This window comes from Nocardia sp. NPDC056000 (assembly GCF_042269265.1).
Taxonomy (GTDB): Bacteria; Actinomycetota; Actinomycetes; order Mycobacteriales; family Mycobacteriaceae; genus Nocardia.
Genome location: NZ_JBHJXS010000001.1, coordinates 515,936 through 630,700, shown reverse-complemented (window position 1 = coordinate 630,700; position 114,765 = coordinate 515,936). Strand labels below are relative to the sequence as shown.

Sequence of the window (114,765 nt, the reverse complement as noted above, 5' to 3'; positions counted from 1 at the left end):
GGGCGTGCTGGCCGCGGTCTTCGGCCCGATCGTGCTCCCGTTCCTGGTCCTGCAGGCCGTCTACGGTTTCGCGCTGCTGGAGACGGTGAACTACCTCGAGCATTACGGTCTGCTGCGCCAGCGCACCGCGAGCGGCCGCTATGAGCGCTGCACCCCCGAGCACAGCTGGAATTCGGACCATATCGTCACCAATATCTTCCTGTACCACCTGCAGCGGCACAGCGATCATCACGCGAACCCGACCCGTCGGTATCAGACGCTGCGCAGTATGGACGGTGCGCCGAATCTGCCCAGCGGTTACGCGAGCATGATCACCCTGGCTTACTTCCCGCCACTGTGGCGGCGGGTGATGGATCGCCGGGTGCTGAACCACTACGACGGCGATATCACCCTGGTGAACATCCAGCCCGGCAAGCGTGATCGCGTGCTCGCCCGCTACGGGACCCGGTGATGGCCGCCTACCGTTGCCCCGTCTGCGATTACGTGTACGACGAGGCCAAAGGCGCACCCCGCGAGGGTTTTCCGGCGGGCACACCCTGGTCGTCGGTGCCCGATGACTGGTGCTGTCCGGACTGCGGCGTGCGGGAAAAGCTCGACTTCGAATCCGTCACCGCGACAACAGGAGCTGATCATGAGCACTGATTACAAACTCTTCCGCTGCCTGGTCTGCGGTTTCGAATACGACGAAGCCCTGGGCTGGCCCGAGGACGGCATCGGTCCCGGCACCCGCTGGGCCGATATCCCCGAGGACTGGTCCTGCCCCGATTGCGGTGCGGCCAAGGCGGATTTCGAGATGGTCGAGGTCAGCCGGTCGTGACCGAGCGCATGGTGATCATCGGCGGCGGCGTCGCGGGCGCCACCGCCGCCAAGACCCTGCGGAGCTCGGGCTTCGACGGTGAGATCGTGCTGCTCGGCACCGAACGCGGGCTGCCGTACCGGCGGCCCATGGTGTCCAAGGAACTGCTGGCCGGGACGGCGCTGGAACGGCGCACCCTGCTGGAGACCGCCGAGTTCTGGCCGGAACAGCGGATCGAGGTGCGCCTCGGCGTCACCGCCGCGAGCATCGACGCCGAGCACAGGCTGGTGCGCCTGACCGATGGCGGCGAAATCGGTTACGACGCACTGCTGCTCGCCACCGGCGCGCGGGCCCGGCGCTTACCGGGAGCCGAGACCGGTGTGCACACCCTGCGCGGGCACGCCGATATCGCGGCCCTGCGCCGCGCCATCGACAGCGGATCGCTGCTGATCATCGGGGCCGGGCTGATCGGTTGCGAGGTCGCCGCGACCGCAGCGAAACTCGGTGCGCGCGTAACGATCCTGGATGCCGGTGCGGCTCCGCTGGATCGCATCGCACCGCCGATCATCGGCGACTACGTCCGGAAGCTGCACGCGGACAACGGCGTCGAGATCCACTCCGATGTCGTGCTGACCGGTGTGGAGCGCACGACCGCCGGGGTGCTGGCCACCTCGGCCGAGGGTCGCCACTGGAGTGCGGGGGCGGCGCTGGTCGCCATCGGCTCGCTGCCCGATACCGCACTGGCCGAATCCGCCGGGGTGAAGATCGACGACGGCATCCTGGTCGACGAGGCGTATCGCACCTCGATTCCGGGCGTCTTCGCCGCCGGTGATGTCGCCGCGCGTTTCGCACCGAAGCTCAACGCGTATGTGCGCGAAGAACATTGGAACAGCGCCCTGGAGCAGGGCGCGGCCGCGGCGAAGTCCATGCTCGGCCTGCCGGTCGGCCCGGCGGGGGTGTCCTGGGGCTGGTCCTCGCAATACGGGGTGAACATCCAGTTCGCGGGACGGATCGCGCCGGAGGACGAGCTGGAGATCCAGGGCACGCCGGGTACGCCGGATATCACCGTGCTCGCCTCCCGCGACGGCTGTCTCAGAGGCGCTGTCTCCATTGGTCGTCCGGCCGATATTCGCGCTGCCCGAGCGCGGATCGCGGCTGAGAGCTAACCGCGCGCAAAGAGTGAAATGCCCCTGATCAACCGTGTTGATCAGGGGCATTTCGCATTTGCCGATACCTTGCTGAAATCTCCCTGACCAGGCGGCATCCGCTCGCGCGCGGGTATTTTTCACCCGAACCGCGCGGTTGGTCAAGCCCTCGGACGAAACCAGTGAAGACTGACACGTCAGTCCGAAATCTGTATTACTGTCCGTCTGGGTCGGTACGGACCCATTGGGGCAACGGGGTGGTAAGCATTGGTCGACAAGGTCATTCGGGGGCCTGAGCCGTTGATTCGGCAGGCGGTCGAGTTCGTTCTCTCGGGGTTGCGCACATTCGGGCGCACCATTCAACTCGCGGTGGCGGCCTTCCGCTACCTGGTCACCGATATCGTGGCCCTCAAACATCCGTGGCGCGACACCCTGCAGCAGGGCTGGTTCATCGTCAGCGTCACCGCCATTCCCGCTGTGCTGGTGGCGATTCCATTCGGCGTCATCGTCGCGGTGCAGGTCGGCAGCCTGACCCAGCAGGTCGGCGCGAGTTCGGTCTCCGGTGCGGCGGGCGGCCTCGGCGTCATTCGGCAGGGCGCGCCCATGGTGACCGCGCTGCTGCTGGGCGGTGCGGCGGGTTCGGCCATTGCCGCCGATCTCGGCGCGCGCACCATCCGCGATGAGGTGGATGCGTTGCGCACCATGGGAATCGATCCGATCCGCCGGCTGGTCGCCCCGCGATTGGCGGCGATGATCGCGCTCACGCCGCTGCTGTGCATGCTGATTATCTTCATGGGCGTGTTCACCGGCTATGTGATCGCGGTGGGCTTCCAGGGTGTGACGCCCGGCAGCTATCTGTCCGCCTTCGCGGCCTTCGCCAAGATGAGCGATCTGGTGGTGGCCATCGTGAAATCGGTGCTCTTCGGCATCATCGTGCTGGTGGTGTCCTGTCAGCGCGGGCTGGAGGCCATGCACGGTCCCAAGGGCGTGGCCAATGCGGTGAACGCGGCCGTGGTGATCGGCGTCATCGCCGCCTTCGGCGTGAATCTCGTTATCACCCAGCTGGTTTCGATGTTCATTCCGACGCAGGTGGGCTGATGACCCAGGTTCCCGCCAACTATCACGCCTTCGGCGCGGTCGGCCGGGCCGCCGAACGCGGCGCGCAGGCCCCGCTGGGGATCTTCGAATCCCTCGGGCACCAAGCGACTTTCGTCTACGAGGTACTCGCCGCCATCCCGCATACGCTGCGGGTGTACCGGCGGCAGACCATGCTCATCCTGTCCGATATCACCTGGGGCTCCGGGGCGATCATCGTCGGCGGCGGCACCGTGGCGGTGCTGGCCTTCCTCGGTATCGCGGTCGGCGGTTCCATCGGCGTGGAGGGTTTCACCGCGCTGAACATGGTCGGTATGGGCCCGCTCACCGGGTTCGTCTCGGCCTACGCCAATACCCGGGAGATGGCTCCCATGGTGGCCGCCATCGGTTTCGCCGCCCAGGCGGGCTGCCGCATGACCGCCGAGATCGGGGCCATGCGCATCTCCGAGGAGATCGACGCGCTGGAGGCCATCGGGATCCGGCCGATGCCGTTCGTGGTGACCACCCGCGTCATCGCGGGCGTGATCACCATCGTGCCGCTGCATCTGCTCACGCTGATCCTGTCGTACCTGTCCTGCGCGACGGTGGTGAATGTGCTGCACGGGCAGTCCTCGGGCACCTACTACCACTATTTCGACGCGTTCCTGCAACCCGCCGATGTGGTCGCATCCCTGATCAAGGCAACGATTTTCGTCATCGCCATCATTCTCATCCACGGCTACCAGGGCTTCTACGCCTCGGGTGGACCGGAGGGCGTGGGCCGGGCCTCGGGCCGCGCGATTCGCGCCAGCCTGGTGCTGGTGGTCATCCTGGACATGATCCTCACCATCGTGATCTGGGGCCTGGACGTCGGCATCAGGATTTCGGGGTGATGTGATGAGCGTATTCAAGGATCACTCCGGACGGAGTGCCGGACCGTGGATGCTGCGCCTGCGCGGGGTACTGCTGGCGATCGTGCTGGTCGTGGTGACGGTGCTCGTAACCTCCTATGCCCGTGGCTCTTTCGCGGATCGCTTCCAGATCACCATCGATGCGGCCACCCTCGGCGAGGGTCTCGCGCCGGGCGCGGAGGTGAAGTTCCGCGGCTATGCCATCGGGACCGTGCGCGAGGTCGAGACGGTGGGTTACGGCCATCAGCGCATTCAGGTGCAGATCGACCGTTCCCAGGCCGCCGCCCTCACCGATGATGTGACCGCGCGCTTCACCTCGTCGAACGTCTTCGGTTCCAGCGCAATCGAATTGGTCGCCGGTAAGAACGGCGCGCCCCTGCGCGAGAACGCCGTGCTGCAGATCGGCGAGAACGCAACCAATGCCACCGTCGCGGGCGTATTCCGGCGTGCGGCCCGGCTTACCCAGGTGCTCGACTCCGATACCGTGCGCAGGCTTTTCGATCTGCTGCTGGACAATGCCGACAGTCTGGGGCCGGTGCTGCAATCGTTCTTCGAGACCGCGCGCATGCTGGCCGACGGTCAGAAGGCCCCGATCGGGCACTACATCGATATCGGCGCGGATATGACCGGTGCGTTCGCCGCGCTGACGCCCTCGGCCGGGCACGCCATCCTGGCGGTGTTGGAGCAGTCCGCGTACTTCGGTGACCCGGACAATCGCGCGCGCACCGATAAGGCCACCGACGGGGTGGATCAGGCTGTGCTGATCGGTATTTCGAATCTGTTGCAGCGCAATAATCCCGAGCTGGAGAAGGTGCTCAGCGGGGTGCTGGATGTGGCGGTGCCGGTGAGCGTTTCGCTCGGCACGGTGGCCCCGGCCTACAACCGGATTCCGAATCTGCTGCGCGCCATGAACGAAGCCTTCCCGGAGGTGGACGGTCACGTGCAGCTGCAACTCGAGCTGATCGTGAAAACCATGCCCTACCTGGCTGATTCGCTGGGAGCTCCGGCGCTGGGGGCTCCGGCGCAGGGAGGTCCGCAGAAATGAACGATATCGCCAAATCCTCCGTCAAACTGGTGATCTTCCTGCTCATCGTCTCGGCCTGTTCGGTCTTCATCGTGACCGCGCTGCGCACCCCGATCCCGGGGGACAAGGTCGGCTACGACGCCGTATTCACCGATGTGTCGGGGCTTTTCGCCGGTGACTCGGTGCGCATGTCCGGTGTCGCGGTCGGCAAGGTGGAGACGGTGGAACTGGACGGCGCACAGGCGCGGGTGCATTTCACCGTCGACACCAACCGGCCCATCTTCGACAACACCAAGGCGGCGGTGCGCTATCAGAATCTGATCGGCCAGCGCTATGTGGAACTGCTGACCGAGGGCACTGGCGGCGCGAAACTGAAAGCGGGCGCGACCATCCCGGTACAGCGCACCATCGCCAGCTTCGACGTCTCCAAACTGTTCAACGGGTTCAAACCGATGTTCGACACCTTGGATCCGGCGCAGCTCAATCAGTTCGGTGACAATCTGCTGCGGGTGATCCAGGGCGACGGTTCGGGTATCGGCCCGGTGCTCTCGGATCTGGATACGCTCACCAAACACGCCCGCAACAGCGAGGCGGTGATCGTGCTGCTCATCCGCAATCTGGGTCTGGTCTCCGATGAGATCGGCGGCAAATCCCAGGCGGTCGGCGATCTGGTGGCGCAGCTGGCCGGGATTCTGCGCCAGTTCACCAGTAAGACCCAGACCATCCTGTCCGCGATCGATTCGGCGAAAGGCGCGCTCGCCCCGCTGATTCCGCTGCTGGAGCAGACCCGGGACGCCTATGACATCGGTTACGGCCCGATCGACGGTCTGCTGCGGCGCTTGGTTCCGCAGACCGACCAGCTCACCCAGATCCTGGCGCTCACACCGCAATTGGTGACCGGTCTGAACGAGAACGTGCCCGGTAACGGGGTGAAACCGCGGATCACCTGTTCCAACGGTGAGGCGGCGCTGCCCGCCCTCGCGGGCGTCATCCTGTCCAATCAGAACCTGGTGGTGTGCAATTGAAGGCGCTGATCCAATACTTCGGGGCGCTGATCCGCGACACCCTGACCGGGCGCGGTGATCAGCAGAAGCAATTGCGCTGGGGCATAGCCGGTGTCGCGGTCTGCGCGGTGGCGCTGTTGATCGCGGGCACCCTGTACGTGGTGCCGTTCGGGCAGCACACCTATATCGCGGACTTCAAGATCTCCGGCGGTGCCCGGGCGGGCGATGAGGTCCGGGTGGCGGGCATCAATGTGGGCAAGATCCGTTCGGTGGACCTGGTCGGCGATCATGTCGAGGTCAGCTTCACCGTGAAATCCGATGTGCGGGTGGGGGATCGGGCCTCGGTCGAGGTCAAGATGCTCACCCCGATCGGCGGGCACTATCTGGCGCTGGTCCCGACCGGGGACAAGACGCTGGGAGCCAAGCACATTCCGCCCGAGCGCACCGGAACCCCGTTCGAGCTCAGCGATATCCTGGACAAGGGCACGCCGATCTTCGGCAAGGTCGACGCGGGCACGATGCGCGATACCGTCGGTGAGCTGAACAAGGCGCTGGCCGGGCAGCCGGACGCACTGCGCGGAATCATCAACAACGCCAATGAATTGACCGGCATCCTGGCCGATCGCACCCGGCAGCTCAACACCACCCTGCAGATCTCGGACGAATACATCGCCGCCATCGCCGATGACAAAGCGCTCGTGGCCGATTTCGTGCGCCAGCTCGGCGAGGTCGCCGATCAACTCGGAAATCGCAAGGACGATATCGTCACCGTCTTCAACCTGGTGAAGCGGCTGCTGGTGGTACTGGACCGGCCGATCATGGCGTACGGCGATTCCATCGAACCGTCGGTGACGCAGCTGGAGCAGCTGTTCTCGAAGGTATTCGCCGATCCGAATCGGCTGGACACCGTGGTGAACGGTTTGCGCGATGTGATCGCCAAACTCAATGGCCTGCTCGGGGTTCAGGTCAAGGCGAACACACCGGCCGATGGAATTCAGGTGTGCATTCCCTACGAAGGCAAGGCGTGCTGATGCAGTGGACGCGAGGAAGAACAGCGCTCGCCACCGGTGCGGCGGTCGTGGTCGCCGTGGTGGTGGCCGCGGGCGTGACCTGGGCGGGGACGGTACGCGAAACCAAACAGAGCGTATGCGCCGAATTCACCGATACCGTCGGGCTCTATCAGGGCAATAGCGTGACCATGCTCGGGGTCGAGATCGGCACCGTATCGAAGATCGAATCGCTCGGTGACCGTATGCGGGTCACCATGAGCATCGGCGACAAGGTGAAACTGCCCGCCGATATCGAGGCGGTCACCATGTCGAGTTCCATTGTGACCGACCGGCATGTGGAGCTGACCAAGCCGTATACCGCCGGACCGAGGTTCGACACCTCGAAATGCATTGCGCTGGACCACACCAAGACCCCCATCGGCATCAGCGAAGCGCTCGATGCCATGGGCAAATTGGCCGGGGATCTGACCGGCGGCGGGAAGGCCGATGACACCCTGCTCAATGACACGCTGACCGCCGCCGACGCGGCGATCAGCGGTACCGGGCCGCAGTGGAATCAACTGCTGCAACGGCTTTCGGCCGTGGTCGGCGATCCATCGCAGCGCGATGTGGTGTTCCGGCGACTGGTCGACAACCTGGACACCCTCACCACCATGTTCGTCAGCAATTGGCCGGATATGGCGCTGGTACTGGACAATCTGCGCGCCGGACTACAATTGATCGGCGACTTCTCCACCGAATTCGCCGGTGCGGTGGATATCGCGGTGGAATTCCTGCCGGTGCTGGCGCGCAATGTCGGCAAATACGATCAGCAGGTCTACGGCTTCCTGGATCTGTATCTGCCGCAGGCGCACGACTTCCTGCAGCAGCATCAGGGCGATATCGCCGCCCTGCTCGCCCAGCTGCCGCCGCTGGCGGCGCAACTACCGGGGGCGGGTGCGAAATGAGGCGTATCGCATCGCGGGTCGTTCCGGCCCTGACCGCGGTCACCCTGCTGCTCAGCGGCTGCGGGGTGCGGGCCACCGATATCCCCATTCCGGGGACCTATCCCAGCGGTGACACCTACACCGTGCGAATCGAATTCGGCTCGGTATTGAATCTGCCCGATCGCGCCAAGGTGATCGCCGACGGCGTCGAGATCGGCATGCTCGATCACATCGATCTGATCGGCAATACCGCGGTCGCCACGGTCAAGGTGCACGCGGACGCCAAACTGCCCAAGACCACCACGGCGGAATTGCGGCAGAGCACCATCCTCGGCGATATCCATATCGCGCTGGAAGCGCCGAAGAACGCACCGGCCGTATTCCTGCGCGACGGTGATGTCATCCCGGTCTCGCAGACCGTGCCCGCCACCAATGTGGAGGACATTCTGCGGGCGCTGTCCAATATCATCACCGGTGGACGCTGGGCGGATATCGAACAGCTGGTCACCGATGTGAACGCGGCCTTCCCGAGCGATCCGGCCGAATTGGATCGCATCAACCGGGCCGGGCGCGCGGCGCTGAGCGATATGGCTTCGCACAGCGCCGATCTGGATCGCATCCTGATCTCGGCGCAGCAGATCACCGGCAAGCTGGAGTCCGGGCGCGATGCGGTGGACCGCATTCTCACCTACGGTCCGGAGCGGGCGGCGGGCCTGTCGGCCGTGCTGTTCAACGTGGTGAAGCTGATCATCAGCGGTGGCCAGCTGGCGGGCAATGTCAGCACGCTGGTGCTGCCGCACGTCGGCGATATCCGCTCCATCGTGCAGATTCTGGCACCGGCGGCGGTGACCATCGGATACTCCGACATCACCCTGTCCCAGAACCTGGACGCCTTCCATAATCTATTGCGGGACAAGCTGATTCCCTTCCTGGAGTCCCCGGATGTGCGGGTGGACCGGGTGTCGGCGGATGTGCAGGCCGATCAGCTGATCACGACCATGCGAGCGCTGGGGATGGTGCCGTGAAACTCTCACTCTCCGGGCCGGTGTCACTGGTCCTGCTCATGGTGCTGACGCTGATCTGCGGCAGCTATATGGCGGTCGGCGTGCTGAAACTGGATCCGCGCCGCGATAACAACAGCGTCACCGTCCTGCTGGACTCCTCCGGCGGGTTGATGAAGACCTCCGAGGTGACCCTGCGCGGTATGCCGATCGGCCGGGTGCACAGTATCGGCGCGACGACCCGCGGACTGGCCGTCACGCTGGAATACGATGCCAAATACCGGATTCCGGTGGACAGCGTGGTGCAGATCGCCAACCTGTCGGCGGCGGGGGAGCAGTTCATCGACTTCCGGCCCACCGGCACCGCCGGACCGTATCTGCACGACGGCAGCGTCGTACCGCAGCGGCAGGTGAAGGTCGCCAGCACCGTCGGTGACGCGCTCGCCAAGCTGGACGCGCTCACCGCGCAATTGGATCCGGTCAAACTCCAACATCTGGCCACCACGGTCGCGGCCGGTTTCGAGGGCCGCGACGCCGATATCGCGAACCTCACCAAGGCCCTGACCGGGACCGCGAATCTGCTGCGGGACAAGCGCGATGCCATCGCGCGGCTGTACTCGAACGTGCAGACCCTCGGCGATCGATTCGACGGCCGCGCGCCCTCGCTCACCGCCGCCGCCGGTGATATCGATTCGGCGCTGCCCGAACTGCTGCACATCATCGCCGCGTTCCAGAACTACTCCTATGTCGGCGAGCATATTTTCGACGATCCGCTGGGGCCGCTGGTCACCCGGATCGATCAGTACCTGTCCATGATCGGCCCGGATCTGGGGTTCATCGCCACCGCGCTGGAACCCTCGACCCGCGCGACCAAACCGTTGCGAGTGGACGCCGGATCGATTGTGGATCTGCTGGCCACGGTATTCCCCGGCGATGGCAAAGCCCATGTCGGCGTTGATTTTCCTCGATAGAGAGAGCAGGCGATCATGAGTGTGAACGAGAACAGCGAAGCCCCCGTGGTGCTGGAGAAGACGACCGTGGTGGATGCGCCGGTGACCGCGGCCGAACCTGACCGGCCGGTGCGGTTGGCCGCGATCGGCCGTCGCAAGGACACGATCGTGCTGTCCGCCGCCGCGCTGCTCGCCGTGCTGGCGCTGGCGCTCGGGGTGCTCTGGTACGGCGCCACCGGCGATCTGAATGCCTTGCGCGCCAACAACTCCGATCGGGATCGGGCCGCCGAGATCGCGACCGACTACGCGACCCGCTCGCTGACCTACGATTACAAGAATCTGCCCGCCTTCTTCGACGGCGTGCAGCGCGATACCTCACAGCCGTTGCGCGATAAGTTCACCCAGACGCACGACGCCCTCACCAAGATCATGACCGGGGCCCAGGTGACCGCCACCGGCAAGGTGATGGGCACCTCGGTGGAGGCCAAGGGCAACGATCAGTACGCGGTCACCGTCTACGCCCTGCAGCGCACCCAGAGCATCCAGCAGACCGATCCGGCCACCAAGCCGAATCTGCTGCTGGTCACGGTCGCCAAGAGCGGCGGCGACTGGCTGGTCGTGGACTTCGGTCCCAAGGACGGGCTCAGCACGGACGGCGTCGCCAAGGACGCGGCCAAGGACGGGGCCGCGAAATAGCCCCGCGCACAGGGCGGCCGCCGCAGCCCGGGCTTCCACTGCGGCGGCGCCGGCAGATCATCGAAGCCGCGTTCGAGGTGTTCACCGCTCAGGGGTACGAGGCCACCGCCATATCGGCGGTGGCCGCGCGCGCCGGAATCGGCCAGGGCACGGTCTACCGGTATTTCGGCAGTAAGCGCGAAATCCTGGACCATGTCATCGATTTCGGGGTCGAGAAGGTGATCGACTCGGTGCGGATCCCGGATCTGGTCGGCACCGCCAAGAGCCTGGACGACCTCATGGAAGCGTTGCGCATGGCCATACACGGCATGTACGACCTGCTCGAGCGGGAACCGCGGGTGCTGCGACTGCTGCTGGTCGAGGCCGGGGCCATCGATCCCGAACTGGCGCAACGGTTGTTCGGCCTGGAGGCGGTCACCGCATCGCTGGTCGCCGGTGAGCTGGCGCGCGGGGTGCGCGAGGGCTGGATTCGCGCCGATATCGATCCGCCGGTGATCGCGCACGCCATCCTGACGCTGGTGGTGCCGGTGCTGCTGCGCGAACTGCACGGCATTTCCGATCCGCGGGCCCGGGAGCGCACCGCCACCATGATGCTGCAATTGCTGGAGAAGACGCTGCGCGCGCGGCGGGCGGCTTCGTGAGCGATCCGGTCCGGACCGCTCGCCATGCCGTGCGCGCGGAGCAGCGGCGCACCGAATTGGTGAGCGCCGCATACGAATTGGTGATGACGCGGGGTTTCCGCGGTATCGGCGTCGACGATATCGCCACCGCCGCGGGCGTCAGCCACGGCACCTTCTACAACTACTTCGAGAACAAGCGGGACATCCTCGACGCGGTCATCGACCACTGCTTCGACCATATCCGTGAGCGTCTGCTCGGACCCGAGGCCGATACGCCGCCCACCTCGATGGCGGACTTCCGGGCCCGCTACGAACGCGTCATCGACCGCTGTTACGACCTGGTCGAGACCGAACCCGGACTGGTGAATTTCCTACTGCTGGAAGCGTCGTCGATCGATGATCGGGTGATCGAGCGCTGTATGCACAATGCCCGGCTCTACGGCGTGCAGGCGGTCGAGCAGGTGAGCCGCGGGATGGAACGCGGCTTCCTGGACTCCCGGCTGGACGCCGATATCGCGGGCGAGGTGCTGCTCTCGGTGCTGGTCTCCGCGCTCTTCTCGGCCCTGCGCGGCGGTGCGGACGGACTCACCCGCGAGCGCGTGCGCGGTCAGCTCACCACCTTCCTGATCACCGCGATCGGCGCGGCGGATCAGTGCACGGAGAATCCGCCGTCCACGTGAATGGCCTGCCCGGTGACATACGCCGACGCCGCACTCGCGAGAAATACCGCCGCACCCGCGAAATCGTCCGGAATCCCATTGCGGCCGACCATGGTTCGCGCGGCCAGCGCCCGCACCCGCTCCGGATCGTCCTGCAACCGCCGATTCAACGGCGTCAGCACGAAACCCGGCACCAGCGTATTGCAGGTCACCCCGTGCGGTGACCAGGTCTCGGCCTGCGATCGGGCCAGTGATTCCAGCGCCCCCTTGGATACCCCGTACGCGCCGCTGTTCACGAACGCCCGATGCGCCTGCTGCGAGGTGATGTGAATGATGCGCCCGAAACCGCGCGCCGCCATACCCGGTCCGAAGCGCTGCCCGAGCAGAAACGGCGCGTCCAGATTCACCGCCATGGTCTGATCCCACACGTCCTCACCGAGTTCGGCGAATGGCGGCCGCAGATTGATCCCCGCGCAATTGACCAGGATATCGGGCTCACCGTAGACCCCCACCGCCTCCTCGGCGGCCGCTCGCACCCCGGCCCGCGTCCCGAGATCCGCACTCACCCAGCTCATTTCACATCCGTCCACCGCGAACTCGGCGACGGTCTCGGCCAGTTCCGCTTTCCGGCGCGCCACGATGACGACCTTCGCCCCGGCCTGCGCGAGCGCCCCGGCGATACCGCGCCCGATGCCCGAACTGCCCCCGGTGACGAGCGCGACCCGCCCTTCCAGCGAAAACAGCCCTGCGAGGAAATTTTCCGTAGTCACCGCTTGAGTCTCCATCAGGGGGAGACAGCAAGCTATATCACATGGACGACGAAGCGCTCTTCACCATCGGGGCCCTGGCCGAACGGACCGGGCTCACGGTCAAGACCATCCGGTTCTACGCGGATCGCGGAATCGTGCCGCCCACCGAATTCACCCCCGCCGGCTACCGGCTCTACGACGCCGCGGCGGTGGCCAAGCTCGAACTGGTCCGGACGCTGCGCGATCTGGGGGTTGATCTGGCCACCGTTCGCCGGGTGCTGGCCGATGAGATCACCGTGGCGCAGGTGGCGGCCGTCCATGCGCAGGCCCTGGATTTGCAGATCCGGGTGCTGCGACTGCGGCGCGCGGTGCTGCGCGCCGTTGCCAAACGAGAATCCGACCCACGGGAGATGACCCTCATGCACAAGCTCGTTCAGCTCTCCGATGCCGAACGCCAACGCCTCATCCACGATTTCATCGATGACACCTTCGGCTCGGCCGACGGCAATCCCGAGATGGCGGAACTGGTGCGCACCGCCATGCCGGAGTTGCCCGAGGATCCCGAGCCGCATCAGGTCGAGGCGTGGATCGAGCTGGCCGATCTGGTGCAGGACCCCGATTTCCGTGCGGCCGTGCGACATATGGTCGAGTACCAGGCCAGGGAGCGCGCCGGCGGTGAGACCACCGGACTGCATCACGATCTCACCGAGGCGGTGCGCACCGAGGTCGGCGCGGCGCTCGCGGCGGGCCTCGACCCCGAATCCGGCGCGGCGGCAACGGTTCTCGACGATCTCACCGCCCGCTACGCCGAGACTTTCGGCAAGCCGGACGACACCGAGCTGCGCCGCTGGATGCTGGAGCGGCTCGGTATCGCCAATGACCCGCGCGTGGAACGCTATTGGCGACTGCTCGGCGCCATCAACGGCTGGCCGCCGCTGCCGGATATGTCGCCGATCTTCACCTGGTTCGCCGCCGTGCTGCGGGCGCACCCGGCCGGATCAGGAGAACCAGTGCAGCGGTGAGACTTCGCGAACGTGGATCAGCACGTCGAAGGCGGCGGACAGCGATGCCACCGCGATGAACGCCGCGGTGTCCTGGGCCGGGTTGTAGACGCCGCTGATGACCCGCAGCTTGGCCGGGCCGATGGGATCGGCGGCGCGCAGATCGGACCAGTGCACCGGCAGTTCGGACGATCCGAGCACGGAATCCGCGAAATCCGGTGCGGGGGAGGGGATATCGACTATGCCCACATCGCCGTGGTGGAAGCCGATGGCGATGGAGACGTAGTCGTCGCCGTAATGCCCGCGCAGCACGCTGCCGACGGTCGGCGGGGTGTCCGCGGTGGGTTGCTCACCCAGCGTGGTGGCGGCGCTGTGCGCGATGCCATCCCAGTACACGATGCGCTGTCCGGTGGCGATCCGGTGGTCGATGATCGTGGTCGCCCAGATCGCGTCATCGCCGACGAAGCTGCCGCGCCCGGCCACACTATTGCGGTGGAAATCCACGATCGCCCGCATCGCGGCCCGCGCCTCATCGGAGATCTTCAGTGAATTGACCAGGGTGGCAGCGTCTTCGGCGCGTTCCCGGAAGGCGCGGCCGGGATGGATGCCCTGGGCGCGCTGCACATGCTCATCGGTATCGTGCGCGGTGCGGATCGGGTCCAGATGTGCGGCGAGTTCGGCGAGCAGTTCCGGTGCGGCCTGCCGGACGGCTGCCAGCACCAGGTCGTAATCCGCCGGTTTCGCCTGTGCCGGTTTGACGGCGATGATCCGCACCGGATCGGCGGGATGCTCGCGATTGAAATCCCGAATCCAGTCCAGCGCGGTCGCCATCTCCGCGTGCCGCCAAGGCCCCCAGGCATTTTCGAGCGCCGTGGTGGCCGACCCCGCACCGGTCACCACGTAGTCGTCGAGCACGGCGGCCACATCCGCGCTGTCCTGGAGCGCCACCGTGCGAAACCCGTACTGCTGCACCAGCAGATGGAACAGCGCATCGCGAATGGCGAAGGTCTCGGGTGCGAACCGGGTCGATTCGCCGATGCCGACCACCTGGGCGGTGGCCACCGAGCGCGCGATTTCCGCCAGCCCGGCCGCATCCAGCGGCCGGATCGGCAGATCGGACAGGGTGAAACCGGCCGAAGGCAGTGCCGGAGTGGAGGTCGCGTTCATACCGCCACTCTCGTACCTGAACAAAGGTTCAGGTCAAGGGGCTTGTGACCGGCGCTACTTCAGCTCCGAACCCTTGGCCACGACCACCGCGTACACGTCGCCGATGGTGGCGAGCGCGGCATTGTGCAACTGCTCGGCCGAGACCTCGGCCACGGCGGTGGACAGCGGGCGGGTGGCGCAGGCATCGGCGACCACGGTCGGCGCATTACCGCGCAGGAACGCGCCCTCGGCGGTGAACTGCACGCACATGTGGGTCATGAAGCCGATGAGGATGACGTTCTTATTGCCCGCCGCGTCGATTCGCTCGCCGAGATCGGTGTCGATGAAACTGTTCGGCGCGGTCTTCACCACCACCGCCTCGCCCTCGAGGGCCGCGACGCGGGGGTGGATCTGCCCGATCTCGGCGGTGATGTCGTAGGGCGTGCCCTCGCCGCCGTCATTGATGACGTGGATGATCGTCGATCCGGCCGCGCGGGCCCGGGCCAGCAGATCGGCCGCGGCGTCGAGCGCGGCTTCCCAGCCGGTGAGTTCCATGACACCGCGCGTGTAGGTGTTCTGGTAGTCGATCAGGACGAGGGTCGAATCGGCGAGCGAAGCCGGAGTCTGATCGAGACCGTCGAGCTCACGCAGCGTGGTGGAAGCCATGGAACATCCTTTCGGGAAGTGAATGTCTATCACGCTAGGCCCGAATCGGCGTGTCGGAAATGTCATGTAACCTGCAAATCCGGACATCACCCGAATCGCAGCGGAGCGGCCATGCGCACCAAGGAACGCCTGATCGTCGTCGTCCTGTTCGAGGGCGTGGACCTACTCGATGTCACCGGTCCGCCGGAGGTGTTCGCGCTGCTGGAGCGCGAGGTGGATGCGCCGACCGGATATCGGGTGCTGCTCGCGGCCGAGACGATGGACCCGATCACCACCTCGGCGGGGGTGCGGGTATTGCCGGACAGCACTTTCGAGGACATCGCGGCGCGTGCCATCGATACGCTCATCGTGCCGGGCGCGGTCGAGGTCGACGCCGACCGCCGGGTGCGCGCGGTCTGCGATCCGATGGTGGTGGGCTGGGTGAAAGCCCTGTCCGCCCATGCCCGTCGGATCGCTTCGGTCTGCGTCGGCGCGCATATCCTCGCCGATGCCGGACTGCTGGACGGTAAGCGCGCCACCACGCACTGGTCCACCGCACAGCAGTTGGCCGCCGACCATCCGGCCGTGGAGGTCGACGCCGATCCGATCTACATTCGCTCCGGCGATGTCTGGACCGGTGCGGGTTTGACGGCCTGCCTGGACCTTTCGCTGGCGCTGGTCGCCGATGACTTCGGCGACGCGGCCGCGCTGCGGGTGGCGCGTCAGCTCGTCATGTATCTCAAAAGGCCAAGCGGCCAAAGCCAATTCAGCGTTTCGCTGGAGCCGCTGTCCACGACGCGGCGGATAGAGGAGTTGCGGCTCTACATTTCCCGGCATATCAGCGAACCGCTGACCGTCACCGATCTGGCCGCGCAGGCGCATGTGAGCGAACGGCAGTTGAGCCGGGTCTTCAAAACCGATCTCGGTATGACCCCGGCCGCGTACATCGAATCCGCACGCGTGGAGGCGGCCCGGAATCATTTGGAAACCAGTGATCACACCCTGGCGCGCATTGCCACGCTGAGCGGCTTCAACACCACCGATACGCTCACCCGCGCCTTTCGCCGCATCCTCGATACGACGCCCACCGAATATCGAAACCGCTTCCGGATCAACTGAGTCCGGTAACCGAGTAGCTATTTGACCAATGTGAATTGCATGACGTCCAGGTGCCCGGCGTGGAAGTAGTGCGCGCAGCCGGTCAGATATTTCATGTAGCGCTCGTACACCTCTTCGGAGGTGAGACGGATCGCCTGCTCACGATGGGTTTCCAGGGCCTGCGCCCACAGTTCGAGGGTGCGCGCGTAATGCGGTTGCAGCGAATGAATGCGCTGGGTGTGGAATCCGGCCGCCCCGGCGAGTCCGGTCACCACCGGTGGCTGCGGTAACTGCCCGCCGGGGAAGATCTCCCGCTTCATGAAGATGTGGAACAGCGCGTCCTCCCGGGTGACCGGAATCTGCCGCTCCCGCAATTCGGCCAGCGTGCGCCCGATAATGCTGTGCAGCAGCATGCGCCCGTCGGTCGGCAGCATGGCGTGGCAGCGCGCGAAGAACTCCGGATAGCGTTCCTTGCGGAAATGCTCGAACGCGCCGATGCTGACAATGCGATCGGCGCCGCCGGTGTATTCCTCCCAACCCTGCAGCAGCACTTGCGCATCGGTGAGTCCGAGCCGGTCGATACGGGCGCGCGCGTACTCGAATTGATTGCGGCTCAAGGTGAGTCCGATGACCCGCACGCCGTACTCCTGGGCGGCGCGGATCATGGTCGCGCCCCAGCCGCAGCCGATATCGAGCAGGGTCATCCCGGGTTGCAGCTTCAGCTTGCCGAGCGCGAGATCGATCTTGGCGAGTTGGGCCCGCTCCAAAGTCATTGCGGGATCGGCGAAGTAGGCGCAGCTGTAGGTCATGGAGGGGTCGAGGAAGAGTTCGTAGAACTCGTCGGACAGGTCGTAGTGCGACTGCACCTGCTGATAGAACGGCGCGAGATCGGCGGCCATGAGGCGCTCCTGTGGTCGATGGACACCAGGACATACGGGGGCGATGCGCGATGCGTTCTAGATCCATGACACACCGGCGACACTCCGTGCTTTTCACTCCGAGTTTCCGATTCGAGCCCTGTACGACCGGCCAGGCTGCTTTCCTGAAGAGGGTTCAGCATCGCTACAGCAAACACAATTCGGAGGTTGGGGAACAGCCATGCACCGCACAGGACACGAAGAGGTCCGGTCCGGCAGACCGTGGCTGTGGACGGCGCTCGCCGCGCTGGTCGTGGTCGGCACCGCCACCTGGGTGATGCGCCCCGAACCGGTGGCCTGCCGCAGCGCCGCGCCCATCACCACCGTCATTACGCTGCCCCCCGCCGCCACCGCGAATTCGGTTACCACGCAGCAGCTTCCGCCGCCGCAGCCCGCGCCCGCCCCAGAGGCGGCCGAGGCGCGCTATTACGCGTTCGGCCCCGGCGTCGCCTGTTCACTGCCGGACCTGCCCCTGGACGGCTATTACGTCGGCGTCTCGACCAGCGAATACGACGGTTCCACCCCGTGCGGCTCCTATATCGATATCGACGGCCCGCTCGGCAGCGTCCGCGCCCAGATCGTGGATCGCTGTCCGGGCTGCGCCCCGCACCAATACGATCTCAGCAGAGCGGCTTTCGAAGCCATCGCGCACACCATCGACGGCGTCGCCCAGATTCGGATCAATCGCGTGCGCGATCCAAATCCGGCCCCCGAACTCTTCTACCGCGTGCAGCAGAGCTCCTCGGTCAGCTGGATCGGCCTGCTCTTCTCCGGCGGCGGAAATCCATTGCGCGAGGTGGCATTACGGCCGGAATCCGGCGGTGACTTCCGTCCGCTGCGGCGCGGCTACGACAACTACTGGTCCATTTCCGGCCTGGGTGCGGGCCCGTTCACCGCCCGCGTCACCGATATCTACGATCACGTCGTCGAGGTGCCGGGCGTGGTCATCGCCCCGGGTCAGTTGCGCTACACCGGAATTCGGCTCTACGACCTCCCCGATCCGGCGGCCGCCGTCACCACGACGCCCGCACCCGCGCCACCGCCGGTGGTGGTCACGACCGTCGTCGCCGCGCCGCAGCACTGCGCGAAGTAGCGCGGCGCTCGAATCCCGGGCCTATGACGCCGCGGGACGTGGCTTACGAGTGCGCGCCGCCTCGATGCGCGCCGCCAATTCCACCAAATCCGCGGCGGGGCCGTTCGGCGGCGTGCGCCGGTGCCAGATGGCACGAAACTTTCTGGTCAGCACCGTCGAATCGGCGAGGCGCACCTCGCACAGGGTTCCGGCGCGCAGTTCGTGCGCCACGATCAGGCGGCTGACCACCGCGGGTGCGTCACCGTTCCGCGCGGTGGTGAGAATCGCTGCGGCGGAACCGAGTTCGGCCGCGGGCGGGGCCGGTGTGCCATGCATCTCCAGTGTCTCCCACACCGTATCGCGGGTGCCGGAGCCCCGTTCCCGCCACAGCAGCGGGGTCTCGGCGAGCTCGCGCGAGGTCAGCGCTCGCCGCCGGGACGCCCAGGGATGCGTCGGCGCGACGATGACGACCAGCTCATCGGCGGCGAGCACCCGACTGCCCAATCCCGGTGGCGCGTGCGGTCCTTCGACGAATCCGAGATCGGCCTCGCGCGCGCCGACGGCCGCCGCCACCTGCCGGGAATTGGCCACATCCAGCACCACCGCCAGCTCCGGGCGGATCTTGCGCAGCGCGGTCAGCCAGTGCGGAATGCGGTGGTCGGCAATGGTTGTGGAGGCGACCACGCGCAGTCCGGGTCGACCGGCGCTGTGCAATGCCGCGATCCCGTCATTGAGGGACAGCGCCGCCACCAGCACCGGCCGGGCGAGTTCGACCACGGCGTGCCCGGCATCGGTGAGCATCGATCCGGTTCGCCCGCGATCCAGCAGCCGCAGATTCAACCGCCGCTCCAGCGCGGTGATCCGCATGCTCGCGGCGGGCTGACTGATGCCGTGCCGCCGCGCGGCGGCACCGAGACTCCCCAGTTCGGCCACCGAGACGAGCAGGTCCAGGACCTCCAGATCGGGTGTCCCCGGCGGCAATGACATAAGCACAGCTTATGACGTGGGCGACTGCTGCCCGCTACCCGCGAGCGCGGATGCGCAGCACGATCATGCATATCCGCAGTACGCGGCCCCGAAGTTCGACCGAGGAGCACACCATGACCTTCGTGATAGGCGCCGCCTGCGTAGACGTCCTGGACAAAGCCTGCATCGAGGAATGCCCCGTCGACTGCATCGCCATCGGTGATCGCATGGCCTACATCGATCCGGATCAGTGCATCGACTGCAGCGGTTGCGAACCGGTCTGCCCGGTCGAGGCCATCTACCACGAGGACGATTTGCCTTCCGGCCAAGAGCATTTCATCGCCGAGAACGCCCGCTACTTCGCCGAACGGCGGTAACTCACGGCCGGTACAGCGTGATGGTGTGCTCGATGCAGCGGTCGATCAGATCGTCGTCGATCGCCTCCCCGGTCACCAGCAGCCGGAAATACAGTGGTGCGGTGAGGGTTTCCAGGACCGCTCGCGGTTCGGCGTCGGTGCGCAGGGTTCCGGCGGCCCGGGCGCGGTCGATGACCGGAGCGATCTGTGCGAATCGATTGTCCCAGAACGCCGTTCGAGCGGCAGTGAGCTCCGGATCGCCGTCCAGCGCGGCCGCGGTGCCCAGTAGCCGGGCCACTCCGGGGCGGGTGATTAGATCACCGATCTGTTCGAGCACCTGACGCAGATCACCCCGCAGTGCGCCGGTGTGCGGCGGTGGATTGCCGATCTCGGCGAGCTGGGTCACCGCATCGGCGATCAGGGCGGTGCGCGAACCCCAGCGGCGATAGAGCGTGGTCTCGGCGACTCCGGCGCGCACCGCCACACTGCCCAGGCTGAGTCCCTCGATGCCGTGGTCGAGGACCTGCTGCAAAGTCGCGGCGAGCACCGCGTCCCGCACTCGGGCGCTGCGGCCACCGGTGCGTTTGCGCGGCGGTGTCACGGGCTCCGGACTCATTGCGCCGCACCGGTGGTCGTGGCCTCGGTCCAATTGGAGAATTCGCAGGCCAGATGCCATCGATGCGCGGCGACCATGGTGGGCAGGGTCGGCAGTGGGAATTCGACCGTCAACCGAGCGTGGAAACCGTTCGAGGTATCGCGGAACTGGTGCCGCACACCGCCGATCGGACTGCCGTTGCGCGACCGCGCCACCCCCGCGACCTGATGGGGAAATGCGGTGTCCGCGACGGTGACCAGGCTGGATACATCGTCGTAGTCGACGAGGAAGCTCGATGCGAGCGGACTGCCGCCGGTGGTCTCGAGCACCTCCTGACCGCGTTCGCCCACACCGAAATCGAAATGATCCGGACAGGCGCGCAGCATCGCGACGGGATCGCCGGAGCCCGCGGCCGCCTCGAACCAGGCGGCGAATTGCGCGGCGGTTCCGGCGGATACCCGGAGGTCGACCACGCTCGTGCGCCGCCGCGGACTCATCCGCGCCTGCGTCCGCGCGATGCGATCGGCCCACCGCACGTTCCGTGCCAGGCGCGCCCGCACCTCGGCCGCACCCAGGTCGAGCTTGGTTCGCAACAGTTCTTCCCGGCGCTCATCGACGCTCCCGCTTCCCGGCGCGGGTACCCCCAATTTCTTCGCCGCCGCATCGATGCGGCGGTCCTCCCATGCGAGCACCTCGTCCCGTTCGACGCGCCGCCCGCCGATATCGGCCACGATCCCGACCGCACGCGATTCGCTCACGCCGACTCCTTAAAGCTAGGAAAACCACTCTTAAGGGAGGTTAGCACTCCGGCCGCCCGTTAGAATTGCCGAATGCCGACGCTGCTCTCCCGTATCAGCACTCAGCCCGAGATAGCTGAATTCCTTCGCTGGCCCGGCGATTTCGAGCTCGATCGGGCGGACCACGTCGAACCGGTGCACCTCGCTTCGGGCGCTCGGCTGGAGGGATTCGCCGGGGACGGGAGCGGCGGCACCTTCTTCTTCTGCGGGGAGGGCGGCGACGAACGGGCGGTGCTGTACGCCGATTCGGAGGGGAGTGCGGGGCTCATCGCGGTCGGTCTGCGGGAGCTGTTGCAGCTGCTGTTCGTCGTGCCCTGGTGGCGGGACTGTCCATCGTTCACCGAGGCGGAGAGTCGCGCGGCCGCGTCGGAATTTCTGGAGGATATGCCCGATTTGGCGGATCTCCGAGATCGAGCGGCTGCCGCGCTGGGGCTCGATCTGCCGACCGAATCCGAAGCGCTGCAACGACTTCGGCAGCGTTCGTCGCAGGCGTCGCAGGACTACATCCTCATCCTGACCTCGGAAGGTACGCCCTACGAGCCGCTGTTCGGCGAGTAGCCATTCGCGCCACGGGGCCGGTTACCGGCTCTACCATCGACAGCTGTGACGTCCCCAGTGAATCAACCGAATTCCGTGGTCATCATTGTCGACGCGCAGAATGGCGTCGTCGCCGACGCCTATCGGCGTGACGAGGTCGTCGGCGCGATCGGCCGCCTCGTCGACAAGGCGCGTGCCGCCAAGGTGCCCGTGCTCTGGATTCAGGACGTGGGGGAGAACCGCGCGCACGGGACCGAACCGTGGCAGGTTGTCCCGGAACTGGTTCCGGCCGACGATGAACTCCGCGTAGACAAGAGCTACGGCGACTCCTTCGAGGACACCGAACTCGAGATGCTCCTCACCCAACTCGAGGCCAGTCGCCTGTACATCGCCGGTGCGCAGACCGACGCCTGCATCCGCTCGACATTGCACGGCTCGTTCGTCCGCGGCTACGACACCGTCCTGGTGGCGGATGCCCACACCACCGAGGACCTGTCCGAATGGGGCGCGCCTTCCCCGGAGGCCGTGATTCGCCACACCAACCTCTACTGGCAGCACACCTCCGCCCCCGGTCGCATCGCGGCGGTAATCCCCACGGACGACATCGAATTCGCCGAATAGCCCGTCCGCTGGGCGGCCGCCGATCCGCCGGTGGGGCGGGATTATGGCATCATCGAGTGAAACGTGTTCTATTTTCGGTAGTTGACGCGGCTCGCAGGGAGGCCCTCGATGACGAACTCCGGTGTGGATTACCAGGCGCAGGACGTGGCGGGTGACAAGCGTGGGCGGCGGCGGTTGTCACCGCGGATCGCCAGGTTGACCGAGGTGCCGCAGGGCTCGATGGTGGAACTGCCGGGGCGCGGGAGCACCTACGTGGTGGATCTGCCGGGGCCGTCCGCGGATTCGCCGACCGTGGTGCTGCTGCACGGGATGGCCACCACCGCCATGCTGAACTGGTTCCCGTCGCTGCGCGAGCTCAATGAGCGGTATCGCGTGGTGCTGTTCGATCAGCGCTGGCACGGGCACGGAATCCGTTCGGAGCGTTTCATTCTCGATGATCTGGCCGATGACGCCATTGCCGTGTGCGAGGTGCTCGGGGTGGAGCGCCCGATTCTGGCCGGGTATTCCATGGGCGGCGTGGTGGCGCAGCTGGCCGCGCATCGACAGCCGGACAAGGTGGGCGGAGTAGTGCTGGCCGCCACCACCTATCGGTTCCAGGAGACCCGCCGGGAGCGGGCGTTTCACAAGAGCTGGGGCGTGCTGGCCGCGTCCTTCGCCGAATTGTCCCTGCGGCGTGCGGAATTGCATAAGCAGAAGCTGCCGTTGCTGCCTGAGTCGTCCTGGCCGGTGGGCCGGATGGATCGCTGGGCCATGTCGGAGATGCGCAGCACGAGTGGCTGGGCGCTGGCGCAGGCGCTGGCGGTGCTGGGGCAGTTCGATTCGAGCGAATGGCTGCCGACCTTGAAAGTGCCGACGGCGGTGGTCATTACGACCAGGGATCGGGCGCTGCCGGTATTCCGGCAGTTGGAGATGGCGAAAGCCATTCCGGGAGCGGAGATCTTCCTCGCCAAGGCCGGTCATGCGGCCTGTGCACTCGAGGCGGACGTCTTTGTCCCGGTATTCCTCGAGGCCGTGCAATCGGTGGCCGGTCGGTTGTAGGCCGAAGCGGGCCGGGCTGTAAGCCGTTACGGCTCAGCTGTTTTCGCGGGCCGCCTTGAGCAGCTCGGTGATCACCTCGGGGACGGCGTCGGCGATCTTCTCGATATCGGGTACCAGCTCCTTGGCGGCGATGAAGCCGAAGTCCAGGTTGCCGTTATTGGAGATGACGGTGGCGGTCAATCCCGCACCGTGGAAGACCGGCCCGAACGGATACATCGAGGCCACTCGCACGCCCAGGAAGTACATGGGGAAGTTGGGTCCGGGCACATTCGAGACCACCAGATTGTGCACCACCGGATGATGCTCGGCCAGCTTCAGTGACGAATAGGCGCGCGCGGCGAGCTGAAAGGTGTTGGGCGGGGCGTACTTCGCCCAATCCTGGAGGAAGTCGGCGCCGATGAGATTGTGCTCCTCCTTGGCCCCCTGGTTGTCCGCGGCGATGGCCCGCACCCGCTCCACCGGATCGGCGATATCGGTGTAGAGCCGGGAGAAGATGGTCGACACCTTATTGGTGCCCTCGTCATGCCGCGAGGACTCGTGCGTGGACACCGGAACCGATGCGATCAACGAGGTTTCGGGCAGTTCCTCGTGCAGTTCCAGATAACTGCGCAGCGCGCCGCCGACCACGGCCAGCACCACATCGTTGACCTTGACCCCGAACGCGGTCTTTATCTCCTTGATATCGCTCAGTTCCGAGGCCACGAAGGCGGTGGAGCGATGCGGGGTGATTGCGCGATTGAACGGGGTGCGCGGTGCGGTGAACGGCAGTGGCATACCCCGGGTTCCGTCACCATTGCGCCGCCGCTGCACCAGCCCGCTCAGGATTCCGACGGTCTGCGGCACCATACCGAATATGCCGAGCTTGCTCGGGAATTTGGCCAGCGCTTCGATCCCGAGCGCGAGATCATTGGGTTCGCTTTCGGCGGCGGGTGTTTCGGCGGGTGGGTTGTAGGTGACCCCCGGCTGCACATCGCACAGGTGCATCATCATATTGGTGCCGGTGATGCCGTCCACGATGGCGTGGTGGTACTTGGAGATGATCGCCACCTTGCCCTCGGGCAGGCCCTCCACCACCCACATCTCCCACAGCGGCCGGGACCGGTCCAGCGGCCGACCTGCGATATCGCCGGTGACTTCGGCCAATTCGCGTTTCCCGCCCGGTGCGGGCAGCCCCATGCGCCGCACGTGATAGTCGAGATCGAAGCGGGTGTCGCGCACCCACACCGGATGATCGAGGTTGAACGGCACCGCGTGCAGCCGCCGCGTCATGGCGGGGATGAGGTGCAGCCGCCTGCCGAGTTCGGCTTTGAAGTCGTCATAGCTGAATTCGACGCCGTCGGCGCCGGGATCAACTATCAGCAGTGCGCAGACGTGCAGGAGTTGGGTGTCGGTTTCGAGATAGAGGAAGCTCGCATCGAGCCCGGTAAGTCGTTCCATACCAACACCCTATGAGAACTGGTTCTATTTTGCGCACCGATTGCGGTAGCCTCCCGTACCCGTTCGAGGCCGGTTCGTTGCCTCAAAGTAGCTTGTAGATAACAAGTTTCGCAGTGATACGGTTGCGCACCGATTGGGTATCTCTCCAGTGGAATGCGTTGCCGCTGTTAACGCCCCTCCCTACCTTGGGTCACATAGCCCGGTGAATTGTCACTTGTCACTGACAAGAGTCACCGGGCTGCTCACAATGGCGTGAGAGGGTGAGAGCAATGGCCGACCGGAAGGTTCTGCTATCTGAGAAATGGCGTATCGCTTGGGTTTTCGCCGCCGCGCTGGTGGTGGCGAGCGTGTTCTTCCCACTACCGCGAGCCCATGCCGACGGATGTTCGGATGTGGACGTGGTAGTGGCGCGGGGCACGGGTGAACCCGGTTGGCTCGGCGATGTGGTGGGCAATCAGCTGTACGGTCTGCTACAGGATCGATTGCCGGCGTCGACCACGGCATACCCGGTCGCCTATCCGGCGGACTACAGCTTCAATGTCGGCGCGGGTACCGCGGATCTGGTGGGGCATATGGCATCTCAGGCCGCGTCCTGCCCCGGCCAGCGCTTCGTCCTGGTCGGCTACTCACAGGGCGCGGCGGTCGTGCACGCGGCGCTCGGCACCGGAGCGATGGCCGGGTATCCGGGCCGGGTGCAGCTGCCCGCCTATCTCGGCGACCGGATCGCGGCGGTACTGCTGTTCGGCGATCCCATGCGCGCCATCGGCTGGACCGTACCCGGTGAGTACGCCGGACGGACCGGAGACTGGTGCACCGGAGGCGATCCCGTCTGCGGCGCCGGATGGAACGCCCCCGCCCATGTGTCCTACAGCAATAGCTTCGTAGCCGCGGCGAACTTTGCCGCAGTGCGCATCTGAGGCCCGGGGGATAAAAGGTCCGGCCCGGTGGGATGATCCCACCGGGCCGGACCGCTGTGTGCGGGCAGCGATTACCAGTGCAGTCCCGGAATCTTGTTGGTGAAGCGCGCGGCCGGACCGGGCAGGCCCATGAGCGGCTGCACGATCGGCGCGAGCAGCAGCAGCGGGCTGCGCGATTCCGGCTTGTCCGAAGCGTTTTCGGCCACCGCGGCGGGATCGGGCTTGGCCGCCTTGGACTCCCCGAACATCTTGAAGCCCTGCGACAGGATGGCCTTCTTCACCGACGGCATCACGGTGTCCACCAGCTGCGCGAAAGTGCCGATGGGCGTATCGATCCGGCTGGGCCGGTGTTCGAGGGCCCGCACCACCAGATCGGCCGCCTGCTCCGGCGAGTGCACCGGAATGGACTTGTACAGATCGGTCGGCGCGATCATCGGCGTGCGCACCAGCGGCATCCGCACCGAGGTGAAAGTGATTCCGGCATCGGCGTTCTCGACCGCCGCGATCTCGCTGAAATTATCCAGCGCCGACTTGCTCGCCACGTACGCGGCGAACCGCGGCACCTTGGTCTGCACCGCGATGGAGGAGATATTGACGAAGTGCCCGAACCGGCGCTCGCGCATGGACGGCAGCAGCGCGAGGATCAGCCGCACCGCGCCGAAGTAGTTGACCGCCATGGTGCGCTCGAAATCGTGCATGCGGTCGGTGGAATTGGCCACCGCGCGGCGAATGGAGCGCCCCGCGTTGTTCACCACGAAATCGACATGTCCGTGATCGGCGAGCACCTGCTTGACCAGCAGCTCCACCGACTTCTCATCGGTGATATCGCAGGTGTACGCCTGTGCCGCACCGCTTTCCGCGCGCACCGCGACGGCCGCGGCCTCCAAATCCTCCGGCGTGCGCGCCACCATCAGCACGGTGGCCCCGCGCTTGGCGACCGCGTGCGCGGTGGCCAGGCCGATACCGGAGGACGCGCCGGTGACCAGCACGATGCGCCCGGACAGCTTCTCCCGGCCGCGGCGGGCGCGATCGGGATCCAGATTGTGCTCCCAGTAGCTCCACAGCTTGGCCGCGTAGCTGTCGAAGGCGGGCACCGCGATGCCGCTGCCGCGCAACTGCGCCCGGGTGAAGTCGGAGGAGAAGTTCGATTCGAACGCGGTATGCGGTGCGACCTCGGCGGGAATACCCAGCCGCTCCAGTACGAAATCGCGCACCGCGGGCACGCCCGGCAGTTCGCCGAGCGCGTGCAGGGCGGCATGGCTGCCGGGCACCGGCCCGATCCCGGCGGGTGCTCCGGCCGCGCGGGCCAGCGCCGCGTAGATCTTGCCGAACGGCTGCGGTTCGGGATTGGTGAGGTGGAAAGTGCGCCCGATCAGGCCGGGCTTGTTGATCAACTCGACCATCGCCGCGGCGACATAATCCACCGGCACGATATTGGTCGCGCCCAGATCCGGCAGCGGCACCGGCAGTTCCGAGGGCAGTGCGGCGAGTCCGGCAATGGCGGGGAAGAAGTAGTACGGACCGTCGATCTTATCCATTTCGCCGGTGCGGGAATCGCCGACCACAATTGCGGGTCGATAAACGCGCCAGCGCAGGTCGCGGGACTCCCGGACCAGTTTCTCGGCTTCGAATTTGGTGCGGTGATAAGGCGACTCGAGGCGCTGCCCGAGATCGAAATCGTCTTCGAAGAATTTGCCCTGATGATCACCGGCGACCGCGACCGAGGAAACGTGATGCATTACCGCACCGATGGCGGTGGCGAGTGCGACGACCGAACGCGTACCGCTCACATTGGCGGCGTAGGTGCTGTCCTCGTCGGCGGTCATGTCGTAGACCGCGCCGAGGTGGATGACGTGATCGGCCTGCGGCGCCTCGAACGCGCCGTCGATGTCCAGCAGCCCGAGGCCGGGTGCGGTGAGGTCACCGACCAGCGGGAACACTCGATCTTCGGCATCCCAGCCCTGAGCCATCTCGCGCAGCTTGGCGACCGACGCCTCGCGAACCAGTGCGTGGATGACAGCCTGGGGGTCGCGCTCCAGCAGTCCGGCGATCACTCGCCGGCCGAGGAATCCGGTGCCGCCCGTCACGATGTAGGAAACCATCGCCCCTCCTAAATACGAACTTGTTGGTGCTCAACGTTGTTCGTCCGACATGCGTCGGTGGATGTGGACGAGAGAATGCGGCCCCGTAGCAGAATGTCGGGCCGAGGTAGGAACACCATCGTGCCTAACTGATGGGTAACTTTACGGCCCGCACATAGACGCTTCAACCAAAACGGGGTTTTCCGGCGTGTGGGACTGGTCACCCGGTGGCAATTCGAGTTTTTGTGTGTGACAACGGGTTTGGTGTAACTCTCGGATGCACTTGGCAATTCGACCGCAACTGGTCGAGTGTCCTGTGTGGCTGGTCACTCGAATCCGATCGGTGCAGAATACGAGTCAGCCGATCGATGGGGGCGGATATGCGATCAATGCGGGCGGTATGGGGGAGTCTGCTCTTCACCGTGCTGGTGCCGGGCACGGTGGCGGGTTTCCTGCCGCTGTGGATCAGCGGCAGGCAGTTCGAGAACGCGCTACCGCCGACCGCGCTGTGGCGGGTGCTCGGCGTACTGCTGATCGCGGCCGGACTACCCGTCCTGCTGGGCGCGATCTACCGTTTCGCGGTCGAGGGCCTCGGCACGCCCGCGCCGGTGGCCCCGACCGCGCACCTGGTGGTCGGCGGCCCGAATCGCTTCGTGCGCAATCCGATGTACCTGGCCGTGGTGTCGATGGTGCTGGGCCAGGCGCTGCTGTTCGGCCGCGTCGATCTGCTCTGGTACGCGGTGATCATCGCCGTCGGGCAGGCGCTGTTCGTGCGCTTCTACGAGGAGCCGACGCTGCTGCGCCAGTTCGGCGCGGAGTACGAGCGGTATCGCGCCGCGGTGCCCGCCTGGCTTCCCCGGCGCACACCGTGGACGCCGCAGTCGCTCGCCTAGCCCAGCCGATAGGTGTCGAAGGCGTTGGCGCGGTAGAAGAATTCGGCTTCCTGTTCGGTGGCGTCGGTGCCGACCAGATGGTCGACGGTGGCCAGCAGATTGTCGAAGCTCCCGGCCATGGTGTCGATCGGCATATTCGAGCCGAACATGAGCCGTCGCCAGCCCCACAGCTGCACGCTCGATTCGAGCCAGTACTCCAGGGTCTCCCAGGACAGGTCCGGGCAGATCATGCCGAGTCCGGAGAGTTTGCACAGCCACTGGGTTTCCTTGGCGGCCAGCGAGAGCGCGTTATGCCAGGCGGCGCGGTCGTCCTCGGTGGTGCCCTGGGGCAGGCCGAGATGTTCCAGCACGACGCGCAGCTGCGGATAGCCCGCGAGGAAATCGATCCAGTCGAGCATATCGTGCGGATGCGCGACCAGATCGAAGACGCCGTCGCGATCCTGGAGCCAGGCGGCGATGGTCTCGGCGGCCGGGGTATTGGGGTGCAGGCCGCCGAATACCCGCAGCCCGCGAAAGTTCGGGCTCTGCGCCTGCCGGTCCAGATGTGCCAGCAACTCCGTCTCGGGCAGGGCCGGATCCGCCGATCCGATGATCGCCACGGGCTGCCCGGCGGTGGCGGCGATTGCGTCGATCCAGCGGCCCTCGTCGAGGTAGGCGTGCGGTGCGGTGGTCGCCGAGATGTGCACCAGCCCCGCGATCTCGACCCCGGCCGCGCGTTCGTAGTCGGCGAGTAGGAAATCGTTCGCCAGCTCGGGTGCGCCTGCGGCCGTGCCGAATTCACGCAACTGCGGATACCAGTCGTTGGCCGTGGGGTGCCACAGGTGCAGGTGCGCGTCGACTATCGGGATGGTGGGCATGGTGGCGTCTCCTTCACTGCATGGTGATGCCGCCGCTGACGCTGATCAGCTGGCCGGTGAGATAACTGGCTTCCGGGCTCGCCAGCCAGGCGATGAGGGCGGCGACCTCATCCGGGCGGCCCAGACGTTTGAGGGGGATGGCCTTGCGCAGGGCTTCGAGGTGGCCGGGGTGATCGGCCATGGCGCGGTCGACCATATGGCCCTCGATGGGGCCGGGACAGACCACGTTCACGGTGACCTGGTGCCGTGCCACTTCGCGGGCGAGCGATTTGGCGAAGCCGAAGAGTCCGGACTTGGATGCGGCGTAGGCGGATTCACCCGCAGCGCCCGCCCGCGCGCCATCGGAGGAGACGAAGACTATGCGCGCCCCGTCCGCGTCCTGGAGCGCCGGGAGCAGGTGCTGGGTGAGCTGCATGGGACCGCGCAGGTTGACCTGGTGCATGAGATCCCAGTGCGCGACGGCGCTGTCCAGAAAGCGCTCCACAATGGCCGCGCCCGCACACTGCACCAGCGCCGAGACGCTGCCGCGCACCGCCCGCGCCGCCGCCTCGATACTGTCCGGATCGGTCAGATCGAGGTGCAGCGCAACGGCTTTCGGGCCGAGTTCGGCGGCGAGCGCGGTGGCGGCGTCCAGATCGATATCGGCGATGACCACCTCGCGCCCGGACGCGGCGAGCCGGCGCGCGACCGCGCCGCCGATATCGCCCGCACCGCCCGTCACGAGCGCGCCGGTAGCGCTGTCGCCGTCACCCACTGCCTCACCCGTCCGTCCATGAATGCTTCGCAATCCATGAATAGTCGTTCAGCGACTGATTTGCGACACAACTCCGGCAATCGGCTGTGGAATTCCTGTGCGCGAGGGCCTACCGACGCGTCGGTATGTCCGGCAGTCGGCGGGGCGCGGCCTGCCTGCGCAGGGCCGGGGCGACCGGGCGGCCGGTGAGGAATCCGTCGACGCTGCCGTGTTCCAACGCTTTTCGGTAGACGATGGCGGCTTCGCGGCAGGCGTCGACGGTGTGATCGATATCGGCGTCGGTATGCGCGGCGGAGGTGACGAAGGACTGGCCGAGCACACCGCGTTCCAGGAGTTCCTGGAGGAAGAGTGTGCGATAGGGCTGGGAGGGATTGCCCTCGGGATCCTTGGTGAGGAAGACCAGGCAGGAGGCCCGGCCGCGCACCTGAAGGTGGTCGGCGATACCGATTTCGGAGGCGACCGCGTTCACGCCCTCGGCGAGGCGGCGGCCCGCGTGCTCCATGCGGCCGATGGGATCGGTGCTGCGGTACGCCTCGACCACGGCGCGAAAAGCCGCCAGGGAGGCCGTTTCCGGGCCGTGCGTGGTGGAGAGCAGGAAGACGCGATCGGCGTCGGTGCGCAGCCCGCCCAGTTCCATATATTCGCGTTTGCCCGCGAGCGCGGACAGCGGGAAGCCGTTGGCCATGGCCTTACCCCAGCAGGACAGATCCGGCCGGACGCCGTAGAGCTGTTGTCCGCCACCGGGAGACCAGCGGAAGCCGGTGATCATCTCATCGAAGATGAGCAGCGCGCCGTGCCGATCGCACAGTGCCCGAACGCCTTCCAGGAAGCCCAGCGCGGGTTCGGCCAGGGCCGTGGCCTGTTCGAGGATGACGCAGGCGATATCCTCGGATTCGAGCACCTCGGCGAGTGATCCGAGGTCGTTGTAGCGGAACTTCACCGTCGGGGAAGCCGGTATGCCCGCGGACATTTCGGTGATGCCGATGAACCAGTCGTCCACCGAGAAGAACGGCTGATCGCAGACCGCCACGGTCTCGCGGCCGGTGACCGCGCGCGCCAATCGCACCGCCGCGGTGGTGGTGTCGGAGCCGTTCTTGGCGAACTTCACCATGTCGGCGTGCGGTACCAGACTCAGGAAGTCCTGTGCCGCAAGCAATTCCAGCTCGGTGGGGCGGGAGAAGTTGACACCGTGCGCGATGGTGCGGGTCACCGCCTCCACCACCGGCGGATAGCCGTGCCCGAGGGTGACCGACCGCAATCCCATGCCGTACTCGACGTATTCGTTCCCGTCGCAGTCCCAGACCCGAGCCCCGTACCCGCGCACCAGAATCGGGGCTTTGCCCTCCGGATACTGATCGGCCCCGCGCGCGTAGGTATGCGCCCCGCCCGGCACCAGCCGATGTAGCCGCTCCTGGATGTCGTTGCTGCGAGTGAATTCAGGCATACGTTCCTCCTGCGGCGCGCCAACGGGTTTCGCTCAGTGTGGCCGCGAACGTGGGGGTCGCGCGGGCGGATGCGGTGATCTCGAACTCGGCCGCGCGCACCCGGGCGGCATCGGCGTACTTACCGCGCAGCTCCTGATCGGTGATGAGAGTGTCCAGGGCGCGGGTCAATTGGGCACGACTACCCGGATCCACCAGCAGCCCGTTCCGGCCGGGCTCGATGAGCTGTTCGGTTCCGGCCGGGCGGGTGGCGATCACCGCGCATCCCGCCCGCATCGCCTCCCACACCACGCGGCGGAACGGTTCCGGGCGCAATGAGCACTGCACGAGGATATCGGCATGGCGCAGATAGGGTTCCAGATCCTCGACCCGTTCGGTGAAGGTCACCGGTAGATCCAGCGCCGTGGCGTGCACCTCGAGTTCGGCGAGATAGGTCTCGTCCCCGGGATACATACCGCCGATCAAAAAGACCTCGCGCGGTAGTACCCGGGTTCCGGCGAGCGCGCGCAGGAACAGATCCTGCCCCTTCTCCGGTGCGAGCCGCCCGACCACGGCGATGACGGTCTGCGCGGCAGGCCGCTGTTCACTGCTGAAGGATTCATCCATGGTCGCCTCACCCCCGGGCTTGTCCCTGAATTGCGCGGTACAGGCCCCGACGCCCGTGCAGCGCAAGTCTAAATGCTGTCGGCCGGGAGCGCGCCGCACGCGTGGGTTACGGTGAGCGGCAGAAGGTAGCCGGTCGGAGGTAGTGGGTCGTGGCGAGGACACTCGCGCAGGGGCAGACATTCGCGGGCTATGTGATCGAGCGGCAGCTCGGCGCCGGCGGAATGGGCGAGGTGTATCTGGCCCGGGATCGGGACCTGCCGCGCCTGGTCGCCTTGAAACTACTCAGCCCGCATGTGGCGGACGATCCCGAGGTGCGGGCGAGATTCCTGCGCGAGGCCGATACCGCTGCGCGCCTGGCACATCCGAATATCGTCGCGGTGTACGCGCGCGGGCGCACCGAGGACCGGCTCTGGATGGCCATGCAGTACGTCGATGGCACCGATGTGGCGGCGGTACTGCGGGACGGGCCGCTGCGGCCGGATCACGCGGTGCGGATTCTGGGGGAGACGGCACGGGCGCTGGATCACGCGCACCGGGCCGGAGTGCTGCATCGCGATGTCAAACCCGCCAATATCCTGCTCGCCTGGGGACCGGATCAGCGAGTGTTCCTGGCGGACTTCGGAATCGCGAAGGCCCTGGATCAGACCAGTGCGCTGACGCGGACGGGGGAGATGTACGCGAGTTTCCAGTACGCGTCGCCGGAACAGTTCGAACTGCGCACGGATATGGATCAGCGTTCGGATGTGTACGCGCTCGGGTGCACGCTCTATCACATGCTCACGGGGGAGCTGCCGTATCCGGGCGGCAGCACCGCGCAGTTGGTGAACGGTCACCTGAACGGGCGAATTCCGCGGCCGAGTGAGCGAAATCCCGGTGTGCCAATGGCTTTCGATCAGGTGATCGCGCGGGCGCTGGCCAAGAATCGGGACGATCGATACGCGAGCTGCGGTGAATTCGCGGCGGCGGCCGCCCAGGCATCGACCGCCACGAACCAGGGCGGCGCGCCTTGGACTCCGCCGGTCATGGCGACTCCGCCCTCGGCATATCCGGCCGTGAGTTTCGGAACCACCCGGACGGGAGTGGAAGTGACGCAATTGCGGGACGCCTCGTCGTTCCCGATTCCGGTACCTCCGATGAGTCCGGCACCTGCTCCGCGGCGGCGGATTCGGAAGCGCCTGATCCTCGCGGGTGTCGCCGGATTGATCGTCGCGGCGGGACTGGGGCTCGGATTGGGCAGTGGCGCATTGCATTTCACCATCGGCGCGGGATCGACACCCGGTGCCTCGGATCCGGGCGGCGTGCCCACCGACGCCACCCGTGAAGGTGCGATCAAGGCGGCATGCGACTACGGAATTCTCATGTCGACCTACGACTACAGCGACGGTGAAGGCTGGCAGACGAAGGTCGTGAACGGCGCTACGGGGGCATGGAAGTCCCAGGCGCAGTCATTGCTCCCGACCGTTCGGCTGCTGTTGGAAGCGGATTCCGAGCACACTCGTGGCACGGACGCCAAGTGCACGGTTACGTCGGGGGGTGCCACGCACTATGAGTTGGCGGCGGATATCACGCAGATCAACTCGACCAAAGGCAAAGCCGATACCACCAATCATCAGAACATCACGCTGTCTATGGATTACGTGGATGGGAAATGGTTGTGTGGCAGGTTGGTTAGCCCGCTGTTCCCCTCGTGAGGGAAATGGTGGCAATTCTGAATAACCTTATATCACAACGGAATTAGGCTCTCTGGGTCTGTTTTTCGGGAGTAGAATAGGGGTATGAATTCAAGGGAGAACATCGCAATCACGGAGAGTGCAAGCGCACTCTCCGCTGCGATCGATTCCCTTGTTTCTCAGCCGCTCATTCCGGTGTCGGACAACGACATTGTCGAATTGATGCAGCAGGTCGAAACCGCTACCCGCAAACTCGACGCGCTCAAGCTCGACCTTGTTGTGCAGACCTGTTCACGGTCACTGCCCAAGCGCGCAGGCGCGGGCTCGGTGGCGCTGTTTCTGCAAGACACCCTGCGGATCTCACACGGGGACGCGATGAACCGCTGGCACTGCGCCGAGCAGGCCGCGATCTGGCCGCGCGTAGGAGACAACGCCGAAGTATCGACGCCTGCCCCGGTGCTGCCGAACACCGCGCTCGCACAGGAAGAAGGCGCGATCGGACTCGACCATGTGCGGGTTATCCGGCAGGTCATGGACCGGCTCCCCAACAAGGTCACCGCGGAAGACCGGGCGCTGGCCGAAGAGCACCTCGCGCGGCACGCTCGCGCATTGAACCCGAACCAGCTCCCCAAGATCGGTGACCGCATCCTGGGACACCTGGATCCCGATGGCACCCTCACCGACGACACCGACCGCGCTCGTATGCGCAGTATGCGGTTGAGCCCACAGGGCTTCGATCTGATGTCCACCATGACCGTGGTGTTGACCCCCGAAGCACGCGCCGCCATGGACGCGGTGCTGGCCAAGCTCGCGCGGCCCGGCCTGTGCAACCCCGCTGATCCTGAAAGCCCGTTCGTGGTCGATGAGAATCTCGACCCCGAGGTGGTGAAGGCTGCGGCCGCACGGGATACGCGCACCACGGTGCAGCGTCAGCACGATGCGTTGTTCGCGCTCCTGCACCCCGACTTCAACCCCGCCCACCTCGGCTCACACCGGGGCCTGCCCGTCACCACCATCCTGACCATGAGCATCACCGATGTGGAACGCGCTGCCGGAGTGGCCACCACGGCTACCGGCGGGACCGTGCCGGTCGCGGTCGCGTTGGAAATGGCTGCGCGCAAGAGCAAGACGTTCTCCGTCGTCACCGACGCCAACGCGATGCCCCTGCACATCGGTGAGGCCCGTTTGGCGAACCCGGCCCAGCGCATGGCGTTGATCGCCACCGAACGGGGGTGCACCCGCCCGGGCTGCACCGCACCCGCGAGCATGGCCGCCGTGCACCACGTGACCGAGTACGTCAAAGGCGGCCCGACCGACATCGAGAACCTCACGCTGGCTTGCGATCACTGCCACGCTCTGGTGAACGACACCCCGACCGGGTGGACCACAATCAAGCTCGGTAAGGATTCGGCCTTCGCGGGCCGCACCGCGTGGATTGCGCCCGCGCACATCGACCCGACACGGACACCGAAGGTGAATCATCTTCATCACCCGGACGAGTTGATGGCCACCGCCCCGGCGGCACAACCGTTGCCTGCTCGCCCCTCTCGGGCATGTGTGCCGAATCGGATGCGTCAGCGACCGTGGGTTTTGCCTCGCCCGGCTTGCCCAGCGCGGCAATAGGTTCCACCACCACCTGTATCCACCGTCAGGAACCCTCCTGCCGGTGCTACAGGCATGTCCGCATCCAAATAGGGTGCCCGCGCCTACCCTGACACGTCTGCGGTTCCAGCCCTGCCGCAGTCCAGACAAAGACGCAGTGCTGGGCACGTCGCCTGCCGTACCCGACTTGCTCTCCCGCAACCCAGGCCCGCACCTCACGCACCCGACGGGGTGACTGACTGTGGTCACCTTCCAAGACCAAAGAACCAAGCCGCCCAAGTGTTTTGGTTCTTGTTGTTGGTCTTTATCTTTGTTCTTGTTCTTTCTTGTCCGGGCGTCTTTTTCTTTTGTTCTTTTAGTCTTTGTCTTTAACCGTGTTGTCCTCGAACCAACTTGGGCTCGGAGGTGTATGGCTCTCCCGGGGGACAGACTGGAGGCCCAATGCCCGCCGTACCGAGAGCGCTAGCGCTCCTGGCCGTATCCGCCACAGCGGTCGCCTTGGCGGCCGGTATTACCGCCGCTGATCCGACCTCGCTGCAGGAGCGTTTGCAGATCGGTCTCAACGAGACCGTGGCGGGCGGAAGCGTCCCGGGCGCTCAGCTGGTGCTGACCGACGGCGACCGGGTGCTCCAGATCAACAGCGGCGTAGGCGATCTCGGCGCCAACGCACCATTTCCGGACAACGCGCAGGTGCGGATCGCCAGTAACACAAAAGTTTTCGTATCGTCGGTGCTGCTGCAACTCGTCGGCGAGGGAAAGGTCGATCTGGATGCCCCGGTGGAGCGCTACCTACCCGGTGTGGTGCACGCCCCCGGTGGTGACGGAAATGTCATTACCATTCGAAACCTGTTGCAGCACACCAGTGGTATTCCGGACTACCTGACCGATCTGGATCTGTCGTCGGTGGCGGCGCTGCAACAGCCCAAACCGATCGGCGATCTGATCGCCATGGGCATGGCGAAGGAGAAGGATTTCGAGCCGGGAGCCCGCTCCGAGTACTCGAATACGAATTATCTGATCGCGGGACAGGTGGTGGAGCGCGTCACCGGACTGCCGGTAGGAGTGGAGGTGACGCGGCGGATTCTGATTCCCCTCGGGCTGACCAGTACCTACTGGCCGCTGTATCCGGCGGAACAGGTGATTCGCGGCCCGCACGCGCGCGCCTATGACGACTTCGGCGGCGGCCTCGTCGATATCACCGACATCGACCCGGGCTGGGGCCTGCCCGACGGCGCGATGGTCTCCAGCGGCGCGGATTTGAATCGTTTCTTCATGGCCTTGCTCCAGGCGCGAGTGGTCGGCGCGAACGAACTGGCGCAGATGCAACGCACTGTCCCGAGCGGGGATTGGCGCAGGTCCGAGGATTTCGGCCTGGGACTTTTCCATTGGACCACCTCGTGCGGGATCCAAGCCTGGGGCCACGGCGGCACCATCAACGGCACCTTCGTGTACGGCGGTGCGACCGCGGACCGTTCGGTCACCGTGAGCATGAATCAGATTCCCGATATTCTCGGCGCGCGGGAGCGGAATATCGATCTCGACGAGGTCGTCGACGCCGGACTGTGTGCTCCGATGTGATCTCTGTGTGCCCTCCGAGGTGAAATCGAGCGGATGACAGGTACATACGATAGATTCGCTCCGTTCATGTGCTTGGCAGGGCGAGCAGAGCGAGTGCGGGGAATTGAAGATACTGGTCGAGAACGGCGAGTATGGGTTACACAATCGCGGTGACATAGCCACGATGGTCATGACGGTGCATCGGTTGCGGGAGCTCTGGCCGCACGCCCGAATCGGCATGCTCACCGAGCAACCGCGAGTGCTGCGAACGGTGCTTCCGGAGGCCGAACCCGTACACGCCGGTGGCGGATGGCAGTGGGGCAGAAGCGGTTTCGCCGGACAGCTGGAGCAGCTGGCCGGTGCGAAGCTGACCGGGCCCGCGACCTTGAAATGGCGGGACGCCACCGAAGCCCCGATGCGGCAGCTTCGCGGTGTGGGCAGCCGATTGCGCGCCGAGACGCAGGCGTTCATCGGCAGGGATCGCACCGCCTCGGCCGGAATGCCGCCGTTGCCACCGGTTCCGGCCGCGGTCGGCGAGGCGGATCTGGTGATCGCGCAGGGTGGCGGGTATATCGCCGACGCCGATCCCTATCAGGCGCATCGCACCCTCAATCTGCTGGAATACGCGCAGGCCCTGGGCATTCCGAATGTGCTGCTCGGTCAGGGACTCGGGCCGATCCGCGATCCCGAACTGCTGCGCCGGGCGGCCGCGGTACTGCCGGGCGCGGATTTCATCGGCCTGCGCGAAGGCGTGCGCGGCCCGAAGCTGCTGGCCGAGCTCGGTGTCTCCGCCGATCGTTTCGAGGTCACCGGCGACGACGCCATCGAATTCTCCTATCGCATGCGGCGCGCGGAGATCGGCGCGGATCTGGGCCTGTGCCTGCGCAATTCCGAGCACGACCGGATCGGGTACGCGGTGCGTAGCGCGGTGGAGCGGGCAAGAGTTGTCCGGTTCGGTGCTACGGTCGCCCGCCCCGGCGCGGCGGAGGAGGCGGCGCGCCAGGTTTCGCGCTGTCGCGTGCTGGTCACCAGCGCGTATCACCTGGCGGTCTTCGCGCTGTCCCAGGGTATTCCGGCGGTTGCTGTAACGGCTTCGGACCATTACGACGACAAGTTCATCGGATTGGCTGATATGTTCGGCTCCGGCCTGCGGGTCGTGCGGCTGGGCGTGGACGACCCCGAATCCGCACTGCCGCAGGCGGTCCGGGAGTTGTGGGAGTTCGCGCCCGAACTGCGCGATACCCTGCAGCAGCGGGCGGTCGAACAGATCGACGCCGTTGGCGCGGGCCTGGACCGAGTGTCCGGGCTGATGCGGAAGCGGCCGGCGCCGATCCGTTAACCCGCCGCCTCAGCTCAGGGGGAACGATGGTCAACCTCTCGATCTGCGTCCCGGTCCGGAACTCCGGACGCACACTGGCCGCCACGCTGACTTCGATTCTGGAGCAGGACAGTGCCTTCCAGGTGATCGTGCTGGACAACGCCAGCACCGACGACACCTTCCGGGTGGCGAATCTGCACCGGGACAGCAGAGTGCGGGTGGTCCGGAATCGGGAGCCGCTACCCATGGGCGAGAACTGGAACAAGGCGGTCTCGCTGGCCACCGGCCGCCTGGTGAAGGTGGTGTGCGCGGGCGATATCCTGCTGCCGGGCGCGCTGGACAAACAGCTCGAGGTGATGGGCGATCACGGTATCGCGGTGTGCGCGTCCAAGTTCCAGGTGGTCGACGCGGCCGGTCAGGTGGAGCGCGATGGGCTCGGACTCGCGAATCTGCTGGGGCAGCGCGATTCCCGCAGCCTGATGCGCAGCATCGTGCGGCGCGGGCCATCGGAATTCGGGCCGACCGCCACGGCCATGTTCCGCCGCGCGGACTTCTCGCGAGTTGGCGGATTCCGCGGTGATCTGGTGCTGCCCATGGACGTGGATCTGCTGGCCCGGGTCAGCGCCCTCGGGCATTTCTACGGTATGGCGGAAAGCCTTGCCGCTTGGCGTGATTCGCGCTTCAACCGTTGCGGTGACATCGCCACCGCGGCGAAACTCGGTGAGCTGCTGCGGTTTCAGCATCGCCTGCGGCGGGAGTATCCGCAGCTGATCGGACCCGCGACGATACTGGGCGGCGACCTGCGCCTGGCCCGCATCGCGCTGGATCGATTGCGGGCTCGGGCGGCCGCCGCCCTGCTGCGCCGGCCGGAGCTGCTGCGATGAAGTTCCGGTCGGGAAGATCGAATCAGATGGTCCAGAGCGGACCGTAGGTGGTCACGCTGTCCCCATTGCTGGTGACGATCTTGACCCACGGGCGAATGGTGGTCTGGCCGAGCACACCGGTCACGGTGGCGTGGAAGCCCGACATCTGAATGAAGCCGTCCGCGCCGGAGATATCGCCGCCGGCCGCCTCGACGGTCTGGATGCCCGGGCCGAAGCCGACCGCCAATTCCACGCCCAACTGCGGAATCAGGCTGTTGACATCGACTTTCGGGTCATTGCCCAGTTCCAGACCGAGGCTGGGGGTCCACCACTGGAAGCGGATCTTGCCGTCCAGGGTGGCGGGATAACCGACCTGGTAGCCGATGGTGATGTGCCCGTTCCAGTTATCGGCGTTGGGACCGCTGATATGGAAGCCCGCTTTACCGTCGTGGAACCACTCACGACTGAGCGGGTTGCCGTCCAGGGGCGGCACGAAGCTGATGTGCGTATCGGATTGGATGGCCTCGACCGTGCGCTGCTGGCGGTCGAGGATGGAACTGCTGCTGTCGATGCCGGCGACCGAGGTGCTGGTCTCCATGGCCAGCCCGACGGTGAACGCGGCCGCTACGGCCAGGGTGCGCGCGATGGCGCGCTGTTTGGAGCGCTTCATTGATGTTCCCACTTTTCCCTCATCAGGTATTGCTCATCTCAGCCGCCGACCCTCATCAGCGGCTGTTCCTCTCGATCACAGGTCGACCACCCACCTCCCCTCCAGCTCCGGCCACTGCGCGCGCACTTCCGGCAGTAGGTCGGGAAGGGTGAGCAGGATCCGATCCGGCCGGGCCGCGACGAGTTCGGCCGGGGAGATGATCGGAATATCGGTGCCGGGCATGCGGCGGCCCTGCTTTCCGGGCGAGGCATCGGCCACGGCGGTGAGCAGGCCCCGGTGCGCGCCCGCGAGATGTAGCAGCGCGACGGCTCGGGAGGCGGCGCCGTAGGCGAAAACCGTGTGCCCGGCGGCGTTTTCGCGCTCCAGCCAGGAGCTCAGCGCGTGCGCCTGTTCATCGGCCGCGCGCTGGAGATCGCGGACCGCGTCGGGTCCGGCGTCCAATACCTCGGATTCGGCATCGAGTATCCGTGTCACGTCCGAATCCACCGGCGCACTGTCGGTTCCGTGCACCGCCGCGACGAGAATCGTTCCGCCGTAAAGACTGAACTCCCATGCGGCGGCCACCCGCATCCCCGCCGCCGCGAGCAACAGTCGCAGCGTTCGCAGGCTGTAGTACGCGAAGTGCCCGTGCCGCAGTGCATTCCACTGACCCTGCGCGACAATCGCACGCAGCGTGTGGAATTGGAGCAGTAGCACGCCGTCATCGGCCGTCGCCGCCGCCCGCTGCGCGAAGGCCGCCCGCTGATCGGGTTCGTGCATGATGCCGAAGCAGTCGATCACCACATCGGCCGGTGCCTCGGTCACGGTGAACCCGCGCGACTCCAGCAGCGGCAGCCAGCTGCCACCGTGCGGACTGCCGAATTCCCGGACGGTGCCGCCGTTCAGCCATCCGGCGGCCTGCACGCCGGAGACGGCCGCGGCGGCCTGATCGCGCAGGGCCTGCGGTTCCACGCCGCGCGGTTCGGCGGTGACGGTGTCATCCTCGGCGAGCTGGGCCAGCCCGCAGTCCGGGCACTGATCCATGGCCAGCGGATGCATGGAAACACTATGCGCCGTCGGCGCGTCCAGCGCTGGAAAGTCGTCTGCCGCAGGCATTTTGCCGAGATCGAGCACCCGCTCCAGTGCGGCCGCCCCGCAGCCGCGGCATCCCCGCGTCGATGCCGCGGTCATGGCACGATGGCCTGATGCGCATCGAAACCACCGAGCTCGCCGACGTGCTGGTGCTCACCCCGGACCCGTTCCGGGACGACCGCGGCCTGTTCACCCGCACTTTCGACGCCGAGGAGTTCGACGAGTACCTGGAGCGACCGGGTTTCGCGGCGAGCTTCATCCAGGATTCGCAATCGCGCTCCCATCGCGGTGTGGTGCGCGGAATGCACGGCCGGGCGGGCCGGGGTGAGGCCAAGCTGGTGCGGTGTGCGCACGGCGCGGTGCACGACGTGCTGGTGGACATTCGCCCGAACTCGCCGACCTTCGGCCGCCAGCAGGCTTTCCTGTTGGACGACAATGACTTCCGGAACCTGTTCGTACCGCCCGGGTTCCTGCACGGTTTCCAGGCCGTGAGCCCGGTCGCCGATGTCTGCTACCGTATCAACCGGCCGCACGATCCGGCCGAGGATATCGGCATCGCGTACAACGATCCGGATCTGGCGATCGAGTGGCCGCAGCCGGTCACCGTGGTCTCGGACCGCGATGCCGCCGCGAACTCCTGGCGGGACCTGCTCACCGCCTTCGGAATGTAGTCGCACTCAGGCTCCGATCCGCCGCAGTTCGTCATCGAGCACTCCGGCCTCCTTGAGGGAGGTCAGGTGTGCCAGGCGGGTGAAGCGCTGGAAGAAGGCATCGCTGGTGAGTCCGCGCGCGGTGTATTCGCGGTACAGCTCGGCCGCGCCGTCCGGAATGCTCCAGGCCGCCTCGAAGCCGAGTTCCTTTCTGGCATAGGAGAAGTCGACCCGGTACGAGCGCGGATCGGCCCCGCTCTCACCGGTGATCAGCAGCTTGGAGTCCGGCACCGCCTCGACGACCGATTGCGCGATCTCGGCGACGGTGAGGTTATTGGCCTCGGTGCCGACGTTGTAGGCGCGGCAGTGAATCGCCTCCAGCGGGGCCTCCAGGCAGGTGGCGAACGCGCGCGCGATGTCCTGCGCGTGCACCAGCGGCCGCCACGGCGTGCCGTCGGAGAGCACCTTCACCTCACCGGTGAGCACCGCGTAGCCGACCAGGTTGTTGAGCACGATATCGGCGCGCAGCCGGGGCGAGAATCCGAAAGCCGTGGCATTGCGTAGGAATACGGGCGAGAACCCGGAATCCGCGATCGCCGCCACATCGTCCTCGACCCGCACCTTGGATTCGGCGTACGGGGTCAGCGGGCGCAGCGGTGCGTCCTCGGTGACCAGTCCGGCCCCGGCCGCACCGTAGACCGAACACGTGGAGGCGTACAGGAACCGCCGCACCCCGGCCGCTTTGGCCAGCCGGGCCAGCCGCACCGAGGCGTGATGGTTGATGTCGTAGGTGATCTGCGGAGCCAGCGCCCCGAGCGGGTCATTGGACAGCGCCGCCAGATGTACGACCGCGTCGAATCCGGCCAGCTGTTCGACGGTCACATCGCGCAGGTCCACCGCGATCCCGGGCGGCGGCTCCGGGGCGTCACCCAGGACGCATTCGGCGAAATAGCCGGTGTCCAAACCGGTTACCTCATGTCCGGCCGCCTGGAGCTCCGGCACCATGACCGTCCCCAGATACCCCTGATGCCCGGTGACGAGTACCCGCATGCTCATTGCCCTCCGAAAGTGATGATCGCCTTGTCCAGCAGGAATGCCTCCGCGTGCCGGGCCCGGCACTGCACACCGCGCAGCCGGGTCAGCCCGAGAAAGGACTGTGCGTCGAACCAGTCCCGATCCCGTTGCGAGGGATAGTGTTCGAGCAGCAGTTCGGCCTTGCGCTCCGCGTAGCCCTCGGGCAGCGGATGGAAGATCGAGGGCTGCGGGGTGTCGGTCTCCCACTTGAGGATCTCGTAGCCCAGTACCAGCTGATCCCGGAATTCGGTGGGCGCGAGTTCGGCCAGCAGCCGGTGATCCTGGTGCGCGTCACCGCGATGCGGCGCGAACACCAGATCTGGGTTGCCGTCCCGGCGCAGCTCGGCCACCGCCCGCTTGGCGCGCTCCCAGTGCGCGGGTGCGTAGCCGTCCGGGATATCCAGAATCCGCAGATCCACCTCCGCGCCCGGGCAGAAGGCCTCCAAGGCTTGCTTCTCCTCGACCGCGCGCTCGGTGCCCGCGCCGGTCAGCACCAGCGCCCGGACGCGCAGTCCGGGAACGGTATCGGCGAGTGTCAGCAGGGTGCCGCCGAGCCCGATGGCCAGATCATCGCAGTGCGCGGCCAGCAGTGCGATCTCCCGGACGGCCCCGGTATCGAGTCGGATCATGCTCTGGCTTGCTCCCACACCATCCACGGGCGATCACCCGAGTGATAGCCGGAATCGAGTTCCGCGCGTTCCTTGAAGGTGTCCGCGGGCTTCCAGAAGCCGTGGTGCTGATAGCCGTACAGCCGTCCCTGCGCCGCCAGCGCACCGCAGGCGTCCTCTACCAGATCCCCGCCGGGCGGTAGATGGTCGAAGATGTCCTGGGTGAGCACGAAATAGCCGCCGTTCTCCCAGATGGGCAGCTGCGAGACCGGGGTGATGTTCTTGACCTCACCCGCCGCGTTCACGTCCACGCAGTGGAAGGAGGACTGCGGCGGCACGATCATCATCGACGCCGCGGCCCCGGACGCCTGGAAATCACCGATCACCTTGTCCAGCGGGGCGTCGGTGAGCACATCGGCGTAGTTGGCCAGGAAGTACCGTTCACCCTCGAGGTGATCGCGCACCCGGCGCAGTCGTTCTCCGATCGGCGATTCGACCCCGGTGTCCACGAAGGTGATGGTCCAGTCGCTGATGTCGGATTGCAGCAGTTCGACTTTCCCGCCGCGGATCACGAAATCGTTGGATACCGACTCCTGATAGGTCAGGAAGAAGTTCTTGATGTGCGCGGCCCCGTACCCGAGGCACAGGATGAAGTCCTTATGCCCGAAGTGCGCGTAGTACCGCATGACATGCCAGATCAGCGGGCGCGGCCCGACCATCTGCATGGGTTTGGGGATGGCGTCCTCGGAGCCGTTGCGCATGCGCATGCCGTAGCCGCCGCAGAACAGTACAACCTTCATTTCGCCGGCCTCTCAGCGTGATGCAGGGTGGGGAGCGGATACACGATCTCGCCGCCCCAGTCGGTCACCCGGCTCAACTGCGCGGTGATCTCGGTTTCCAGATTCCAGGGCAGTACCAGCACGACATCGGGCTTGTCCGCGTCGATGACCTCGGGCGGATGAATGGGAATGCGGGTGCCGGGCGTGAATCGCCCGTGCTTGTAAGGGTTTCGGTCCACCGTGTACGCGAGCAGGTCCGGGCGGATACCGCAGTAGTTGAGCAGGGTGTTGCCCTTACCGGGCGCTCCGTAGCCGACCACGCGCTTACCGTCGGCCCGCGCCTCGAGCAGGAAGCGCAGCAGCTCCTGGCGCACGGCCTCGGTACGCGGGCGCAGCGCGAGATAGCCTGCCACATCGTGCAATCCGGCCTCGGCCTCGAGCGCGAGCACCTCGGCGACCCGCTCGCCGGGTTCGGCGATCGCATCGGGCCGGGCCCACAGGCGCAGCGAACCGCCATGGGTGGGAAGCAGTTCCACATCCACTACCGTGAGCCCCGCGGTGGCCAGCGCCCGCTGCGCCGCCAGCACCGTGTAGTACTGGAAGTGTTCGTGATAGATGGTGTCGAACTGGCCCAGCGCCACCAGGTTCAGCGCGTGGTGCACCTCGATGGAGAGCCAGCCGTCATCGGCCAGCAGCGCCCGCAGCGACCGGGTGAAACCCAGCAGGTCCGGGATATGCGCATAAACATTGTTGGCCACAACGAGATTCGCGGGTCCGCGTTCGGCCCGCACCCGGGCTGCGAGCTCCTCGTCGAGGAAGGCGGTCTCGGTGGGCACGCCCTTCTCGCGCGCCGCCGCACCCACATTCACCGAGGGTTCGATGCCCAGGCACGGGATGCCCGCGGCCACGGCGTGCTGCAGCAGGTAGCCGTCATTGCTGGCGACCTCGACCACGAACGAATCACCGTTCAGCCCGAGCCGCTGGGTGGCCTCCTCGACGAAGAGCTTGGCGTGCTGCACCCAGCTGTCGGAATACGAAGAGTAGTAGGCGTATTCGGTGAAGGTCTCGGCCGGGGTGACCAGCGCCGGGATCTGCAGCAGCAGACAGTCCGCGCAGACCCGCAGGTGCAGCGGATAGGTGGGTTCCGGCTGATCCAGCTCCGCGGCGGTCAGGAATTTCTCGCAGGGCGGTGTCGCCCCCAGATCGAGAACGCTCACCAAATTGCTGGAAGAGCACAGACGGCAGTGCACGCGAAATCCCCACCTTTCACCGATACCGACCCGGCGGCAAAGGCCGGCTGAACTGTGGTCGGCTCGATCCGGCCTTACGTTACAACAGGTTTGGCCGCCACCGCCGGGTCTGCGGGTGACCTCCCGGCATCCGGGAAGTGGATTTCTGCGACTCGCAGAAGTCGGTAGTCGATCGGCTACCTCGCGAGTCTTGCAATTCAAGGGTTACGCGTATCTAATGTGCTCGAAACCATATGCGGCGGCCTGCGATTACGCGTTCGGGGGAGGGATGGGGGAAACAAACGGGAAACCGGTTGCGACGCTTACCGCAATCCTCCGGAAACATTGGTAGCCCGCAGTTTTCGCCGTCGCGCGAGTGCGGGGTGTGTAACATTCGGGCTCTTACCACCGAAAGAGTCGGCGGCCCCAGCGGTATGCCACGCGGGGACCGGCATCAGCCCGTTTGAGGAACTGATCAGTGGGGATCGGAACCCAGTTCTCCCGTGGGGGAGGTGCGTTCGTACATGAGTTTCGAGATGTCCGCCGGTCGCATCGTGCGCTCGACCCGTTTCACCCGAGCCGTGCCGCGCTCGGATCGTGAACGGCGGCAAGCGGATTACGCCCGCCGGGTGGGTGTGAGCGAACTGGCGATCCTCACCGTCACCGTCATCGCGGCACAGTGCGCCTGTGCCCCGCGGCCACTGCCGATCGGTATTCCCTACGCCGCGATATCGGTGCTGCTGGTGGCGGCCTGGAGCACCGTGCTCGCCCTCACCGGCACCCGGGTATCGCGCGCGATCGGCAGTGGCACAGACGAATACCGGCATGTGGTGTCGGTCTCGCTCAAGCTCTTCGGCGGCCTGGCCATCGCGTCCATGCTGCTCGGCCTGGGCCTTTCCCGGTCCTACCTGATAGCGGCACTGCTGCTCGGCGGCGCCGGACTGCTGGCGGGGCGGTGGTGCTGGCGTGGCTGGGCGGCCAGGCAGGGTGTGCACCGCGGCGATCTGCTGATCGTCGGCAATCCCGATGCGGCACAGGAGATGGCGGCGGTATTCGCTCGCGATCCGCACAGCGCGTACCAGGTCATCGGCGTGTGCACCGGTGCGGACGGACCGGGCGCGGTGCTGGCCGCGGCCCGCGGTACCGGCGCGGAAGCGGTGGCTGTCACCGTCACCGACACCCTGAATCTCGCCGACTTCCGTGGTCTGGCCTGGGAATTGGATGCGCACGGCATCGAGCTGCTGGTCGCGCCCGGGCTGATCGGCATCTCCGGAACTCAGCTCACCCATCGCATCGTCGCCGATATGCCGGTGCTCCAGGTGACGAAACCGCGGTACGGCCACTCCAAATCGATTCGCAAGAGCGCCTTCGACTTCTGCTTCGCGCTGGTGGTGCTGATCGCCATCGCGCCCATGCTGCTGGGTATCGCGGCCGCCATCAAGGCCACCAGTCGCGGGCCGGTCTTCTATCGGTCCGAGCGCGTCGGCCGGGACGGCCGCCCGTTCCGCATGCTGAAATTCCGCAGTATGTACGCCGAGCCGGAAGTGCATATCGACGCACTGCTCGGCACCGGGGCCGATCCGCGAATGACGCCGGTGGGCAGGGTGATTCGCCGTCACCGGCTGGACGAGCTGCCGCAGTTCCTCAATGTGCTGCGCGGTGAGATGAGCATTGTCGGACCGCGCCCGCAGGTGCGGCTGCACGCCGATCCGGACGATGACGTGACCCTGCGCGGTCTGCTGATGCGGCCCGGTGTGACCGGGCTCTGGCAGGTCAGCGGTCGTTCGTATCTCACGCCCGAGGACGCCATGCGGCTGGACCTGTCCTATGTCGAGAACTGGTCCGCGGTATTGGATCTGGTGATGATCGCCAAATCCATCGGCGCGGTGACCAGGGGACAGGCGCTATAGCCGGGCCCTATAGCGGAGCCAGTGCCGCCTCGTTCTTCGCGGCGGTGAATCCGTCGTGGAACACCACGCCGGGGCCGCCGATGGTGGGATCGCGATAGTAGCCCTGCTTGAAATAGGTGCCGCCGCCGTGCGGCATGAGCGTGCGGACCATACAGCGCGTCTGTCCCGCACAGGGTTCGGCGTCGAACACCTGCCGCACGCCGCCGATCCACAGTTCGATGAAACCCACGTCATCGCGGGTCGACCAGAGCACATGCAGTTTGATGTCGAGCCAGGTATCGGTGATCAGCGGAGTGCTCCACGGCGTATACGTCGCGCCCGGATGCCCGGGGGCGTCATAGGTGGAAACCACCACGCCCCAGCGGTTCACGCCCACATTGGTGGGTCCGGACGCCACCGCCAGCGGCGGCGGACCGTCCTCATTGGCGTGCCACTGCGACAGCACGGTCCAGCCGTGATCGGCCGGGAAGCCGTTCTCGAAGCGGGTGCTCCACTGGTACCAGCGGTCATCGCCCTCATCGGAGCGGGTGGCCTCCTCGCCGCTCACCTCGGCGCGATCACCGCAGCACAGTTTGCCGGGCGTATCGCCCTGGTGCACTTCGAATCTGGCGGCATAGCGGCCCTGGCGCACCACCGAGGTCTCCACCTGCATGCGATCGGACTGATCGTGATAGCTGGTGCACGGTTCACTGCGGACCGCGATGTTCTGGCAGTCGGCCCACTGATCGAAATTACCGGTCTCGAAATCGCCGACGAACCGATCCGCCACGAAGGGTTCGGCGGCGGTGGTGACATCGGGGGTCGGTGAGACCACGGTGACATCCGGCGCTCCGCAGCCCGTCAGCACGGCGAGCAGCAGGACCCCGAAGGCGCGGGCGAACCGCAACGAGCTACTCCTGTGGTGAATGGCGCCAACTCGCGCCGGTGAGCGACTCGTACCACGCTACAGTCGTGGTCAAGCCCTGATCGAAGTCGGTATGCGGCTGGTAGCCAATGGCATTGAGCCGGGAGATGTCCACCACCAGCTGTTCCGGATCACCGGGCCGATTACTGCCACTGTAATCGAAATCCGGATGCAATCCGGTGATGGAGCACAGCGATTTCGCCAGCTGGTCGATGGTGTACTCGCGTCCCGCGCCCACGTTGTAGACCTCACCGCGCAACGGGGCATTGGCGGCCACGATCATCACCGAGCGCGCGGCATCGCCGACGAACAGGAAATCGCGCACCTGGGTGCCGTCGCCATGGATGAACAGCCGTTCGTGATCGCGATCCAGTTTGGCCAGCAGATCGAACACCACCTGTTTGCGCTGGCGCGGCCCGAACGCCGAGAAGAACCGCACCGAGGCCATATTCAGGCCGTACAGGTTCGCGAACACCGCCAGATACCGTTCGGCCGCCAGCTTGCCCACCCCGTACGGGGAGATGGGCACGGTGGGATCGTCCTCGCTGATCGGGATGCGCACCGAATTGCCGTAGACCGCGGCGCTGGAGGCGAAGACCAGGCGGCCCGGCCATTTCAGCCCGCGCAGCGCTTCCAGTAGTCGGAAGGTGGTCTGGAAATTGAGTTCGAGATCGAAGGCCGGATCCTCCACCGAGGGCGGTACATAGGCGTTGGCGGCCAGGTGGAAGATGAAATCGGCCGGATGATCGGTGAGGTACTCCGGCCAGTCCAGCTGCCGAATATCGGTCTCCCGCAGCGTGATCGCGTCCGCCACGGCCGCGAGGTTGTCCCGGCTGCCCGAGGTGAAGTTGTCCAGCACGGTGACCCGTGCCCCGGCGGCGACGAGCAGTTCGACCAGGTGCGATCCGATGAATCCGGCTCCGCCGGTCACCAGTACGGCGGCCCCGGTCCAGTTGAAATCTTGCTGCGATGCGGTCACGGTCTCTCCCCGTTGCGGTCTCGACGTCCACTACATCCCGGCGACCCGGCGATATGTTTCTACCGTGCGGCGCGCGACCGCGTCCGGTTCGAATTTCTCCAGGGCCATCTCATGGCCGCGCCGGCCGAGATCCAGTGCCAGTTCCTGATTTTCGAGCAGTTCCACCATGCGCGCGGCCAGTGCGGTGACATCGTCGGGCGCGACCAGATAACCGTTCTCGCCGTCGGTCACCATCTCTCCGATACCGCCGACGCGCGAGGACAGCACCGGTTTCCCGGCGGCCATGGCCTGGGCCAGGATGGTGGGCGAGGTCTCCTCCTGGGAGAACAGCACCACGGCGCGGGCGGCCGAAATCTCTTCGCGCAGCCGGTCATTGTCGACCATGCCGGTGAATTCGAGGTTGTCGTCCAGCCCCAGCGCGGTGGCGTGCGCGCGAATGGCGCGCGCGTACTCGGCATCGGGCTGCGGGCCGACAACGGTGAGCCGGGCTTTCGGAACCCGCTGTACCGCAAGGGAGAACGCGGTCAGCAGACCCTCCGGATTCTTGCGCGGCGACAGCACACCTGCGAACAGCAGTCGCGGCTCGGTCGTCGCCGAGGGCGCGAGCGCGAAGAATTCCGGCGCGGTGGGATTGGGAATGCTGATGTGCTCCCCGCGCACCATGCCCGCCAGCGCCTTCGCGTCATAGTCGGAGATGGAGATGACGACCTTCGCCCGGCGCAGCACCCGGCGCACCATGGCGGCCACCAGGTGATAGCGCACCCGTTCCTTGATGCTCGCGCGCGCTTGCAGTTTCGTCTCCAGATGCACCAGGCCGTGCACGGTGACAATGGTGTTCAGGCTGATCTGGGTGGCGATATCGCCGCGCAGGCCGATCTCCTGCGCGTGCACCACATCGGGATTCAGCTCGGCGATGATCCGGCGGGCTTGGCGCACATCGAGATACGAGCCCGTCGCCACCCCGAGCCGGGATTGTCCGCGCAGATAGCGGATCTCGACCTTGGGACCTTCCTGCCGGGTGTGCACGGGCACCTCGCCGGTGTGGAAGCGCAGCACGGTGAGCCTGTCGATCTCGTCGCGAGCCGCGAGGGCGGGCACCAGGGTGCTCGTCACCGATTCGATCCCGCCCACGATCTTTCCGGGTTCGAACGGATAGGTCGCGATCATGACAACGTTCAGGCCCAACGTGTGCTCCTCGATGCGTCACCGCCACAGCCGTCCCCCGCAGACCTGGGCTACGCGGCACTCTACCTATCCGGGAGCGCTTGTGCGCGACTGATTCTCGGTGATCGCGGCCCAGAGTTCGACATTGTGGAAGCGGCCGTCCGGGCCGAGCCGGGCTCCGGTGAGGACGCCCTCGCGCTGGAATCCGGCGGCCGCGGCGATACCGGGCAGATGGGTCGCGGCCGGATCGATGAGCGCCTCCATCCGATCCAGGGCGAGTTCATCGCGGGTGTAGTCGAGCAGCAGGGCCAGCCCGGCCGCGGCGGCCTTGGTATGCGCGGGATCCGGATCGAGTTCGAGGGTGAGCCGGGGGTGCGCGTCCGAGGTGCCGACGATGAGATTGCCGATGGGGCGGCCCGCCGCGGTGACCTCGTAGCGGATGCGCGGACTGCGGCGAGATGGCAGGCGGGACTGGTGTTTCCGCAGCGAGATGCGCTGATCCGCGCTGTCGTGGGTGTATAGGGCATCCGGCAGCGCCGGGCCGCCGGTGACATTCCGGCGCAGTCGCGCGCCCAGGTAGTACCGCGCGGCGATGAGCAGCACCGTCGGCGAGACCGTGCCGAGGGTGCGCCGATGATCGGTGAGCCGGGTCAGCACGGCCGCCGGACGCGGTGAAATGCGTTCGGCGGCAACGCCGGTGGATATGAGTGCGGTCACATACCCGCCGGTTGGTGCCCTATCCGCGGTGACCGCCCACAGCTCATGGTCGCGGGGCTGTCCGCCCACGCTCATACCGCGCGCCATGGTGGCCTCGAGCCACATCCCGCCCCGAATCGCGGACCGGCGTGCCGGATGGTTGCCGACGCATACCGGCGCGGTGATGCGATGCAGGCCCAGATCGCCGAAACCGTGATCGGTGACGAGCGCGCCCGCGACCGTCCCCACCCCGTGCCCCGCCCGTCGCGAATCCAGCCAAATACCCAGTTCGGCGGCATGATTGGCGTGATCGATGGGCGCGAGCGTGCACTGCCCGGCGAATTCGCCGTCCACCAGCACACTCAATTGCACCGCGTACCCGGCCGCCCGCGCCCGGCGCTGGCGCAGGTATTCGCGTACCCACCAGGCCCGCGAATGCCGCTGCTCCCAGCTCAGCGCCGAGGTGGTCCAGAACGGTTCGATGAATTCGCGATCCCGGGCGCGCAGCCGTCGCCACGGTTCGAAATCCGATAGCCGGGTCTCGCGCAGTGCTACCCGATGTCCGGCGACGAGCACCGGTCCGAGCTCGATTCGGCGGCGGGCGGACCCGGTGACCGCGGCGCGTTGCGGCATGCGATCGACGTTACCGGAAATCCGCTGCGCACCGCTGCGTAGCTGTGTGCCAAGAGTTGCAAAGCGGTTGTGGGTGTGGCTAATTGAGTTACTGTTGCGAGTGCAGTCGAAGCCGAACGCAAGCTACGGCACGGGTGTGGCCGGGGGAGGTCGAAGATGGGAACCGGACTGCCGTGCGGGGGATCTGGGCATCGGGTGCTCATCGAGAACAGTGAGTATTGGCTGCGCAATTACGGCGATGTGGCCATGCTCGAGGTGACGGTGCGCCGGGTGCGCGCCCGCTGGCCGCTGGCGCGCATCGGCATCATGACCGAATCGCCCGCCCTGGTGGCGGCATACTTTCCGGGCGCGGTCGGAATCACCGTCGGCGATCGCGATCCCTGGGGCGAGCCCCGGCTGAATGAACGTGTGGCGGCGGCGCTGGGTCCGGCGGTCGTCGGGCCGGTGGCCATCGCATGGCTGCGGGCGCGAGCCTGGTTGCTGCCCAAGGCGATTCGGTTGCGCGATCAGCTGCGTGATCGTGGTGCGAGCCCGGCGGCGGAGCCCGATGTGCCCGGCTCCGAGAACGCCGTGCCGCTATCCGATGACACAGCGCCGCTTCCTGATGGCGCAGCGCCGCTTTCCGATGACGCAGCACCGCGGATCGAGCGCCGCCATCCGGGGGCGGCTCGGGCCGTGCGCGAGGCGTCGCTGGTCATCGGACTGGGCGGCGGCTATCTCACCGATGCCGATATCCCGCAGGCCGGGCGGGTGCTCGATCTGCTCGAATACGCAAGTGACGCGGGCATTCCGGTGGCGCTGGTGGGGCAGGGGATCGGGCCGCTGCGCGATCCGGAGCTCACCGCACAGGCGTCGCGGGCGCTGACCAAGCTGCCGCTCATCGCCCTGCGCGAGCGCAGGCGCGGACCGGAACTGCTGGAATCGCTCGGGGTTTCGCCGGGAGCGGTGACCGTCACGGGGGATGATGCCATCGAACTCGCGCGCGATGCGCGCGCGGGCGAACTCGGCGGCGATATCGGCGTGTGCCTGCGGGTCGCCAAATACTCACCGGTGGCCCGGCTGGCACAGGACGGCGTCGGCATCGCCGTGCGCGCCGCCGCCGCCGAATTCGGCGCGCGACTGGTGCCGCTCATCATCGCCGAGACCCCGGGCTCACCGGACCGCGCCACCACCGTCCCGCTGGTGCGCGGCAGCGCGAATCCGGTAGCGCCCCTGGACCGATTCGTGCGCCCGGACGATGTGGCCGCACAGCTGTCGCGGTGCCGGGTACTGGTCACGGGGGCTTACCATCTCGCGGTCTTCGCGCTGAGCCAGGGCATTCCGGTGGTCGCGCTCACCTCCACCGAGTACTACGACGACAAGTTCCTCGGTCTGGACGATATGTTCAAAGGCGGTGTGCGCCTGATCCACTTCGACGATCCCGAATTCGGTGAGCGGCTGCGCGCCGCCATCGCCGATGCCTGGGAGGATGCCCCCGCACTGCGGGACACCCTGTGCGCCAGGGCCGATGAACAGGTGGCGAGCAGCCAGCAGGTCTACGACCGACTATTCGAATTGCTCGAACGAACGCATATCGAGCATGCATAGACACGACGGCGACGTTCCGGGCCGGGGCTCCATCCGAGCCTACGACCTGATCCTGCGGCACGTGCACGATGCCGATACCGTTCAGATCTACCTGCCCACCGCGCTGACCCGCATCGAACCCGGTGCGCCGCCCACGGTCGAATCGGTGGCGGTGACCGCCGAAACCGGTGCGCCCGCGGGCGATTCCACCCTCACCAAACAGGTCGGCCGGGTGGCGCTGGCCTCGGCGGCGGCGCTGGCCTTCAGCGAGGTGGTGTCCTTCGGGCAGACCATCGCGCTGGCGCGGCTGCTCAGTCCCGCCGAGGTGGGCATCTTCGCGGCGGGCACCGTGCTCACCATGCTGTTGACCACCTTTGTCGAGGGCGGGCTCAGATCCGGTCTGGTACAGCGGGAATCACAGGTCGAGGATGCGGCCGAGACGGTGTTCCGGGCCTCGTTCCTGAACGGTCTGGCCATGACGCTGGGCGCTTTGGCGGCCGCGCCGATCATCGGCATGGTCTTCCACAATCACACCATCGGCCTGATCGCCGCGACCACCTCCGGCTACCTGCTCATCTTCGCGCTCACCAATGTGCCGGAAGCGCTGCTACAGCGCGATTTCAGCGTCAAACGCCGGATCATCGTCGGACCGGCGGTATCGATCAGTTTCGCCGTCGTATCGGTGGTGCTGGCCATCTTCGGCTTCGGCGTGTGGAGCATGGTCATCGGCAGCTACGCCTCCTATGTGGTCTGGGTGATCACGGTGTGGTGGCTGGCGCGCTGGCGGCCCGGACGCGGGCGCGCGTCCATCAAGCTGTGGCGCGAGCTCGCGCGCTACGGCTCACCGGTGGTGGTGAACATGCTCGGCTCGCGCATACAGAGCACCGTCGAATCCGCGGTGGTCGGGCGCGGGCTCAGTTCCGCCGCGCTCGGGCACTACCGGTACGGGCAGCGCATCGCGCAGATTCCGGTGCGGTTCATCGTGGAAGTCGGTGCCTTCTCACTGTTTCCGGCCTTCGCGCGCATTGCCGAGGAAGGCGACCGGGCCCGTCTGCAAGCCGCGTACCTGCGTGCCATCCGGCTCGCCACCATCGGTGCGGCCGCGCTGACCGGATTGATCATCGCGCTCGGTGAACCGGCGGTGGTGGTGGTCTTCGGTGAGCGCTGGCGCGCGGCCGGTGTGCTCGTGGTCGCCATGGCCGGACTCGGACTCGGCAAAGCCTGGATGAGTGTGAGCGAGGAAGCCATCAAGGGCGCGGGGCACACCAAATTGCTGAACTGGCAGACCGCGATCGAGATATTCCTCGGCATCGGCCTGCTGCTGGTGCTGGTGAAGTTCTACGGTCTGACCGGTGTCGGACTCGCGACCTCGGGCACCGCGATGGTGGTCGCGGTGGTGGTGACCACGCTGGCGCGCTCCGCGCTCGGCGTGCCGCTGTTCGCCTTGATTCGCGCGATCGGACCCCCGCTGCCCGCCGCGGCGCTGGCCCTGGCGGCCACCTGGTATCTGGAACATCAGGTGCTGCACTCGGATTCGCGATCACTGCTGATCGCGGTCGGGCTGCTCATCCTGGACACGCTCGCCTTCACCGCGATCTACTTGCTCGTGCTGGCCGTCCTGGCCCCGGATGTGGTCCGCGGATTCGCCAGGCTGGCAGCGCGATTGAAGCCCAGACGTAACGACGACTCCCGGACGGCGATATCCGGGAACGCGGAGCCCCGCTCTTCGAGGGAGAAGAATTGAACAGCGCCGCACGAGTTCACCTACTACGAATCTGGCGCGGCAAATGGCTGGTGCTGGTGGCTGTCGCACTGGCGGTGGCGCTGGGATTCCTGAGCACCCGCGATGCGCAGCCGACGTATACGGGCCGGGTCGCCATGACCGTCGGCTCGCCCAACCGCGCCCCGGATCAGGACGCGGTGCTCTCGGTGGGCTATGCCCAGTACTTCGGTGATCCGGCGTATCAGGCCAAGCTCAAATCCACCGCGGGGCTGCCGAAATCGGTGACCCTCGCGGCCCGGACCGTGGCATCGAGCCCGATCCTCTACATCGAGGCCACCGCGAGCACACCGCAGCTCGCCCAGGACGCCGCGGCCAAGGCGGGCAACGCTTTCCGCGATGAGATCAATGCCCGGCTGCGCGCCGCCCAGGACGCCGCCATCGCGGCGGTGCGCAAACCGTTCGACGATATTCGCGCCGCCAACGGCGTGGTCAGCGATGTCTCGCTGACCCAGATGCAGGATCAGATCAACCGCATCAACGCCGACACCTCGAACAAGCTCATCGATCTGCAACTGGCCTCGGATGTGGTGCGCACGAATCCGACGACGTGGCCGACACTGATGGCGTACGGGGTCGGCGGACTGCTCATCGGCTGTGCGATCGCACTGGTGGTGGGCACGGTGTCGCGCCGGCTGCGCACGGCCGACGATATCGAGCGCAAGGCCGGAATGACCGCGCTGGCCGTGGTGCCGCCGGATACCGAAAAGACTGCCGCCGAACGGGATCGGGCGCTCAAACAGGTGGTCACCGCGGTCGGCCTGGCCGCTCCCGCGACCCGGGCGGCGGTGACGGTGGCCGCGCCCGGACCCGGCACCGGAGCCGATATCGTGGCGCGCGCCATCGCCGACGAACGCGCCCGCCAGGGCGTGCGCACCATTCTGGTGCACGCCGATCTGCGCCGCACCCGCGGCGTCGGCGTCGCCGAATTGCTCGCGGGCCGAGCTGATCTCGGCAAGGCGCTGCTGCAGACGCGCAATCCGTACCTGACCGAACTGCCGCCCGGCAGCACCGGTGCGGACCCGTTCACCGCGCTGAGCCGCGAGCGCTTCTCCCGGCTGCTGACGCAACTGCACGATCGCGCGGACTTCGTGGTGGTGATCGCACCACCGCTGCTGGACGCCGTCGAATCGCAGGTGATCGCGGCCACCACCGGACTGACCGTCGTCGTGCTGGAACAGAACACAACCGTGGCCGCCGCGGCCCGGCGTGCGCACCGCCTACTCGCGGCGCTGGACACCACCGTGCTCGGCGCGGTGCTGATCGATGCGCCGCAGGAGGCGAGCGGCGATGTGGCCGCCCGTCCCCCGGCGCAGCAGGCAGTGCCGGGCGAGCGGGTCTTCACCCCCTCGCGCGGTCCCGAATAACCACGGACGGGCTATGAAACGGCAACGGGCCCTGTGGGTGTCGACGAGCATGTCCACGCGCGGCGGGGTAGCGACCTTCGTGCGGGAGATGCGCGAGACGCCCATCTGGATGGAATGGGACATCAGACATGTCGCCACCCATCGCGACGGTGGCATCGCCACCAAACTGGCCGCCTATACGCAGGCGGTCTTCGTCTACCTCTATCGGCTGGCGGTGCACCGGCCCTCGATCGTGCACCTGCACCTGTCGTCCTACGGCAGCTTCCCGCGCAAATACCTGTTCGAGCTGATCGCGCGCTTGGTCCGCAAACCCGTTGTGCTGCATGTGCACGGCTCGGACTTCAGCGTCTTCTACGATCGCTCGCCGCGCCTGCTCCAGACCGCCATTCGCGATGCGCTGCGCGGGGCCGCGGTGGTGGTGGCGCTCGGCGAACCGTGGGCGGTGGCGCTGCGCGCTATCGCGCCGCAATCGCGGATCATCGTGGTGTCCAATGCCATTCGGCCCGCGCAGCAGGTGGAACAGCATTCCGGCGCACCGGTGCAGGTGCTGTTCCTGGGTGAGATCGGGGAACGCAAGGGCACCTTCACCCTGCTCGAAGCCTGGCGGCGAATGCTGCCTGCCGATCCGGAATCGCCCGCCCGGCTGATCGTCGCCGGTGACGGCGCGGTCGAGCGAGCGCGAGAAATGGTTACCGAACTCGGTATCGGAGCCAGCGTCGAGATCACCGGATGGATAGGCCCGCAGGAGATTCCGGCGCTCATCACGGCCTCGCAGGTGCTCGTGCTGCCCTCGCACCGCGAGGGTCAGCCGATGGCGATTCTGGAGGCCATGGCGCGCGGACTGTGCGTGGTCACCTGCCCGGTCGGCGGTATTCCGGATCTCATCGACGAGACCTGCGGGCTCATGGTGCCGCCTGGCGAAGTGGAACCGCTGGCCGAGGCGCTCGGTCAGGTGGTGCGCGATACCGAACTGCGCGCACGCCTGGGCGCGGCCGCCCTGCAACGCGTGCGCGACGAATTCGATATCGAGGTCGTCTGCCGCCGCTTCGACGGCATCTATCGGGAGATCGCACGATGAACAGCACCGCGCGACAGCCGATTCGAGTGCTCTACGTGGTACCAGACCTGCGTGTGGGCGGGGCCGAACGGCATGTGACGACATTGCTGCCGAACCTGGACCGCACTCGCTTCGAGCCTTCGGTCATCTGTATCGGCGAGGAAGGCGAGTTGCTCGCCGACCTCGCCGCGGGTGGTGTGCCCGCGAAAGCGTTGCGCTACACCAAGCGGCAGGCGGCCCCCGCGCTGCGGGATCTCATCCGGGCCATGCGCGAACAGCGTCCGGATGTGGTGATCACGCGCGGTTACAACGCCGAGGCGCTCGGCCGGATCGCCGCCTGGCGCGCGGGAGTGCCGAATTCGGTGGTGTGGGTGCACAACTACGGCGATGTGGAACCGCGCGGGCGATTCCGGACCGTGGTGGATCGCGTCCTGGATCGGCGCACCAGCGCGTACTTCGGGGTAGCCCGCGCGCAGATCCGCTATATGGCGGACGATCTCGGCTATCCCGAATCCAAGATCAAGATCATCTACAACGGTGTCGAACCCGCGCTGTTCGAAATCGCCGACGATCGCACGGCGGCGGCGACCCTCGGCATCGGCCCCGATGATCTCGTCGTCGGCATCGTGGCGGCGCTGCGGCCGGAGAAGGACCACGTCGCCTTTCTGACGGCGGCCCGCCTGGTCGCCGAGCAGCTCCCGGCGGCACGGTTTCTCATTGTCGGCGACGGTCCCGAACGCGCCGCCGTCGAAGCCCGCATCGAGGCGTTCGGCCTGACCGGACGCGTCATCCTGGCGGGCAACCGCCCCGATATTCCGGATCTGTTGCGCGCCATGGACGTCGTGGTCCTGAGCAGCTACAGCGTCGAATGCTTCCCCATGGCACTGCTCGAGGCCATGGCCGCGGCCCGGCCCGCCGTCTGCACGGCCGTCGGCGGCGTCCCGGAGATGATCGCCGACGGCGAGACGGGATACCTTGTCCCGCCGCGTGATCCGGAACAACTGGCCGCGCGCCTGCTCGAGGTGCTCGGCGATCCCCAGGCCCGCAAACGCATGGGCTTGGCGGCGCGTGATCGCGTCGAAGCGAATTTCACCCTGAAATCAAGCATCGCGGCCGCGGAGCAGGCCCTGGAAGAAGTCGTGAATCGGTGAGCGAACACAGCGGACACATTCTGATACTGGTCGAAAACCTCTCGGTGCCCTTCGACCGCCGGGTCTGGCAGGAGAGCCGGGCCCTGGTCGAGGCCGGATACCGGGTCACCGTCATCTGCCCGATGGGCGCCAAACAGGATCGCGAACCCGAGGCGACCCTGGAAGGCGTGCGCATCCTGCGCTATCCGCTGCGCGCCGCCACCGGCGGACCGGCCGGATATCTGCGCGAATACTCCCTCGCGCTCTGGCACACCCTGCGCCTGGCCTGGAAGGTGCGACGGGAGGGGCCGATCGATGTGGTGCAGGCGTGCAATCCGCCGGATCTGCTGTTCCTGATCGCACTGGTGCTGCGGGTCGGCGGCACCCGATTCGTCTTCGACCACCACGATCTGGTGCCCGAGCTGTTCCTGTCCCGCTTCGGCGGCGGCGGGGGACCGCTGTACCGGGTGTCGAAACTGCTGGAGCGCATCACCTTCGCCTGCGCGGACGCGGTGATCTCCACCAATGAGAGCTATCGGCAGGTCGCCATCCGGCGCGGGCATATGGCCCCCGAACTGGTGACGGTGGTGCGCAGCGCACCCGATCTGAGCAGATTCGTACCGCGCGAACCGGATCCGTCGCTCAAGCGCGGAAAGACCTATCTCGGCGCGTATCTCGGGGTGATGGGCCCGCAGGACGGCGTGGACTACGCGCTGCGCGCGATCGCGCTGCTGCGGGACAAGCTGGGGCGCACCGATACCCACTTCCTGTTCATGGGCGGCGGCGACGCCTTCGACGATCTGGTCGCGCTGTCCAAGGAACTGGGCCTGGAGGATCTGGTCGAATTCACCGGGCGGGTGCCGGACGAGTTCGTGCAGACCGGACTCTCCACCGCGGATATCTGCCTCTCACCCGATCCGCACAATCCGCTCAATGACGTGTCGACCATGAACAAGGTGGTCGAATACATGGCGATGTCGCGGCCGCTGGTGTCGTTCGAGCTCACCGAGGCGCGGGTCTCGGCCGGTGCGGCGGCGGTCTATGTCGCGGGCAATGACGAACTCGGCTTCGCCGAGGCCATCGCCGAACTCCTCGATGATCCCGCCCGCCGCGAACGCATGGGCGCGTTCGGGCGGGCCCGGGTCGAACGCGAATTGTCCTGGGACACTTCGCGACAGAACCTGATCGAGTTCTACGCGCGGGTCTTCCGCGCGCGCAAAGCCGCGCGCTGATCCGCACCGGCGGCGAGCGGATCGGCGAGCGTGCGCTTCGACGCCCGATCCGCCGCTCCGACCGCCGCGCCCACCAGGGCGAACACCATGGTGCTCGGATAGTCGAAGAGTCGCAGATCCACGAACAGGCCGCCGAGCACCAGGCACATGAGCGCGGTCAGCGCGATGAACGCCAGCGGGCGGCCCATCAGGCCGTCCGCCGGTAGCCGCACGAACGCCAGTATCAGCCGGCGGGTCAGCAGCACCAGCACGGTCAGCCACAGCAGCAGGCCGATGATGCCGAGTTCGGCGAGGATGCCGAGTTCGGTCTCGTGGGCCGGAATGCCGAGCCCGCGCTCCCAGGGTGTGGTCGGCGAATACTGCTGGTGCCGATAGGTATTCACCGAGACGAAGCGGCCCAGGCCCCAGCCGCTCCAGGGTTTTTGCAGGAACGCCCACACCGCGGTGGCATCGGCGTTGAGCCGGTCGTACACCTCATTGGTGGAGGCCACGCCGCCCGCTTTACGGTCGGAGCTGGTGAAGGTGCTCCAGTTCATGCCGATGATGGCCAGGGTGCCCAGCGCGGTCGCGACGAACCCGGTCCGATACCCCCTGCCCAGGACGATTCCGGCCACCACCACGGCCGCGAAATCCAGCCAGATGGAACGGGTATGGGTGAGGAACACCGAATACGCGCAGGCGGCCGCGATCACCGCGAGCAGGATCTTATGCCAGCGCGGCCGCTGTTCGGCCCCGAGCAGCACCAGCGCCAGCACATAGCCCACGATCAGAATCAGCCCGTTGACCTCCGGCTGATTGGGCAGTCCCACCGCGCGATCGGACCAGGCCGGTGCCAGCACAATGTATTTCGGCCACACCAGCGCCTTCGGACCGTGGAACTGCATGATGCTGACCCACGCCGAATACGCGCTACAGGACAGCAGCGTGGTGATAAGGAAGCCGACGGCGCGCCGGGTATCGAAGATCATCCGCGACATCAGATAGGTGGCGAACGGGATACCGGTGCCGATGATCAGATACCGCCACAGATCCAGCATCACCCCGGTCAGCGGATACAGGATCGGCTTGTACTCGTGCGGTTGCAGAATCGAATCGATATTCCACAGCAGGTACAGCGCCATCGCGCATTCCAGCGCACCGAGCGAGACCCGGCGCTCGGGATGTCCGCGCACCCAGGCCAGCGTGGCGATGAGCAGACCGCCGAAAGCCAGGATGAACGGGTCCGTGGTCGGCAGGATCTTGGGGATCGCCGGGCGCAGGAAGGTGGCGACCATCAGAAAGACGAAGGCCCACCGGGGATCTCGCAGGCCGATCACGACGAGTACCGCGGCGATGCCGCCCGCCGCCGCGACCGTGCCGATACCGCCGGGGGCCTTCGGGGATACCGCCAGCATGGCCCCGAGCCCGACGATCATGGCGGCCGCGATGACCGCGAGCTGACCCAGCCGATCCACCGAGGGCGTCCGGAAGGGCAGCGGGCCGTCCGGGGTGTGGCCGAGCCGGGTCAGCCGGTCCAGCACGGTCGTCACGGGGCGGCCCGCAATCGCTTCGGGCGCAGTCGATTCCATACCGTCGGGCGGTATTCGGTGGTGTCCACGAACAGCGCGCCCACCACCTGTGCGCCCACCTGATTCACCGCCCGCACCGCCTCGGTCACCTCGGGCACCCTGGTGGTGCCGCGCTCGATGACCAGCACCGTCAGATCCGCGAGATCGGCGACGATCTGCGATTCGGGCGCACTACCGATCGGCGGCAAGGCCACGATCACCAGATCGGAACTGGCCCCGGCACTTCGGAGCAACTCGCGCACCCGATCCCGATCGAACAGCGGATACGGATCCGAGGTCGCCTCACCCGCGGCGATCTCGGCGAAGCCCTCCTCGGTGCGATTCTTCACCAGATCCCGCACATCGCCGACCAGTCCCCGCAGATACTCCGCCACACCCCACTGGCGTGGACCGTAATCGGCGGTCCGCAGATCGGCATTGACGAATACGGTGCGCGAGCCCTGCGCCGCGCGCTGTTCGGCGATGGCGCGCGCGATCTGATCCGCACTGCGACCCGCCGAAACCGGCACCACCGCAATCGAAGTGGGTGAGTGCGTGGCCGCGCGTGCCACCAGGTTGGCCACATGCCGCAGCGCCACCTCGCGGCGCGCGTCCAGGGCGGGTGAGCCGCCCGGCGGGATCACATCGAACGGCCGGATACCGGTCTTCTCCACCACGTCGTAGTCGAAATACAGTCTGCGCGTGGACGCCCCGGCCATCAGCGCCACCACCACGCCGAGCAGGACTCCGCCGACCATGCCGGTGCCCAGCGTGCGGGTCTTACCCGGCCCGATGGCCATCGCGCCCGCACCGTTCTGCAGGACCGTGAGCCGGTTGGCCGCATTGGCATTGAGCTGATCGATCTGCTGCTGCAATTGGATCTGCGCGCTGAAGGCGCTGGGATCATTGGCCGTGAGCCGGTCACCCCACACCCGCAGCATGGCCGCGGTCATATCGGCGGCGGTGGCATTGCGGCTGGCGTCCAGGCGGCCGTTGATGTCCTCGATGAACAATTGCGCCACCTGCGGGGCGGCGGTGGTGGCCGCCTGCGGTGTTGCCGCGATGACCTGAACGTAGAAAAGTGGGCTGGCCGTGACGAATTCGGCCGAGAAGCCGCTGATATCGGCCGGGAAGCCCTGCTTCTGGCGCAGGCTGGACTGATAGGTCGGATCGTTGAGGTAGTAGGTGTAGCCCTGCGCCAGGATGGCGTCCTGGGTCGGCGGCCGGGTCGAGGCCGCCGAGACCAGCACCCGGCTGGTGTAGACGGTGGCCTTGCCGTGCGCGGACAGATACGCCCCGCACGTCACCACGAGCGCGATCGCCAGCACCAGCCAGCGGCGCTGCCAGACGCGATCGCGGATGACCTGCAACGCATTCGGCGTAACCGTTTCGGTGACGGGTGCGCTCATTTGTGGTCCACCTCCACCACGATGCGGACCGGATCGGTCTGCGCGGTCACCCGGAACGAGCGCTGCGGGGTCGACAGGCCGATGAATGCCTGCGTCACCCCGCGCAGTGCGCTGGCGTAGCGCACCTCGCCGACCGTGCCCAGGGTGGGATCGGTCAGGACCGGCGGGCCCGCGTATGGCGGCACGCCCGTCTCGAACGGATTGGCCGCCTCACGAATGAGCACCTCGATTATCGATTGCCCGGTCACCGGAAACACCGCCTGCGTATTGGTATTGGAGACCGCCTGTGTCACATAGTGCACCGCCCAGCCGGGTACCGCGGTCCCGGTGAACCCGAAGGTCACTCGATCGGACTTATCGGTGCGGGAGAGCGAAATATTAGTCAGCCCGATGCCGACCGCTCCCGGATCCGGGGTTCTGGTCTTGGCGACGAACTCGTCGATGGGGGCCGCCGAGGTCGTGGTCGGCGCGTGCCCGGGCGCCGCGCCACCGCCCCCGCAGGCCGCCGCCAGCAGCATGATCGCCACCAGCACAACCGTTCTCGCCATTCGCACGGCCACTATCCCTTTCGTCATGACTGCCCATCCGTCATGGCTGTAGCCGTTTCGCGCGCTCGCGTTCCACCACCGCTGTCTTGAGCTTGCCGCTGGGCGGCCGGGGTAGTCGGTCGAAAACCCGCAACCCGACCTCCTGTCCCGGCCCGAACTGCTGCGCCACATTGCGCCGCACATGCGCGATGGTCCGCGATTCGCAGAATCCGGTGCCGGGTACCACTCTCAGTTCGAAGACGCCCGGCCGCAACTGGGCGATCTGCGCCTCCCGCAAACCGCTCAGATCGTCGACCACACTGGACGGCAGCGGCAGCGGTCTGCCATCGGCCGCGACGAAGGTGTCCTCCACCCGGCCGTCCACCACGCCGAGCAGCGGAAACGCCCGCCCGCACGGGCACGGGCCGGGCGCGGCCGGGCGCACCTCATCACCGGTGCGATACCGGAACAGCGGAAAACCCTTGTTCTGCAAGGAGGTTCCGACGATCTCCCAGCGTGAGTCCGAACCCGCCACCGGCAGCAACTCGACCACGCCGTAGTGCGGGAAGACGTGATAGCCGCCCGCCTCGCAGGTGCCTGCCATGGCCACCCGCTCGGTCTGGCCGTAGTGATCGACGATCGGACCCCCGAACACCTCGCGCATGAGGGCGCGCTGGCCCGGGGCCATCAGTTCCGAGGAGGTGATGATGGCGCGCATGGGAATCGGGGTGCGCCGATCGCGCAGCAGTGCGGCCAGCAACGCGATGCTGGACGGCCAGCCCTCGATGGCATCGGGCCGGAAGCGGCGAATATCATTGGCTATCACATCGATTCGATCCGGGGTGAGGTGATAGCTGGACACCAGCAGCTGGCGCGCGCCGGGCACCGCCAAAGTGGGCCCGCGGGTGCCGTCGCTGGCGAACCCGCTACCGCGCAGCACAATTCGCCGGGCGTCCGCGGGCAGGCCGAACCAGCTCCACTGGCGCTCCATGGCCGCCATTTCGAATACCGAGGAATTCACCGTGCGATAGCACGCGATGGGCACGCCGGAGGTGCCGCTGGAGCGCACCGACCACATCATGCGGCGCGGCGCGGTGCGGAAGTCCTCGGACCGCTCGGCCAGTTCGCTGCGCGAGATCAGCGGCAGTAAGGCCAGGTCATCCAAGGTTCTAATATCCTGGGGCGCTATGTCATTGGCGGCGAAGTACTCGCGGTAGAACGGTGAGCGGCGCGCGGCGATATGCACCAGGGCCCGCAACCGCCGCTCCTGGAACAGCCTGATCTGCTCCGCATCGGCCCCCTCCAAACCCGCCAGCATCCGCCCGATCGCACCGCGACGCGGGTGAGCGCGCCGGAGCCGATATTTCATGCTCAAGCCCGCGCTCGACAATCTCATCTACTCAGCAACCCCCCAGCCGACCCCGCGAGCTCACCGGCCTCGACTTCCTCACCCCCGACCGCGACGTACACGGGGACCCGCCGCGCGTTCCACCGCACGATCCTAACTCGAACGAATCACGGAATACATTGGTATAAAGCTAAATAGCGGTAGCGACGATCCCTGATGGGGTACAGATGGACGAGCACGACCGGCTGATGGCAAACGAACAGGAACCGCGCAGGGGGAGCGCACTGGGGGTGAGTGTATTCGGGCTCGGCTACGTCGGGTGTGTGTCCGCGGCCTGCCTGGCCGCGCGCGGTAACGCGGTCATCGGGGTGGATGTGAACCCGCAGAAGACCGACTTCATCCGGCAGGGGCGCACCCCCGTGGTGGAGGAGCGGATCGGCGAGGTGATCGCCGAGGTGGTCGCCTCCGGGCGGCTGACGGTCACCGAGAAGGTCGCCGAAGCCGTTGTGGCGAGCGATATCTCGATCGTCTGCGTGGGCACGCCGTCCGCGCCGGGCGGTGCGCTGTCCACCGACTACCTGGAGCGGGTGAGCCGGGAGATCGGTGAGGCGCTGGCGGTCAAGGACGCCTGGCACGTGGTGGCCTATCGCAGCACCATGGTGCCCGGCACCTGTGCCGGAAAGCTCATTCCGATATTGGAGCAGGCGTCCGGCAAAAAGGCCGGGGTGGATTTCGGGGTGTGCGTGAACCCGGAATTCCTGCGCGAGGGCAGCAGCGTGCGCGATTTCGAGAATCCGCCCAAAACCGTTGTCGGCGAGACCGATGAGCGCACCGGCGCGGAAATGATGAGCCTGTACGACGAACTGCCCGGACCGCGCTTCCGGGTGCCCATTCCGGTCGCCGAGATGACGAAATACGTGGACAACAGTTTCCACGCGCTCAAGGTCACCTTCGGCAATGAGATCGGCGCGCTCTGCGCCGAACTCGGCCTCGACTCGCACGCGGTGATGGATATCTTCCTGGCCGACACCAAACTCAATATCAGCCCCGCCTATCTGCGGCCCGGGTTCGCCTTCGGCGGCTCCTGCCTGCCCAAGGATGTCCGGGCGCTCACCCATACCGCGCGCCAGCACGATCTGGAACTGCCGGTGCTGTCGAATGTGCTGGCCTCCAATGAGTCCCAGCTGCGGCGGGCGGTAGACCTGGTGATCGGGCTGGGCCGCCGCCGAGTCGGCATCTTCGGGCTCTCGTTCAAATCCGGCACCGACGATCTGCGCGAGAGCCCCATGGTGGAGTTCGCCGAACGGCTCCTCGGTAAGGGCTATGACGTGCGCATCTACGATGCCAATGTGGCGCTGTCCCGGCTGATGGGCGCGAACCGCGCCTTCATCGAGGAGCGGCTGCCGCATATCGGCGAACTGCTCACCGATGACATTGCAACGGTTCTCGCACACGGGGAGATATTCATCGCGGGCAGCGCCGATCCCGAGGTGGTCTCCGCCATCGACGGGCTCGGCCCCGAGCACACCGTCATCGATCTGGTGCGGTTGCCGGGGGCCGCACAGCGGCGGCAGCAGCCGGGATATCTGGGCATCGGGTGGTAGCGGTAAGGGGTACTTCATGGGGACTTCCGTTCCCGCGTTCAGCTTTCTGACAACGGCGTACAAGACCGAGGACTATCTGGGCGACACCATCGATTCGGTGGTGGCGCAGACGTTTTCGGACTGGGAACTGATCGTCGTCGACAATGGGATGTCCGATGAGATCGCCGCGATAGTCGAATCGCGCTCGAATGACGAGCGCATTCGGCTGGTGCGACAGGAGAACAAGGGTTATGACGGCGGTGTGATGGCCGCGTCTGAAATCGCGACCGGTCGGTACATTGTGGTGCTGGATAGCGACGATCAGATCATGCCCGCCTTCTGCGACACCATTTCCCGGGCTTTCGACGCCGACCCGCATATCGACGCCATCGGTTGCGACGCTTACCGTTTCGACGATTCCGGCGCGGATCTGCCCACCGGGTACTACCGGTCGACCAATGTGAAGCAGAAGCCGGATCCGGCCAGTCCGCTCACCCTGACCGATCTGCTCGGCGGGCTGGTGCCCTACTACACCGCCGCCATCCGCCGCGAGGCCTGGGAAGCGGTCGGCGGTTACGACCGCGGCGGTGAGGAACTGCACGAATCGGTCGCCATCTGGATTCGCATGGTCGGCAAGTACGACATTCGCGTACTGCCGCAACGCCTCGCGCGCTTCCGGCTGCGCGGGGACTCCATGACCCGTGATCCCGCCAAGGTCGAATCCTTCATGGCCGAGCTGGAACGCTCCTTCGCCTGGGCCGCCCCCAGCGATCCGAAGGAGAAGGCGGCACTGGACAAGACGCTGCGCACCTTCCGCTACTGGGTCTTGCTGCACCGGGCGCAACAGGCGCTGCTCGCGGGCCGGGATCAGGACGCGCGGACATCCGCGCGGGAAGCGTTCGGCCAGCGCCGCACGGTCCGCGCGGCGGCGATCATCGTGTCCGTCAATACGATTCCCGGCGTCCTGCGCCGGATCCACCCGCTCAAACAGCGCGTCACCGAGCGCGTCGCGCATACGGCAGGCCGGGTCGTCACCGCCGTCAAACGGTGACCGCCGAGGACGTGGGCGAACAGCCCGGGGCGGGTGGGCTGTTCGCCATCCTCAAGCGCGGTGCCGCGCTTTCGGCTGCGGGGGTCGCCTCGGTGCAGGTGATCGCGCTGGTGCAGACGCTGGTGCTCGCACATCTGTTGTCGCCCAGCGAAGTCGGCGTGTTCACCGCGGGAACGGTGCTGACCGGGTTCGTGGTGGTGTTCTCGCACAGTTCGCTGAGTCATGCGCTGATTCAGCGCCGGGATCAGCTGGCGGACGCGGCCGAGACGGTGTTCTGGGCGACGCTCGTCTCCGGCGCGGTGCTGGCGGGACTGCTACTGGCCACCGCCCCGGTGCTCTCACACATCTTCGGGAACTCGCAGGTCGGTCGGGTGGCCGCGATCTCCTCCGGGACCGTGCTGTTCACCTCGCTGCTGGCGGTGCCGGATGCGCTGATGCAGCGCGATTTCCAGTTCAAGCGGCGGGTGATCGTCGATCCGCTCAATGCCGCCACGTTCGCCATCGTCGCGATCGGGTTGGCGGCGGCCGGATTCGGGGTCTGGGCGCTGGTCACCGGGTACTACGTCTCGGTCGCGGTATCGGTGATCGCCGCGTGGTGGCTGTCGGGCTGGCGGCCCGGGCGTGGGCGCTTCCGGGTCGGATTGTGGCGGGAGCTGGCGGTTTTCGCGTTTCCGCTGCTGCTGGAGAGCGTGGTGGAACGGGCCATCGAGGCGGGTGAGGTGGTGCTGGTCGGGCATCGGCTGCACACCTCGGCGCTCGGCAACTATCGCAATGGGCGGCGACTGGCGTTCCTGCCGGTGATGGCCATCATCCAAATCTGTTCGTACGTCTTGTTTCCGGCCTTCGCGCGGATCGCGGGGGAGCGGGAGCGCTTCCGGCGCGGCTTCCTCACCGCGCTCGGCTGGATGTGGCTGGCGGTGATTCCGGCATCCGCGCTGCTCGCCGCGCTCGGTGAGCCTGCGGTGACGCTGTTGCTCGGTGCGCAGTGGCGCGGTGCGGGGCAACTGGTCGAGGCCATGTGCGGGGTGGGGGCGGGCTATGCGCTCATGTCGGTGTGCGCCGAGGCGCTGAAGGGCGCGGGGCGACCGCAGCTGATCAACTGGATGACCGGCGTCGGAGCGGTGTCGGCGATACCCCTGATACTGCTGCTGCTACCGCACGGATTGACCGGAGTCGGTGTGGCACTGTCGATTTCGGCGCTGGCCACCGGACTCACCGGTCTGATCTTGGCGGGTAAGGTGGTCGGGGTGTCCCGTGGCGAACTCCTGCGCTGCCTCGTACCCACCCTGCTCGCCGGGGTGATCGCCGCGGTCGCGACCGGGCTGCTCGAACATCAGGTGGTGCACGCGGGTGCGCGCGGGGTGGCCCCCGGGCTCGCCCTGATCGTGCTGGAAACGCTCGGCTTCGTCGGCATATTCGTTCTCGTACTCCAGGCGATCTCACCCTCGACCCTGCGGCCGCTATGGTCGGCCGCGCGGCGCGGATGACCGAGCGGGTACGGGAGCGGCGCACCCGCCGGCGGCTGTACGCGGCCGCCGCGGTACTCGCGCTGATCGCGGCCCTCGTCGGCGCGGGCTATCCCGTCTACGTGCGCCCCCAGGTCGATGCGCTGCGCCATGCCGATGCCATCCTGGTGCTCGGCGGCGAGGGCGTCGACCGCTACGCCTACGGCCTGGACCTGGCTCGCCAGGGTTACGCCTCGACCGTGCTGTTCTCCAATCCCTATGGGGAGGACACCGATATCGACGAGGTGCGCGAACCCTGCCACACCCCGCAGCAGGGCTTCACCCTGCTCTGCTTCGCGCCCGATCCGCCCACCACTCTCGGCGAGGGACGGCAATTGCGCACCCTGGCGAACGCGCGCGGCTGGCATACCGTCATCGTCGTCACCATGCGCCCGCATCTGTCCCGGGCGCGATACATCCTGGAGCAGTGCTTCACCGGCGCGCTGATCATGGAGCCCAGCCCGGTGGATATCTCACCGTGGTACTGGGCCTGGTCGTACGCGTACCAGAGCGCGGGCTACGTGCGGGCCTTCATCGATCCCGGGTGCTGAGCTCGGCCGCACCGTCGCGCCCGGTATCGATCACCAGCTCGCGTGCCGTTTCGCCGCTCTCCCAGTGCGCCCGGATCTCGGTGCCCGCGTGGGTGATCCGCAGTCCCCGGCTCGGCTCCGGATCGAGGGTGAGCACCGTGATGATCGCGAACGGCGTCAGCCCCGTGCAATGCGCGCCGATGAGCCAGGACGGCTCCCGAGATTCGAGCAGTTCGGACCACCAGCCCAGATCGGTGCCCTCATCCCCGTGCACCTGTTCGGTGCCCACCGGCACGGTCGCGGCATAGGCCAGCGTCAGCACCGGCTCACCGCCGCGCGACAGCAGATGACCGTACTCGGCCGGTGCGGCGGTGAGCGCGGGATGCAGGGGCCACGACACCCGCGCCGCGTGAATTCCGGTGCCGGACAGCAGATCCACCACGACCACCTCGCGCGCCCCCGGCGGCGCGAGCAGCCAGCGGCGATGCGTGATCGGCTCCTCCAGCCGCAGGTAGCCGTCGTGTTCGGCATCCACCACGCCGCGCTCGAGATCCACCGCGCGGACCCGCACCCGGGCGTGCTCGCTCCACATGAACGGCCCGCCCATCACGGACTGATCCAGATCGTCGACGGTGACCGTCGCGTGCGCGCGCGTACCCCGATGCACCGTGCGCCGGGCCGGATGCCCGTAGTAGCTGGCGGTGCCGGGATCGCCGATGACGTCCGCGCCGTCCAGCGCCACCGTCACCGACAGGGCGTCGGCATGACCGTGCGCGGCGATCGAAAGATAGCCCAGCGCACCGATATCCATCAGCACGCGGCGACGACCCGACCGCAGCACGACCAGACCGCCGTCGGGTGCGTAACCGTCGGCGGCCGGTTCCGGCGCGGCCACGGCGGCCGAACCGAGCGCATCGCGGAACCAGGCGGCGGCGATCGTCGGCGTGCCCGCCCGGGTCGCCGCCGACTCGGGCACGACCGCATCGGCGATGCCGAGATGGTCCCGCACCGTGCGATAGTGCTCGGGCCCCAGCCGCAGCGCGAAACCGCCGTCGTCATCGCCGTACCGCGGCTGCGGATCGCTATCGCCAACCAGCAACGCGAGGAAGCGTGAGCTGCGGGCGATAGCCGCACCGAGCCGTTGCGGCGGTTCGTATTTCAGCGCCAGCAGCGTGTACACCAGCGCCAGCAGTTCCACCGTGAACAGTTGATAGGCGATGGCCTGCTCCGCGCCCGCGCCATCGGGGAGCAGCTGCCGATCGGCGTGCTCGGTCAGCAGGGCCAGCGCATCGCGCTGCCAGGTCGCGGCGGCGGGCAGTTCCGGAAACAGGATGGCCACCACCGCGAGTCCGGTCAGCTCACCGATCAGATGGTTATTGGCCGAGCTGTACAGCGAACGCTCCACCCAGCAGCGCCGCGCGCTCTCACCGAGCATGGTGAGATACGCGCCGTAGCGCTCGGGCGTCAGACCCGGTGCGTCGCGCACGCCCTGGAGCGCGAAACCCACCGATATCGCGCGGATTCCGCATTCGAACGCCCCGCGCCAGGCGATACCCGCACCCGGCGGCTGCTGTTCGATCCAGCTGTCCAGATGCTCGAACACCGCGTCGGCGAAGCGTTCCTCACCGGTGAACAGCCACGCCTGCGCCAGCAGCGGCAGATGCTGGAGCCGGTTCAGCTCCCAGATCCATTTCGGATCGCCATCGGCGGTGCGATGGTCGATGCGCTCGGAACTCACACTGGGCCAGCGGGTTTCCGAGAGCGGATCCCGATTCCAGTCGATGATCGGCCCGAGCCCGGCGGGCGGATACCCGAAGAACGCCAGTTTGCCGGTCAGCACCCGTTCGGCCGCCGCGATCACCGCCGCGGCCGCCTCGGGCTGCTCATCGGCGATACGGGCGGCACGGGCTTGATCGAGCAGTACGGGCCGCCCGGCATTGGCGCGCAGGTCGCGCAGCAGCGCGTCCCACTCCGGCCGGGTGCGCCCGAACAGTGCGTCGGCGGTGGCGTCCCAGCTCACCGGCCTGGCGGCCAGGCGCTGGCGCAATCTGCCCGCGCGCCACAGCATTTCCTGCGCGTCCATGGCGCGCAGTCGATGGACATACCAGGTCAGCCGGCTCACGATCGCCCCTTCCGACCGGGCGTCCGCCGCGCCCCGCTGTGTCGACAACGCACTGGACGATACCGCGAGAATCGGTTGTGGACCCGGCGAGTTGTGCGGGAGGATCTGTCCGTGATCGATTCCAAGGAGAGCCTACGGCGTTATCTCGCAGCGGATTTGGCCGGACATCAGCTCACCCGCTGGCGACCGCATCATCGGCTCACCTATCGGCCGCTGTACTTCCAGCGGCTGCTGCGCAAATCCGAGTACTGGTACAACGTCCGCACCGATCCGATCGGCCGCGTGGTGTTCGCCTGGTATGCGCTGCGCACCAAACTGCTCGGTGAACGACTCGGATTCACCGTGCCGCGCAATGTCTTCGGGCCCGGACTCTCGATCGCGCACGCCGGAACACTGGTGGTCAACCCGGAAGCCCGGGTCGGCGCACGGTGCCGGATTCATCAGGGTGTATCGCTGGCCAGCGGTGCGCCGGGAAGTTACCCTGTCATCGGCGACGACGTATTCATAGGTCCGAATGCGGTGATAATCGGCGTCACGGTCGGGGACCGTGTAGAGGTGCGCCCAGGCGCTGTTGTCATCAAGGACGTTCCCGCCGATGTACATGTTGCCGGAGTACCGGCGAAAATCATCCACGACTTCCGCGTGCGCACCGCCGCGCCGTCGGAGTCGGCTGCGAATGTTGCGAAACCATAACGCCTCCAAGAGGATTCGTAGATCCACCCCCTCGGCTTCGGCGCGACTAGGCTGGCGACACAGGCTCGGTCACGATGTGCGTGACGGGTGCGGGCAAAGGGGGAATCGATGTGCGGAATAGTCGGTGTGCGCCGATTCGACGGGGGACCGGTCAGCAAGGAATTGCTCACCGATATGAGTGCGGCGCTGCACCACCGCGGACCCGATGATCACGGCCTCTGGTGTGACGGGCCGGTCGGTTTCGCGCATACCCGGCTATCGATCATCGATCTGTCCGCCTCCGCGCAACCCATGACCGGTGTCACCGGCACCACCCACCTCACCTTCAACGGCGAGATCCTCAACTATCGCGAACTGCGTCGGGACCTGGACTACCCGTTCACCACGCGCGGTGACACCGAGGTGCTGCTGGCCATCTACGAGCGGTACGGGGCCGCCGGGGTGAGCCGCCTGCGCGGCCAATTCGCCTATGCCATCCACGATTCCGCGACCGGTGAGACGCATCTGTTCCGCGATCGGCTCGGCATCCTGCCGCTGTACTACTACGCCACCGATACCGTCTTCGCCTTCGCCTCGGAGATCAAGGCGCTCTACCCGCTCATCGAAGCACCGCGGGTGGACACCGTCAGCCTGCACGATTTCCTGGCGCATCGATCGGTGCCCGCGCCGTACACCTTCATCGAAGGGGTGCGCAAAGTTCCGCAGGGCCATCACCTGGTGGTGCGCGCCGACGGGACCATCCGGATCGAGGCGTACTGGAAGCTGCCGGATCCGTCCGAGGAACTCGACGTCAGCCCGGCCGCGGCCGTCGACCTGCTCGATCAGGCGCTGCGGGAGTCGGTGCGCGATGCCCTGACCGCGGATGTGCCGGTGGGCGCGTACCTTTCGGGCGGCGTCGACAGCAGTCTCATCTGCGCCCTGGTGGCGCGGGAGCGCGGGGGAGCGGGACTGCACACCTTCTCCGCCGGATTCGGCGACTCCCGGGTCGACGAAACCCATTGGGCGCGTAAGGCGGCGCTCATCGTCGGCAGCGACCACCACGAAACCACCATCACCGCGAGCCACTTCCAGGACGAATGGGCGCGGCTGAGCTGGCACCGGGACTCACCGCTGTCCGAACCCGCCGATGTGGCGGTGTACCGGCTGGCGCAATTGGCCAGGGAACACGTGAAGGTGGTGCTGTCCGGGGAGGGCAGCGATGAATTGTTCGGCGGCTACCCGAAATATCAGTTCGCGCGGGCCACCCGGCTCGCCGGGATGATGCCGGGCGGCCCGCTGCGGCTGCTGGAACAGCGGCTCCCGGCCAGCCGGGCGCGTTTGACCGTTGCGCTGCGGGCACTTTCGGAGCCGACCTACGCCGAGCGCATGCGCGGCTGGTTCGCACCCTTCACCACTCGTGAACGGGACCGGTTGCTGGGCGGACCGGCCCAGCGCAGTGTGCTGGATCCCTATCTGGCCGGACGGGGAGATCCGCTGCGCCGCATGCTGCACGCCGATGTGCACACCTGGCTCGCGGACAATCTGCTCGAACGCGGTGACCGCATGTCCATGGCCGCCTCGCTCGAACTGCGCCCGCCCTTCCTGGATCACCGGGTCGCCGAACTGGCCTTCCGATTGCCGAGCGCCGTCAAGGTGCGGGGCGGCAGCTCCAAATGGATCGTGAAAGAGCTGGCACGCAAACACCTTCCGGTGGATCTGGTCGACCGGCCCAAGGTCGGGTTCAAGGTGCCGCTGGACGAATGGTTCCGCGGCCATCTGCGCGAAATGGCCTTCGACCTGCTGGACGGACCGTCATCGTTCGTCGGCGAGCATTTCGACCGCACCGCGGTGCGCCGCCTGCTGGAGGCGCACACCACGGGCGGACGCGATGAACAGCCGCGCATCTGGACGCTGCTCTCACTCGAGGTCTGGCATCGCGAGCTCCAGCGGCGGCTGGTCGGTTAGTACGCGCCGTCGCTGCGCGCCACCGCGAAGATGGTGCGCTTGATGATCATGAGATCCTGCACCATGGACCAGTTCTCGACATAGGACAGGTCCAGGCGCACGGCTTCCTCCCAGGACAGATCCGAGCGGCCCGAGACCTGCCAGAGCCCGGTCACGCCCGGTTTCACCAGCAGGCGGCGGCGGACCTTACCGTCATAGCGCTCGACCTCACTGCGCATGGGCGGGCGCGGGCCGACCACGCTCATCTCACCGCGGATCACATTGATGAACTGCGGCAACTCATCCAGGCTCAGGCGGCGCAGCACGCGCCCGATCGGGGTGACGCGGGGATCCTCGCGCATCTTGAACAGCAGTCCCGAGCCCTCGTTCTCGGCCTGGAGATTGTGCAGTTCCTTATCGGCGTCCTCGCACATGCTGCGGAACTTGATCATGCGGAACGGCTCGCCGTTCAAGCCGATCCGCTCGGATCTGTAGAAGACCGGACCCGGACTGGTGAATTTGACCATCAACGCGATGGCGATCATGACCGGTGACACCGCCAGCAGCGCGAGCGTGGCGAAGACGAAATCGAAGACCGCCTTGCCGAAGGATTTGGCGCGGTCGTACTGCGGCTTCTCGATATGCAGCAGTGGCAGATTCGCGACCGGGCGAATCGAGAGCCGCTGATCGGCCACATCCACCACGCCCGGGGTGACCACCAGATCGATGCCCAGCGGGGACAGCTTCCAGACCAGGTCGTTGATGCCGTGGGTGCCGAGCTCTTCGATGGCGGCGATGGCCACGGTATCGGCGGCGACCGCTTCGGCCGCGTCCAGCACCGAGGCCTCGGTCAGAATCGGCAGATCGGCATTGTCGACCGCCTCCACCGTCTCATCGGCGGCGTACGGGATGTACACGCCGGTCACCGAATAGCCAACGGCCGCATCGCGTTCGAAACAGCGCATGATCTCGCGGGCCGAATCCGGGCGGCCCACAACGAGAACCGAGGTGAGGTACTGCCCGGCGCGGCGGCGGCGGGCCGCGTACTTGCGCCAGAGCATGCGATTCAGGATCAGGCCGAGCAAACCGACCGGTAATGCGATGCCCAGATAGCCGCGCGCGAAATCCATCCGCAGCAGTAGCGAGACGATCGCTATCAGACCGAACAGGCGCATGGTGGCCGCGATGATGCGGCGGTATTCGTCCGGGCCGGTACCGATGACGGTGGTCGACCAGGCATTGCCAACCGCCAGGAATACCACCCAGGTCAGGGCCAGCAGCACCGAGATGACCGAATAGCCGATGCGCGCGTCACCCGCCCAGTCCAGCGGGGAATCGTAGTTGAGTCCGCCGAAGCGGATGAGCTGGGCCAGGGCGATCGACCCGCAGACCACCAGGGTGTCGGTAATGCGCAGCCGCCGGCCGTATTCGGCCTGCCAGTGCCGTTTGCCCGAAGGTCGCGGCGTAATGCGGTGCGTGGTGTCGCGGTCGAGCGTTTGTTCCCCGTCGAGCGAGAAGGCCATGCTGGAGCTCCATCATGCGGCACTTGAGCCTCGTGGCAATCCCCCCGATCGGACGCCCGAGCTGATACTACTGGTTTCGCTCGCCGCACGGCCAGCATTACGGGAACCGGATAGGTTGACACCCAACGGATTTCGCCCGGTGCGGCGGGGTGCCCGGAAATCAAGTGAAACCTATTTACTAATAGGTGTTCACAAACGGGGGTGTGGTGTGGTTCACTGCTCCGGAACGTGTTCCAAAGGAGGTACCCGTGTCCGCGCCGTCCATCCCCACCGGGTTCGACTTCACCGATCCCGACCTGCTCGCCAAGCGTCTTCCCGTCGAGGAGTTCGCCGAACTCCGCCGCACCACGCCCATCGCCTGGGTTCCCCAGGCGGGCAGTGGATTCAAAGACGACGGCTACTGGGCCGTCACCAAAATGGATGACATCAAGGAGATCTCGAAGACTCCGGAGGTGTACTCCTCCGAGGAGAACACCGCGGTCATCCGCTTCTACGACGACATCATGCGGGAGGAGATCGAGGTCCAGCGCTATCTGCTGCTGAACCAGGATCCGCCCCGGCACACCAAGCTGCGCCGCATCGTGTCCAAGGGCTTCACCCCGCGCGCGGTGGAATCGCTGCGCAACGCGCTGCGCGACCGCGCCGAGCGAATCGTGCACGAGGCCAAGAAGACCGGCTCCGGCGACTTCGTCACCCAGGTCGCCTGCGAGCTGCCGCTGCAGGCCATCGCCGAGCTCATCGGAATTCCGCAGGAGGATCGCGGGCGGATCTTCGACTGGACCAACCAGATGATCTCCTACGACGATCCCGACTTCGAGGGCGACCACAAGGTCGCCACCGCCGAGGTCATGGGCTACTCGTGGAATCTGGCCGAAGAGAAGCGCAAATGCCCGGTCGACCTCGACGGTCACGCCGACATCATGTCCACGCTGCTCAATGCCGACGTCGACGGTGAGGCGCTGGCCTCGGACGAATTCGCCTGGTTCGTCATCCTGCTGGCCGTCGCCGGCAACGAGACCACCCGCAATGCCATCACGCACGGTATGAAGGCGTTCGTCGACAATCCGGAGCAGTGGGAGATCTACCGCGAGCAGCGTCCGCGCACCGCTCCCGACGAGATCGTCCGCTGGGCCACCCCGGTCATCGCCTTCCAGCGCACGCTGCTGCAGGACACCGTGCTCTCGGGTGTGGAGATGAAGCAGGGCCAGCGCGTCGGAATGTTCTACTCGGCCGCCAACTTCGATGAAGAGGTCTTCGACAAGCCGTTCGAGTTCAACGTCCTCCGGAACCCGAATCCGCATGTAGGCTTCGGCGGCACCGGCACCCACTTCTGTGTGGGAGCCAACCTCGCCCGCCTGGAGATCGACCTCATGTTCAACGCCATCGCCGATGTGATGCCGAACCTGAGCCAGGTCTCGGACCCGGTCCGGCTGCGTTCGGGCTGGCTCAACGGCATCAAGAGCTGGCAGGTCAAGTACGAATGATCGGTCGTGCCCCGATCATTTGATATGGAGTGAGCATGAGTGAACCACGCCGACGCGGACGAGTGCCTGCGGTAAGTGACGCAGATATTCGCCGCGTCGCGCGGTCACTGCTGGTGGAGCAGGGACCGGACGCGATCACGCTGCGCGCCATCGCGCGCGAGCTGGGTATCACCGCGCCCGCGCTCTACCGGTACTACGAATCCCGCGACCAATTGGTCGCGGAGATCCGCACCGATGTCTGCAACGATCTCGCGCAGGCGCTCTCGGCCGCGACGGACGGGCTGCCCGATGACGCGGGCCTGCGCTTCTTCGCGGTCTGCCGCGGCTTCCGGCAGTGGGCGCTGGACCACTCCCGCGAATTCACCCTGGTCTTCGCCTCACCCAGCGCCGCCGAATCCGGCAGCACCATGCAGCAGTTCGGCGAACCCGTCGGCCGCCTCTTCCTGGAGGCCGCCGGCCGCCTGCTCACCGAATTCGACGTGGTCACACCGCCTTTGGAATTCATCCCCGATGACCTTCGCGATGACCTCGTCGCCTTCCAGACCGAACTGCTCGGCGTCCTGGCCGGTTCCGGCCAGAAGTTCCCCGCCGAGAAACTCGACCTCGGGGTCAGCTACGTGATGATCCAGTTCTGGGCGCGCCTGTACGGCCACGTCACCCTCGAGGTCTTCGGTAACTATCCGATCCCCATCACCCATCCGGACGTGCTGTTCGACGCCACGCTCGCCGATATCGGCCGCAGCATCGGCGTGGTGGGCTGAGGTCAGCGCACCGCCAGGGCGATCAGCTGGGTGAGCTGCTTATCGCTGAAGTTGTTGTCGCTCACCAGAATCAGCGTGCGCTCGCCCGAGGGCAGGCGCGGGCCCCAGGTCATGCCCTCGATATTGTCGACCGCGGACAGGCCCACCTCGTCCAGGTCCACCAGCAGGCGTTTGGACGCCGGGCGCGCACCGGTGAGCGGAGCGTTCAGCACATTGGTGGCCCCGCCCAGATCCGCCTCGTAGATGCGAATCCTATTGCCGACCCCGTTCGCGAAAGAGCGTTCCAGCACCAGGAATTTCGCCGGGTCGACCGGATCTGCGGCCAGGATCGAGGCCACCCCGTTCATGCTCTGGCCCGGCTCCGGCCGGGATTCGGCGAAGGGTGGCTCCAGCTGATAGGCGTACTGCGCCAGGATCTGGCCGAACCGCGTCCCCACGGTGATGCGGGTCTGCCGGGCGGCCGGATCATCCTGTACCAGTGGGCCTTCCATCGCCGTCACGAACAGGGAACCGGCAGCGGCGAAGCTCGCGCCCTCCAGAGCCAGATTGCGCTGCGGGCCGGAATCGGGCCGCATGCGTTCGTTCTCCGGAATCGGCATATCCGCCACGAAAGCGCCGTCCGGGCGGGCCACCCGCACCGACGGATCCTGCAGGGTCGCGTCGACGCGCTCGCCCTCCTGCGTCCACCAGTAGTCCCCGGACCACGGATCGACCCGAATCTCCTCGGGATCAACCGATTTGGGAGTGTAGGGCGAACCGGTGGCGGTCAGCAGGGGCCGCGTCCCGGTGAATGTCACCGGACCGATTCCGGTCGCGCCCACATCGAATCGTGCGGTGTAGAACCGGGCCGGATTCACATCCGAGCGGTCATCGCTGATCAGGACGTACTCACCGGTCGCCGCGCGATAGTCGATTCCGGACAGGCCGCCGACCGTGGTGCCGTCGAAGGTCAGACCAAACGGCACGATCTGCTGACCCAGCAACCGAATCGGCGCGTCGGTCGGTTGTCCGGTCTCGGCGGCGGCTGTACCTGGAATGAGGGTGAGGGCACCGCAGAGCGCGGCCAGTAGGCGGAGATTCGACACGATGCCCAACCCTATAGCCGCCGGGGTCCGCTCGCGCGATGCCGCATCCTCAGTGCCGGGCGGCCGCCAGATCCGGGGCGGTGATCAGGCGCGGATCGTCCTCCAGCACCGGTTCGCCGAGACCGACTTTGCGTTGCAGGCGCTGCATCCACTTCGGGGCCCACCAGACGCTGTCGCCCAACAGTTTCATGGTGGCCGGGACCAGGAACATGCGCAGCACCGTCGCGTCGATGAACAGGGCCGCGATCATGCCGTACGCGATGTACTGCATGAGAACGAGATCCGAGAACGCGAACGCGCCGGTGACCACCAGCAGGATCAGGGCGGCGGCGGTGATGATGCCGCCGGTTTGGGCGGTGCCCTTGACGATCGATTCCTCGGTGGTCGCGCCGCGTGAACGCGCTTCGACCATGCGGGAGACCAGGAATACCTCGTAGTCGGTGGACAGGCCGTAGACGATGGCGATGATCAAGACCAGCATGTTGGCCTGGCCGGGTTGCGGGGTGAAGTTCAGCAGGCTCGCGCCGTGGCCGTCCACGAAAATCCACGTCACGATGCCCAGGGTGGAGCCGAGGCCGAGGCCGCTCATGAGCGCGGCCTTGATCGGCAACACCAGGGAGCCGAAGGTCAGGAACATGAGCAGGGTGGTGGTCAGCAGGACCAGGGCGATCATCCAGGGCATGCGCGCCAGCAGGGCGTCGATACTGTCCTTCTGTAGTGCGGGTACGCCTCCGACGAGCACCCGCATCCCGTCCGGGAGTTCCATATGCCGTAGATATTCGATGGTCTGCCCGGCGTCGTTGATATCGGCGACCGGAGCCTTGGTGCGAAAGATATCCGGATGCGAGGCCGAGCGAGTGGGAATGTCGAACGGTGCCACCAGGCCCGGGGCCTTATTCGCCAGATCCCAGACCGGGCCCACCGCAGCCGAATTGGCCGAGTCGAACACCAGCTCGATCGGATCGGATTTGCGTACCGGGAAGTAGTGGTCGATCTGCTCCTGCGCCACACGGGTCGGATTGTCCGGCGGCAGATACTTTTCGCTGAAGCCGCCGAAGACCAGATTGCGCATCGGCAGGATCAATAGGAACAGGCCGATGAGCAGCGGTGCGGCGACCACGCGCGGATGCTTCACGACCCAGCGGGTGGTGCGCGTCCAGAATCCGCTCTCCCGTGTGGCTTTGGACTTGGTGCGTCGGAACCGCTCCAGCCCGAAAGCGTCCACGCGCGGACCCAGAATCGCCAGCAGCGCCGGCAATACCGTGAGCGCGGTCAGTGCCGCGATGCTCACCGTCGCGATCGCGCCGTACGCGATGGATTTCAGGAAGCCCTGCGGAAACAGCAGCAGCCCACCGAGACTCGCCACAATCATGGTCGCGGAGAACACCACCGTGCGCCCGGCCGTCATCACCGAACGCCGCACCGCCGAACGGGTGTCGTACCCGGCGGCGAGCTCCTCCCGGAACCGGCTCACGATGAACAACCCGTAATCGATCGCCAGCCCCAGCCCGATCATCGAAACCACCGGGGAAACAAAGGTATTCACCTCGGTGAAGTTGGTGATGAACCGCACCACGCCGAACGCGCCGAAAATGGTGAGCAGTCCGATGGCCAGCGGCAGTGCCGCCGCTACCACACCGCCGAATATGAAGAACAGCAGCAGTCCGACCAGCGGAATCGCCAGCAGCTCCATGCGGTGGATATCGTCGGCCACCGTATCGCTCAGCGTCACCGCTACCGGTTGCAATCCGCCTACCTGGACGTCATAACCCGGAATGCCGAAGTCGTTCTTGACCGCTCGATAGCTTTGCAGCAGCTCGGTATCGTTGGTGCCGCGCAAAGCGATCGCTGCCAGCGCCCGCGTGTGATCCTTGGTCGCCAGAGCTGGTGTGACACCGCCGGTTTCGGTCGGCCAGTAACTGCCACGGATACTCGTGATCTGATCCGGATGATCTATCGGCAAGCTTCTCAGATGATCGACGACCACCTGCTTGAAGTCCGGATCATCGACGGTCTTGCCCTCCGGCGCGGTGAACAGCAGCACCACGTCGACATCGTGATTCTGCTCGAACGCCGACCCCGCCAACACCGCGGCCTCGGTCGACTCCGACCCCGAATCGAACATGCCCCCCGAACTCAGATGATCATCGAGCCCTTGCCCGTAACCTCCCAAAGCAAGCAGCGCCGCTGCCACAATCCCGATGACAGCAAACCGCAAGCGGCAGGCCAGATCACCCCATCGCGCGAACAGGTTCATACGTCACGGTAACAAGCAAGATCGTCCCCGGCACCCACCCCACCCGCTGTTAACCTGCCCCGCAACGCATTACCCGCTCCCACCACCTGTTATTCACCCCCGCCCGGCAATGTGTGTTTACCTGATCCGGTGTCCGAGCTACTCGACGACCCAGCGCTGGAACGATCCTCGGTGGTCGCCAACAATTCGATGAATCGCACCCGCGGCCTGGCAGGCGTCAACAGCTACGAACGAGACCTCGGCTTCGACCCGTTCCAGTTCCTGTCCGAAACCGTTAGCGCCCAGCCGGATACGACCGTCACCTGGATCGACCTGTGCTGCGGATCGGGCCGGGCGCTACTGGAGGCCGAACAGCGCTTCACCCGCGACCTCCCCGACGCCGATATCGCCCTCCTGGGCGTCGACCTGATCGACTACTTCCAGACCCGGCCGCACACCGACCGCCTGCGCCTGATCACCGCCAGCGCCCATGACTGGCACCCCGATCACCCCGCCGACCTGGTCACCTGCGTGCACGGCCTGCACTACGTCGGCGACAAACTCGCACTCCTGTCCGCCATGGCGAGCTGGCTCACCCCCACCGGCCGCCTCACCGCACACTTCGACCCACACTCCATCCGAAACCCCGACGGTTCCTCGGCCGCCCGAAAGGTACTGGCGCACTTACGCGAAGCGGGCCTGGACTACGACCGCCGCCACCACCGGGTCACTGCCCGAGGTCCGCGCTCGCTGACCTTCCCCGCCACCTACCTGGGCGCGGACGACACTTCCGGCCCCGGCTACACCGGCCAGCCTGCGGTCACCTCCCATTACGATTGGTAGCCTGCCGCTGCGGTGGGGTGTCAGTACTGTTGGCGCGGTGAATGATTCAGGGCGGGTCGAGGCCTTCAGCGATGGGGTCTTCGCGGTCGCGATCACCCTGCTCATTCTCGAGATCAAGGTACCGGCCAATGCGGGGGAGCACCTGTGGCGTGAGCTCGGGCACCAATGGCCGTCGTACGCTGCGTATGTGGTGACGTTTCTGGTCATCGGCATCATGTGGGTCAACCACCACACCGTTTTCGGTTTCGTGGAGCGAGTCGACCGAGTTCTGCTATTCCTGAATCTGCTACTGCTGCTGGGTGTTGTCGCGCTGCCCTGGACCGCGGCCCTGGTGGCCGAATATCTCGCCGAAGGCCATGCGGAGGGCGCCGCAACCCTGTCCGGCAGTCGCGCCGCGCATACAGCGGTGGCCGTGTACGGCAGTTTCATGGTCTACCACGCGATCATCTTCCAGGCCCTCTGGATGCACCTCACCAAGACCGGCCACCTCTTCGACTCCCGCGTAGACGCCGAAGCCGCCCGCGGCACCCGGCTACGCTTCGGCCTCGGCCTGCTCATCTACCCCTGCACAGTCGCCCTGGCATTTCTGTCCGCGCCACTAACCCTGGCCTTGCACGGTCTACTGGCCGTCTACTACGCGCTCAATCAGATTCCGGTCCCGGTTCGAGAGGGCCGGACCGCTACGAATCCCTAGTCGGCAGAGGGTTTATCGCCCTGCGGCGCGATGCCGAGCCCCGCCTTGTTCAAGCGGGGGCGGCGGATTGTGTTGAGGCGGGTGATGATTCGGGGGCGGCGGAGGTCTCGGGCGAACCATTCGCCGAGGGTTACGCCGGCCGCGAGGGCGCAGCCGACCGCGAAGGCGCTGAAGAGTTGGTTGAGGCCGATGAGTTGTTCGTTGTTGAGGAGGGCGTAGAGGCCGCGGTAGACGCGGAGGCCGGGGAGCAGGGGAGTGATACCCGCCAAGGTGACGACGAGGGGTGGGGTGAGGGCGCGGCGGGCCAGGAGGCCACCGGCGAGACCCACGACCACGGCCGCCACGCCGGAGGAGATGACGGGGCCGAAGCCCGCGTGCTGGACCAGGAGGTAGACCACGGTCGCGGCCGCACCGCTGAAGGCCGCTGCCGCGAGGGCGCGGCGTTCGGCGTAGCAGGCCAGGGCGAAGGCCAGCGAGGTGATCGCACCGGCGAAGAGTTTGACGGGCAGGTTGGTCAGGTCGCGGCCGGGGGACATATCGACCGTTGGGACGGTGAACTCCATGAGTTCGGCGACGCGCAGGGTGAGCACGATGCCCGCGATGATGCCGCCGGTCATCATGACCACCTCGAGCATGCGGGCCGAGGCGGTGATGGGCGCGCCGGTGATGGCGTCCTCGACCGAGCCGACGAGCTGTAAACCGGCCAGCAGCACGGCGATTCCGGCCGCGATGATCAGCGCGGGATCGAGTTTGAGATGACTTGCGAAGGTGGACACCAGGACCGCGGGCGAGGCCGCTATCGCACCGCCGACCATGTGCTGGAAGAAGAAGGGCAGACCGCGCCGATTCAATCGGCGATTGGTGCGGTCGATCATCCAGGTGGTCGCGAAACTGATCGCCGCGATCAGCAGTCCGCCGTTCAGGAGCAGGGCCACCCCGGCCGCCATGAACGCCCACCCGAAGGTGGAGATCCACCGGTTGTACGGATGCGGCGCGGAGGTGATGGCGTCCAGTGCCTCGAGCGCTTCCTCCGGCGGCACCAACTCGCGGCGAATACGCCGGGTGAGCCGATCCACCGCCGCCAATCGCGTGAAATCCAGCGACCGGTAATGCACAACGCGCATGGTGCTCGCGGGCGGCATGGTCGGCCCACGATCGGCCGAAATACGAATCGAGTTATAGGTGACATCGATATCGCAATTGGAGAGCCCGTAGGTCGAGGCGATGAATTCGATTTGATCGGTGGTGTCGGTGACCGCCGTTCCGGCGGAGAGGACCACTTCTCCTACCCGCTCCGCGAGATCCAAAACCTGGGTGACCGTCGCGTCATCGGTCAGATCGATCGGCTGCAGCGGCGCGGGCGCCTCGACAACCGCGTCCGCCATCGCATTGCGGTCGGCCACCGCGCGATCGACGACGCTGGTCAGCAGTAGTCGCCACCGCCCGCGCAGGCCCGCCACGGCCCCGCGAGGTTCGGTAGCCAGATCATTGCTCACAGGAGAAAAGTACACGGGTGCGATAGATCACCGGGTCGACCAGGTCTATGCAAGTAGTGTTTTGAACTATGGCGAACGGTGGCGATCAGATAGCGGAACATCTACGCGCGGCCCTCGATGGTTCGTGGCGACATGTGCGGGAGAAGGCCCGGGAACACCTCGACGACGACCGCCTTTACGGCGATCCCTACCTCGATTACAAATCCGCGCGAGCGCGGGTGCTGGAACAAATGCATCTGGTGTCCTCCTTCGGATGGGCCGAACTCGGCTTCGGCCGCATTTCCGGTGGCGCCAGCGATCCGGGCGCGGCCGTGACCGCGCTCGAGATGCTCGCCTACACCGATCTGTCGCTGTGGGTGAAATGCGGTGTGCAGTGGGGACTTTTCGGCGGCGCGGTCGACAACCTCGGCACCGAACGGCATCAGCAGTACATCGAGAAACTGCTGCCCCTGGAACTGCTCGGCTGTTTCGCCATGACCGAAACCGGTCACGGCAGCGATGTGGCCAATCTGGAGACCACGGCCACCTACGATCCCGCGACCCAGGAATTCGTCGTACACAGCCCAACTCCCTCCTCGCGCAAGGACTACATCGGCGGCGCCGCCGAACACGCCCGCATGGCAGCGGTTTTCGCGCAGCTGGTGACCGGCGGTGAGACCAGGGGCGTGCACTGCTTCCTGGTGCCGATCCGCGATGACGCGGGCGTTGATCTGCCCGGCGTCACCACCTCCGACGACGGTCTCAAAGGCGGTCTGCCCGGCGTCGACAACGGCCGAATCCTGTTCGACCACGTGCGAATTCCGCGTGAGAATCTGCTCAATCGCTATGCCGACGTCGCACCCGACGGTACCTACAGTTCCGAGATCGTCAACCCCAGCCGTCGCTTCTTCACCACGCTCGGCACCCTCGTACGGGGGCGGGTCAGCGTCGGCGGCGCGGCCGCAGCGGCGGCCCGCGTGGCGCTGAGCATCGCGGTGCACTACGCCGAACAGCGCCGCCAATTCGCCGATCCCGATACCGGCGAGGAGACCGTGCTGATGGACTACCGCAGCCATCAGCGCCGGCTATTGCCGCTGGTCGCCCGCGCCTACGCACTGCAATTCGCGCAGAACGATCTGGTGCGCCGCATGCATCTGGTGCAGACCGGTCAGGATCTGGCACCCGGCGCCCAGCGCGCACTCGAGAAGCGCGCCGCCGGATTCAAGGTCGCCCAGACCCGGCACGCCACCCGCACCATTCAGGAATGCCGCGAAGCCTGCGGCGGCGCGGGCTATCTCACCGAGAACCGGCTCGTCACCCTCAAGGCCGACAGCGATGTGTTCACCACCTTCGAGGGCGACAATCTGGTGCTGACCCAGCTGGTCGCGAAGGATCTGCTCACCGCCTACTCCGATGAGGTCCGCGATCTGGACGCGCTGGGTTGGGTCAAGTTCGCCGCCACCATCGCCCGCGATGAGGTGCGCGAACGCTCGGGCGTGCGCCAGCTCATCCAGCGGCTGCGCGACCGCACCGGGGAGAGCGTCGACGATGGCGATCTGTCCCGCCGCGCGGTGCAATTGCAACTCTTCGCCGACCGCGAGGACTACCTGGTCCGCACCGCCGGGCATCGACTTCGCGCCCGCGCCAAGGAAACCGGGCCGTTCGAGGCGTTCAACAATGCCCAGGACCACATTCTGGCGGCGGGCACGGCGCATATCGACCGGCTGGTGCTGGAGGCGTTCATCGAAGGTATCGCGGGCATCGAGGACGATGAGGCGCGCGAACTCGCCGAAACCGTCTGCGACCTCTTCGTTTACACCTCGCTCGAGGAGAACCAGGCGTGGTACATCATGCACCGGTTCATGTCGGTGGAACGCGCCAAGAACGTCCGGCGCGGAGTCAATGAGCTGGTGGATCGCCTGCGCCCCAGCGCCTTGACCCTCATCGACGGTCTCGGCGTACCCGAGAAGATGCTGCGCGCGGCCATGCTCGACTCGCCCGCGCCGTAGCAATCGCCACACCCGCACTGCCGCACCATGAACCATGGTGCGGCAGTGTCTCGTTGAGATATGTGACACATTCGATGCCGATCGAGCCGAACGGTCCCGGCGCATAGTTTGTACTACATGGAGTAGTAGAAGCTATCGACACGGGGTGGAGAACAATGTCGACGACCATGGCGCGGTGCGCGATTCGCGCGGGAGGGCTCCGATGATCACCAGGCTCATCACACCGGCGATCCGCGCACCGAAACTGGTGCTGGCCCTGGTGGGCATCGCGTTCCTGCTGTGCGGCGTCCTGGGTTCCCAGGCCGCCGCCCGGCTGACCAACGGCGGCTTCGTCGCCTCGGACTCCGAATCCGCGCTGGCGGCGGACATTCTGGCGCAGAACTTCGGCATGTCCGGAATGCAATTGGTGCTGACCCTCGAATCCGACGGCGGCGCACAGGGACCGGCGGCCACCGCGCGCGGCAGCGATATCGCCACGCGCCTGAAGAGCGACAACCGGGTCGTCAAGGCCGTATCCCCCTGGACCGAACCACAATTGAGCTCCACCCTGATCAGCCGCGACGGCAAGATCGGGCTGATCGTGGCCAGCGTGCGCGGTGATGAGAACACCGCACCCGCCGCCGCGGCCGATATCGCGAAGGAATACCTCGGCGTCCGCGACGGCATCACCATTCACGCGGGCGGTCAGGGCATGGTGTGGTCCGAGACCGGTAAGCAGACCCAGCGCGACCTCGCCATCGCCGAGGCCATCGCCCTGCCGCTCACCATCGTGCTGCTCATCTGGTTCCTCAGAAGCGCTGTGGCGGCGGCCATTCCATTCATCACCGGTATCGCCGCCATCGCGGGCACCAGCGCACTGCTGTATCTGGTGACCCTGTTCATGGACCTGTCGGTGTTCGCGCTGAACATCACCACCGCGATCGGCCTGGCGCTGGCCATCGACTACTCCCTGCTCATCATCGGCCGCTACCGCGAGGAGATAGCGAACGGCCGCGACCGCGAACGGGCGCTCATCCTGGCCATGCAGCGCGGCGGTCGCGCGGTCGCCTTCTCCGGCACCACGGTCGGCATCGCGCTCATCGGAATGCTGTTCTTCCCCACCACATTCCTGCGCTCGCTCGCGGTCGCCGGACTCGCGGTGGTGGCGCTGTCCATCGTGCTCAGCCTGACCCTGGTACCGGCCTTGCTGGCCGTGCTCGGCGAACGTATCAATCGCAAACCGCTGCGCGAGGCCAGGCCGGTCCAGGAGAGCTTTCTGTACCGAGTGGCCCGCGTAGTGCAGCGACGGCCCGCGGTGTGCGCCCTGCCGGTGCTGGCCCTGCTGATCCTGCTGGGGCTGCCCATCTTCGGGCTCAAACTCGGCATGCCCGATGACCGGGTACTGCCCACCTCACTGGAATCACGTCAGGTCGGCGATCTGCTGCGCGAACGCTTCGACGACAATGCCACCGGCACGGTGCATATCGTCTTCCAGCTGCCGAATCGCTATGCGCACATCGGCGATCTGAGCGCGTATTCGGCTGCGCTGTCCCAGGTTTCGGAGGTCAAGGCGGTCACCGGACCGGCGGGCACCTTCATCGGCGGCAAGGTCGCCGGTCCCGCCGATCCGGCGGGGACCGATAACGAGGGCGGTGCGCACCTGACCGTCACCTCCGGCGTCGACCCGTATTCCGTTCAGGGACAACAACAATTGACCGCATTGCGCACGGTGGAACAGCCGCCCGGCGTCACCACCCTATTCGGCGGCCTCGCCCAGCAGAACGCCGACTCCGCCGCGGGCATCAAGGAGGGCTTCCCGAAAGCGGTCATCTGGATCGCCCTGACCACCTTCATCCTGCTGCTCCTGCTCACCGGCAGCGTGGTGCTCCCGCTCAAAGCCCTGGTGCTCAATATCCTCTCGCTCTCCGCGACCTTCGGCGCGCTGGTCTGGATCTTCCAGGACGGCCACCTCGGCGGGCTCGGGACCTTGGCGACCGGGTACACCATCGCCACGCTGCCGGTGCTGCTGTTCTGCGTGGCCTTCGGACTCTCGATGGACTACGAGGTCTTCCTGCTCGCCCGCTTCACCGAGGAATGGGAGCGCTCGGACAAGACCCGCGCCGACAATGACAACGCGGTGGCGCTGGGCATCGCGCGCTCGGGCCGCATCGTCACCGCCGCGGCCCTGCTCATGTCCGTGATCTTCCTCGGCATCGCGACCAGCGGGGTCACCATGAATCGCATGCTCGGCCTCGGTCTGGCGGTCGCGGTGCTGATGGACGCCACCCTGGTCCGCATGGTGCTGGTTCCGGCGTTCATGCGGCTGATGGGCACCGCCAACTGGTGGGCTCCGGCGCGATCCCGCCCACTGCTGGAGAAAGCCGCGCTGCGGGACTGAGTCCGATTCGCGGCTATCGTGGCGGCGTGACCCGATCGATCGCGCCCGCCCCGAACCGGCTGGATTCAGTGGCCAGACAAGCCGCGCTGCCCGCGCTCATTCTCGCGGCCGTGATCGTGACCATCGTTGTGCCGCAATTCTTTCCGGCCGACGGCGGGCCGACCGGACTGGACAACTCACTGGACGGGCATATCCACTCGTCCTTCGACGGGCACCAGTGGCTGTACCGGCTGCTGGTCGCCCCGAGCAACAACTACATCGTCATCCCGCTGCAATTGAGTGCGGCGGTGTGGTTCGGGTACCGGCGGCGCTGGTGGGCGGCCGGGTTCATGATCGTCGGTCCCGAACTCGCCATCCTGGTGAACTCGTTCGCGCTCAAGCCCTTCTGGGACCGGCACCTGCACCACTATCTGGCCTATCCCAGCGGTCACACCGTGCAGTTGGTCGCGGTGGTCACCGCGCTGGCGCTGATCAGCGAATCGACGCGGGCGCGGGTCACGATCGTGGTGATCATGGCCGTGGTGCTGCCCGCGGTGCTGGTCGGCATGGTGGGTATGGGCTATCACCATCCGACCGATGTCATCGGTGGCACCGCCGCCGCCATCGCGATGGTGACGGCGGCCTATCTACCGTGGCGCTGGTTCGCCGCCCGCCGGGGCGAGCGGCTCGGCGATACCGACGAAGACCTCAGCCGTACGCCACCACTCCCGCGATGATCATCCAGAGCACCCACAGCACCGCCACGATCATGCCCAGGGTGAGCATCACCCGCATGAACCCGCGGCCGAAATTGATATCCCCGCGCTCGCGCGGATAGAGCTGGGTCGGCGCGAACCACGGCGTCGGCACCCGGAACGACCCACCGGCCGCCGCCGCGTCGGCCTCCAATTGCGCCTGCTCCTCGGCATACGCCTCGGCCTGGGCTTGCTGCGGGCCGCCGTGCCACAGCGTGATGTCCACCGGACCCAGGAAGCCCTCGTTCAGAAGTTCCTGCGGTGCGGGCAGATACGGCAGAATCCCCAGCCCGCGGAACGCCCACGCCACATCATTGGCCGACCACTGCGGCCGCCCGCGCGAGGACAGCCCGACGAAATAATCGTGCAGCCGCTTGGGATCATCGCCGACCAGCACCTCGAAACTCGGATCGCTCCAGAGCTGGGTCACCCGCAGTTTCGACTCCGGCGGCGGCACCACCAGCACCGCGCCGTGCACCACGCGCTGCCCCAGCCCGCGCTCGGCCAGCCAATTCTGTAGCGCGAAGGTGTGATCGCGGGATTTGTCCAGTGGTGTTCGCTTGTCATTGCCCTCGAAGTTGATCAGCTTGTCGCCGACCCGCCACGGCCCGTTGAGCGGAACCTCCAGCTCACCCTCCATGCGCTCCACCAGGGCCTCGGCCTCGATGACCACACAGCTGGACGGCGTCCAGATCACCGCGTCGAACGGATAGAGCCGATCACCGTGGAACAGGCTGCAATTGACGGTCGCCACACCCTTGGGATCGCCGCTGCCCTTCCAGGTGCGCAGCCAATCGATCAGAACCTTCTCCGCATGTGTGCCAGCGGGATTCTGCACTCGAACGAGCATCGGCGCCGCACCTCTCTCGTCGAAATCGATACCGGCAGTCAAGAAAATGGTACGGACGCTCCGCACCCGCCGCCCAGATTTGCGGCCTGTCGTGTGTCGGTCGGCGGGTCAGGCCATTTCGGCGGGTAATCGCCCTTCCTTCACCGCGGTCACCAGCTGGCCGTGATCGACCTCGACCCGATCGGCATAGCGCACCGCGAAAGCCGCCACCGCCTCGTCGAACGCCTCGGCGTCGTCGAGGTATCCGGCGACCAGTCGCGGATCCACCGAGCGCGCGTGCGCCCGCGCCAGTAGCGCGCCCGCCAGCCGCCCGTAATCGTCGAGCAGGCCCGCGTCCAGGGCCGAGGGATCGATGCCGCCCTTGAGATTCCGGAACTGCCGCACGATGAACGGCAACTGCCGCCCGTCGATGGTCAGCGTGGCCCAGCCCAGCAGGATATCGGTCTCGGCCTGAACATGCCTGGCGCCCTGCACGATTCGCTCACCCTCGTGCCGGGCGGGCACGGGCGGCAGATACGGCGTCAGCGCGGACGGCGCGGCCTGTTTGATCTGCAGCACCAGCACCTCATCACCATTGCCGTGCAGCAGCGCCAAATAGCTGTGCAGGCCCACACTTCCGGTGCCGACAATGCGGAAAGCGATGTCGGACACCGTGAATCGGGTGATGAGATTGCGCCGCGACTCGCGCAGCGTGCCCACGTATCCGCTCAGCCCGTCGATCACCGCATCGGCGACCCCGGACCCGACCGGGGTCAGCAGCGGCGGATCCGCCACGAATCGCCTACCGCCGAAACCGGTTACGTGATCCTCCAGATGTTCGGTCCACTTGCGCACCACCTTGGCGCTGGTGTTCTTGCGCGCCTTCTTGGCCGCCTTGCGGAACTGCTCCAGCAGCGGATCGGCGCTGGCCTTGGCGATCACCGATTCATCCGGCAGCGCCGTCCACGAGGTCAGGAACGGCTGCGTCGCGAGCTCGGCCACCGCCAGCCGGTACGACCGGGCGGCATCGCGGGCCGCGGCCAGGCAGTCGTCCTCCGACGCCCCGCCCTCACGCCCCGCGAGCACCAGACTGGCGGCCAGACGCTCCAGATCCCACTCCCAGGGCCCCGGCGCGGTCTCGTCGAAATCATTGATATCCATCACGATTTCGCCGCGCGGGGTGCCGTAGAGGCCGAAGTTCGCCGCATGCGCGTCACCGCACAGCTGTGCCGTCAGGCCGCTGCTCGGACCGCTCGCAAGATCAGCCGCCATGAGCCCGGCGGACCCCCGGAAGAACGAATACGGTGACGCCGCCATCCGCCCGATGCGCAATGGCAGCAGGTGTGGCAAACGTCCAGCATTACTGGCGTCGATGAAGTCGAGCACTCCCGGCCGGGACGCGGACACCGCGGCCCGATCCCGCGATTCGACCGGGGTGCGGTCGCGCAGCGCTCGGCCGCGATCCCACACCTCCTGCGACGACACGGGGGTACGGAAGTCGATCACGTTGGAGCACACAACGTTCCAACTTACCGGTGGGCGCGATCGCACGCGAGACGACCGGAACCACCCGATCAGTGGTCCCGGTCACCGGGATTCAGTGCGCGGGCACCGGTGGATCGACCGGGAAGATCGGCAGCCGCAGCGCGCCCGAAGCCGACTCCGGCACGGTGGGCTGCTTGGGCTGCACCGGGCTGATCCGGCGATACGGCTGCCCCAGCTCGGGCCGGGGATCGGCGTCATTGCGATTGGGCCAGAACGCCATTGCCCGCTCGGCCTGCGCGGTGATGGTCAGCGACGGATTCACGCCCAGATTCGCCGTCACCGCCGACCCGTCCGCGATATGCAGTCCCGGATATCCGAAGACCCGCTGATACGGGTCCACCACGCCCGCCTCGGGGCCCTCGCCGATCACGCAGCCGCCGATGTAGTGCGCGGTCGCCGGGATATTGAACACATCCATGATCAGCGAGTGCACATCCCCGTCGACCTTCTTGCCGAACCGCCTGCCCACCTCGTGCGCCAGCGGAATCCAGGTCGGATTGGGCTTACCCGTGCCCTGTCTGGTCTTGAGCTGACCCCAGCGCCGATACGAGGTCAGCGAATTGTCCAGGGACTGCATGACCAGCAGGATCACCGATTTATCCGAGGCATTGCGGGCATTGAGACTGCGCGCGAACACGATCGGATGCAACAGGATCGCCAGCAGGAAGCGCAGGAACCGGAACGCCCCGCCGTCCACGATCGGCACCGACATGGGGAACAGCCCGTTCTGCCCGTGCCCGTAGTGGCACACCTCGATATGGGTGTTCGGCTCGGGATGGATCGAGGAGGTGATCGCTACGCCCTGCGCGAAATCATCGCGTCCGTGACTGACCACATTGAGGATGGCCTCGGAATTGGATCGGGTCAGCTCGCCCAGGCGCGGTGACAGCTCCGGCAGCACATCCTCGTCACGCATCTTGTGCAGCAGTTTCTGCGTGCCGAGCGCGGCGGCGGCGAACACCACCTGCTCGGCGGTGAAGGTCTTGCGGTCCTTGCGAATCCAGCGATCCGAACGCGCGGTCTCCACGGCGTAACCGCCGCCGACCATGGGCCGCACCTTGGTCACCTCGGTCAGCGCGAAGACCGTCGCCCCGGCCTGTTCGGCCAGGTAGAGGTAGTTCTTGGGGGTCGTGTTCTTGGCATTGTGCGGGCATCCGGTGAAGCACCGCGCGCAATGGATACAGCCGTTGCGTCGCGGGCCGACCCCGCCGAAGTACGGATCCTCGACCTCGGTCCCCGGATCGGCCTCATTGAAGAAGACGCCCACATTCGTGGCGTGGAAGGTGTCGGCGACCCCGAGATCCTCCGCGACCGAGCGAATCACCTCGTCGGCGGGCGTCATTCGCGGATTCGGCGTGACGCCCAGCATGCGCTGCGCCTGGTCGTAGTACGGCGCGAGCTCGGTCTTCCAGTCGGTGATGTGCGCCCACTGCTTATCGGTGTAGAACTCCGGCAGCGGTTCGTAGAGGGTATTGCCGTAGATCAGCGAGCCGCCGCCCACCCCGGCCGCGGAGAAGACCGCGCATTTGCCCAGCACGCTGATGCGCTGGGTGCCCGTCATGCCCAGGCGCGGAGCCCAGATCGCCTTGCGCACATTCCAGTTGGTCTTGGGGATGTCCTCGGCGTTCCAGCGGCGGCCCGATTCCAGCACGGCCACCCGGTAACCCTTCTCGGTGAGCCGCAACGCGCTCACGCTTCCGCCGAAACCGGAGCCGATCACAACGACGTCGTAGTCGAAGTCGGGCATGGGTCTGTCCTCTCGCATGCCGGGATAACAAATGAGAAACTTATCAACTCATTCTGTCATCCGCCGGGTATGGCGGAGACCATACAACAACAAGACTCGCACGCCACCCGCCTGGAGACTCGAGGATCTTTGGGGTAAGACCAGGGTTGTGACAACCGAGCGGAACGCCGAACCGGTGTACAGCGACCGCATCCTCACCGTCCCGAACGTGCTGAGCGCGATCCGGCTCATCGGCGTACCCGTATTCCTCTGGCTGCTGCTGGTGGAGAAGGCCGACGGCTGGGCCTTCGCCCTGCTCGTGGCCAGCGGTTTCACCGATTTCCTGGACGGCAAACTCGCACGGCTGCTTGATCAATCGTCCAAGCTGGGCGCGATCCTGGACCCGCTGGTGGACCGCCTGTATCTGCTGGCGACCCTGGCGGGCTTGCTGATTCGCGGCATCCTGCCCTGGTGGGTGGTGGTCATCCTGGTGGCCCGGGACGGCATCCTGTTCCTGACTTTGGGCATCTACAAGCGCCGCGGGCTGCCCCCGCCCGAAGTCATCTACCTCGGCAAGGCCGCCACCTTCGCGCTCATGTCCGCGCTGCCGTGGACCCTCGCCGGCCAAATGGATTGGCCCCTGGCAGGTTTCAGCCGTGCCTTCGGTGGGGCATTCCTGGTCTGGGGTACCGCCGTGTACGTCTGGACCGGCATTCTCTACGTGGGCAAGGCCATTGCCGTTTCCCGCGCGATACCGACCACGGTCGCCCCAGCCATACCGGCCGCATCGCGTGAAGATCAGTAGCCATTAGGGTGTGTGGCGAACGGATCGACGCCGATCCCGAAAGGACCGCCCGTTGAAAGGACACCGCCAGTGAGCGACCTACCCGACGACCTGCGCTACACCGAGGAACACGAATGGGTGCGCATCGCCGGCCCGGCCCGCGTGCGGGTCGGAATCACCGACTACGCGCAGTCGCAGCTCGGTGATGTCGTGTTCGTGCAGCTGCCCGACACCGACAAAGACGTCGCCAACGGCGACAGCATCGCCGAAGTGGAGTCCACCAAGAGTGTTTCGGACATCTACGCCCCGCTGGCCGGGAAAGTCGTTGCGGTGAACGAGATTCTGACGGCAGAGCCGGAGACCCTCAACACCGATCCCTATGGCGACGGCTGGATCTTCGAACTCGAGCTGGACTCGGCCGAGACCCTCGATGCCGCATACGGTGACCTGCTCGATGCCGCAGGTTATCAAGGAGTTATCGGAGGCTGAAGCAGCCTTCACAGTTCTACCTGCACGGGTGTGCCCGGGCAGGGTACGGTCAATGCCAACAGTTCCGCTGAAGGCATCAACTGCTTGCTATGGATTATTCGGTTCGAGGAGGAGAGCAAGGGTGAGCGAGAACAAGGACCCGGGTTACCAGGAGACAGCGGCAGAGACCACTTCGGTGTTCCGTGCTGATTTCCTGAACGAGGTCGACACGTCGCGCCCTGAGCAGACCGGCGAACAGCCGGTGCAAGGAGTCGAGGGTCTGCCCGCGGGTGCGGCTCTGCTGGTCGTCAAGCGCGGCCCGAACGCCGGTTCGCGGTTTCTGCTCGATCAGCCCACCACCTCCGCGGGACGTCACCCCGACAGCGACATCTTTCTCGACGATGTCACCGTCAGCCGTCGGCACGCGGAGTTCCGCCAGGATGACGACACCTTCCAGGTCGTCGATGTGGGCAGCTTGAACGGCACCTATGTCAACCGGGAGCCGGTGGATTCCTCGGAGCTGCAGAATGGCGATGAGGTTCAGATCGGCAAGTTCCGTCTCGTGTTCCTCACCGGTCCGCGTCCCGCGTCGAGTGAATCGGCGGCGGGCGCACTATAGGACCGAGCGGAATGACTGGCGCAGCGCAGTGGACGCGCGGGGGCATGTCGATAGGCTCCGTGCTGGATTTGCTGCGTCCGGATTTCCCGGACATCACCATCTCGAAGATTCGGTTCCTCGAATCGGAGGGATTGATCAGTCCGGAGCGCACTCCTTCGGGGTACCGCAGGTTCCACGTCGCCGACGTGGAACGCCTGCGGTTCGTGCTCACGGCGCAGCGGGATCAGTATCTACCGCTCAAGGTGATCAAGGAACAACTGGAAGCGATCGACAGCGGCGCCGCGACGCTCGGAGTACGGGAAGCCCGGGTCCGAGCGGGTGGGGGAGCTGTGTCCGATTCCAGAGATGCCTTGGGGCCCAACGGCGATGGCCGCTTACGGCGGCTCGGCGTCGTGCCCGGTGAGGTATCGCCCGAGGAACTCCGGTTCGATCACGAGATCCGGATTCCGCGGGCGGATCTGTTGCAGCAGGCGGGAATCGACGAGAAGTTCCTCACCGAACTGATTCGCGCGAATCTCATCACGCCCGGTGCGGCAGGCTATTTCGACGCCGACGCGGTGACGCTCGCGCGCACCGCCAAGGCATTGAGTGAATTCGGTTTGGAGGCAAGGCATTTGCGTGCCTTCAAACTGGCCGCGGACCGGGAGGCGGCCATGGTCGCGCAGATCGCCGCGCCCATCGCCAAGAGCCGGGACGCGGACGCTCGCGCCCGTGCGGAGGAGACCGTGCGAGAGTTGGCGGCACTGTCGCTGACCTTGCACACCTGCCTGGTGAAGACCTCGGTGCGTGCTTCGCTCGGAGGCTGAAATCTTCGCCTAGACTCGGTGATACGGCTCGCCCCGCTGTGTCGATGGCCGGGCGGCCGGCTGAGTTTATGGGAGGCGTGCGATGAGCGAAATGCGTGTGATCGGCATCCGTGTCGAACAGCCACAGAATCAGCCCGTGCTGTTGCTCCGCGAGGCTTCCGGCGACAGGTACCTACCCATCTGGATCGGGCAGGCCGAGGCGACCGCGATCGTTCTCGAACAAGAGGGTGTCACTCCCATTCGTCCGCTCACCCACGATCTGATCAAGATCCTCATCAAGGATCTCGGGCACACCTTGAAAGAGGTGCGGATCGTGGATTTGCAGGAGGGCACCTTCTACGCCGATCTGGTGTTCGAGAACGATCTGCGTATCTCCGCGCGGCCCTCGGATTCGGTGGCCATCGCGTTGCGGGTCGGCTGCCCCATCTATGCCGAGGAGCCGGTGCTCGAGGAAGCCGGGCTCGTCATGCCGGATGAGCGCGAGGACGAGGTGGAGAAGTTCAAGGAGTTCTTGGAGTCGGTCTCGCCCGATGATTTCAAGGCCACCGACAGTTAGGCGGGGGGCGGCCGAATCGTTACCTCGACCTGTACTTAAGGTCTAGAAACACGCCGCTCGTCACGCTTGGTTCGACGCCGATGCTCCCGGGACAATCAGGAGAGTAGCCTCGACAGTTAGGCCACGCTCCAATCGTCGATGCAGTGTCCGAAATATGGCACGAGCCCGGATAGGCCAGCAGTAAGGGAGTAGTCAGTGGGAGACCAACCGCATACCCAGGATGTGGTGCAGCCAGGGCTGTTCCCCGATGACACGGTGCCGGACGACCTCGTCGGCTACCGGGTTCCCAGCGCCTGCCAGGTCGCCGGGATCACCTATCGGCAGCTCGATTACTGGGCACGGACCGGACTGGTCGTGCCGTCCATCCGCAGCGCCACCGGATCCGGTAGCCAGCGGCTGTACTCGTTCAAGGACATTCTGGTCCTGAAGATCGTCAAGCGGCTGCTCGACGCCGGCATCTCGCTGCAGAACATCCGCATAGCGGTGGATCATCTGCGCAGTAGAGGTGTCGAGGATCTGGCCGGGATCACCCTGTTCTCCGATGGCGCGACCGTGTACGAATGCTCCTCGCCCGAGGAAGTCGTCGATTTACTGCAGGGCGGGCAGGGTGTGTTCGGTATCGCGGTCGGCGGCGCCATGCGCGAGTTGACCGGGGCCATCGCCAGTTTCCCGGCCGAACGGGCCGAGGCGGGCACCGCCACCGAGCGGCCGGAAGACGAGCTCTCGTCCCGTCGCAAGGCCCGGATGGATCGCAAGACCGGATAGCGGTTCGGGGGCGCGCGAGTGTGAAATCGACCCAGGCAACATTCCTGTAACTTGCCGCCCCTTAGACTTGGCAGTGCGTCGCAGCCGTGCGGGAGAGTCCCGGGGATGCAGGTCTTTTCGAAGACCGGTGGAACCGGGCGCCGAAGGAGCAGCACCTCCCCGTCAATCTCTCAGGCACAAGGGACCGTGCGGAGTTTCGGCGCCTCTGGAAAGCGGTGGTCGCGAGCCACCCGCCCATGGTGAAAGGGGTACGGCCACAACGGCTGTGCCGCGAATCTCTCAGGCGCCAACGACAGAGGGGGAGGGCAGACGACGCGTCGGCCACCGAGCCGACCCCCGCCCACCCCTTTGGAGAGCAGCCGTGACCTGGACTCGATCCTTCGCCGACCGCCATATCGGACCCGACAGCGGCGAACTCGAGCGCATCCTCGCGACCGTCGGTGTGGAATCGCTGGACGAACTCGCCGCCAAGGCCATTCCGGCCAGCATTCTGGACAGTGACGGGGCCAATGGCCTGGACGCGCTGCCGCCCGCGGTGAACGAGCACGAGGCGCTCGATGCGCTGGCCGCGCTGGCCGGGTCGAATACGGTGGCCACCACCATGATCGGGCTCGGGTACTACGACACCCTCACCCCGCCGGTGCTGGTACGCAATCTCATCGAGAATCCGGCCTGGTACACCGCGTACACGCCGTATCAGCCGGAGATCAGCCAGGGGCGGCTCGAAGCCCTGCTCAACTTCCAGACCATGGTGTCCGATCTGACCGGAATGGATGTGGCCAACGCGTCCATGCTGGACGAGGCCACCGCCGCGGCCGAGGCCATGACGCTGTTGCAGCGGGCCAATCGGTCGAGCAAATCGCAGCGGCTGCTCATCGACTCCGATCTCTTCCCGCAGACCCGGACCGTGCTGTTCACCCGGGCCGAACCGCTGGGGATCGAGATCGTCGAGGCCGATCTGTCCGGTGGGGAACTGCCCGAGGGTGACTTCTTCGGTGTGATCGCGCAGCAGCCGGGAGCCTCCGGCAAGATCGTCGACTGGACCGCCGTCATCGAAACCGCCCATGCGCGTGGGGCTCTCGTCGCGGTGGGCGCGGATCTGCTCGCGGCGACGCTGCTCACCTCGCCCGGTGAGCAGGGCGCGGACGCCTGCTTCGGGACCAGCCAGCGCTTCGGTGTGCCGCTCGGGTTCGGCGGGCCGCATGCGGGATACCTCGCGGTGCGCACCGCGCACGCGCGGCAGCTGCCTGGGCGTCTGGTCGGCGTTTCGGTGGACGCGGACGGCAATACCGCCTACCGGCTCGCGCTGCAGACCCGTGAGCAGCACATTCGCCGTGAGAAGGCGACCTCCAACATTTGCACCGCGCAGGTGCTGCTGGCCATCGTGGCCGCCATGTACGCCTCGTACCACGGTGCGGACGGGCTCAAGTCCATCGCGCGGCGGGTGCACGGGCATGCGCAGTGGCTGGCCGCCGGGCTCGGCGACGCGGTCGTGCATCAGAGCTTCTTCGACACCGTGCTGGTGAATGTGCCGGGCGGTGCGGAAGCCATTGTGGCCAAGGCGAAGGGCGCGGGGATCAACCTGCGCCTGGTGGATGCCGATCATGTCGGCATCGCCTGCGATGAGGCGACCACCGACGCGCACGTGGTGGCGGTGCTGGACTGCTTCGGCGCGGAGATCCCGGTCGGCCCGGAGGGCGCGCTCTTCCACGGTAAGCAGCGCCCGCATATCGAGAACCGGACCTCGGAGATGCTGACGCATCCCGCGTTCACCCGGTACCGGACCGAGACCGCCATGATGCGGTACCTGCGATCGCTGTCGGACAAGGATATTGCCTTGGACCGCAGCATGATTCCGCTGGGCTCGTGCACCATGAAGCTCAATGCCGCCGCGGAGATGGAGTCCATCACCTGGCCGGGGTTCAATCGGGTGCATCCGTACGCGCCCGTCGAGGACGCACCGGGCCTGATCCGGCTGATCGAGGATCTCGAGGGCTGGCTGTGCGCGGTCACCGGGTATGACCGGGTGTCGTTGCAGCCCAACGCCGGTAGCCAAGGTGAGTACGCGGGCTTGCTCGCAATTCGGCGCTACCACCTCGATCGCGGTGATACGCATCGCGATACCTGCTTGATCCCGTCCAGCGCGCACGGCACCAATGCGGCGTCGGCGGCCATGGTCGGTATGCGCGTGGAGGTCGTCAAGACCCGCGCGAACGGTGACGTCGACCTGGACGATCTGCGCGCCAAGATCGCCGACCATGCCGACCGGCTGGCCTGCATCATGATCACCTACCCGTCCACGCACGGCGTGTACGAGCACGAGGTCGCCGAACTGTGCGCCATGGTGCACGATGCGGGCGGTCAGGTGTACGTCGACGGCGCGAACCTCAATGCCCTTGTCGGCGTTGCCCGTCCGGGTCGTTTCGGTGGCGATGTCAGCCACCTGAACCTGCACAAGACCTTCTGCATCCCGCACGGCGGCGGCGGTCCGGGCGTCGGCCCGGTCGCGGTGCGCGAACACCTCGCGCAGTACCTGCCCGGTGATCCGCTGGAAGCGGGTTCGCACGCGGTCTCGGCCGCCAAGTACGGTTCCGCGTCGATCCTGCCGATCACCTGGTCCTACATTCGCATGATGGGCGCGGACGGCCTGCGCCGTGCCACCCTGACCGCCATCGCATCGGCGAATTACATTGCGCGCCGGTTGGATCCGCACTTCCCGGTGCTGTTCACCGGTGACAACGGCATGGTCGCGCACGAGTGCATCCTGGATCTGCGCGAGATCACCAAGCGCACCGGCGTCACCGTCGACGATGTGGCGAAGCGCCTGGCGGACTACGGTTTCCACGCCCCCACCATGAGCTTCCCGGTGGCGGGCACCCTCATGGTGGAGCCCACCGAGAGCGAAAACCTGGAAGAGATCGACGCTTTCATCGACGCCATGATCGCCATCAAGGGTGAGATCGATCAGGTCGAGGCGGGTGTCTGGCCGGTCGAGGACAACCCGCTGCGCGGGGCTCCGCACACCGCGCAGTGCCTGGTCGGCGACTGGGATCACCCGTACAGCCGCGAAACCGCCGTCTACCCGCGGGGCCTGCACAGCGCTCGCGCCAAGGTGTGGCCCTCGGTTCGTCGCATCGACGGCGCGTACGGCGACCGCAACCTGGTTTGCTCCTGCCCGCCGATCGACTCTTACACGGACTGACCTTTCCTGTCGGGGCCCGCGTAGCCGGAGTGCGTTGGGGTGCTTCGGTTTACGTGGGTCCGGACAGCGCTATCGGGTGATCAGTTCGTCTGCCACCCACCGGGCGACAGCGGTGGGGTAGGGGTCGGGCAGGCCCAGGACGATGTGCTGAAAGCCGTTGTCGACGGCTTTACCGATCGCGTCTCGCGTGTGCGCGGGATGCTCGTAGTCGACGGCCAGGTGAATGGATCGGGTGAGTGCCGTTGGCGGGCGGCCGATTTCGGTGCAGTAGCGGTCGAGCAGGGCACTGCGCGCGATGGCGTCGTCGAGGTCGTGGCCGGGGATATTCCAGAGGTCGGCGTGTTCGGCGGCTATCCGCAGGACGGCGGCGGAGCGGCCGCCGATCATGATGGGCGGATGGGGGTGCTGGATCGGTTTGGGGTTGGCGAAGGCTCCGGTGAGTTCGAAGTGATCGCCGGTGAAGTCGAAGGGTTCGGATTCGGTCCAGAGACGGCGGATGATCGTGCAGGCTTCGTCCAGGGCCGCGACAGCCGTGGGGCCGTCGGTATAGGGGAGGCCGTGGGCGTCGTATTCGCGGCGGGCCAGCGGGTGGCTGGGCCGTGAGCCCGCACCGATACCGAAGTCGAGCCGGCCGTTCGAGACGATATCCACGGTGGTCGCGATCTTGGCGAGCAGGGCCGGTGGGCGGAAGCGATTGCTGGTGACCAGCAGGCCCAGGCGCAGGCGGTGTGTTTGCGCGGCCAGGGCCGAAAGCAGGGTCCAGCCTTCATGAATGGGGCCGTCGGGGTCGCCGCCGATCGGCATGAGGTGGTCGAAGAGCCAGGCGTGCGCTATTTCCGGAATGTCGTCGGCTTCGCGCCAGACGCGGACGATATCGGCGTACTCGACCTGCATCTGCGCGGTCATGATTCCGAAGCTGGGCTGGGAAGTGTGCGGCATGGGGTGATCCTTCAGCGGCGGCGCAGGGCCGGATCGAGCAGAGCCGGTGGGGTGTCATGCTTTTCGGCGGGGGCGAGATCGGTGCCGGGCGGGACGATCGCGTCGATCGCGTCGAGCAGGTCGGGGGATAGGACGGTGTCGGCGGCGGCGAGCTGCGAGTGCAGATGGTCCAGGGTGCGGGGGCCGATGATGGCGCTGGTCACGGCGGGGTGCGTGGTGACGAAGACCAACGCCAGTTGGATGAGGGTCAGACCGGCCTGGTCGGCCAGTTTCGCGAGCTGTTCGACCGCTTCGAGTTTGGCGCGATTGACCGGGGTGCCGGTATCGAAGCGATCGGGCATGAATTGCGAACGGCTGGTGGTGATTTCGCTGCCCGCGCGGATCGCGCCGGACAGCCAGCCCGAGGCCAGGGGACTCCAGACCAGCACGCCCATGCGGTACTGCTCGGTCACCGGCAGCACGTGGGTTTCGATGCCGCGCTGCAGGATCGAGTAGCCGGGCTGTTCGGTGACGTAGCGGGTCAGGTGATGTTCCCGGGCCGCCCACTGGGCCTGCACGATGCGGTAGGCCGGAAAGGTGGAGGAGCCGAAGTAGCGGATTTTGCCCGCGCGCTGGAAATCGGTGAGGGCAGAGAGGGTTTCCTCATCGCTGGTGGCCGGGTCCCAGCGGTGCATTTGGTACAGGTCGATATGGTCCACGTCCAGGCGGCGCAGGGAATCGTCCAGGGCGGTGGTGAGCCAGCGGCGGGAGCCGCCGCGATGATTGCGCTCCTCGCCCATGGGCATGGTCGCCTTGGTGGCCAGCACGATATCGTCGCGACGGCCGGAAATGGCTTGGCCGACAAGTCTTTCGGATTCGCCGTCGCTGTACCGGTCGGCGGTGTCGATGAGGTTGATCCCGGCCGCCAGCGCCGCGTCGACGATGGCGGTGGCGTCATCCTGGGTGGTGCGCCCGATACTGCCGAAGTTCATCGCGCCCAGTGCGAGGGTGCTGACCTGTACGCCGGTGCTGCCCAAGGTGCGGTACTGCATGCGGTTCTCCTCGAAGCGATGGAATCGAGGGTGCGCTACCCTCGTTAAACGGAACAACGTTCCGAAACCCAACATACGGAACATTGTTCCGTTTGCCAAGAGTGCTCGAGGAGGTGCCGTGGCCGAAACTGGATCTGAGACGCCACGTAAGCGGGCCGATGCCCGCCGAAATGCGGAAACCCTGCTGGATGCGGCCGCCGCCGCCTTCATCGCATCCGGGGTCAACGTGCCGGTCCGCGATATCGCCGCCCAAGCCGGCGTCGGAGTCGGCACCATCTACCGGCACTACCCCACCCGAGCGGACCTGATCGTCGGCGTATACCGCCACCAGGTCGAAGCCTGCGCCGCGGCCGGTCCCGAGCTGCTGGCCACCAGTGCCACCCCATACGAGGCGTTGCGCGGCTGGATCGATCTTTTCGTTGACTTTCTGGTCACCAAACACGGTCTTGCCGAAGCCCTACAGTCCGACGACTCAGCCTTCCAAACCCTGCACGCCTACTTCATCGAACGACTGGTCCCCGTATGCGATCACCTGCTCACCGCCGCCGCCGAAACGGGTGAAATCCGCTCGGACGTAAGAGCTTTCGAGCTGATGCGAGGCGTAGGAAACCTCTGCATCGGCGCGGGCGGCAACCCCGACTACGACGCCCGCCGCATGGTCGCATTACTCGTTGCGGGGCTCGGACGCTGAACACCCGAGCGTCGGGCCGGGCCGGTGTGATGCCCGGCCCGGCCCGACGCTCTGCCGACTACGCCTGTGCCGGGGTGAAGATGCCGAAGTGGTTGCCGGCGGTGTCGCGGAGTTCGGCGAAGGTCAGGCCGCTCTTGGTGGTGGTGAGGGGGACCAGGACTTTTGCGCCGAGGTTTTCGGCGGCGGCGATGGTGGCGGCGACGTCGGTGACCAGGACCGAGAAGATGGCGTGGTTGGCGGAGCTGTCGTGGACTCGGGCGATGCCGCCCTGGGGGCGGGGGTTTCCGGGGTAGGTGACCAGGTCGTAGTTGCCGTCGAAGTCGGGGTCCGAGGTGTAGTTCCAGCCGAACAGGCCCGCGTAGAAGGTTTTGAGCTGTTCGGGCTGATCGCTGCCGATCTGGAACCAGGCGACGGAGTTGGGCGTGGGGGCGGTCATGGATCCTCCGTGGATGTGTGTCGGGCGGCTTGCTCGTCAACGATCTCGCGGCCCGGCGACAACCCCCTGTCGGTGTTTCCAGACCTATCCGAAAGCGATGATGCGGAGTTTGTGATCGGGCAGATCCAGGTCGCAGCTCTCCAGGGTGCGTGCGGGCATGGGCTCGTCGGTCAGGGTTATGTCGGACATGCGATCGACGCGGAAGACGCGGGCGGCCTCGCGCAGTCGGCACCAGGTCACCACGCACCAGCCGTTCTTGCTGCGCAGGAGCAGCATGGGTTCGACGCGCCGGTGGGTGATCGCGCCAGCGGCGTCGGAGTAGCCGAATTCGAGTACGCGGCGCAGGCGCACCGCGTCTTCGACGAGTGGCGGAATACCCTGTGCGATACCGTTTTCGGTGCGCTCGATGAGTCCGACCCGGCCGACCAATTCGCGTGCGGAGGCGGCATCGGGTTCCGGCATCGCGGCCAGGATCTTGCGCAGGGCGCTGCGCCCGGCATGCGCGAACGGGCTGTCGAGGCTGCGTTCCAGGGCGACCGCGAGGGCCACCGATTCGGCGGCGGTGAAATTCAACGGCGGCAGGGACATTCGCTTGTCGAGGGCGTAGCCGCCGCGCCGCCCGACATCGGCGTAGATCGGGACCCCGGATTGCTGGAGCGCGCTGATATCGCGCTCGATGGTCCGGGTACTGACCTCGTAGCGATCGGCGAGTTCACGCGCGGTGCGCAATCTCGGTGCGATGGCGCGCAGGTCCTCGACGATCGCGTAGAGCCGATCAGTGCGGTTCACAGCCCCACAGTAGAGCCGGGCACCGACAACAAAGCGCCCCATCGCCAGTGGCGATGGGGCGCTGAGTTTCCGAATGGTATTTCGGACTATTTGGTGGCTGGCTTCCAGGTCGAGATGGCCCAGATGATCACCACGTCCAGCGCGATGATCAGCAGCGACCACGCCGGGTAGTACGGCAGCCACAGGAAGTTCTCCACGATCGAGATCGCCGCGATGATGATCGCCGCCACCCGGGCCCAGGTCGCGCCCGTGAGCAGGCCGATGGCGGTGAGCACCACGATCGCGCCGATGACGATGTGGATCCAGCCCCAGGCCGAGGTGTTGAACTTGTAGATGTAATCGTTGGTGCCGACGATCAGCAGATCATCCGAGGCGGCGGCGGAGATGCCTTGGAGGATCGAGAGCACGCCGACCACCAGCAGCAGCACACCCGCGGCGATGGAGGTGCCTGCCGCGACACCCTGCCGCACCGAATGGTCGGTGTCCGTATCCGTGCTGTGCGCCATGGGAACCCCTTCGATGTCGATGAAGCACGCATAACCTGCTTCGATCTTGCACCGGTTTGCGGCAACATTGTGGCGACATGCCGGAGCAGTAGGCGCACAGCCGGGTATAGGCACTGGTCAGGGTGTAGTCAGGGCTTTCGAGACGGCCGTACCGAATGCCAGATCATTGCTGGAGGCGACTTTGGTATAGGTGCCGCCGGTGCGCTGGGTCAGGGTTTGCAGGGTCTGGGTGCCGGGACCGCCGATGACGATCACATCCACCCGCACCGGATGCGCGGGATCGCCCGCCGCGGCGATATCGGCGAGCAGTTGATCGCCGGTGACGGGGGAGTCGTCCTCCGGGCCGTCGGTGATCAACAAGATCGTATTGCTGCGCGCCTTGGCGTAATTGCTCACCGCATTGCGGTAGGCGGCCTCGATGGTGGGGTAGGCGCGATCGGTTTTGGAGGCGTCGGCGGTGACCGTGCTCAGCGATTGGGTGATCGCGGTGCGCTGGGCATCGGTCAGCGGTGCGGTGGGGGTCAGGATCTTGTACGGGTTCTGACCGTCGAGGCTCTTGGCGTACTCCCACACGCCCAGCCCGAACTCCGGCGGCATGACGCCCATGGTCGATTGCACGGCCACCCCGGCATTGGCCAGACGGGTGGTCGCACCGTCGAGCGTGCTCATGGAGGACGAAGCATCCAGCAGCACAGTCGAACTCACGCCGAGCACCGGATGCGTCAGGATTTGTTGCAGCTGGGTGAGTACAGGTTTGGCCGCGACCGTGGCGGTATTGGGCGGCGCGGCTCCGAAACCGTTGTCGGTGAACAACTTCGACTGCTCGGGTGCGCGCAGGAAATCGGCGAAGAGTCCGGCCACCGAATTCTGCGTCTGATCGACCCAGGCCCCGGTGATCTGCGCCGCCGGGAAATCGGCGACCGGACCGTTCTCCGAGGGCCGAAAAGCGCTGAGCCCGTTACGCGCTCGAATCTGATGCTCGGTGGCCGGGACGGCGTGCACCGGTGCGGCCGGATCGGCGGTGGCCAGATCCGCGAGCGCGGTCTGGGTGTCCTTCACCGACGGCGCGTTCGCGGCCAGCAGTGAGACCGCCGAGATCACCTGTCCCGAACGCGCCGCGTTCTCATCCAGGGGATCGGTGCCCGAGACGCCGGAGCCGACGGCCGCCGCCACCGCGAGCGCGGAGTCTCCGCCGGGCATGGCCAGTTTGAGACCGCCCCACGCGGCGAGCCCGATATCGCTCAGCGAACCCTGTTGCAGCCTGGCCAGATCCGCCCAGTGCACCTGTGCGGTCTCCATCGCCTGGCGCAGTTGATCCGGTACCCCCAGCGCGATCGGGCTGACCGCGACCGGTGCGGGAGTGCCGCCGATGAGCCCGGGCACGCGCATCAATTCGATCGAGCGCGAGGAGTCCGGAATCCACAGCGCCGGTTGTGCGCCCAGCGACGGATCCCAGGGATTTGTCGAGGTGAACGCGGCGATCATGGCCGCGGAGGGTTGCGGATTCACTGCCACCTGGGCGCAGTGATCGCGCACGATGGGCTTGGTCTGGTTGTACCGTTCGGCGGCGGTCTTGACCGGTGCCACGATATCCGGATCGACGGTCACATTGAGGGTGACCGCGCCCCCGGCACAGGAGGACGCCGCAGCGCTGTCCTTATCCTTGGAGCGCTGCTGCAACCAGATCCAGCCGACGACGGCTAGCACCAGCACTATCACCGCTACCACTACGACAATCGGTCCTCTGCTGACACCTCGTGACCCGCCAGCGGCGCGATGAGTACCCACGCGCTCAGTCTATGTAGCGGGACGGCCACCCCCGCCCACCAGGGCAGGGATGGCCGTCACAAGATCCGCTCTAGTCGCGGACGCGGGTGCCGCGGTCGTACTCGTGCCCGCCCCAGACACCGGACTGGCCGGTGCGGGTGGCGAACTCACCGCACTCGCGGCGGATGGGGCAGCCCGCGCAGATGCCGCGTGCGTAATCGAAGTCCTGCGAGGGGAACGGGAACCATGCCTCATGGTTCGGGTCGCCCTTGCAGGCCGCGTGCTGCCAGTAGTTGGCGGAGTCGGAAATTGGGAGCAGATCCGCCAGCGTCTGCTCCTGAACTGCGGTATTCGTCATCGGATGTGCTCCTTTCGTTCCGATCACGCGTGATGATTTCTTTTCCTATGAGGCGGCGAGGTCCTTCCAGACCTGACGCTGCCTTTTCTGCATCTCGTTGGGGGCCTTGGGTTCCCACAGCAGCGGCATACCGGCCTCCTCGGGAGTCCGGTCCGCCTTGGTGGTGTTGCAGGGACCACACGCGGCAATCAGGTTGGCCCAGGTGTTCGGGCCGCCCTTGGAACGCGGGCGGATGTGGTCGACGGTGCGCGCCCAGCCGCTGCAGTAACCGCAGCGGTAGTTGTCGCGCCGCAGGATGGCGGCGAGGGTGGCTCGGCTGTCGTCGTCATGCACCAGGATCCGGTGTTCGAGGTAGATGTAGCGGTTGAGCCGGATGGTTTCCGGGAGCAACAGCTCCAATTGCTTCGAGCGGATCGGGAAGTGCGGCTGCCGGTCCTGCACCGATTCGGCGGCGCCGCTCAAGAGCAGCACCACCGCGCGGTCTGCGCGGATCTCGGTCAGCGCCTCGAAGGAGGCGTTGAGCAGCAGCACACCGGTGTGTATCCAGTTGTCGGCGTGTATCTCCGGGTCTTCGGATTGACGGAACGGCATGGGAGTCACCATGTTTCGTGAAGAGGGCAGAACAGGAAGGAAAGGACGGTGCTTACGCGAGCACCCGGAGGCGGTCGATCTTCCGGCTGATGCCGTGCTCGCGTTGCGAGTGATCGTCCGCGAGTCGAGCTCGCGCTCCCGTCGGATTCGAATGCTGTTCGGGGAATACCGGATTCATTGCCGCCTCCTCCTTCCTGCTGCTTACGGCCGGTCAGGCCGAGTGATCATCGTCGAAACTCATGGTGGCACAACGTGCATGCCGTTGTCGGCTCATTTTTGTGGGAGCCTGATTGGATAACGGCCCGCATCGCGTCTTTGTTCCGGTGATTCGGTGATCTGCCTCGCTAGCGCAGTCCCGCGAAGGTGCCGTGGCGGGCGATGTCGGTGGCGGCGGTCACCCAGTCCGCGCCGAGGCGGGCCAGGCCACCGCCGACGCTGATGCGGCGCACGCCGAGTTCGCCCAGCTCATCGACCGAGAGCGCGGTGATCGGACCGGCCGCCAGCACATTCACCGGCTTGGACAGTGCCGAGCACACCGTGCGAATGGCATCTGCGGGCAGGCCCGGGGCGTAGAGGACGTCCGCGCCCGCGGCTTCGAAGGCTTGCAGCCGGGCGATGGTGTCGTCGAGATCTGTTATGCCGTAGAGGTAATTCTCGGCGCGGGCGGTGAGGGTGAAAGGAGTCGGTGACTCCTTGGCGGCCTGTGCCGCCGCCGCGACCCGCTCGACCGATTCGCCGAAATCGCGGATGCGAGTGTCGGCGATTCCGGAGGCGTCCTCGATGGATCCACCGGCGAGGCCGGTCGCGATGGCCCGGCGGAAGGTTTCGGCGACTTCCTCGGGCGTTGTGCCGTAACCGCTTTCGAGATCCGCGCTGACCGGCAGCGGGGTGCTCGCCACGATCGCCTCGACATTGGCCAGGACCTCGGAGCGGTCCAGTGCGTTGACCCCGTCCTTGCGGCCCAGGGTCTGCGCCAGTGCGGAGCTGGAGGTCGCCAGCGCCGGAAAGCCCAGGTCGGTGAGTATCCGGGCGCTGTGCTCATCCCACGCGTTGGCCACGACGAATACGCCCCGATCGTGCAGCCTGCGGAAAACTTCGCCCCTCGAAGTGTTGTCCATGAGGGCAATCCAACAGCACCGCACGCGGTTTCACGCTCGCGGTGACCAACATTCCTGGGAAGGTCGGGTGATGTAAAAGATTCTTTACATAGTGTCGTGTTTTCTTTACTCTGAGCGTATGCCGTTCGAAGAGAAGCGCACCTGGATCCTCGGGGGTGCGGCCGTCGTCTCGTATCTGATCTACCTGGTCGTGATACTGACGCGGTCGCATCCCGATGGGCTGGCGCGAGTGGGTTACATCGCACCGCTGCTGTGGGCGGTCGGGGCTTCGATCCTGGTGTCGATCGTTGCGACCATCGGCGTAGCGATCGCCGCGCGCGACGGCGATCGCAAGGATCAGCGTGATCGGGAGATCGATCGCATGGGGTCCCTTGTCGGCAATGCGTTCGTGGTGCTGGGCGCGGCGGGAGCATTGCTGCTGACCATGGCCGATGCCGAGCGGTTCTGGATCGCGAACGCGATCTACCTCGGCTTCACGCTGTCGGCGGTGGTCGGTTCCACCGCCAAGATCATTGCCTACCGGCGGGGGTACTGGCCGTGGTGAAACCCACTTGCGTCACCAATAACATTCGCGCGCTGCGCTTTTCGACCGGTGAGATGACCCAGGGCGAACTCGCCGATCGGATCGGCGTCACCCGTCAAACCGTCAATGCCATTGAGCAGGGCAAGTATTCGCCCTCGCTGGAATTGGCATTCCAGATCGCCAGGGTGTTCCAAGCGCCCCTGGACGATGTATTCGATTATCCGGAAGAAGAATCCTGATGAAGGCCATCACCCAGCACGCCTACGGCACCGTCGACATGCTCGCCTACGCGGATGTCCCGACCCCGAAACCGGGTCCGGACGAGGTGATGATTCGCGTGCACGCGGCGGGGGTCGACCCCGGCGTCTGGCACATCATGACCGGGCGTCCGCTGATCGCGCGGGCGGCGCTGGGCCTGCGGCGGCCCAAGGAAACGATTCGCGGGTGGGATGTTTCGGGCGTCGTCGAAGCGGTCGGTGCGAATGTCACCCGATTCGTGCGCGGCGATGAGGTCTTCGGTACCACCGGCGGCTCCTTCGCCGAATACGCCTGCGCCGCCGAATCGAAATTCCAGCCCAAGCCCGAGAACCTGGATTTCCTGGAGGCCGCGACCCTGCCGATCTCGGGTATGACCGCGCTGACCGGTCTGCGCGATGTGGGCCGCGTCGAATCCGGCTGGAATGTACTGATCATCGGCGCCAGCGGCGGTGTCGGCCATCTCGCGGTGCAACTGGCCCGCCACCTCGGAGCCCACGTCACCGGGGTGTGCAGCGGTGACTCCGCGGAATTCGTAACCTCGCTAGGCGCGGCAAAGGTGATCGACTACAAACGCGAATCCCTCACCGGCACTTACGATTACATCCTAGATATGGCGGGCAACCGCCCGCTCCCCGAACTGCGCGCCCTGCTGACGCCGACCGGCACCCTGGTGGTCGGCGGCGGTGAAGGCGGCGGCCCCTGGTTAGGCGGCACCGGCCGCACCCTCCGAGCCCAACTAGGCTCCCCATTCGTGAAGCACCGCCTGGCCGGCCTGATATCCCTACCCAAACCCGAAACCCTCAGGGACGTAGCCGAACTCGCGACAGCAGGCGCATGGCGCCCACACATCGACCGCACCTTCGCCCTCCCCGACGCTCCCGCCGCCATCGACTACCTGATCACCGGCCACCCCAAGGGCAAGATCGCCCTGACCATCGCCTGACGCTCACTCGTCGTCCCGGGGGGAGGCCTCGGTCCGGACGGTTTGCCGGGCATCATGCGATCTGCTAATAGTTTCACCTTGTGCCCCGCGTGAGTTATTGCTTCATGAATTTGTTCAACTCCCGAGGCGGAATTCTGTCATGACAACCGAAGGTGTTGTGGCGGCTCCGATTTCACCGGTGGAACCGGTGGTTCGGAGCAGGGGTGGACGTTTCGAGTTTCTCGACGCACTACGCGGTCTGGCCGCTTTGGCGGTCGTGATCCAGCACGTGTCCGAACGACTCTGGCCCGCGTATTTCCGCTTCTCACAAGCCCATTTCGGGCTCGGCGAGTTCGGCGTCTTCGTCTTCTTCCTGGTCAGCGGGTTCATCATCCCCGCGTCTCTGGAGCGTGGGCGTTCCCTCGGCGCGTTCTGGGTCGGGCGCTTCTTCCGCCTCTTCCCGTTGTTCTGGGCCTGCCTGATTGCGGCAATGCTGCTGCACTCGATCAATCGATTCGGCTTGCCCGCGGGGTTCCTCGCGAACCCCGTCGTCAGTTTCATGGCGAACCTCACGATGATGCAGTTCTTCATCGGGGGCGGGGAAATTCAGGTAATCGGTGCCTCCTGGTCACTGTCCTACGAATTGGCCTTCTACCTGATCCTTTCGCTGCTGCTGATCGGCGGTCTCAACCGCCGGTCGGTACCGCTGGCGGTTCTCGCGCTCCTCTTGATCATCCCCGGTGCGGCATTGCCGACCATGCTGCTCAACGGCCCCGATTCGAATATCGCCACTCGTTCGATAGTGCTGGCCGCCACCATCGTCATCGCAGCCGTCTTCGCCTACTTGGCCGCCGACCGCCGTACCGCCCTGGCCGCAATCCTGATCGCGGCCATAGCCGTTCCGCTGATCCTCAACCAGCCCGGCGCCTCGGTCCTGACTTTCGGCTACTTTGCCACCATGTTCGTCGGCACGGTGCTGTACCGAATGACCTCCGGTGAAATCACCATCCGCCGCGGCTGGTCGGTGTTCCTCTTCGCCATCTGCCTCATCTTCGGAGTGAGTCTCTGCGTCCAACCCACCCTGGACTCCTTCACAGGCGTCTGGATCACCTGGGTGAAACAGCCGACCACCATCATTCCCGCCTATTTGCTGTTCGCCGCGGCGCTATTGCTGCGCCGCTATTCCTTCCCCCGCCCGCTGCTCTTCCTGGGACGAATCAGCTACTCCCTCTACCTGGTTCACGTCCTGATCCTCGACGCCCCGCGCTGGACCACCCCCGTCCTCGGCATTCCCGCCCCCTGGCTCACCCTGTTCACCTGGGTACTCGGCGCGCTCCTGATCGCCAGCGCGACCTACCGATTCATCGAGAAGCCCTGCCAAGATTTCGGCCGGCGGATGATCGCCAAAATAGACGCCCGATAAAGCGAAACCCCCGATCGGACAAGCCGATCGGGGGTTTGTGTTATTCGGTTCGCTGACGGGTCAGAGGAACTTCTGGGCCTTGGCCTGGCGGCGGCGGCGGTGCAGGATGGGCTCGGTGTAGCCGTTGGGCTGCTTGGTGCCTTCCAGGACCAGTTCCTTGGCGGCTTGGAAGGCGATGGAGGCTTCGAAGTCGACGGCCATGGCGTGGTAGGAGGAGTCGCCGGCGTTCTGCTGGTCGACGACGGGGGCCATGCGCTCGAGGGAGGCGATGACGTCTGCCTCGGTGACGATGCCGTGGCGTAGCCAGTTGGCGACCTGCTGGCTCGAAATGCGCAGGGTGGCACGGTCTTCCATGAGGCCGACATCCTTGATGTCGGGCACCTTGGAGCAGCCGACGCCCTGGTCGATCCAGCGCACCACGTAGCCGAGGATGCCCTGGGAGTTGTTGTCCAGCTCCTGCTGCTTCTCCTCCGCGGTCCAGTTGGTGTCCTGGGCGAGCGGGATCTCGAGGATTTCGTCGACGGTGGCGCGGGGGCCGCCCTTGGCGATCTCGGACTGCCGCTTGAACACGTCCACCAGGTGGTAGTGGGTGGCGTGCAGGGTGGCGGCGGTGGGCGAGGGGACCCAGGCGGTGTTGGCGCCGGCCTTGGGGTGCACGATCTTCTGGGCCAGCATATCGGCCATCAGATCGGGCATGGCCCACATGCCCTTGCCGATCTGCGCCTTACCGGGCAGGCCCGCGGCGATACCGGTGTCGACATTCCAGTCCTCGTAGGACTTGATCCACTGCTGGGCCTTCATCTCGGCCTTGCGGACCATCGGCCCGGCCTCCATGGAGGTGTGGATCTCATCGCCGGTGCGGTCCAGGAAGCCGGTGTTGATGAACACCACGCGATCCTTGGCGGCATTGATGGACGCCTTGAGGTTGACCGTGGTGCGGCGCTCCTCATCCATGATGCCGACCTTGAGGGTGTTGCGCGGCACGTCCACGACATCCTCGATGGCCGCGAACAGGTCGTTGGTGAAGGCGACCTCGTCGGGACCGTGCATCTTCGGCTTCACGATGTAGATCGAGCCGGTGCGGGTGTTCTTCAGCTGGGTGTCGCCGTTGAGCGCGTGCTTGGCGATCAGCACGGTGAACAGACCGTCGAGAATACCCTCGGGCACCTCGTTGCCGTCCTTGTCCAGGATGGCGTCCGAGGTCATCAGATGACCCACATTGCGCACGAACAGCAGCGAACGACCGTGCAGCACAAGGTCACTGCCGTCGAGCGCGGTGTAGACGCGATCCGGGTTCATGGTGCGGGTGAAGGTCTTGCCGCCCTTGGACACCTTCTCGGCCAGATCGCCCTTCATCAGGCCCAGCCAGTTGTGGTAGCCCAGGACCTTGTCCTCGGCGTCCACGGCCGCGACCGAATCCTCGAAGTCCATGATGGTGGTGACCGCGGACTCCAGCACGACGTCCTTGATACCGGCGTCATCGGTGGAGCCGACCGGGGATTCGGGATCGAACTGGATCTCGATGTGCAGCCCGTTGTGCTTGAACAGCAGCGAGGTCGGGGCCTCGGGGGTGCCGAGGTAGCCGACCAGCGCGTCACCGTCGGCCAGGCCGATATCGGTGCCGTCCTCGAGGGTGACCTCGAGTTCGCCGTCGACGATGGCGTACTTGCTGGTGCCCAGATGCGATCCGGTGATCAGCGGCAGCGCGTCGTCGAGGAAATTGCGGGCCCATTCGATGACCTTGTCACCGCGAACCTTGTTGTAGCCCTTGCCCTTTTCCGCGCCATTGGCCTCGGAGATGGCATCGGTGCCGTAGAGGGCGTCATACAGCGAGCCCCAGCGCGCGTTCGCCGCGTTGATGGCGAAGCGGGCGTTCATCACCGGCACGACCAGCTGCGGGCCTGCCTGGGTGGCGATTTCGGCGTCCACGTTCTCGGTTCCGATTTGGAAATCGGCCGGTTCGGGACGCAGGTAGCCGATCTCGGTGAGGAACTGCTTGTAGGCAGCCTTGTCGTAGCCGGCGCCGGGGTTGGCGCGGTGCCACTCGTCGATCTTGGCCTGGATGTCGTCGCGTTCTGCCAGCAGAGCACGGTTACGGGGAGCCAGGGTGTTGATCACACTCTCGGCGCCCGACCAGAACGCGGCGGAGTCTACGCCGGTACCGGGAAGAGCCTCGTTTTCCACGAAATCGTGAAGAACGCGCGCGACCTGGAGCCCGCCGACCTGAATCCGCTCTGTCATCTACTGCCTCGTTTCGAGAAAGCCGGGTCAAAAAGTACGCCCGTCATGTTACTCGCGGGTATGGGGCGGGCGTTCGCGGCCTGGGATTTCCGGGCGATCCGGGACCTTGATTGTATCGTCCGGTACATTTAATGTACTGAGCGGAACATTAATGTCCGCGAGCGAACGCGAAGGTGCGGCCCATGGGAAAGCCCTTGTCCGGCAAGGTTTGTGTGGTCACCGGCGGTAGTCGGGGACTGGGCCGCGAGATGGTGCTGGCCTTCGCCGAAGCGGGCGCCGACGTGGTGATCGCCAGTCGCAAGGTCGAGGCGTGTGACGCACTCGCCACCGCCGTGCGGGAGAAATACGGGGTCCGGGCGCTGCCGTTGGCCTGCAATGTGGGCGTGTGGGAGCAGTGCGACGCACTCGTGGACGCGGTCTACGGCGAATTCGGGCGGGTGGATGTGCTGGTCAACAACGCGGGCATGTCGCTGCTGTATCCGAGCCTGGATCAGGTCACCGAAGCCATGTTCGACAAGATCATCGGCACCAATCTCAAGGGCGCGTTCCGATTGTCGGCGCTC

The 114,765-nt window shown here is 66.3% G+C and carries 108 protein-coding genes, 1 pseudogene and 1 riboswitch (2 of these 110 only partly in view); of the genes and pseudogenes, 63 read left to right on the top strand and 46 right to left on the bottom strand.

The window, feature by feature from the left end:
- From ACFC4D_RS02965 to ACFC4D_RS02895, 15 genes are all read left to right on the top strand, one after another.
- Positions 1-451, top strand: the final stretch of a protein-coding gene (locus ACFC4D_RS02965; RefSeq protein ID WP_375967012.1) for an alkane 1-monooxygenase. It extends 776 nt beyond the left edge of the window; the window shows 451 of its 1,227 coding nt (coding positions 777-1,227); its start codon lies off the left edge, out of view; it ends in the stop codon at positions 449-451.
- Complete coding sequence (locus ACFC4D_RS02960; protein ID WP_364633508.1) at positions 451-642, top strand: rubredoxin; 192 nt, start codon at positions 451-453, stop codon at positions 640-642. The genes ACFC4D_RS02965 and ACFC4D_RS02960 overlap by 1 nt, the downstream gene beginning before the upstream one ends.
- Complete coding sequence (locus tag ACFC4D_RS02955) at positions 632-817, top strand: rubredoxin (protein WP_364633510.1); 186 nt, start codon at positions 632-634, stop codon at positions 815-817. The genes ACFC4D_RS02960 and ACFC4D_RS02955 overlap by 11 nt, the downstream gene beginning before the upstream one ends.
- Complete coding sequence (locus tag ACFC4D_RS02950) at positions 814-1,962, top strand: NAD(P)/FAD-dependent oxidoreductase (RefSeq protein ID WP_376061453.1); 1,149 nt, start codon at positions 814-816, stop codon at positions 1,960-1,962. Before ACFC4D_RS02955 ends, ACFC4D_RS02950 begins: the two co-directional genes overlap by 4 nt.
- Positions 1,963-2,208: 246 nt before the next feature.
- Positions 2,209-3,039 carry an MlaE family ABC transporter permease gene (locus ACFC4D_RS02945; protein WP_375967016.1) on the top strand — a complete coding sequence of 277 codons (831 nt, stop codon included), beginning with the start codon at positions 2,209-2,211 and terminating at the stop codon, positions 3,037-3,039.
- Entirely contained in the window at positions 3,039-3,908 is an 870-nt protein-coding gene (locus ACFC4D_RS02940) for an ABC transporter permease (protein ID WP_364633515.1), read from the top strand. Before ACFC4D_RS02945 ends, ACFC4D_RS02940 begins: the two co-directional genes overlap by 1 nt.
- Positions 3,909-3,912: 4 nt before the next feature.
- Positions 3,913-4,971: an MlaD family protein gene (locus ACFC4D_RS02935; RefSeq protein WP_376061451.1), complete on the top strand. Its 1,059-nt coding sequence runs from the start codon at positions 3,913-3,915 to the stop codon at positions 4,969-4,971.
- Positions 4,968-5,975, top strand: a complete 1,008-nt coding sequence (locus tag ACFC4D_RS02930) for an MlaD family protein (RefSeq protein WP_376061448.1) — start codon at positions 4,968-4,970, stop codon at positions 5,973-5,975. The genes ACFC4D_RS02935 and ACFC4D_RS02930 overlap by 4 nt, the downstream gene beginning before the upstream one ends.
- Positions 5,966-6,985, top strand: a complete 1,020-nt coding sequence (locus ACFC4D_RS02925; RefSeq protein WP_375967020.1) for an MlaD family protein — start codon at positions 5,966-5,968, stop codon at positions 6,983-6,985. The genes ACFC4D_RS02930 and ACFC4D_RS02925 overlap by 10 nt, the downstream gene beginning before the upstream one ends.
- Complete coding sequence (locus ACFC4D_RS02920) at positions 6,985-7,911, top strand: MCE family protein (protein ID WP_364633523.1); 927 nt, start codon at positions 6,985-6,987, stop codon at positions 7,909-7,911. Before ACFC4D_RS02925 ends, ACFC4D_RS02920 begins: the two co-directional genes overlap by 1 nt.
- Entirely contained in the window at positions 7,908-8,915 is a 1,008-nt protein-coding gene (locus ACFC4D_RS02915) for an MlaD family protein (protein WP_376061447.1), read from the top strand. Before ACFC4D_RS02920 ends, ACFC4D_RS02915 begins: the two co-directional genes overlap by 4 nt.
- On the top strand, positions 8,912-9,862 hold the full coding sequence (locus ACFC4D_RS02910) for an MlaD family protein (protein ID WP_376061444.1): 951 nt from the start codon (positions 8,912-8,914) through the stop codon (positions 9,860-9,862). The genes ACFC4D_RS02915 and ACFC4D_RS02910 overlap by 4 nt, the downstream gene beginning before the upstream one ends.
- Positions 9,863-9,877: 15 nt before the next feature.
- Positions 9,878-10,537: a hypothetical protein gene (locus ACFC4D_RS02905; RefSeq protein ID WP_376061443.1), complete on the top strand. Its 660-nt coding sequence runs from the start codon at positions 9,878-9,880 to the stop codon at positions 10,535-10,537.
- Positions 10,450-11,178 carry a TetR/AcrR family transcriptional regulator gene (locus tag ACFC4D_RS02900; protein ID WP_376061891.1) on the top strand — a complete coding sequence of 243 codons (729 nt, stop codon included), beginning with the start codon at positions 10,450-10,452 and terminating at the stop codon, positions 11,176-11,178. The genes ACFC4D_RS02905 and ACFC4D_RS02900 overlap by 88 nt, the downstream gene beginning before the upstream one ends.
- Positions 11,175-11,837, top strand: coding sequence for a TetR/AcrR family transcriptional regulator (locus ACFC4D_RS02895; protein ID WP_376061440.1), 663 nt, complete (start codon positions 11,175-11,177; stop codon positions 11,835-11,837). The genes ACFC4D_RS02900 and ACFC4D_RS02895 overlap by 4 nt, the downstream gene beginning before the upstream one ends.
- Here ACFC4D_RS02895 and ACFC4D_RS02890 read toward each other — a convergent pair.
- Complete coding sequence (locus ACFC4D_RS02890; protein WP_375967030.1) at positions 11,807-12,586, bottom strand: SDR family NAD(P)-dependent oxidoreductase; 780 nt, start codon at positions 12,584-12,586, stop codon at positions 11,807-11,809. The two genes, ACFC4D_RS02895 and ACFC4D_RS02890, sit on opposite strands and share 31 nt — an antisense overlap.
- A gap of 41 nt (positions 12,587-12,627) precedes the next feature.
- Between ACFC4D_RS02890 and ACFC4D_RS02885 the strand changes: the two genes are divergently transcribed.
- Entirely contained in the window at positions 12,628-13,587 is a 960-nt protein-coding gene (locus ACFC4D_RS02885; RefSeq protein WP_376061439.1) for a MerR family transcriptional regulator, read from the top strand.
- Here ACFC4D_RS02885 and ACFC4D_RS02880 read toward each other — a convergent pair.
- Entirely contained in the window at positions 13,564-14,733 is a 1,170-nt protein-coding gene (locus tag ACFC4D_RS02880; RefSeq protein WP_376061437.1) for an erythromycin esterase family protein, read from the bottom strand. The genes ACFC4D_RS02885 and ACFC4D_RS02880 overlap by 24 nt on opposite strands.
- A gap of 54 nt (positions 14,734-14,787) precedes the next feature.
- Positions 14,788-15,378 carry an isochorismatase family protein gene (locus ACFC4D_RS02875; RefSeq protein WP_376061435.1) on the bottom strand — a complete coding sequence of 197 codons (591 nt, stop codon included), beginning with the start codon at positions 15,376-15,378 and terminating at the stop codon, positions 14,788-14,790.
- Positions 15,379-15,489: 111 nt separating this feature from the next.
- On the opposite strand from ACFC4D_RS02875, the gene ACFC4D_RS02870 reads away from it, so the two are divergent.
- On the top strand, positions 15,490-16,476 hold the full coding sequence (locus tag ACFC4D_RS02870) for a DJ-1/PfpI family protein (protein ID WP_364633541.1): 987 nt from the start codon (positions 15,490-15,492) through the stop codon (positions 16,474-16,476).
- Positions 16,477-16,493: 17 nt separating this feature from the next.
- On the opposite strand, the gene ACFC4D_RS02865 is transcribed toward ACFC4D_RS02870, so the two are convergent.
- Complete coding sequence (locus ACFC4D_RS02865) at positions 16,494-17,354, bottom strand: cyclopropane mycolic acid synthase family methyltransferase (RefSeq protein WP_375967037.1); 861 nt, start codon at positions 17,352-17,354, stop codon at positions 16,494-16,496.
- A 199-nt stretch (positions 17,355-17,553) separates the two neighbouring features.
- On the opposite strand from ACFC4D_RS02865, the gene ACFC4D_RS02860 reads away from it, so the two are divergent.
- Positions 17,554-18,465 carry an expansin EXLX1 family cellulose-binding protein gene (locus tag ACFC4D_RS02860; RefSeq protein ID WP_376061434.1) on the top strand — a complete coding sequence of 304 codons (912 nt, stop codon included), beginning with the start codon at positions 17,554-17,556 and terminating at the stop codon, positions 18,463-18,465.
- A 21-nt stretch (positions 18,466-18,486) separates the two neighbouring features.
- Here ACFC4D_RS02860 and ACFC4D_RS02855 read toward each other — a convergent pair whose 3' ends face one another.
- A complete protein-coding gene (locus ACFC4D_RS02855; RefSeq protein WP_376061432.1) occupies positions 18,487-19,431 on the bottom strand; it encodes a LysR family transcriptional regulator in 945 nt (314 codons plus the stop codon).
- A 113-nt stretch (positions 19,432-19,544) separates the two neighbouring features.
- Between ACFC4D_RS02855 and ACFC4D_RS02850 the strand changes: the two are divergent.
- A pseudogene (locus tag ACFC4D_RS02850) lies at positions 19,545-19,778 on the top strand (indolepyruvate ferredoxin oxidoreductase subunit alpha); the annotation flags it as partial.
- 10 nt (positions 19,779-19,788) lie between these two features.
- On the opposite strand, the gene ACFC4D_RS02845 reads toward ACFC4D_RS02850, so the two are convergent.
- Both ACFC4D_RS02845 and ACFC4D_RS02840 read right to left on the bottom strand, forming a co-directional pair.
- The gene (locus ACFC4D_RS02845) at positions 19,789-20,382 is read right to left on the bottom strand and encodes a TetR/AcrR family transcriptional regulator C-terminal ligand-binding domain-containing protein (RefSeq protein ID WP_376061431.1); all 594 of its coding nucleotides are present in this window, start codon (positions 20,380-20,382) and stop codon (positions 19,789-19,791) included.
- Positions 20,379-21,119 carry a hypothetical protein gene (locus ACFC4D_RS02840; protein WP_376061429.1) on the bottom strand — a complete coding sequence of 247 codons (741 nt, stop codon included), beginning with the start codon at positions 21,117-21,119 and terminating at the stop codon, positions 20,379-20,381. The genes ACFC4D_RS02845 and ACFC4D_RS02840 overlap by 4 nt, the downstream gene beginning before the upstream one ends.
- Before the next feature lie 72 nt (positions 21,120-21,191).
- Between ACFC4D_RS02840 and ACFC4D_RS02835 the strand changes: the two genes are divergently transcribed.
- From ACFC4D_RS02835 to ACFC4D_RS02825, 3 genes are all read left to right on the top strand, one after another.
- The gene (locus ACFC4D_RS02835; RefSeq protein WP_376061427.1) at positions 21,192-21,716 is read left to right on the top strand and encodes a hypothetical protein; all 525 of its coding nucleotides are present in this window, start codon (positions 21,192-21,194) and stop codon (positions 21,714-21,716) included.
- Positions 21,717-21,761: 45 nt separating this feature from the next.
- Entirely contained in the window at positions 21,762-22,316 is a 555-nt protein-coding gene (locus tag ACFC4D_RS02830; RefSeq protein WP_376061426.1) for an isochorismatase family protein, read from the top strand.
- 108 nt (positions 22,317-22,424) lie between these two features.
- Complete coding sequence (locus tag ACFC4D_RS02825; RefSeq protein WP_376061424.1) at positions 22,425-23,354, top strand: alpha/beta fold hydrolase; 930 nt, start codon at positions 22,425-22,427, stop codon at positions 23,352-23,354.
- Positions 23,355-23,387: 33 nt separating this feature from the next.
- Here the strand turns inward: ACFC4D_RS02825 and ACFC4D_RS02820 are convergent, their stop codons facing one another.
- Positions 23,388-24,791, bottom strand: a complete 1,404-nt coding sequence (locus ACFC4D_RS02820) for a wax ester/triacylglycerol synthase family O-acyltransferase (RefSeq protein WP_376061423.1) — start codon at positions 24,789-24,791, stop codon at positions 23,388-23,390.
- A gap of 269 nt (positions 24,792-25,060) precedes the next feature.
- On the opposite strand from ACFC4D_RS02820, the gene ACFC4D_RS02815 reads away from it, so the two are divergent.
- The gene (locus ACFC4D_RS02815) at positions 25,061-25,708 is read left to right on the top strand and encodes a cutinase family protein (protein ID WP_376061421.1); all 648 of its coding nucleotides are present in this window, start codon (positions 25,061-25,063) and stop codon (positions 25,706-25,708) included.
- 71 nt (positions 25,709-25,779) lie between these two features.
- Here the strand turns inward: ACFC4D_RS02815 and ACFC4D_RS02810 are convergent, their stop codons facing one another.
- Positions 25,780-27,810, bottom strand: a complete 2,031-nt coding sequence (locus tag ACFC4D_RS02810; RefSeq protein ID WP_376061420.1) for an SDR family oxidoreductase — start codon at positions 27,808-27,810, stop codon at positions 25,780-25,782.
- A 359-nt stretch (positions 27,811-28,169) separates the two neighbouring features.
- Here ACFC4D_RS02810 and ACFC4D_RS02805 point away from each other — a divergent pair, with 359 nt between their 5' ends.
- Positions 28,170-28,682, top strand: coding sequence for a methyltransferase family protein (locus tag ACFC4D_RS02805; RefSeq protein WP_376061419.1), 513 nt, complete (start codon positions 28,170-28,172; stop codon positions 28,680-28,682).
- On the opposite strand, the gene ACFC4D_RS02800 is transcribed toward ACFC4D_RS02805, so the two are convergent.
- From ACFC4D_RS02800 to ACFC4D_RS02785, 4 genes are all read right to left on the bottom strand, one after another.
- Positions 28,679-29,539: an amidohydrolase family protein gene (locus ACFC4D_RS02800; protein ID WP_376061417.1), complete on the bottom strand. Its 861-nt coding sequence runs from the start codon at positions 29,537-29,539 to the stop codon at positions 28,679-28,681. The two genes, ACFC4D_RS02805 and ACFC4D_RS02800, sit on opposite strands and share 4 nt — an antisense overlap.
- Positions 29,540-29,552: 13 nt before the next feature.
- Positions 29,553-30,293, bottom strand: coding sequence for an SDR family NAD(P)-dependent oxidoreductase (locus ACFC4D_RS02795; RefSeq protein WP_376061416.1), 741 nt, complete (start codon positions 30,291-30,293; stop codon positions 29,553-29,555).
- Positions 30,294-30,402: 109 nt separating this feature from the next.
- The gene (locus ACFC4D_RS02790; RefSeq protein WP_376061414.1) at positions 30,403-31,737 is read right to left on the bottom strand and encodes a glutamate-1-semialdehyde 2,1-aminomutase; all 1,335 of its coding nucleotides are present in this window, start codon (positions 31,735-31,737) and stop codon (positions 30,403-30,405) included.
- On the bottom strand, positions 31,730-32,341 hold the full coding sequence (locus ACFC4D_RS02785; protein WP_376061413.1) for a glycosyltransferase family 4 protein: 612 nt from the start codon (positions 32,339-32,341) through the stop codon (positions 31,730-31,732). Before ACFC4D_RS02785 ends, ACFC4D_RS02790 begins: the two co-directional genes overlap by 8 nt.
- A gap of 149 nt (positions 32,342-32,490) precedes the next feature.
- Here ACFC4D_RS02785 and ACFC4D_RS02780 point away from each other — a divergent pair, with 149 nt between their 5' ends.
- From ACFC4D_RS02780 to ACFC4D_RS02760, 5 genes are all read left to right on the top strand, one after another.
- Positions 32,491-34,032, top strand: coding sequence for a serine/threonine-protein kinase (locus tag ACFC4D_RS02780; RefSeq protein ID WP_376061411.1), 1,542 nt, complete (start codon positions 32,491-32,493; stop codon positions 34,030-34,032).
- A 201-nt stretch (positions 34,033-34,233) separates the two neighbouring features.
- Complete coding sequence (locus tag ACFC4D_RS02775; protein ID WP_376061410.1) at positions 34,234-35,634, top strand: DUF222 domain-containing protein; 1,401 nt, start codon at positions 34,234-34,236, stop codon at positions 35,632-35,634.
- Positions 35,635-36,054: 420 nt separating this feature from the next.
- Positions 36,055-37,191 carry a serine hydrolase domain-containing protein gene (locus ACFC4D_RS02770; protein ID WP_376061408.1) on the top strand — a complete coding sequence of 379 codons (1,137 nt, stop codon included), beginning with the start codon at positions 36,055-36,057 and terminating at the stop codon, positions 37,189-37,191.
- Positions 37,192-37,294: 103 nt separating this feature from the next.
- Positions 37,295-38,509: a polysaccharide pyruvyl transferase family protein gene (locus ACFC4D_RS02765; protein ID WP_376061406.1), complete on the top strand. Its 1,215-nt coding sequence runs from the start codon at positions 37,295-37,297 to the stop codon at positions 38,507-38,509.
- 26 nt (positions 38,510-38,535) lie between these two features.
- Positions 38,536-39,372 (top strand): glycosyltransferase family 2 protein, encoded by an 837-nt coding sequence (locus tag ACFC4D_RS02760; protein WP_375967069.1) that lies wholly within the window; start codon positions 38,536-38,538, stop codon positions 39,370-39,372.
- Positions 39,373-39,394: 22 nt separating this feature from the next.
- Here the strand turns inward: ACFC4D_RS02760 and ACFC4D_RS02755 are convergent, their stop codons facing one another.
- Together ACFC4D_RS02755 and ACFC4D_RS02750 are read right to left on the bottom strand one after the other, a co-directional pair.
- Positions 39,395-40,021, bottom strand: coding sequence for an MspA family porin (locus ACFC4D_RS02755; protein WP_376061405.1), 627 nt, complete (start codon positions 40,019-40,021; stop codon positions 39,395-39,397).
- 75 nt (positions 40,022-40,096) lie between these two features.
- Positions 40,097-41,191 carry a methyltransferase domain-containing protein gene (locus ACFC4D_RS02750; protein ID WP_376061403.1) on the bottom strand — a complete coding sequence of 365 codons (1,095 nt, stop codon included), beginning with the start codon at positions 41,189-41,191 and terminating at the stop codon, positions 40,097-40,099.
- A 14-nt stretch (positions 41,192-41,205) separates the two neighbouring features.
- Between ACFC4D_RS02750 and rfbC the strand changes: the two genes are divergently transcribed.
- Positions 41,206-41,763 carry a dTDP-4-dehydrorhamnose 3,5-epimerase gene (gene rfbC / locus ACFC4D_RS02745; RefSeq protein WP_376061402.1) on the top strand — a complete coding sequence of 186 codons (558 nt, stop codon included), beginning with the start codon at positions 41,206-41,208 and terminating at the stop codon, positions 41,761-41,763.
- 6 nt (positions 41,764-41,769) lie between these two features.
- On the opposite strand, the gene ACFC4D_RS02740 is transcribed toward rfbC, so the two are convergent.
- Genes ACFC4D_RS02740 through ACFC4D_RS02725 form a run of 4 tightly spaced genes read right to left on the bottom strand, consistent with a single transcriptional unit; the run spans position 41,770 to position 45,453 of the window.
- A complete protein-coding gene (locus ACFC4D_RS02740) occupies positions 41,770-42,792 on the bottom strand; it encodes an NAD-dependent epimerase/dehydratase family protein (protein ID WP_376061890.1) in 1,023 nt (340 codons plus the stop codon).
- A 2-nt stretch (positions 42,793-42,794) separates the two neighbouring features.
- The gene (locus ACFC4D_RS02735; RefSeq protein ID WP_376061400.1) at positions 42,795-43,445 is read right to left on the bottom strand and encodes a PIG-L deacetylase family protein; all 651 of its coding nucleotides are present in this window, start codon (positions 43,443-43,445) and stop codon (positions 42,795-42,797) included.
- Positions 43,442-44,224 (bottom strand): glucose-1-phosphate cytidylyltransferase, encoded by a 783-nt coding sequence (locus ACFC4D_RS02730; protein ID WP_364633581.1) that lies wholly within the window; start codon positions 44,222-44,224, stop codon positions 43,442-43,444. Before ACFC4D_RS02730 ends, ACFC4D_RS02735 begins: the two co-directional genes overlap by 4 nt.
- Positions 44,221-45,453 (bottom strand): methyltransferase domain-containing protein, encoded by a 1,233-nt coding sequence (locus ACFC4D_RS02725; protein WP_376061398.1) that lies wholly within the window; start codon positions 45,451-45,453, stop codon positions 44,221-44,223. Before ACFC4D_RS02725 ends, ACFC4D_RS02730 begins: the two co-directional genes overlap by 4 nt.
- A 503-nt stretch (positions 45,454-45,956) precedes the next feature.
- Here ACFC4D_RS02725 and ACFC4D_RS02720 point away from each other — a divergent pair.
- Entirely contained in the window at positions 45,957-47,342 is a 1,386-nt protein-coding gene (locus ACFC4D_RS02720) for a sugar transferase (protein ID WP_376061396.1), read from the top strand.
- A gap of 7 nt (positions 47,343-47,349) precedes the next feature.
- Here the strand turns inward: ACFC4D_RS02720 and ACFC4D_RS02715 are convergent, their stop codons facing one another.
- From ACFC4D_RS02715 to ACFC4D_RS02700, 4 genes are all read right to left on the bottom strand, one after another.
- Positions 47,350-48,228: a polysaccharide lyase gene (locus tag ACFC4D_RS02715; RefSeq protein ID WP_375967080.1), complete on the bottom strand. Its 879-nt coding sequence runs from the start codon at positions 48,226-48,228 to the stop codon at positions 47,350-47,352.
- 4 nt (positions 48,229-48,232) lie between these two features.
- Positions 48,233-49,225 (bottom strand): NAD-dependent epimerase/dehydratase family protein, encoded by a 993-nt coding sequence (locus tag ACFC4D_RS02710; RefSeq protein WP_376061394.1) that lies wholly within the window; start codon positions 49,223-49,225, stop codon positions 48,233-48,235.
- 30 nt (positions 49,226-49,255) lie between these two features.
- Positions 49,256-50,410 (bottom strand): glycosyltransferase family 4 protein, encoded by a 1,155-nt coding sequence (locus ACFC4D_RS02705; protein ID WP_376061393.1) that lies wholly within the window; start codon positions 50,408-50,410, stop codon positions 49,256-49,258.
- A gap of 66 nt (positions 50,411-50,476) precedes the next feature.
- Positions 50,477-51,718: a GNAT family N-acetyltransferase gene (locus ACFC4D_RS02700; protein WP_376061392.1), complete on the bottom strand. Its 1,242-nt coding sequence runs from the start codon at positions 51,716-51,718 to the stop codon at positions 50,477-50,479.
- Between the two features lie 156 nt (positions 51,719-51,874).
- Here ACFC4D_RS02700 and ACFC4D_RS02695 point away from each other — a divergent pair, with 156 nt between their 5' ends.
- Genes ACFC4D_RS02695 through ACFC4D_RS02670 form a run of 6 tightly spaced genes read left to right on the top strand, consistent with a single transcriptional unit; the run spans position 51,875 to position 59,850 of the window.
- Positions 51,875-53,305 (top strand): polysaccharide pyruvyl transferase family protein, encoded by a 1,431-nt coding sequence (locus tag ACFC4D_RS02695; RefSeq protein ID WP_376061390.1) that lies wholly within the window; start codon positions 51,875-51,877, stop codon positions 53,303-53,305.
- Positions 53,298-55,028 (top strand): oligosaccharide flippase family protein, encoded by a 1,731-nt coding sequence (locus ACFC4D_RS02690; RefSeq protein ID WP_376061389.1) that lies wholly within the window; start codon positions 53,298-53,300, stop codon positions 55,026-55,028. The genes ACFC4D_RS02695 and ACFC4D_RS02690 overlap by 8 nt, the downstream gene beginning before the upstream one ends.
- On the top strand, positions 55,025-56,431 hold the full coding sequence (locus ACFC4D_RS02685; protein ID WP_375967088.1) for a hypothetical protein: 1,407 nt from the start codon (positions 55,025-55,027) through the stop codon (positions 56,429-56,431). The genes ACFC4D_RS02690 and ACFC4D_RS02685 overlap by 4 nt, the downstream gene beginning before the upstream one ends.
- A 13-nt stretch (positions 56,432-56,444) precedes the next feature.
- The gene (locus ACFC4D_RS02680) at positions 56,445-57,509 is read left to right on the top strand and encodes a glycosyltransferase family 4 protein (protein WP_376061387.1); all 1,065 of its coding nucleotides are present in this window, start codon (positions 56,445-56,447) and stop codon (positions 57,507-57,509) included.
- Positions 57,506-58,639: a glycosyltransferase gene (locus ACFC4D_RS02675; protein ID WP_376061385.1), complete on the top strand. Its 1,134-nt coding sequence runs from the start codon at positions 57,506-57,508 to the stop codon at positions 58,637-58,639. The genes ACFC4D_RS02680 and ACFC4D_RS02675 overlap by 4 nt, the downstream gene beginning before the upstream one ends.
- On the top strand, positions 58,636-59,850 hold the full coding sequence (locus ACFC4D_RS02670; protein ID WP_376061384.1) for a glycosyltransferase family 4 protein: 1,215 nt from the start codon (positions 58,636-58,638) through the stop codon (positions 59,848-59,850). The genes ACFC4D_RS02675 and ACFC4D_RS02670 overlap by 4 nt, the downstream gene beginning before the upstream one ends.
- On the opposite strand, the gene ACFC4D_RS02665 is transcribed toward ACFC4D_RS02670, so the two are convergent.
- From ACFC4D_RS02665 to ACFC4D_RS02650, 4 genes are read right to left on the bottom strand one after another with little or no spacing between them, the layout of a single operon-like run.
- Complete coding sequence (locus ACFC4D_RS02665) at positions 59,811-61,418, bottom strand: O-antigen ligase family protein (protein ID WP_376061382.1); 1,608 nt, start codon at positions 61,416-61,418, stop codon at positions 59,811-59,813. The two genes, ACFC4D_RS02670 and ACFC4D_RS02665, sit on opposite strands and share 40 nt — an antisense overlap.
- A complete protein-coding gene (locus ACFC4D_RS02660; protein ID WP_376061380.1) occupies positions 61,376-62,806 on the bottom strand; it encodes a hypothetical protein in 1,431 nt (476 codons plus the stop codon). The genes ACFC4D_RS02665 and ACFC4D_RS02660 overlap by 43 nt, the downstream gene beginning before the upstream one ends.
- Positions 62,803-63,381, bottom strand: a complete 579-nt coding sequence (locus ACFC4D_RS02655) for a hypothetical protein (RefSeq protein WP_376061378.1) — start codon at positions 63,379-63,381, stop codon at positions 62,803-62,805. The genes ACFC4D_RS02660 and ACFC4D_RS02655 overlap by 4 nt, the downstream gene beginning before the upstream one ends.
- A gap of 13 nt (positions 63,382-63,394) precedes the next feature.
- Positions 63,395-64,651: a phenylacetate--CoA ligase family protein gene (locus ACFC4D_RS02650; RefSeq protein WP_376061376.1), complete on the bottom strand. Its 1,257-nt coding sequence runs from the start codon at positions 64,649-64,651 to the stop codon at positions 63,395-63,397.
- A gap of 320 nt (positions 64,652-64,971) precedes the next feature.
- On the opposite strand from ACFC4D_RS02650, the gene ACFC4D_RS02645 reads away from it, so the two are divergent.
- The 4 genes from ACFC4D_RS02645 to ACFC4D_RS02630 are packed head-to-tail and all read left to right on the top strand — an operon-like array spanning position 64,972 to position 69,371.
- Positions 64,972-66,285, top strand: coding sequence for a nucleotide sugar dehydrogenase (locus ACFC4D_RS02645; protein ID WP_376061375.1), 1,314 nt, complete (start codon positions 64,972-64,974; stop codon positions 66,283-66,285).
- A gap of 16 nt (positions 66,286-66,301) precedes the next feature.
- A complete protein-coding gene (locus ACFC4D_RS02640) occupies positions 66,302-67,315 on the top strand; it encodes a glycosyltransferase family 2 protein (protein WP_376061374.1) in 1,014 nt (337 codons plus the stop codon).
- Entirely contained in the window at positions 67,312-68,802 is a 1,491-nt protein-coding gene (locus ACFC4D_RS02635) for a lipopolysaccharide biosynthesis protein (protein WP_376061372.1), read from the top strand. Before ACFC4D_RS02640 ends, ACFC4D_RS02635 begins: the two co-directional genes overlap by 4 nt.
- Positions 68,799-69,371: a YdcF family protein gene (locus ACFC4D_RS02630; protein ID WP_376061371.1), complete on the top strand. Its 573-nt coding sequence runs from the start codon at positions 68,799-68,801 to the stop codon at positions 69,369-69,371. The genes ACFC4D_RS02635 and ACFC4D_RS02630 overlap by 4 nt, the downstream gene beginning before the upstream one ends.
- Here ACFC4D_RS02630 and ACFC4D_RS02625 read toward each other — a convergent pair.
- Complete coding sequence (locus ACFC4D_RS02625; RefSeq protein WP_376061369.1) at positions 69,352-71,472, bottom strand: alginate lyase family protein; 2,121 nt, start codon at positions 71,470-71,472, stop codon at positions 69,352-69,354. The two genes, ACFC4D_RS02630 and ACFC4D_RS02625, sit on opposite strands and share 20 nt — an antisense overlap.
- Before the next feature lie 111 nt (positions 71,473-71,583).
- Between ACFC4D_RS02625 and ACFC4D_RS02620 the strand changes: the two genes are divergently transcribed.
- A complete protein-coding gene (locus ACFC4D_RS02620; protein ID WP_375967103.1) occupies positions 71,584-72,165 on the top strand; it encodes a serine acetyltransferase in 582 nt (193 codons plus the stop codon).
- Between the two features lie 108 nt (positions 72,166-72,273).
- The gene (gene asnB / locus ACFC4D_RS02615; protein WP_376061368.1) at positions 72,274-74,109 is read left to right on the top strand and encodes an asparagine synthase (glutamine-hydrolyzing); all 1,836 of its coding nucleotides are present in this window, start codon (positions 72,274-72,276) and stop codon (positions 74,107-74,109) included.
- Here asnB and ACFC4D_RS02610 read toward each other — a convergent pair.
- Positions 74,106-75,611 carry a sugar transferase gene (locus tag ACFC4D_RS02610; protein WP_376061366.1) on the bottom strand — a complete coding sequence of 502 codons (1,506 nt, stop codon included), beginning with the start codon at positions 75,609-75,611 and terminating at the stop codon, positions 74,106-74,108. The two genes, asnB and ACFC4D_RS02610, sit on opposite strands and share 4 nt — an antisense overlap.
- Positions 75,612-75,859: 248 nt before the next feature.
- Between ACFC4D_RS02610 and ACFC4D_RS02605 the strand changes: the two genes are divergently transcribed.
- On the top strand, positions 75,860-77,095 hold the full coding sequence (locus tag ACFC4D_RS02605; RefSeq protein WP_375967108.1) for a cytochrome P450: 1,236 nt from the start codon (positions 75,860-75,862) through the stop codon (positions 77,093-77,095).
- A 35-nt stretch (positions 77,096-77,130) separates the two neighbouring features.
- Complete coding sequence (locus tag ACFC4D_RS02600; RefSeq protein WP_364633634.1) at positions 77,131-77,856, top strand: TetR/AcrR family transcriptional regulator; 726 nt, start codon at positions 77,131-77,133, stop codon at positions 77,854-77,856.
- 2 nt (positions 77,857-77,858) lie between these two features.
- On the opposite strand, the gene ACFC4D_RS02595 is transcribed toward ACFC4D_RS02600, so the two are convergent.
- Positions 77,859-78,941, bottom strand: coding sequence for an esterase-like activity of phytase family protein (locus ACFC4D_RS02595; protein ID WP_376061364.1), 1,083 nt, complete (start codon positions 78,939-78,941; stop codon positions 77,859-77,861).
- Between the two features lie 49 nt (positions 78,942-78,990).
- On the bottom strand, positions 78,991-81,192 hold the full coding sequence (locus tag ACFC4D_RS02590; protein WP_376061889.1) for an MMPL family transporter: 2,202 nt from the start codon (positions 81,190-81,192) through the stop codon (positions 78,991-78,993).
- Positions 81,193-81,327: 135 nt separating this feature from the next.
- On the opposite strand from ACFC4D_RS02590, the gene ACFC4D_RS02585 reads away from it, so the two are divergent.
- Together ACFC4D_RS02585 and ACFC4D_RS02580 are read left to right on the top strand one after the other, a co-directional pair.
- Positions 81,328-82,020 (top strand): class I SAM-dependent methyltransferase, encoded by a 693-nt coding sequence (locus ACFC4D_RS02585; RefSeq protein WP_376061363.1) that lies wholly within the window; start codon positions 81,328-81,330, stop codon positions 82,018-82,020.
- Positions 82,021-82,057: 37 nt separating this feature from the next.
- Entirely contained in the window at positions 82,058-82,714 is a 657-nt protein-coding gene (locus ACFC4D_RS02580; RefSeq protein ID WP_376061362.1) for a TMEM175 family protein, read from the top strand.
- On the opposite strand, the gene ACFC4D_RS02575 is transcribed toward ACFC4D_RS02580, so the two are convergent.
- Positions 82,711-84,099 carry a threonine/serine exporter ThrE family protein gene (locus ACFC4D_RS02575; protein ID WP_376061888.1) on the bottom strand — a complete coding sequence of 463 codons (1,389 nt, stop codon included), beginning with the start codon at positions 84,097-84,099 and terminating at the stop codon, positions 82,711-82,713. The two genes, ACFC4D_RS02580 and ACFC4D_RS02575, sit on opposite strands and share 4 nt — an antisense overlap.
- Positions 84,100-84,278: 179 nt before the next feature.
- On the opposite strand from ACFC4D_RS02575, the gene ACFC4D_RS02570 reads away from it, so the two are divergent.
- From ACFC4D_RS02570 to ACFC4D_RS02560, 3 genes are all read left to right on the top strand, one after another.
- Positions 84,279-86,198, top strand: a complete 1,920-nt coding sequence (locus tag ACFC4D_RS02570; protein ID WP_375967114.1) for an acyl-CoA dehydrogenase — start codon at positions 84,279-84,281, stop codon at positions 86,196-86,198.
- Positions 86,199-86,343: 145 nt separating this feature from the next.
- The gene (locus tag ACFC4D_RS02565; RefSeq protein WP_376061360.1) at positions 86,344-88,575 is read left to right on the top strand and encodes an MMPL family transporter; all 2,232 of its coding nucleotides are present in this window, start codon (positions 86,344-86,346) and stop codon (positions 88,573-88,575) included.
- Positions 88,576-88,601: 26 nt separating this feature from the next.
- Positions 88,602-89,291, top strand: coding sequence for a phosphatase PAP2 family protein (locus tag ACFC4D_RS02560; protein ID WP_376061358.1), 690 nt, complete (start codon positions 88,602-88,604; stop codon positions 89,289-89,291).
- On the opposite strand, the gene ACFC4D_RS02555 is transcribed toward ACFC4D_RS02560, so the two are convergent.
- The 3 genes from ACFC4D_RS02555 to ACFC4D_RS02545 form a co-directional block, all read right to left on the bottom strand.
- Positions 89,263-90,147, bottom strand: coding sequence for a nuclease-related domain-containing protein (locus ACFC4D_RS02555; protein ID WP_375967119.1), 885 nt, complete (start codon positions 90,145-90,147; stop codon positions 89,263-89,265). The genes ACFC4D_RS02560 and ACFC4D_RS02555 overlap by 29 nt on opposite strands.
- 120 nt (positions 90,148-90,267) lie before the next feature.
- Complete coding sequence (locus ACFC4D_RS02550) at positions 90,268-91,623, bottom strand: DUF2252 domain-containing protein (protein WP_376061356.1); 1,356 nt, start codon at positions 91,621-91,623, stop codon at positions 90,268-90,270.
- Positions 91,624-91,735: 112 nt separating this feature from the next.
- Entirely contained in the window at positions 91,736-93,430 is a 1,695-nt protein-coding gene (locus ACFC4D_RS02545; RefSeq protein WP_376061355.1) for a GMC oxidoreductase, read from the bottom strand.
- A gap of 148 nt (positions 93,431-93,578) precedes the next feature.
- Here ACFC4D_RS02545 and ACFC4D_RS02540 point away from each other — a divergent pair, with 148 nt between their 5' ends.
- The 7 genes from ACFC4D_RS02540 to gcvP all read left to right on the top strand — a co-directional run bounded on the left by ACFC4D_RS02540 (position 93,579) and on the right by gcvP (position 100,609).
- Complete coding sequence (locus tag ACFC4D_RS02540) at positions 93,579-94,214, top strand: CDP-alcohol phosphatidyltransferase family protein (protein WP_375967125.1); 636 nt, start codon at positions 93,579-93,581, stop codon at positions 94,212-94,214.
- 69 nt (positions 94,215-94,283) lie between these two features.
- Positions 94,284-94,682, top strand: a complete 399-nt coding sequence (gene gcvH, locus ACFC4D_RS02535; protein ID WP_364633655.1) for a glycine cleavage system protein GcvH — start codon at positions 94,284-94,286, stop codon at positions 94,680-94,682.
- A 121-nt stretch (positions 94,683-94,803) separates the two neighbouring features.
- Complete coding sequence (gene garA / locus ACFC4D_RS02530) at positions 94,804-95,280, top strand: glycogen accumulation regulator GarA (RefSeq protein ID WP_364633657.1); 477 nt, start codon at positions 94,804-94,806, stop codon at positions 95,278-95,280.
- Between the two features lie 44 nt (positions 95,281-95,324).
- Entirely contained in the window at positions 95,325-96,086 is a 762-nt protein-coding gene (locus ACFC4D_RS02525) for a MerR family transcriptional regulator (RefSeq protein WP_375967127.1), read from the top strand.
- Positions 96,087-96,168: 82 nt separating this feature from the next.
- Entirely contained in the window at positions 96,169-96,642 is a 474-nt protein-coding gene (locus ACFC4D_RS02520) for a bifunctional nuclease family protein (protein ID WP_067570905.1), read from the top strand.
- A gap of 195 nt (positions 96,643-96,837) precedes the next feature.
- Positions 96,838-97,407 carry a MerR family transcriptional regulator gene (locus tag ACFC4D_RS02515; protein ID WP_364633662.1) on the top strand — a complete coding sequence of 190 codons (570 nt, stop codon included), beginning with the start codon at positions 96,838-96,840 and terminating at the stop codon, positions 97,405-97,407.
- A 79-nt stretch (positions 97,408-97,486) separates the two neighbouring features.
- Positions 97,487-97,604, top strand: a riboswitch (glycine riboswitch).
- A gap of 164 nt (positions 97,605-97,768) precedes the next feature.
- A complete protein-coding gene (gene gcvP / locus ACFC4D_RS02510; RefSeq protein ID WP_376061354.1) occupies positions 97,769-100,609 on the top strand; it encodes an aminomethyl-transferring glycine dehydrogenase in 2,841 nt (946 codons plus the stop codon).
- Positions 100,610-100,678: 69 nt separating this feature from the next.
- On the opposite strand, the gene ACFC4D_RS02505 is transcribed toward gcvP, so the two are convergent.
- Together ACFC4D_RS02505 and ACFC4D_RS02500 are read right to left on the bottom strand one after the other, a co-directional pair.
- Entirely contained in the window at positions 100,679-101,548 is an 870-nt protein-coding gene (locus tag ACFC4D_RS02505; protein WP_376061353.1) for an LLM class flavin-dependent oxidoreductase, read from the bottom strand.
- Positions 101,549-101,559: 11 nt separating this feature from the next.
- On the bottom strand, positions 101,560-102,579 hold the full coding sequence (locus ACFC4D_RS02500; protein WP_376061352.1) for an aldo/keto reductase: 1,020 nt from the start codon (positions 102,577-102,579) through the stop codon (positions 101,560-101,562).
- Positions 102,580-102,697: 118 nt separating this feature from the next.
- Here ACFC4D_RS02500 and ACFC4D_RS02495 point away from each other — a divergent pair, with 118 nt between their 5' ends.
- Positions 102,698-103,270: a TetR/AcrR family transcriptional regulator gene (locus tag ACFC4D_RS02495; protein ID WP_376061351.1), complete on the top strand. Its 573-nt coding sequence runs from the start codon at positions 102,698-102,700 to the stop codon at positions 103,268-103,270.
- Between the two features lie 58 nt (positions 103,271-103,328).
- Here the strand turns inward: ACFC4D_RS02495 and ACFC4D_RS02490 are convergent, their stop codons facing one another.
- From ACFC4D_RS02490 to ACFC4D_RS02455, 8 genes are all read right to left on the bottom strand, one after another.
- Positions 103,329-103,706 (bottom strand): VOC family protein, encoded by a 378-nt coding sequence (locus ACFC4D_RS02490; protein WP_376061350.1) that lies wholly within the window; start codon positions 103,704-103,706, stop codon positions 103,329-103,331.
- Between the two features lie 84 nt (positions 103,707-103,790).
- Positions 103,791-104,495 carry a helix-turn-helix transcriptional regulator gene (locus ACFC4D_RS02485; protein ID WP_376061348.1) on the bottom strand — a complete coding sequence of 235 codons (705 nt, stop codon included), beginning with the start codon at positions 104,493-104,495 and terminating at the stop codon, positions 103,791-103,793.
- An 86-nt stretch (positions 104,496-104,581) separates the two neighbouring features.
- Positions 104,582-105,001, bottom strand: coding sequence for a hypothetical protein (locus ACFC4D_RS02480; RefSeq protein WP_375967748.1), 420 nt, complete (start codon positions 104,999-105,001; stop codon positions 104,582-104,584).
- Between the two features lie 117 nt (positions 105,002-105,118).
- Positions 105,119-106,729: a substrate-binding domain-containing protein gene (locus tag ACFC4D_RS02475; RefSeq protein WP_376061347.1), complete on the bottom strand. Its 1,611-nt coding sequence runs from the start codon at positions 106,727-106,729 to the stop codon at positions 105,119-105,121.
- 130 nt (positions 106,730-106,859) lie between these two features.
- Positions 106,860-107,126, bottom strand: coding sequence for a WhiB family transcriptional regulator (locus ACFC4D_RS02470; protein WP_364633679.1), 267 nt, complete (start codon positions 107,124-107,126; stop codon positions 106,860-106,862).
- A gap of 45 nt (positions 107,127-107,171) precedes the next feature.
- Positions 107,172-107,717 (bottom strand): HNH endonuclease, encoded by a 546-nt coding sequence (locus ACFC4D_RS02465; RefSeq protein ID WP_364633681.1) that lies wholly within the window; start codon positions 107,715-107,717, stop codon positions 107,172-107,174.
- A 52-nt stretch (positions 107,718-107,769) separates the two neighbouring features.
- Positions 107,770-107,895 (bottom strand): hypothetical protein, encoded by a 126-nt coding sequence (locus tag ACFC4D_RS02460; RefSeq protein WP_375967744.1) that lies wholly within the window; start codon positions 107,893-107,895, stop codon positions 107,770-107,772.
- A gap of 166 nt (positions 107,896-108,061) precedes the next feature.
- Positions 108,062-108,835: an isocitrate lyase/phosphoenolpyruvate mutase family protein gene (locus ACFC4D_RS02455; protein ID WP_376061345.1), complete on the bottom strand. Its 774-nt coding sequence runs from the start codon at positions 108,833-108,835 to the stop codon at positions 108,062-108,064.
- A 118-nt stretch (positions 108,836-108,953) separates the two neighbouring features.
- On the opposite strand from ACFC4D_RS02455, the gene ACFC4D_RS02450 reads away from it, so the two are divergent.
- The 4 genes from ACFC4D_RS02450 to ACFC4D_RS02435 all read left to right on the top strand — a co-directional run bounded on the left by ACFC4D_RS02450 (position 108,954) and on the right by ACFC4D_RS02435 (position 111,961).
- Positions 108,954-109,379, top strand: coding sequence for a hypothetical protein (locus ACFC4D_RS02450; protein WP_376061344.1), 426 nt, complete (start codon positions 108,954-108,956; stop codon positions 109,377-109,379).
- On the top strand, positions 109,373-109,597 hold the full coding sequence (locus ACFC4D_RS02445) for a helix-turn-helix transcriptional regulator (protein WP_376061343.1): 225 nt from the start codon (positions 109,373-109,375) through the stop codon (positions 109,595-109,597). Before ACFC4D_RS02450 ends, ACFC4D_RS02445 begins: the two co-directional genes overlap by 7 nt.
- Complete coding sequence (locus ACFC4D_RS02440) at positions 109,597-110,559, top strand: NAD(P)-dependent alcohol dehydrogenase (protein ID WP_376061342.1); 963 nt, start codon at positions 109,597-109,599, stop codon at positions 110,557-110,559. Before ACFC4D_RS02445 ends, ACFC4D_RS02440 begins: the two co-directional genes overlap by 1 nt.
- 139 nt (positions 110,560-110,698) lie before the next feature.
- Positions 110,699-111,961 (top strand): acyltransferase family protein, encoded by a 1,263-nt coding sequence (locus ACFC4D_RS02435; RefSeq protein ID WP_376061340.1) that lies wholly within the window; start codon positions 110,699-110,701, stop codon positions 111,959-111,961.
- Positions 111,962-112,021: 60 nt separating this feature from the next.
- Here ACFC4D_RS02435 and ACFC4D_RS02430 read toward each other — a convergent pair whose 3' ends face one another.
- Positions 112,022-114,202: a malate synthase G gene (locus tag ACFC4D_RS02430; RefSeq protein ID WP_376061339.1), complete on the bottom strand. Its 2,181-nt coding sequence runs from the start codon at positions 114,200-114,202 to the stop codon at positions 112,022-112,024.
- A gap of 182 nt (positions 114,203-114,384) precedes the next feature.
- On the opposite strand from ACFC4D_RS02430, the gene ACFC4D_RS02425 reads away from it, so the two are divergent.
- On the top strand, positions 114,385-114,765 hold the 5' portion of the coding sequence (locus ACFC4D_RS02425) for an SDR family NAD(P)-dependent oxidoreductase (protein ID WP_376061337.1). 366 nt of this gene lie beyond the right edge of the window; only the first 381 of its 747 coding nucleotides appear in the window; it begins with the start codon at positions 114,385-114,387; its stop codon lies off the right edge, out of view.

Excerpts from the sequence above, each read along its gene's own strand:
- ACFC4D_RS02730 (WP_364633581.1), bottom strand. The coding sequence starts at position 44,224 with ATGAAGGTTGTACTGTTCTGCGGCGGCTACGGCATGCGCATGCGCAAC.
- ACFC4D_RS02675 (WP_376061385.1), top strand. The coding sequence starts at position 57,506 with ATGAACAGCACCGCGCGACAGCCGATTCGAGTGCTCTACGTGGTACCA.
- ACFC4D_RS02915 (WP_376061447.1), top strand. The coding sequence starts at position 7,908 with ATGAGGCGTATCGCATCGCGGGTCGTTCCGGCCCTGACCGCGGTCACC.
- ACFC4D_RS02450 (WP_376061344.1), top strand. The coding sequence starts at position 108,954 with ATGCCGTTCGAAGAGAAGCGCACCTGGATCCTCGGGGGTGCGGCCGTC.
- ACFC4D_RS02460 (WP_375967744.1), bottom strand. The coding sequence starts at position 107,895 with ATGAATCCGGTATTCCCCGAACAGCATTCGAATCCGACGGGAGCGCGA.
- ACFC4D_RS02960 (WP_364633508.1), top strand. The coding sequence starts at position 451 with ATGGCCGCCTACCGTTGCCCCGTCTGCGATTACGTGTACGACGAGGCC.
- ACFC4D_RS02665 (WP_376061382.1), bottom strand. The coding sequence starts at position 61,418 with ATGGAATCGACTGCGCCCGAAGCGATTGCGGGCCGCCCCGTGACGACC.
- ACFC4D_RS02470 (WP_364633679.1), bottom strand. The coding sequence starts at position 107,126 with ATGACGAATACCGCAGTTCAGGAGCAGACGCTGGCGGATCTGCTCCCA.
- ACFC4D_RS02955 (WP_364633510.1), top strand. The coding sequence starts at position 632 with ATGAGCACTGATTACAAACTCTTCCGCTGCCTGGTCTGCGGTTTCGAA.
- ACFC4D_RS02690 (WP_376061389.1), top strand. The coding sequence starts at position 53,298 with ATGCATAGACACGACGGCGACGTTCCGGGCCGGGGCTCCATCCGAGCC.
- ACFC4D_RS02815 (WP_376061421.1), top strand. The coding sequence starts at position 25,061 with ATGGCCGACCGGAAGGTTCTGCTATCTGAGAAATGGCGTATCGCTTGG.
- ACFC4D_RS02935 (WP_376061451.1), top strand. The coding sequence starts at position 3,913 with ATGAGCGTATTCAAGGATCACTCCGGACGGAGTGCCGGACCGTGGATG.
- ACFC4D_RS02655 (WP_376061378.1), bottom strand. The coding sequence starts at position 63,381 with ATGACGAAAGGGATAGTGGCCGTGCGAATGGCGAGAACGGTTGTGCTG.
- ACFC4D_RS02505 (WP_376061353.1), bottom strand. The coding sequence starts at position 101,548 with ATGCCGCACACTTCCCAGCCCAGCTTCGGAATCATGACCGCGCAGATG.
- ACFC4D_RS02465 (WP_364633681.1), bottom strand. The coding sequence starts at position 107,717 with ATGCCGTTCCGTCAATCCGAAGACCCGGAGATACACGCCGACAACTGG.
- ACFC4D_RS02835 (WP_376061427.1), top strand. The coding sequence starts at position 21,192 with ATGCCGACGCTGCTCTCCCGTATCAGCACTCAGCCCGAGATAGCTGAA.
- ACFC4D_RS02435 (WP_376061340.1), top strand. The coding sequence starts at position 110,699 with ATGACAACCGAAGGTGTTGTGGCGGCTCCGATTTCACCGGTGGAACCG.
- ACFC4D_RS02520 (WP_067570905.1), top strand. The coding sequence starts at position 96,169 with ATGAGCGAAATGCGTGTGATCGGCATCCGTGTCGAACAGCCACAGAAT.
- ACFC4D_RS02680 (WP_376061387.1), top strand. The coding sequence starts at position 56,445 with ATGAAACGGCAACGGGCCCTGTGGGTGTCGACGAGCATGTCCACGCGC.
- ACFC4D_RS02740 (WP_376061890.1), bottom strand. The coding sequence starts at position 42,792 with ATGCGGGTACTCGTCACCGGGCATCAGGGGTATCTGGGGACGGTCATG.
- ACFC4D_RS02640 (WP_376061374.1), top strand. The coding sequence starts at position 66,302 with ATGGGGACTTCCGTTCCCGCGTTCAGCTTTCTGACAACGGCGTACAAG.
- asnB (WP_376061368.1), top strand. The coding sequence starts at position 72,274 with ATGTGCGGAATAGTCGGTGTGCGCCGATTCGACGGGGGACCGGTCAGC.
- ACFC4D_RS02440 (WP_376061342.1), top strand. The coding sequence starts at position 109,597 with ATGAAGGCCATCACCCAGCACGCCTACGGCACCGTCGACATGCTCGCC.
- ACFC4D_RS02845 (WP_376061431.1), bottom strand. The coding sequence starts at position 20,382 with ATGAGTCCGGAGCCCGTGACACCGCCGCGCAAACGCACCGGTGGCCGC.
- ACFC4D_RS02800 (WP_376061417.1), bottom strand. The coding sequence starts at position 29,539 with ATGCCCACCATCCCGATAGTCGACGCGCACCTGCACCTGTGGCACCCC.
- ACFC4D_RS02660 (WP_376061380.1), bottom strand. The coding sequence starts at position 62,806 with ATGAGCGCACCCGTCACCGAAACGGTTACGCCGAATGCGTTGCAGGTC.
- ACFC4D_RS02870 (WP_364633541.1), top strand. The coding sequence starts at position 15,490 with ATGCGCACCAAGGAACGCCTGATCGTCGTCGTCCTGTTCGAGGGCGTG.
- ACFC4D_RS02905 (WP_376061443.1), top strand. The coding sequence starts at position 9,878 with ATGAGTGTGAACGAGAACAGCGAAGCCCCCGTGGTGCTGGAGAAGACG.
- ACFC4D_RS02805 (WP_376061419.1), top strand. The coding sequence starts at position 28,170 with ATGCGATCAATGCGGGCGGTATGGGGGAGTCTGCTCTTCACCGTGCTG.
- ACFC4D_RS02775 (WP_376061410.1), top strand. The coding sequence starts at position 34,234 with ATGCAGCAGGTCGAAACCGCTACCCGCAAACTCGACGCGCTCAAGCTC.
- ACFC4D_RS02940 (WP_364633515.1), top strand. The coding sequence starts at position 3,039 with ATGACCCAGGTTCCCGCCAACTATCACGCCTTCGGCGCGGTCGGCCGG.
- ACFC4D_RS02525 (WP_375967127.1), top strand. The coding sequence starts at position 95,325 with ATGTCGATAGGCTCCGTGCTGGATTTGCTGCGTCCGGATTTCCCGGAC.
- ACFC4D_RS02770 (WP_376061408.1), top strand. The coding sequence starts at position 36,055 with ATGCCCGCCGTACCGAGAGCGCTAGCGCTCCTGGCCGTATCCGCCACA.
- rfbC (WP_376061402.1), top strand. The coding sequence starts at position 41,206 with ATGCGCATCGAAACCACCGAGCTCGCCGACGTGCTGGTGCTCACCCCG.
- ACFC4D_RS02480 (WP_375967748.1), bottom strand. The coding sequence starts at position 105,001 with ATGGCGCACAGCACGGATACGGACACCGACCATTCGGTGCGGCAGGGT.
- ACFC4D_RS02750 (WP_376061403.1), bottom strand. The coding sequence starts at position 41,191 with ATGACCGCGGCATCGACGCGGGGATGCCGCGGCTGCGGGGCGGCCGCA.
- ACFC4D_RS02810 (WP_376061420.1), bottom strand. The coding sequence starts at position 27,810 with ATGGTTTCCTACATCGTGACGGGCGGCACCGGATTCCTCGGCCGGCGA.
- ACFC4D_RS02650 (WP_376061376.1), bottom strand. The coding sequence starts at position 64,651 with ATGCTGGCGGGTTTGGAGGGGGCCGATGCGGAGCAGATCAGGCTGTTC.
- ACFC4D_RS02865 (WP_375967037.1), bottom strand. The coding sequence starts at position 17,354 with ATGGCCGCCGATCTCGCGCCGTTCTATCAGCAGGTGCAGTCGCACTAC.
- ACFC4D_RS02755 (WP_376061405.1), bottom strand. The coding sequence starts at position 40,021 with ATGAAGCGCTCCAAACAGCGCGCCATCGCGCGCACCCTGGCCGTAGCG.
- ACFC4D_RS02920 (WP_364633523.1), top strand. The coding sequence starts at position 6,985 with ATGCAGTGGACGCGAGGAAGAACAGCGCTCGCCACCGGTGCGGCGGTC.
- ACFC4D_RS02490 (WP_376061350.1), bottom strand. The coding sequence starts at position 103,706 with ATGACCGCCCCCACGCCCAACTCCGTCGCCTGGTTCCAGATCGGCAGC.
- ACFC4D_RS02760 (WP_375967069.1), top strand. The coding sequence starts at position 38,536 with ATGGTCAACCTCTCGATCTGCGTCCCGGTCCGGAACTCCGGACGCACA.
- ACFC4D_RS02570 (WP_375967114.1), top strand. The coding sequence starts at position 84,279 with ATGGCGAACGGTGGCGATCAGATAGCGGAACATCTACGCGCGGCCCTC.
- ACFC4D_RS02695 (WP_376061390.1), top strand. The coding sequence starts at position 51,875 with ATGGGAACCGGACTGCCGTGCGGGGGATCTGGGCATCGGGTGCTCATC.
- ACFC4D_RS02430 (WP_376061339.1), bottom strand. The coding sequence starts at position 114,202 with ATGACAGAGCGGATTCAGGTCGGCGGGCTCCAGGTCGCGCGCGTTCTT.
- ACFC4D_RS02790 (WP_376061414.1), bottom strand. The coding sequence starts at position 31,737 with ATGCCTGAATTCACTCGCAGCAACGACATCCAGGAGCGGCTACATCGG.
- ACFC4D_RS02575 (WP_376061888.1), bottom strand. The coding sequence starts at position 84,099 with ATGGCGGACGCGGTTGTCGAGGCGCCCGCGCCGCTGCAGCCGATCGAT.
- ACFC4D_RS02930 (WP_376061448.1), top strand. The coding sequence starts at position 4,968 with ATGAACGATATCGCCAAATCCTCCGTCAAACTGGTGATCTTCCTGCTC.
- ACFC4D_RS02455 (WP_376061345.1), bottom strand. The coding sequence starts at position 108,835 with ATGGACAACACTTCGAGGGGCGAAGTTTTCCGCAGGCTGCACGATCGG.
- ACFC4D_RS02545 (WP_376061355.1), bottom strand. The coding sequence starts at position 93,430 with ATGCCCGACTTCGACTACGACGTCGTTGTGATCGGCTCCGGTTTCGGC.
- ACFC4D_RS02735 (WP_376061400.1), bottom strand. The coding sequence starts at position 43,445 with ATGATCCGACTCGATACCGGGGCCGTCCGGGAGATCGCACTGCTGGCC.
- ACFC4D_RS02610 (WP_376061366.1), bottom strand. The coding sequence starts at position 75,611 with ATGGCCTTCTCGCTCGACGGGGAACAAACGCTCGACCGCGACACCACG.
- ACFC4D_RS02785 (WP_376061413.1), bottom strand. The coding sequence starts at position 32,341 with ATGGATGAATCCTTCAGCAGTGAACAGCGGCCTGCCGCGCAGACCGTC.
- ACFC4D_RS02500 (WP_376061352.1), bottom strand. The coding sequence starts at position 102,579 with ATGCAGTACCGCACCTTGGGCAGCACCGGCGTACAGGTCAGCACCCTC.
- ACFC4D_RS02700 (WP_376061392.1), bottom strand. The coding sequence starts at position 51,718 with ATGCCGCAACGCGCCGCGGTCACCGGGTCCGCCCGCCGCCGAATCGAG.
- ACFC4D_RS02630 (WP_376061371.1), top strand. The coding sequence starts at position 68,799 with ATGACCGAGCGGGTACGGGAGCGGCGCACCCGCCGGCGGCTGTACGCG.
- ACFC4D_RS02880 (WP_376061437.1), bottom strand. The coding sequence starts at position 14,733 with ATGAACGCGACCTCCACTCCGGCACTGCCTTCGGCCGGTTTCACCCTG.
- ACFC4D_RS02820 (WP_376061423.1), bottom strand. The coding sequence starts at position 24,791 with ATGGAACGACTTACCGGGCTCGATGCGAGCTTCCTCTATCTCGAAACC.
- ACFC4D_RS02720 (WP_376061396.1), top strand. The coding sequence starts at position 45,957 with ATGAGTTTCGAGATGTCCGCCGGTCGCATCGTGCGCTCGACCCGTTTC.
- ACFC4D_RS02600 (WP_364633634.1), top strand. The coding sequence starts at position 77,131 with ATGAGTGAACCACGCCGACGCGGACGAGTGCCTGCGGTAAGTGACGCA.
- ACFC4D_RS02860 (WP_376061434.1), top strand. The coding sequence starts at position 17,554 with ATGCACCGCACAGGACACGAAGAGGTCCGGTCCGGCAGACCGTGGCTG.
- ACFC4D_RS02825 (WP_376061424.1), top strand. The coding sequence starts at position 22,425 with ATGACGAACTCCGGTGTGGATTACCAGGCGCAGGACGTGGCGGGTGAC.
- ACFC4D_RS02855 (WP_376061432.1), bottom strand. The coding sequence starts at position 19,431 with ATGTCATTGCCGCCGGGGACACCCGATCTGGAGGTCCTGGACCTGCTC.
- ACFC4D_RS02885 (WP_376061439.1), top strand. The coding sequence starts at position 12,628 with ATGGACGACGAAGCGCTCTTCACCATCGGGGCCCTGGCCGAACGGACC.
- ACFC4D_RS02875 (WP_376061435.1), bottom strand. The coding sequence starts at position 15,378 with ATGGCTTCCACCACGCTGCGTGAGCTCGACGGTCTCGATCAGACTCCG.